The organism is Sphingopyxis sp. HIX (genome assembly GCF_001468285.1).
Classification (GTDB): Bacteria; Pseudomonadota; Alphaproteobacteria; order Sphingomonadales; family Sphingomonadaceae; genus Sphingopyxis.
Window position 1 is genome coordinate 1 of record NZ_LNSB01000007.1, and the last position, 111,942, is coordinate 111,942.

At 64.7% G+C, this 111,942-nt stretch carries 111 protein-coding genes and 4 tRNA genes (1 of these 115 only partly in view); 55 read left to right on the forward strand and 60 right to left on the reverse strand.

Annotated elements, in window-relative coordinates; all coding sequences use genetic code 11:
- Positions 1–108: 108 nt before the first annotated feature.
- Positions 109–909, forward strand: a complete 801-nt coding sequence (locus ATE62_RS04745) for an enoyl-CoA hydratase-related protein (protein ID WP_058806839.1) — start codon at positions 109–111, stop codon at positions 907–909.
- Between the two features lie 114 nt (positions 910–1,023).
- Here the strand turns inward: ATE62_RS04745 and ATE62_RS04750 are convergent, their stop codons facing one another.
- From ATE62_RS04750 to ATE62_RS04765, 4 genes are read right to left on the reverse strand one after another with little or no spacing between them, the layout of a single operon-like run.
- Positions 1,024–1,626: an HD domain-containing protein gene (locus ATE62_RS04750; protein WP_058806840.1), complete on the reverse strand. Its 603-nt coding sequence runs from the start codon at positions 1,624–1,626 to the stop codon at positions 1,024–1,026.
- Between the two features lie 33 nt (positions 1,627–1,659).
- A complete protein-coding gene (locus ATE62_RS04755) occupies positions 1,660–2,280 on the reverse strand; it encodes a hypothetical protein (RefSeq protein ID WP_058806841.1) in 621 nt (206 codons plus the stop codon).
- The gene (locus ATE62_RS04760) at positions 2,273–2,950 is read right to left on the reverse strand and encodes a hypothetical protein (protein WP_231736114.1); all 678 of its coding nucleotides are present in this window, start codon (positions 2,948–2,950) and stop codon (positions 2,273–2,275) included. The genes ATE62_RS04755 and ATE62_RS04760 overlap by 8 nt, the downstream gene beginning before the upstream one ends.
- 16 nt (positions 2,951–2,966) lie before the next feature.
- The gene (locus ATE62_RS04765; RefSeq protein ID WP_058806965.1) at positions 2,967–3,530 is read right to left on the reverse strand and encodes a hypothetical protein; all 564 of its coding nucleotides are present in this window, start codon (positions 3,528–3,530) and stop codon (positions 2,967–2,969) included.
- Positions 3,531–3,681: 151 nt separating this feature from the next.
- Here ATE62_RS04765 and ATE62_RS04770 point away from each other — a divergent pair, with 151 nt between their 5' ends.
- Complete coding sequence (locus ATE62_RS04770) at positions 3,682–4,125, forward strand: RrF2 family transcriptional regulator (RefSeq protein WP_058806843.1); 444 nt, start codon at positions 3,682–3,684, stop codon at positions 4,123–4,125.
- Between the two features lie 55 nt (positions 4,126–4,180).
- Here ATE62_RS04770 and ATE62_RS04775 read toward each other — a convergent pair.
- Together ATE62_RS04775 and ATE62_RS04780 are read right to left on the reverse strand one after the other, a co-directional pair.
- Positions 4,181–4,256 (reverse strand) — tRNA-Ala (locus ATE62_RS04775).
- A 120-nt stretch (positions 4,257–4,376) separates the two neighbouring features.
- Entirely contained in the window at positions 4,377–4,703 is a 327-nt protein-coding gene (locus tag ATE62_RS04780) for a TIGR02300 family protein (protein ID WP_058806844.1), read from the reverse strand.
- 125 nt (positions 4,704–4,828) lie between these two features.
- Between ATE62_RS04780 and aroA the strand changes: the two genes are divergently transcribed.
- The 3 genes from aroA to ATE62_RS04795 are packed head-to-tail and all read left to right on the forward strand — an operon-like array spanning position 4,829 to position 7,406.
- Positions 4,829–6,157: a 3-phosphoshikimate 1-carboxyvinyltransferase gene (gene aroA, locus ATE62_RS04785; protein ID WP_058806845.1), complete on the forward strand. Its 1,329-nt coding sequence runs from the start codon at positions 4,829–4,831 to the stop codon at positions 6,155–6,157.
- A complete protein-coding gene (locus tag ATE62_RS04790) occupies positions 6,154–6,780 on the forward strand; it encodes a hypothetical protein (RefSeq protein WP_058806846.1) in 627 nt (208 codons plus the stop codon). The genes aroA and ATE62_RS04790 overlap by 4 nt, the downstream gene beginning before the upstream one ends.
- Positions 6,777–7,406 (forward strand): (d)CMP kinase, encoded by a 630-nt coding sequence (locus tag ATE62_RS04795; protein ID WP_058806847.1) that lies wholly within the window; start codon positions 6,777–6,779, stop codon positions 7,404–7,406. Before ATE62_RS04790 ends, ATE62_RS04795 begins: the two co-directional genes overlap by 4 nt.
- On the opposite strand, the gene ATE62_RS04800 is transcribed toward ATE62_RS04795, so the two are convergent.
- Positions 7,390–8,679 carry an adenylate/guanylate cyclase domain-containing protein gene (locus tag ATE62_RS04800; RefSeq protein ID WP_058806848.1) on the reverse strand — a complete coding sequence of 430 codons (1,290 nt, stop codon included), beginning with the start codon at positions 8,677–8,679 and terminating at the stop codon, positions 7,390–7,392. The two genes, ATE62_RS04795 and ATE62_RS04800, sit on opposite strands and share 17 nt — an antisense overlap.
- 387 nt (positions 8,680–9,066) lie before the next feature.
- On the opposite strand from ATE62_RS04800, the gene rpsA reads away from it, so the two are divergent.
- A complete protein-coding gene (gene rpsA / locus ATE62_RS04805; RefSeq protein WP_058806849.1) occupies positions 9,067–10,782 on the forward strand; it encodes a 30S ribosomal protein S1 in 1,716 nt (571 codons plus the stop codon).
- Positions 10,783–10,977: 195 nt separating this feature from the next.
- On the forward strand, positions 10,978–11,259 hold the full coding sequence (locus ATE62_RS04810) for an integration host factor subunit beta (RefSeq protein ID WP_058806850.1): 282 nt from the start codon (positions 10,978–10,980) through the stop codon (positions 11,257–11,259).
- A 29-nt stretch (positions 11,260–11,288) separates the two neighbouring features.
- Here ATE62_RS04810 and ATE62_RS04815 read toward each other — a convergent pair whose 3' ends face one another.
- Positions 11,289–12,056, reverse strand: coding sequence for an ABC transporter permease (locus ATE62_RS04815; protein WP_058806851.1), 768 nt, complete (start codon positions 12,054–12,056; stop codon positions 11,289–11,291).
- Positions 12,053–13,000 (reverse strand): ABC transporter ATP-binding protein, encoded by a 948-nt coding sequence (locus tag ATE62_RS04820; RefSeq protein WP_058806852.1) that lies wholly within the window; start codon positions 12,998–13,000, stop codon positions 12,053–12,055. The genes ATE62_RS04815 and ATE62_RS04820 overlap by 4 nt, the downstream gene beginning before the upstream one ends.
- An 89-nt stretch (positions 13,001–13,089) precedes the next feature.
- Between ATE62_RS04820 and ATE62_RS04825 the strand changes: the two genes are divergently transcribed.
- Positions 13,090–13,175 (forward strand) — tRNA-Leu (locus ATE62_RS04825).
- A gap of 18 nt (positions 13,176–13,193) precedes the next feature.
- On the opposite strand, the gene ATE62_RS04830 is transcribed toward ATE62_RS04825, so the two are convergent.
- Positions 13,194–14,126 (reverse strand): GNAT family N-acetyltransferase, encoded by a 933-nt coding sequence (locus tag ATE62_RS04830; protein ID WP_058806853.1) that lies wholly within the window; start codon positions 14,124–14,126, stop codon positions 13,194–13,196.
- Positions 14,127–14,212: 86 nt separating this feature from the next.
- Here ATE62_RS04830 and ATE62_RS04835 point away from each other — a divergent pair, with 86 nt between their 5' ends.
- From ATE62_RS04835 to ATE62_RS04845, 3 genes are all read left to right on the forward strand, one after another.
- Positions 14,213–15,718 (forward strand): ABC transporter substrate-binding protein, encoded by a 1,506-nt coding sequence (locus ATE62_RS04835; protein WP_058806854.1) that lies wholly within the window; start codon positions 14,213–14,215, stop codon positions 15,716–15,718.
- Positions 15,719–15,763: 45 nt separating this feature from the next.
- Positions 15,764–16,186 (forward strand): DUF4112 domain-containing protein, encoded by a 423-nt coding sequence (locus ATE62_RS04840; RefSeq protein ID WP_058806855.1) that lies wholly within the window; start codon positions 15,764–15,766, stop codon positions 16,184–16,186.
- 89 nt (positions 16,187–16,275) lie between these two features.
- A complete protein-coding gene (locus ATE62_RS04845; RefSeq protein WP_058806856.1) occupies positions 16,276–18,393 on the forward strand; it encodes a prolyl oligopeptidase family serine peptidase in 2,118 nt (705 codons plus the stop codon).
- A 145-nt stretch (positions 18,394–18,538) separates the two neighbouring features.
- Here ATE62_RS04845 and ATE62_RS04850 read toward each other — a convergent pair whose 3' ends face one another.
- Both ATE62_RS04850 and ATE62_RS04855 read right to left on the reverse strand, forming a co-directional pair.
- Positions 18,539–19,903, reverse strand: a complete 1,365-nt coding sequence (locus ATE62_RS04850) for a sensor histidine kinase (RefSeq protein WP_058806857.1) — start codon at positions 19,901–19,903, stop codon at positions 18,539–18,541.
- A complete protein-coding gene (locus ATE62_RS04855) occupies positions 19,900–20,577 on the reverse strand; it encodes a response regulator transcription factor (RefSeq protein WP_058806858.1) in 678 nt (225 codons plus the stop codon). Before ATE62_RS04855 ends, ATE62_RS04850 begins: the two co-directional genes overlap by 4 nt.
- 159 nt (positions 20,578–20,736) lie before the next feature.
- Here ATE62_RS04855 and ATE62_RS04860 point away from each other — a divergent pair, with 159 nt between their 5' ends.
- The 3 genes from ATE62_RS04860 to ATE62_RS04870 are packed head-to-tail and all read left to right on the forward strand — an operon-like array spanning position 20,737 to position 23,409.
- The gene (locus ATE62_RS04860; protein ID WP_058806859.1) at positions 20,737–21,474 is read left to right on the forward strand and encodes an HAD family hydrolase; all 738 of its coding nucleotides are present in this window, start codon (positions 20,737–20,739) and stop codon (positions 21,472–21,474) included.
- Positions 21,475–21,478: 4 nt separating this feature from the next.
- Entirely contained in the window at positions 21,479–22,633 is a 1,155-nt protein-coding gene (locus tag ATE62_RS04865; RefSeq protein WP_058806860.1) for a hypothetical protein, read from the forward strand.
- Positions 22,633–23,409 (forward strand): FkbM family methyltransferase, encoded by a 777-nt coding sequence (locus ATE62_RS04870; RefSeq protein WP_058806861.1) that lies wholly within the window; start codon positions 22,633–22,635, stop codon positions 23,407–23,409. The genes ATE62_RS04865 and ATE62_RS04870 overlap by 1 nt, the downstream gene beginning before the upstream one ends.
- Positions 23,410–23,433: 24 nt before the next feature.
- Here ATE62_RS04870 and ATE62_RS04875 read toward each other — a convergent pair whose 3' ends face one another.
- From ATE62_RS04875 to ATE62_RS04915, 10 genes are all read right to left on the reverse strand, one after another.
- Positions 23,434–24,252, reverse strand: a complete 819-nt coding sequence (locus ATE62_RS04875; RefSeq protein WP_058806862.1) for a TorF family putative porin — start codon at positions 24,250–24,252, stop codon at positions 23,434–23,436.
- A 135-nt stretch (positions 24,253–24,387) separates the two neighbouring features.
- Positions 24,388–24,657, reverse strand: a complete 270-nt coding sequence (locus ATE62_RS04880; RefSeq protein ID WP_156420423.1) for a hypothetical protein — start codon at positions 24,655–24,657, stop codon at positions 24,388–24,390.
- A 99-nt stretch (positions 24,658–24,756) separates the two neighbouring features.
- Positions 24,757–24,912: a hypothetical protein gene (locus ATE62_RS23175; protein ID WP_156420424.1), complete on the reverse strand. Its 156-nt coding sequence runs from the start codon at positions 24,910–24,912 to the stop codon at positions 24,757–24,759.
- Positions 24,913–25,004: 92 nt separating this feature from the next.
- Entirely contained in the window at positions 25,005–25,718 is a 714-nt protein-coding gene (locus ATE62_RS04885; RefSeq protein WP_058806864.1) for a response regulator, read from the reverse strand.
- Positions 25,715–28,384, reverse strand: a complete 2,670-nt coding sequence (locus ATE62_RS04890; RefSeq protein ID WP_058806865.1) for a sensor histidine kinase — start codon at positions 28,382–28,384, stop codon at positions 25,715–25,717. Before ATE62_RS04890 ends, ATE62_RS04885 begins: the two co-directional genes overlap by 4 nt.
- Complete coding sequence (kdpC, locus tag ATE62_RS04895) at positions 28,381–28,971, reverse strand: potassium-transporting ATPase subunit KdpC (RefSeq protein ID WP_058806866.1); 591 nt, start codon at positions 28,969–28,971, stop codon at positions 28,381–28,383. Before kdpC ends, ATE62_RS04890 begins: the two co-directional genes overlap by 4 nt.
- A gap of 11 nt (positions 28,972–28,982) precedes the next feature.
- A complete protein-coding gene (gene kdpB, locus ATE62_RS04900; protein ID WP_058806867.1) occupies positions 28,983–31,019 on the reverse strand; it encodes a potassium-transporting ATPase subunit KdpB in 2,037 nt (678 codons plus the stop codon).
- Between the two features lie 10 nt (positions 31,020–31,029).
- A complete protein-coding gene (gene kdpA, locus ATE62_RS04905; RefSeq protein ID WP_058806868.1) occupies positions 31,030–32,733 on the reverse strand; it encodes a potassium-transporting ATPase subunit KdpA in 1,704 nt (567 codons plus the stop codon).
- 12 nt (positions 32,734–32,745) lie between these two features.
- Positions 32,746–32,835 (reverse strand): potassium-transporting ATPase subunit F, encoded by a 90-nt coding sequence (locus ATE62_RS04910; RefSeq protein WP_054588683.1) that lies wholly within the window; start codon positions 32,833–32,835, stop codon positions 32,746–32,748.
- 902 nt (positions 32,836–33,737) lie between these two features.
- A complete protein-coding gene (locus tag ATE62_RS04915) occupies positions 33,738–34,223 on the reverse strand; it encodes a hypothetical protein (RefSeq protein WP_231736117.1) in 486 nt (161 codons plus the stop codon).
- A 164-nt stretch (positions 34,224–34,387) separates the two neighbouring features.
- On the opposite strand from ATE62_RS04915, the gene ATE62_RS04920 reads away from it, so the two are divergent.
- The 5 genes from ATE62_RS04920 (at position 34,388) to ATE62_RS04940 (ending at position 35,845) form a co-directional block, all read left to right on the forward strand.
- Positions 34,388–34,594 (forward strand): cold-shock protein, encoded by a 207-nt coding sequence (locus ATE62_RS04920; RefSeq protein ID WP_058806870.1) that lies wholly within the window; start codon positions 34,388–34,390, stop codon positions 34,592–34,594.
- A gap of 9 nt (positions 34,595–34,603) precedes the next feature.
- Entirely contained in the window at positions 34,604–34,858 is a 255-nt protein-coding gene (gene infA, locus ATE62_RS04925) for a translation initiation factor IF-1 (protein WP_058806872.1), read from the forward strand.
- 182 nt (positions 34,859–35,040) lie between these two features.
- The gene (locus ATE62_RS04930; protein ID WP_058806874.1) at positions 35,041–35,253 is read left to right on the forward strand and encodes a hypothetical protein; all 213 of its coding nucleotides are present in this window, start codon (positions 35,041–35,043) and stop codon (positions 35,251–35,253) included.
- Between the two features lie 38 nt (positions 35,254–35,291).
- Positions 35,292–35,594, forward strand: a complete 303-nt coding sequence (locus ATE62_RS04935) for a hypothetical protein (protein WP_058806875.1) — start codon at positions 35,292–35,294, stop codon at positions 35,592–35,594.
- Between the two features lie 71 nt (positions 35,595–35,665).
- Complete coding sequence (locus tag ATE62_RS04940; protein WP_231736120.1) at positions 35,666–35,845, forward strand: hypothetical protein; 180 nt, start codon at positions 35,666–35,668, stop codon at positions 35,843–35,845.
- A gap of 366 nt (positions 35,846–36,211) precedes the next feature.
- Here ATE62_RS04940 and ATE62_RS04945 read toward each other — a convergent pair whose 3' ends face one another.
- A complete protein-coding gene (locus ATE62_RS04945) occupies positions 36,212–36,616 on the reverse strand; it encodes a response regulator (RefSeq protein WP_058806878.1) in 405 nt (134 codons plus the stop codon).
- Positions 36,583–36,972 (reverse strand): response regulator, encoded by a 390-nt coding sequence (locus ATE62_RS04950; RefSeq protein ID WP_058806880.1) that lies wholly within the window; start codon positions 36,970–36,972, stop codon positions 36,583–36,585. Before ATE62_RS04950 ends, ATE62_RS04945 begins: the two co-directional genes overlap by 34 nt.
- A 327-nt stretch (positions 36,973–37,299) precedes the next feature.
- On the opposite strand from ATE62_RS04950, the gene ATE62_RS04955 reads away from it, so the two are divergent.
- Positions 37,300–39,450 carry a catalase gene (locus tag ATE62_RS04955; RefSeq protein WP_058806882.1) on the forward strand — a complete coding sequence of 717 codons (2,151 nt, stop codon included), beginning with the start codon at positions 37,300–37,302 and terminating at the stop codon, positions 39,448–39,450.
- An 89-nt stretch (positions 39,451–39,539) separates the two neighbouring features.
- Positions 39,540–40,034 carry a hypothetical protein gene (locus ATE62_RS23185; protein ID WP_156420426.1) on the forward strand — a complete coding sequence of 165 codons (495 nt, stop codon included), beginning with the start codon at positions 39,540–39,542 and terminating at the stop codon, positions 40,032–40,034.
- A gap of 475 nt (positions 40,035–40,509) precedes the next feature.
- On the opposite strand, the gene ATE62_RS22770 is transcribed toward ATE62_RS23185, so the two are convergent.
- The gene (locus ATE62_RS22770) at positions 40,510–40,680 is read right to left on the reverse strand and encodes a DUF1328 domain-containing protein (RefSeq protein ID WP_082662608.1); all 171 of its coding nucleotides are present in this window, start codon (positions 40,678–40,680) and stop codon (positions 40,510–40,512) included.
- A gap of 252 nt (positions 40,681–40,932) precedes the next feature.
- On the opposite strand from ATE62_RS22770, the gene ATE62_RS23190 reads away from it, so the two are divergent.
- From ATE62_RS23190 to ATE62_RS04975, 4 genes are all read left to right on the forward strand, one after another.
- Entirely contained in the window at positions 40,933–41,100 is a 168-nt protein-coding gene (locus ATE62_RS23190; protein WP_156420427.1) for a hypothetical protein, read from the forward strand.
- Between the two features lie 172 nt (positions 41,101–41,272).
- Positions 41,273–41,827: a type 1 glutamine amidotransferase domain-containing protein gene (locus tag ATE62_RS04965; RefSeq protein WP_058806885.1), complete on the forward strand. Its 555-nt coding sequence runs from the start codon at positions 41,273–41,275 to the stop codon at positions 41,825–41,827.
- Positions 41,828–41,929: 102 nt separating this feature from the next.
- Entirely contained in the window at positions 41,930–42,670 is a 741-nt protein-coding gene (locus ATE62_RS04970; protein ID WP_058818444.1) for a Crp/Fnr family transcriptional regulator, read from the forward strand.
- Between the two features lie 20 nt (positions 42,671–42,690).
- A complete protein-coding gene (locus ATE62_RS04975; protein ID WP_058806889.1) occupies positions 42,691–42,954 on the forward strand; it encodes a DUF6894 family protein in 264 nt (87 codons plus the stop codon).
- A gap of 54 nt (positions 42,955–43,008) precedes the next feature.
- Here ATE62_RS04975 and ATE62_RS23195 read toward each other — a convergent pair whose 3' ends face one another.
- On the reverse strand, positions 43,009–43,158 hold the full coding sequence (locus tag ATE62_RS23195) for a hypothetical protein (protein ID WP_156420428.1): 150 nt from the start codon (positions 43,156–43,158) through the stop codon (positions 43,009–43,011).
- Between the two features lie 189 nt (positions 43,159–43,347).
- Between ATE62_RS23195 and ATE62_RS04980 the strand changes: the two genes are divergently transcribed.
- Together ATE62_RS04980 and ATE62_RS04985 are read left to right on the forward strand one after the other, a co-directional pair.
- The gene (locus ATE62_RS04980) at positions 43,348–43,545 is read left to right on the forward strand and encodes a CsbD family protein (protein WP_058806891.1); all 198 of its coding nucleotides are present in this window, start codon (positions 43,348–43,350) and stop codon (positions 43,543–43,545) included.
- 89 nt (positions 43,546–43,634) lie between these two features.
- Positions 43,635–45,581: an AsmA family protein gene (locus tag ATE62_RS04985; RefSeq protein ID WP_058818445.1), complete on the forward strand. Its 1,947-nt coding sequence runs from the start codon at positions 43,635–43,637 to the stop codon at positions 45,579–45,581.
- Between the two features lie 8 nt (positions 45,582–45,589).
- Here ATE62_RS04985 and ATE62_RS04990 read toward each other — a convergent pair whose 3' ends face one another.
- From ATE62_RS04990 to ATE62_RS23200, 5 genes are all read right to left on the reverse strand, one after another.
- Positions 45,590–46,645 (reverse strand): sensor histidine kinase, encoded by a 1,056-nt coding sequence (locus ATE62_RS04990; RefSeq protein WP_058806895.1) that lies wholly within the window; start codon positions 46,643–46,645, stop codon positions 45,590–45,592.
- Between the two features lie 20 nt (positions 46,646–46,665).
- A complete protein-coding gene (locus tag ATE62_RS04995) occupies positions 46,666–47,115 on the reverse strand; it encodes a response regulator (protein ID WP_058806897.1) in 450 nt (149 codons plus the stop codon).
- Positions 47,108–48,610, reverse strand: coding sequence for a sensor histidine kinase (locus ATE62_RS05000; RefSeq protein ID WP_058806899.1), 1,503 nt, complete (start codon positions 48,608–48,610; stop codon positions 47,108–47,110). The genes ATE62_RS04995 and ATE62_RS05000 overlap by 8 nt, the downstream gene beginning before the upstream one ends.
- 202 nt (positions 48,611–48,812) lie before the next feature.
- On the reverse strand, positions 48,813–49,370 hold the full coding sequence (locus ATE62_RS05005) for a lipocalin family protein (protein ID WP_058806901.1): 558 nt from the start codon (positions 49,368–49,370) through the stop codon (positions 48,813–48,815).
- The gene (locus ATE62_RS23200; RefSeq protein WP_156420429.1) at positions 49,367–49,624 is read right to left on the reverse strand and encodes a hypothetical protein; all 258 of its coding nucleotides are present in this window, start codon (positions 49,622–49,624) and stop codon (positions 49,367–49,369) included. The genes ATE62_RS05005 and ATE62_RS23200 overlap by 4 nt, the downstream gene beginning before the upstream one ends.
- 102 nt (positions 49,625–49,726) lie before the next feature.
- On the opposite strand from ATE62_RS23200, the gene ATE62_RS05010 reads away from it, so the two are divergent.
- Complete coding sequence (locus tag ATE62_RS05010) at positions 49,727–50,965, forward strand: NAD(P)/FAD-dependent oxidoreductase (protein ID WP_058806902.1); 1,239 nt, start codon at positions 49,727–49,729, stop codon at positions 50,963–50,965.
- Positions 50,966–51,032: 67 nt separating this feature from the next.
- On the forward strand, positions 51,033–51,449 hold the full coding sequence (locus ATE62_RS22775; protein WP_082662610.1) for a GFA family protein: 417 nt from the start codon (positions 51,033–51,035) through the stop codon (positions 51,447–51,449).
- A gap of 317 nt (positions 51,450–51,766) precedes the next feature.
- Here the strand turns inward: ATE62_RS22775 and ATE62_RS05015 are convergent, their stop codons facing one another.
- From ATE62_RS05015 to ATE62_RS05040, 6 genes are all read right to left on the reverse strand, one after another.
- Complete coding sequence (locus ATE62_RS05015) at positions 51,767–52,486, reverse strand: alpha/beta hydrolase (protein ID WP_058818446.1); 720 nt, start codon at positions 52,484–52,486, stop codon at positions 51,767–51,769.
- 297 nt (positions 52,487–52,783) lie between these two features.
- Positions 52,784–54,436: a tannase/feruloyl esterase family alpha/beta hydrolase gene (locus ATE62_RS05020; protein WP_058806906.1), complete on the reverse strand. Its 1,653-nt coding sequence runs from the start codon at positions 54,434–54,436 to the stop codon at positions 52,784–52,786.
- A complete protein-coding gene (locus tag ATE62_RS05025; RefSeq protein ID WP_058806908.1) occupies positions 54,436–55,770 on the reverse strand; it encodes a spinster family MFS transporter in 1,335 nt (444 codons plus the stop codon). Before ATE62_RS05025 ends, ATE62_RS05020 begins: the two co-directional genes overlap by 1 nt.
- Positions 55,771–55,793: 23 nt before the next feature.
- Positions 55,794–56,639, reverse strand: coding sequence for a 3-hydroxyacyl-CoA dehydrogenase family protein (locus tag ATE62_RS05030; RefSeq protein WP_058806910.1), 846 nt, complete (start codon positions 56,637–56,639; stop codon positions 55,794–55,796).
- Positions 56,636–58,666 carry an acetoacetate--CoA ligase gene (locus tag ATE62_RS05035; protein ID WP_058806912.1) on the reverse strand — a complete coding sequence of 677 codons (2,031 nt, stop codon included), beginning with the start codon at positions 58,664–58,666 and terminating at the stop codon, positions 56,636–56,638. The genes ATE62_RS05030 and ATE62_RS05035 overlap by 4 nt, the downstream gene beginning before the upstream one ends.
- An 87-nt stretch (positions 58,667–58,753) precedes the next feature.
- Positions 58,754–61,396, reverse strand: coding sequence for a TonB-dependent receptor plug domain-containing protein (locus ATE62_RS05040; protein WP_058806914.1), 2,643 nt, complete (start codon positions 61,394–61,396; stop codon positions 58,754–58,756).
- Positions 61,397–61,547: 151 nt separating this feature from the next.
- Between ATE62_RS05040 and ATE62_RS05045 the strand changes: the two genes are divergently transcribed.
- From ATE62_RS05045 to ATE62_RS05055, 3 genes are all read left to right on the forward strand, one after another.
- Positions 61,548–62,621 carry an AraC family transcriptional regulator gene (locus ATE62_RS05045; RefSeq protein WP_058806915.1) on the forward strand — a complete coding sequence of 358 codons (1,074 nt, stop codon included), beginning with the start codon at positions 61,548–61,550 and terminating at the stop codon, positions 62,619–62,621.
- Positions 62,622–62,788: 167 nt separating this feature from the next.
- Positions 62,789–63,583 carry an AraC family transcriptional regulator gene (locus ATE62_RS22780; protein WP_082662611.1) on the forward strand — a complete coding sequence of 265 codons (795 nt, stop codon included), beginning with the start codon at positions 62,789–62,791 and terminating at the stop codon, positions 63,581–63,583.
- A gap of 63 nt (positions 63,584–63,646) precedes the next feature.
- Positions 63,647–64,174: an SgcJ/EcaC family oxidoreductase gene (locus ATE62_RS05055; RefSeq protein WP_082662612.1), complete on the forward strand. Its 528-nt coding sequence runs from the start codon at positions 63,647–63,649 to the stop codon at positions 64,172–64,174.
- A 37-nt stretch (positions 64,175–64,211) separates the two neighbouring features.
- On the opposite strand, the gene ATE62_RS05060 is transcribed toward ATE62_RS05055, so the two are convergent.
- From ATE62_RS05060 to ATE62_RS05070, 3 genes are all read right to left on the reverse strand, one after another.
- Positions 64,212–64,643, reverse strand: a complete 432-nt coding sequence (locus ATE62_RS05060; RefSeq protein ID WP_058818447.1) for a hypothetical protein — start codon at positions 64,641–64,643, stop codon at positions 64,212–64,214.
- A 128-nt stretch (positions 64,644–64,771) separates the two neighbouring features.
- Positions 64,772–67,399 carry a TonB-dependent receptor gene (locus ATE62_RS05065; protein WP_058806922.1) on the reverse strand — a complete coding sequence of 876 codons (2,628 nt, stop codon included), beginning with the start codon at positions 67,397–67,399 and terminating at the stop codon, positions 64,772–64,774.
- 22 nt (positions 67,400–67,421) lie between these two features.
- Positions 67,422–69,956, reverse strand: coding sequence for a glycoside hydrolase family 3 protein (locus ATE62_RS05070; protein WP_082662613.1), 2,535 nt, complete (start codon positions 69,954–69,956; stop codon positions 67,422–67,424).
- Between the two features lie 168 nt (positions 69,957–70,124).
- On the opposite strand from ATE62_RS05070, the gene ATE62_RS05075 reads away from it, so the two are divergent.
- Positions 70,125–71,129: a LacI family DNA-binding transcriptional regulator gene (locus tag ATE62_RS05075; RefSeq protein WP_269433350.1), complete on the forward strand. Its 1,005-nt coding sequence runs from the start codon at positions 70,125–70,127 to the stop codon at positions 71,127–71,129.
- A 9-nt stretch (positions 71,130–71,138) separates the two neighbouring features.
- On the opposite strand, the gene ATE62_RS05080 is transcribed toward ATE62_RS05075, so the two are convergent.
- Positions 71,139–72,335, reverse strand: a complete 1,197-nt coding sequence (locus ATE62_RS05080) for a glycoside hydrolase family 6 protein (protein ID WP_058806924.1) — start codon at positions 72,333–72,335, stop codon at positions 71,139–71,141.
- Between the two features lie 229 nt (positions 72,336–72,564).
- Positions 72,565–73,497, reverse strand: a complete 933-nt coding sequence (locus ATE62_RS05085) for a LysR family transcriptional regulator (RefSeq protein WP_058806925.1) — start codon at positions 73,495–73,497, stop codon at positions 72,565–72,567.
- 99 nt (positions 73,498–73,596) lie between these two features.
- Between ATE62_RS05085 and ATE62_RS05090 the strand changes: the two genes are divergently transcribed.
- Together ATE62_RS05090 and ATE62_RS05095 are read left to right on the forward strand one after the other, a co-directional pair.
- Positions 73,597–74,349: a 3-oxoacyl-ACP reductase family protein gene (locus tag ATE62_RS05090; RefSeq protein WP_058806968.1), complete on the forward strand. Its 753-nt coding sequence runs from the start codon at positions 73,597–73,599 to the stop codon at positions 74,347–74,349.
- 23 nt (positions 74,350–74,372) lie between these two features.
- Positions 74,373–74,975, forward strand: coding sequence for an NADPH-dependent F420 reductase (locus ATE62_RS05095; RefSeq protein ID WP_058806926.1), 603 nt, complete (start codon positions 74,373–74,375; stop codon positions 74,973–74,975).
- Here ATE62_RS05095 and ATE62_RS05100 read toward each other — a convergent pair whose 3' ends face one another.
- Complete coding sequence (locus ATE62_RS05100) at positions 74,976–76,874, reverse strand: ATP-binding protein (protein WP_058806927.1); 1,899 nt, start codon at positions 76,872–76,874, stop codon at positions 74,976–74,978.
- Positions 76,875–77,132: 258 nt separating this feature from the next.
- Here ATE62_RS05100 and ATE62_RS05105 point away from each other — a divergent pair, with 258 nt between their 5' ends.
- From ATE62_RS05105 to ATE62_RS05115, 3 genes are all read left to right on the forward strand, one after another.
- On the forward strand, positions 77,133–77,951 hold the full coding sequence (locus ATE62_RS05105; protein WP_058806928.1) for an SDR family oxidoreductase: 819 nt from the start codon (positions 77,133–77,135) through the stop codon (positions 77,949–77,951).
- 66 nt (positions 77,952–78,017) lie between these two features.
- On the forward strand, positions 78,018–78,419 hold the full coding sequence (locus ATE62_RS05110) for a GlcG/HbpS family heme-binding protein (RefSeq protein ID WP_058806929.1): 402 nt from the start codon (positions 78,018–78,020) through the stop codon (positions 78,417–78,419).
- A gap of 11 nt (positions 78,420–78,430) precedes the next feature.
- Positions 78,431–78,913, forward strand: coding sequence for a nuclear transport factor 2 family protein (locus ATE62_RS05115; RefSeq protein ID WP_058806930.1), 483 nt, complete (start codon positions 78,431–78,433; stop codon positions 78,911–78,913).
- Positions 78,914–79,145: 232 nt separating this feature from the next.
- Here the strand turns inward: ATE62_RS05115 and ATE62_RS05120 are convergent, their stop codons facing one another.
- Positions 79,146–80,192 (reverse strand): LacI family DNA-binding transcriptional regulator, encoded by a 1,047-nt coding sequence (locus ATE62_RS05120; RefSeq protein WP_058806931.1) that lies wholly within the window; start codon positions 80,190–80,192, stop codon positions 79,146–79,148.
- 68 nt (positions 80,193–80,260) lie between these two features.
- Positions 80,261–81,598: an MFS transporter gene (locus ATE62_RS05125; RefSeq protein WP_058806932.1), complete on the reverse strand. Its 1,338-nt coding sequence runs from the start codon at positions 81,596–81,598 to the stop codon at positions 80,261–80,263.
- 153 nt (positions 81,599–81,751) lie between these two features.
- Between ATE62_RS05125 and ATE62_RS05130 the strand changes: the two genes are divergently transcribed.
- The 3 genes from ATE62_RS05130 to ATE62_RS05140 all read left to right on the forward strand — a co-directional run bounded on the left by ATE62_RS05130 (position 81,752) and on the right by ATE62_RS05140 (position 86,360).
- Complete coding sequence (locus ATE62_RS05130) at positions 81,752–84,247, forward strand: TonB-dependent receptor domain-containing protein (RefSeq protein ID WP_058806933.1); 2,496 nt, start codon at positions 81,752–81,754, stop codon at positions 84,245–84,247.
- Positions 84,248–84,324: 77 nt separating this feature from the next.
- The gene (locus ATE62_RS05135) at positions 84,325–85,464 is read left to right on the forward strand and encodes a glycoside hydrolase family 68 protein (RefSeq protein ID WP_082662615.1); all 1,140 of its coding nucleotides are present in this window, start codon (positions 84,325–84,327) and stop codon (positions 85,462–85,464) included.
- Positions 85,461–86,360, forward strand: coding sequence for an ROK family protein (locus ATE62_RS05140; protein ID WP_331458538.1), 900 nt, complete (start codon positions 85,461–85,463; stop codon positions 86,358–86,360). The genes ATE62_RS05135 and ATE62_RS05140 overlap by 4 nt, the downstream gene beginning before the upstream one ends.
- Before the next feature lie 236 nt (positions 86,361–86,596).
- Here the strand turns inward: ATE62_RS05140 and ATE62_RS05145 are convergent, their stop codons facing one another.
- Positions 86,597–86,971, reverse strand: a complete 375-nt coding sequence (locus tag ATE62_RS05145; RefSeq protein WP_082662616.1) for a nuclear transport factor 2 family protein — start codon at positions 86,969–86,971, stop codon at positions 86,597–86,599.
- A gap of 282 nt (positions 86,972–87,253) precedes the next feature.
- Here ATE62_RS05145 and ATE62_RS05150 point away from each other — a divergent pair, with 282 nt between their 5' ends.
- Positions 87,254–88,741 (forward strand): TIR domain-containing protein, encoded by a 1,488-nt coding sequence (locus tag ATE62_RS05150; RefSeq protein WP_082662617.1) that lies wholly within the window; start codon positions 87,254–87,256, stop codon positions 88,739–88,741.
- Between the two features lie 10 nt (positions 88,742–88,751).
- On the opposite strand, the gene ATE62_RS05155 is transcribed toward ATE62_RS05150, so the two are convergent.
- Both ATE62_RS05155 and ATE62_RS05160 read right to left on the reverse strand, forming a co-directional pair.
- A complete protein-coding gene (locus tag ATE62_RS05155; RefSeq protein ID WP_058806935.1) occupies positions 88,752–89,033 on the reverse strand; it encodes a CopG family transcriptional regulator in 282 nt (93 codons plus the stop codon).
- Positions 89,034–89,080: 47 nt separating this feature from the next.
- Positions 89,081–90,373, reverse strand: a complete 1,293-nt coding sequence (locus ATE62_RS05160; RefSeq protein WP_058806936.1) for a SidA/IucD/PvdA family monooxygenase — start codon at positions 90,371–90,373, stop codon at positions 89,081–89,083.
- Positions 90,374–90,740: 367 nt separating this feature from the next.
- On the opposite strand from ATE62_RS05160, the gene ATE62_RS05165 reads away from it, so the two are divergent.
- Genes ATE62_RS05165 through ATE62_RS05175 form a run of 3 tightly spaced genes read left to right on the forward strand, consistent with a single transcriptional unit; the run spans position 90,741 to position 97,050 of the window.
- A complete protein-coding gene (locus tag ATE62_RS05165; protein WP_156420432.1) occupies positions 90,741–91,982 on the forward strand; it encodes a hypothetical protein in 1,242 nt (413 codons plus the stop codon).
- Positions 91,983–92,027: 45 nt separating this feature from the next.
- Positions 92,028–95,144, forward strand: coding sequence for an HTH domain-containing protein (locus ATE62_RS05170; protein ID WP_058806938.1), 3,117 nt, complete (start codon positions 92,028–92,030; stop codon positions 95,142–95,144).
- The gene (locus ATE62_RS05175; RefSeq protein ID WP_058806939.1) at positions 95,134–97,050 is read left to right on the forward strand and encodes a hypothetical protein; all 1,917 of its coding nucleotides are present in this window, start codon (positions 95,134–95,136) and stop codon (positions 97,048–97,050) included. Before ATE62_RS05170 ends, ATE62_RS05175 begins: the two co-directional genes overlap by 11 nt.
- A 69-nt stretch (positions 97,051–97,119) precedes the next feature.
- Here the strand turns inward: ATE62_RS05175 and ATE62_RS05180 are convergent, their stop codons facing one another.
- Together ATE62_RS05180 and ATE62_RS23545 are read right to left on the reverse strand one after the other, a co-directional pair.
- The gene (locus ATE62_RS05180) at positions 97,120–97,593 is read right to left on the reverse strand and encodes a hypothetical protein (protein WP_058806940.1); all 474 of its coding nucleotides are present in this window, start codon (positions 97,591–97,593) and stop codon (positions 97,120–97,122) included.
- Positions 97,593–98,195, reverse strand: a complete 603-nt coding sequence (locus ATE62_RS23545; RefSeq protein WP_197411606.1) for an ECs_2282 family putative zinc-binding protein — start codon at positions 98,193–98,195, stop codon at positions 97,593–97,595. Before ATE62_RS23545 ends, ATE62_RS05180 begins: the two co-directional genes overlap by 1 nt.
- Between ATE62_RS23545 and ATE62_RS05185 the strand changes: the two genes are divergently transcribed.
- The gene (locus ATE62_RS05185) at positions 98,163–99,620 is read left to right on the forward strand and encodes a hypothetical protein (RefSeq protein ID WP_156420433.1); all 1,458 of its coding nucleotides are present in this window, start codon (positions 98,163–98,165) and stop codon (positions 99,618–99,620) included. The two genes, ATE62_RS23545 and ATE62_RS05185, sit on opposite strands and share 33 nt — an antisense overlap.
- A 216-nt stretch (positions 99,621–99,836) precedes the next feature.
- Here the strand turns inward: ATE62_RS05185 and ATE62_RS05190 are convergent, their stop codons facing one another.
- The 4 genes from ATE62_RS05190 to ATE62_RS05205 are packed head-to-tail and all read right to left on the reverse strand — an operon-like array spanning position 99,837 to position 102,028.
- Positions 99,837–100,073 (reverse strand): hypothetical protein, encoded by a 237-nt coding sequence (locus ATE62_RS05190; RefSeq protein ID WP_058806943.1) that lies wholly within the window; start codon positions 100,071–100,073, stop codon positions 99,837–99,839.
- 4 nt (positions 100,074–100,077) lie between these two features.
- Entirely contained in the window at positions 100,078–100,287 is a 210-nt protein-coding gene (locus ATE62_RS05195; protein ID WP_058806944.1) for a DUF2274 domain-containing protein, read from the reverse strand.
- Entirely contained in the window at positions 100,287–101,513 is a 1,227-nt protein-coding gene (locus ATE62_RS05200) for a TrbI/VirB10 family protein (RefSeq protein WP_231736126.1), read from the reverse strand. Before ATE62_RS05200 ends, ATE62_RS05195 begins: the two co-directional genes overlap by 1 nt.
- Positions 101,510–102,028, reverse strand: a complete 519-nt coding sequence (locus ATE62_RS05205; protein WP_231736128.1) for a TrbG/VirB9 family P-type conjugative transfer protein — start codon at positions 102,026–102,028, stop codon at positions 101,510–101,512. Before ATE62_RS05205 ends, ATE62_RS05200 begins: the two co-directional genes overlap by 4 nt.
- Positions 102,029–102,031: 3 nt before the next feature.
- Here ATE62_RS05205 and ATE62_RS23830 point away from each other — a divergent pair, with 3 nt between their 5' ends.
- Positions 102,032–102,556: a DNA -binding domain-containing protein gene (locus ATE62_RS23830; RefSeq protein WP_231736129.1), complete on the forward strand. Its 525-nt coding sequence runs from the start codon at positions 102,032–102,034 to the stop codon at positions 102,554–102,556.
- Positions 102,557–102,590: 34 nt separating this feature from the next.
- On the forward strand, positions 102,591–102,950 hold the full coding sequence (locus ATE62_RS24075; RefSeq protein WP_331458539.1) for a helix-turn-helix transcriptional regulator: 360 nt from the start codon (positions 102,591–102,593) through the stop codon (positions 102,948–102,950).
- A 67-nt stretch (positions 102,951–103,017) separates the two neighbouring features.
- On the opposite strand, the gene ATE62_RS05220 is transcribed toward ATE62_RS24075, so the two are convergent.
- Positions 103,018–104,241, reverse strand: a complete 1,224-nt coding sequence (locus ATE62_RS05220; RefSeq protein ID WP_058806948.1) for a tyrosine-type recombinase/integrase — start codon at positions 104,239–104,241, stop codon at positions 103,018–103,020.
- Between the two features lie 196 nt (positions 104,242–104,437).
- Positions 104,438–104,523: transfer RNA gene (locus tag ATE62_RS05225), tRNA-Tyr, on the reverse strand.
- Between the two features lie 80 nt (positions 104,524–104,603).
- On the opposite strand from ATE62_RS05225, the gene rlmB reads away from it, so the two are divergent.
- On the forward strand, positions 104,604–105,371 hold the full coding sequence (rlmB, locus tag ATE62_RS05230; protein WP_058806949.1) for a 23S rRNA (guanosine(2251)-2'-O)-methyltransferase RlmB: 768 nt from the start codon (positions 104,604–104,606) through the stop codon (positions 105,369–105,371).
- Between the two features lie 82 nt (positions 105,372–105,453).
- Here the strand turns inward: rlmB and ATE62_RS05235 are convergent, their stop codons facing one another.
- The gene (locus tag ATE62_RS05235) at positions 105,454–105,771 is read right to left on the reverse strand and encodes a 2Fe-2S iron-sulfur cluster-binding protein (protein ID WP_058806950.1); all 318 of its coding nucleotides are present in this window, start codon (positions 105,769–105,771) and stop codon (positions 105,454–105,456) included.
- A gap of 101 nt (positions 105,772–105,872) precedes the next feature.
- Here ATE62_RS05235 and ATE62_RS05240 point away from each other — a divergent pair, with 101 nt between their 5' ends.
- The 4 genes from ATE62_RS05240 to ATE62_RS23205 are packed head-to-tail and all read left to right on the forward strand — an operon-like array spanning position 105,873 to position 107,711.
- Positions 105,873–106,490, forward strand: coding sequence for a DNA-3-methyladenine glycosylase family protein (locus ATE62_RS05240; RefSeq protein ID WP_058806951.1), 618 nt, complete (start codon positions 105,873–105,875; stop codon positions 106,488–106,490).
- Between the two features lie 33 nt (positions 106,491–106,523).
- On the forward strand, positions 106,524–106,922 hold the full coding sequence (locus tag ATE62_RS05245; protein ID WP_058806952.1) for a ketosteroid isomerase-related protein: 399 nt from the start codon (positions 106,524–106,526) through the stop codon (positions 106,920–106,922).
- On the forward strand, positions 106,919–107,506 hold the full coding sequence (locus ATE62_RS05250; protein WP_058806953.1) for a GNAT family N-acetyltransferase: 588 nt from the start codon (positions 106,919–106,921) through the stop codon (positions 107,504–107,506). Before ATE62_RS05245 ends, ATE62_RS05250 begins: the two co-directional genes overlap by 4 nt.
- A 28-nt stretch (positions 107,507–107,534) precedes the next feature.
- On the forward strand, positions 107,535–107,711 hold the full coding sequence (locus ATE62_RS23205; RefSeq protein ID WP_156420434.1) for a hypothetical protein: 177 nt from the start codon (positions 107,535–107,537) through the stop codon (positions 107,709–107,711).
- A gap of 59 nt (positions 107,712–107,770) precedes the next feature.
- On the opposite strand, the gene tig is transcribed toward ATE62_RS23205, so the two are convergent.
- A complete protein-coding gene (tig, locus tag ATE62_RS05255) occupies positions 107,771–109,342 on the reverse strand; it encodes a trigger factor (RefSeq protein WP_058806954.1) in 1,572 nt (523 codons plus the stop codon).
- A gap of 61 nt (positions 109,343–109,403) precedes the next feature.
- Positions 109,404–109,488, reverse strand: a tRNA-Leu gene (locus tag ATE62_RS05260).
- A gap of 185 nt (positions 109,489–109,673) precedes the next feature.
- Here ATE62_RS05260 and ATE62_RS05265 point away from each other — a divergent pair.
- On the forward strand, positions 109,674–109,892 hold the full coding sequence (locus ATE62_RS05265) for a hypothetical protein (RefSeq protein ID WP_058806955.1): 219 nt from the start codon (positions 109,674–109,676) through the stop codon (positions 109,890–109,892).
- Positions 109,893–109,972: 80 nt separating this feature from the next.
- Positions 109,973–111,658 (forward strand): amidohydrolase, encoded by a 1,686-nt coding sequence (locus tag ATE62_RS05270; RefSeq protein ID WP_058806956.1) that lies wholly within the window; start codon positions 109,973–109,975, stop codon positions 111,656–111,658.
- Here the strand turns inward: ATE62_RS05270 and ATE62_RS05275 are convergent.
- On the reverse strand, positions 111,618–111,942 hold the end of the coding sequence (locus tag ATE62_RS05275) for a hypothetical protein (RefSeq protein ID WP_058806957.1). It continues 626 nt past the right edge of the window; 325 of the gene's 951 nt are visible here — the last part of the coding sequence; its start codon lies off the right edge, out of view; it ends in the stop codon at positions 111,618–111,620. The genes ATE62_RS05270 and ATE62_RS05275 overlap by 41 nt on opposite strands.

Genomic DNA, 111,942 nt, shown 5'->3' on the forward strand with positions numbered 1-111,942 from the left:
CCCGCACCCCCCACTCTCCTTCCCTCTTGCGCTCCCCCCGCAAATCGGCCACAACTTTACGTGAACGTAAAGGTAAAGCCGATAATCCCGCGAGAGGAGTTCTTCCCCATGACTGTCCCCAGCTACGAAATGATCAAGCTCGAGATCGCCGACCAAGTCGCGACGATCACGCTCAACCGCCCCGAACGGCTCAATTCGATGCCGCCCGCGATGGCCGACGAGATCCGCGACGCGCTCGACCATCTGCCCGTGCTCGGTGCGCGCGCGCTGCTGATCACCGGCGAGGGACGCGGTTTCTGTTCGGGCGCCGACCTCGGCGGCGACCGCGCCGCGTCGGCGGTCGGCGGCGGCGCGAACAGCCGCAAGGCGCTGCGCAACCATTATAACCCGATGCTGCTCGCGCTCGCGAACCTCGACATCCCCGTCGTCACCGCGGTCAACGGTCCGGCGGCGGGCGTCGGCTGCAGCTTCGGCCTGTCGGGCGACTTCACCTTCGTCGGCAAGTCGGCCTATTTCCTCCAGGCCTTCGTGAATATCGGCCTCGTTCCCGACGGCGGCTCGTCGTGGCTGCTGCCGCGGCTGATCGGCCTGCCGCGCGCGGCGCAGATGATGATGCTCGGCGAAAAGATCGGCGGCGAGCAAGCGGCCGAATGGGGCCTTGTCTATAAATGCGTCGACGATGCCGAACTGCTGGCCGAAGCGCGCGCGATGGCGGTGCGCCTCGCGAGCGGCCCGACGGTGTCGCTGGGCACGATGCGCAAGATCCTGCGCGCCGGCCTGTCGCAGAGCTTCGCCGAAACGCTCGACGCCGAGGCGATGGGCCAGTTCGTCGCGGGCAACAGCGAGGATGCGGTCGAGGGCGTGCTGGCCTTCCAGGAAAAGCGCAAGACGGCATTCAAGGGGAAGTAAGCTAACAACTTTAGCCGTCACCCCGGCGAAGGCCGGGGTCTCGACGCTTGTGCCATGAGCCCAAGGCGAGATCCCGGCCTTCGCCGGGATGACGTTTGTTTTTCAGTCGATCCCTTACTCCGCCGCTTCCTCGACCATCACCTTCTTGTAGATGCTCGTGCGCGGATAGGAGCAGAGTCGCATCACCATCGGCTCGAAGAACTCGAGCGGCTCGCTCTTATATTCGGGGTCGAACGCCGGCGCGTCATATTTCTCGCAGAATTCGGCGCATGCGGCGTAATGCGGGCTATCCTTGAACTGGTCGCGCATGTCGCGGTCGAGGCCGAGGTAGTGGAAGAAATAATGGCCCTGGAAGATGCCATGGTGCTGGACGATCCACAGATTTTCTTCCGACAGGAAAGGCTTCAGGATCGCCGCCGCGACATCGGGATGGTTGAACGCGCCCAGCGTGTCGCCGATGTCGTGGAGCAGCGCCATCACGACATATTCCTCGTCGCGGCCGTCGCGGTGCGCGCGCGTCGCGGTCTGCAGGCAATGTTCGAGGCGATCGACCGGAAAGCCGCCATAATCGCCGCCGAGCAATTTCAGATGGTCGAGGATGCGCTTGCCGTTCTGCGGCGCGAACTCCTTCTGCTCGCGCGCGATGATGTCCCAATCCTCCTGCGTCCCGTCGATCATCGAGCGGAAGGACGCGTGGTCGTGCGTCATATCGGTCATGGCAGCCTCTCCTATGGTTGAGGGCAGCCTAAATTATTCGTTCCAATTTGCAACGTTATAGCCGTGGAGTTCCTCGGGCGTCAGGCAGCGGCTGGCGCCGGACGCGGCCGAAGCGGCATCGCGATCGAGCGTGCCGGTCAGGAGCCTCCGCGAAACGCCCATGCGGATCAGATAGTTGGACACTTCGAGGCTTTGCCGCGCGATATCGGCGCTCTTCGCCGAACCCTGCGCCGGCTCGTAAAATTGTCCGAGATCGAACACCGCTGCCGGATCGACCGAACGGATCCGGCCGCTGAGGAACAGCAGCGCACAGGCATCGGTGCAATTCGCGCCCGCCGGGACATGCGCCTCGAAATTCCCCGCCGCGCGCAGGACCAGCCCCGCCGCCATTGCGCTGGCCCGGTCGTCGCCCGAGGCATTGAAACGGATCGTGGCAACATCCGGATGGGCGGCGAGCACAGCCTTGAGCCGCGCGGGCAGATCGCCTTCGATCCGTCCCTGGACGAGCAAAGTGTCGCCCTGCACCTCGATGCGCAGCGTCGCCGAATCCCAACCGGGCAACGTCGGCCGGCATGACGCCACCGGATCGGCCTGCGCCGCGCCCGCCAGCAAAGCGCCGATCAGGCATGCGGCAAACGCGCGCGCGCTATTCAACGGCGTAGGTCACGCCATATTTCAGCGCCTCGTCGAGCGTCAGGCAGCGCCGGGTCGACTTGTCCTCTTCGGTGGCGACGGCCTGTTGGCGATACATGATGTCGGTCAGCAATTTGCGCGACACGCCCATGCGGATCAGGAAATCATTATCCTCGCTGGCGAGCAGCGCCGAATCCTGTTCGATACTGCCGATCAGTTCCTTGGTCGCATCGGTGCCCATCGCGACGCTCATGTCGATCGCCGAACGGTCACCCGTACGAGTGAACATATGGACCATGAATACGCCGCCGGGATCGATCATGCGCGGCTGGCCGCCCATGAACACGAAATTGCACGCACTGAAACAGGTCCAGCCGCTGGGGATGCGAGTGCCGAGACCCAGGTTCGACCGGATGATGCGCCCCGCCGCATTGCCCGCGCGCGCGTCGCCGCCGGGCGAGCGCAGCCAGATTTCGGCGACATCGGGATTCGCCTTGAGCGCCGCGGCGAGCCGCTCGGGCAACCCCGCGTCGACGCGCCCCTCGGCCAGCATCACCTTCATGTCGCCGCGCTTCTCGACCTTCAGCGTCATCGTCTTGTTGGCCGACCAGTCGGGGTTGAGCGGGCAGCTCGGGTTCGCCGGGTCCATGCCGGTCGCGCCGGTAAGGCTCGCCAGGGCGACCGCGGCCAACGCGAGGCGGGGCAGTTCACGCCGCAAGGACATAACGCGTATCGCCCGGGCCCTTGCACATGCGCTTGGTGACCTGCGTTTCTTCACCGTCGACGATGATGAAGTCGTTGACGTTCATGCACTTGCGGCCACCCTGCTCGGTGTTGATCGACGCCACCGTCGATGTCCCGCTGACATTCTCGCGCGTCGTGCTGGTCCAGCTGGCTGTCGCGCCGACTTCTTCACCGCGCGTCACCTCCTCGGTCGCCGCGGCAGCCTGCAATTGCTCGCCGGGATCGAGGCGGCAGGCGATCGCGTCGGTCAGCGTGCCTGCGACCTCGGCGCTGGGGATATAGCTGCCGAAGCCCGTGCGGCCCGCCGCGCTGCTGATCGTGTCGCTCAAGATGCCGCCCAATATCTTGCGGCCGGTACCGTCGCCCTTCTTGCCCTTCGGACAGCCGCCATTGTCCTTCTCGCTCGGACTCGGCGTCGGAGTCGGCGACGTTACCTTGCGGAGCAATCCGCCGAACTGCGCCTCGGCCGGCGCCACCGCGAGCAAACAGGCGGCCAGTACCGCGGGCGCCGCCATCAATTTCCGCATAATCATCGCTCCAGCCATATCCGCCCCCACGGGCTTTTCGGCGACCCCTGTAACGGGGGTTCATGCCACCCGCTGTGATTTTCATCAACTCTTCGCACAATGTCAGCCAGACAGGTTGAATTAAGGCTGAATATGCATCACTACCGTCGCCATGCTGTCGCAAAAGACCCGCTATACGATCCGCGCCTTCCAGCACCTCGCCGACCATTGGGGCAAGGGGCAGGTCCAGCTTGCGGACATCGCCGACGCACAGAATATCCCGCCCAAATTCCTGACCGTCATCCTGTCCGAAATGGCGCGCGAAGGGCTGCTCCTGTCGCAGCGCGGGCGCGACGGCGGTTATCAACTCGCGCTGCCGCCGGTCGACATCAGCTATGGCGACCTGGTGCGGCTGACGCGCGGCTCGCTCGCGCTCGTCCCCTGCGCGGCGCGCAACGCGCACGAGCATTGCAAGAACTGCCTGCCCGAATCCGAATGCCGGATGCGCAGTTTAATGTTGAAAGTGCGCGACGATACCGCGGCGATCCTCGATCGCATCACGCTCGCCGATCCGATCGAGCTGCAGCCGCTGTTCGAGACCGAAGCGGCCGAATAGGCCTCCACCCGTCGCGCAACAAAAAAGGCCCGCTTTCGCGGGCCTTTTTGGTGAATGGTGGAGCCTAGCGGGATCGAACCGCTGACCTCCTGCATGCCATGCAGGCGCTCTCCCAGCTGAGCTAAGGCCCCGTTCCATTCAGGGGTCGCGCCTCAGCGGTGCGACCGGGACGCCGCCTTTACCAGCGCGCGTCCCATATGCAAGGGGCCAAATGCATCCTGTGACGCTTTTTTGACCCCCTGCCGAAAAGATCAGCTTTCGTCGTCGTCGTCGTCCGCGGTCGCGACGCCCAGATCGTCGTCGCCGCCGAGATCGACGTCATTGTCGGGCGAATCGCTGTCCTCGTCGACATCGACGTCCAGATCCAGATCGTCATCGGCCGTTTCGGGTTCCTTGACGACCTTGCCGGGCTTTTCGGCTTCTTCGAACGGCATCGGCTGCTTTGATTTCAGCACCGATTCCGGGATCCACGCATAGCCGCAATTGATGCACGCGACCGGGTCGTCCTTGGTCAGATCGTAGAATCGCGTTGCGCATTTCGGGCAGCTACGCTTCGTGCCCCATTCAGCCTTCACCATAAACGCCTCATAACCTTCTGGAAACAGGATAAAAATATCGGAAAAGCGACGGCAGTTGAATAGCTATCCGTCAAATCGGCGTGCGCCTTGCCAGATTGCAGGGCCGCTGTCAAAAGCCGCACGTCATGACCGATCAGAGCGCCACGCCCCGCAGCTTTTCCGCTTCCGCTCCGCTCCAAGGTAGGATCGCGATCCCCGGGGACAAGAGCATCTCGCACCGATCGCTGATGCTGTCGGCGCTCGCGGTGGGTGAAAGCCGCGTGACGGGGCTGCTCGAGGGGCATGACGTGCTTGCCACCGCCGCGGCGATGCGCGCGATGGGCGCCGACATCGAGCGGCGGGACGACGGCGAATGGCGCATCCACGGTGTCGGGGTCGGCGGGCTGCTCCAGCCGCGCGAAGCGCTCGACATGGGCAATAGCGGCACCTCGACGCGCCTCTTGATGGGCCTCGTCGCGAGCCATCCGATCACCGTCACCTTCGCGGGCGACGCCAGCCTGTCGGGACGCCCGATGGGCCGCGTCATCGATCCGCTCTCGCAGATGGGCGCCGACATCAGCGCGTCGCCCGGCGGCCGCCTCCCCCTCATGGTCCGCGGCCTCGCCCCCGCCATCCCCCTCTCCTATCGCCTGCCGATGGCGTCGGCGCAGGTGAAGAGCGCGGTGCTGCTCGCGGGGCTCAACGCCTCGGGCATCACCGAAGTCATCGAACCCGTGCCCACGCGCGACCATAGCGAACGCATGCTGAAGGGCTTCGGCGCGACGCTGGAAGTCGAGGTGGAGCCGAACGGCACGCGCTGGATTTCGATCATGGGCGAGGCCGAGCTCAGGCCGCAGACGATCGTCGTCCCCGGCGACCCCTCGTCGGCGGCCTTCTTCATCGTCGCGGCGCTGGTCGTGCCGGGCTCCGACGTGACCATCGCCAATGTCGGGCTCAACCCGACGCGCGCAGGGCTGGTCGAGGTGCTGCGGGCGATGGGCGGCGACATCGAGCTGCTCGATGCACGCGAGGTGGGCGGCGAGCCCGTCGCGGACCTGCGCGTCCGTCACAGCACGCTCAAGGGCATCGAGGTCGATCCCGCGGTCGTGCCGAGCATGGTCGACGAATTCCCGATCCTCTTCGTCGCCGCCGCGCTCGCCGAGGGCCGCACGACGACGACCGGCCTCGACGAACTGCGCGTCAAGGAAAGCGACCGCCTGTCGGTGATGGCGAGCGGGCTCGAGGCCATCGGCGCGCGCGTCGCGGAGAGCGAGGACGGCCTCGTCATCGACGGCACCGGTGGCGAGCCCCTGCCCGGCGGCGCGACGATCGCCGGCCACCTCGACCACCGCATCTGCATGAGCTTCGCCATCGCGGGGCTGGTGAGCAAGGCGCCGGTGACGATCGACGACATCGCGCCGGTGGCGACGAGCTTTCCCAATTTCGAAGCGCTGCTGACGGGGCTCCAACGATGAAGTCGCGCTGTCTCGCCTCGATCGGCGCCCTCCCTGCGCTGCTTGCCGTCAGCCACCCGGCTGTCGGTGCACAAGACCAAGCCGAACTGCCAAGAACGGCAAATGCGCCATGCGACGGCGAGGTCGACTATTGCCCGAGCGCGGTCCAGTTGCGCGTCGACCGGAGCTTCTCGGCCTTCCCGATCGACAGTGCACTCGCCGCCGCGCGCGATCGCCTGACCGAGATCGTCGAGCGGGGATGCGACCAGTCGAACGAATGCGAATGGCGCGACCGGTCGGGCGTCGGCCATTTCGCATGGGGGGACGACGAAACCGCACTCACCATCGTCATCAAGACCATCGAGGCCGAAGCCTTCGCCGGCCGTCCCATCGAAGCCCTCGGCATCGGCACCGCGCGCAGACAGGCCGATGTGATCGCCAATGTCCGGCGGTTCCTGGGCGAGGGCGAGGGCGAGGGCGAGGGCGAGGGCGAGGGCGAGGTCGATTGCGACCCCGCGCATGTCTCGGGCAATGTCGGCCCGGTCGAGTGCAGCGCCACGCTCGATCCCGGCTGGATCCAGATCGGCTTCGACCGCGACGGCAACCTGCTGCGCATACGCTTCGACGGATATCATTTCACATGATCATCGCGGTCGACGGCCCCACCGCGTCGGGCAAGGGCACCATCGCCCGTGCCATCGCCGAGCATTTCGGCCTGCCCGTGCTCGACACCGGGCTGCTCTACCGCGCGGTCGGCTATCAGACGCAGCTCAATCACGGCGATCCCGACAATGCTGCCGATGCGCTGGCGGCGTGCGACTTTCCCGCCAGTCTGCTCGATGATCCGGCGCTGCGCTACGAAAGCACGGGCAGCCTAGCGAGCCGCGCGTCGATCCATCCCGCGGTGCGCGCGGCGCTGTTCCAGCGGCAGGTCGATTTTGCGAACCAACCCGGCGGCGCGGTGCTCGACGGGCGCGACATCGGCACCGTGATCGCACCGCACGCCGACGCCAAGCTGTTCGTGACCGCCAGCGCCGAGGAACGCGCACGGCGCCGCCATGCCGAAATGCTCGGGCGCGGGGTCGAGATCGGCTATGACGCGGTGCTCGCCGACATCCACGCCCGCGACGCGCGCGACACCGGGCGGAGCGAGGCACCGCTGCTGCGCGCGCTCGACGCGATGCTGCTCGACAATAGCGGGCTGAGTGTCGCCGAGGGCATCGCCGCCGCGATCGCCTTCGTCGGGGAAAAGGTCAGGCGACCCAGCTGATATCGGGCAATGCGTTGGGCACGCGCTCCGCAGGCGCGGCGTGATAGACCGCGGTTTCGCCAACCCCCTTCAGCATCTCGACATGCGGCGGTCCGAATTCGGCGCGGTCCTTGGCGCGCAGCCAGGTGCTTTCGGAGATCGCGATGCCGTTGACCGGCGCGGTGCCCTCCAGCCGCGCGGCCATGTTCACCGTCTCGCCCCAATAATCGTATGCCATGCGCGTCGCGCCGATCACCCCGCCGACCACCGGCCCGCTGTGGATGCCGACGCGCAGCCCGACCTCGACCCCGGCGAGCTGCTGGAGTTCGCCCACCACCTCGAGCACCGAGCGCGCGAAGGCGATCGCGGTGTCGGCGCTGTTGCGCGTGGTGAGGTTGGCGCCCGCGATCGCCAGATAGGCGTCGCCGATCGTCTTGACCTTTTCGACGCCGTGCTCGGCGGCGCAGCGGTCGGCGTGGTTGAAGAAGGTGTTGAGCAGCTCGACCAGATGCCCCGGCGACACGCGTTGCGCGAGCTTGGTGAAGCCCGCCATGTCGATGAAGATCACGCTGGCGTCGGCATAGGCGTCGGCGACCAGCCGCCCGTCGCGGATGCGCTCGACCGCCGCGACGGGGAGCATGTTGTAGACGAGTTCCTCGTTGCGCTTGCGCTCGGCTTCGAGCGCCTCGGCGAGCGCGAAGGCGCCGCGGCTCGAACGGTCGATCGCGAAATTGATCGCGATCATGATCATCGCGCCGCTCATATAGCTGAGCAGCGCGTACCAGAGGCCCGCGCCATGGCTCTGCACCGCGAGCACGGTCGAGAGGAAGACGACGACGTCGAGCGCGAGCCACAGCAGGAACAGCCGCGGGCGGCTGGCGAGCGCGACCGCGGCGAAGGCGCTCACCGACAGGCGGTTCATCACCCCCACCGCGTGCATCTCCTCCTGCATCTCGATCAGCTCGTCGAACAGGACCAAGTTGATATGGCCGAGCAGGAAGACGATGCCGAGCAGCGCGGCGAAGTCGATCCCCGGGCGGCTGAGATAGCCGGGCCAGAAGGTCGCGCCGATATAGGAGCCCGCGAGGATCAGCATGCAGCCGAAATAGACCGCAAGCTTCGCCGTATCCTCATGGCTGACGAACAAGGGATTGGCGATCGTATAGGCGAGCGCCACGAGCATGAAGAGCACGCCGTAAACGCGCACGAAGGGCAAGCGCAGCGTGCGCGCCGTTTCCTGGAAACGCGCTTCGACCGCCGGATCGGCGAACGGACCATGCACCGCCTGTGGCATTGAGACCCCTCTCGAATGGCCGCGAGCATACGGGCGAGGTCTTACGATGGGGTTTACCGGCTTCGGTGCCCTCCTCCCCGTCACCCCGGACTTGATCCGGGGTGACGGGGAAAGGAAGCTTCCGGCTTGCTAATCCGCCGCTTCGCGCCTATAGGCCCGCTCGTCCGACGGGCTCTCCAGCCGGTCGAGGCATGGACAAACCGCCGCTTGTAACGAGCGTCGGGCGTGACGGGGCGCACTCGTCGCGCCCTTTTTGCTTTGCCCATGGCTCGCCGATGGCGCGTCCAGAGGATGTCTTGCTTCGCATCCGGCGGGCAGGACGGATCGGCCACAAGACCAGCGGAACCAACCGCTTGGCCGGAACAAATGAAGTAAGGAAGAACATCTATGGCCTCTACGGCTTTTCCGTCGCGCGACGATTTCGCCGCGATGCTCGACGAATCGCTGGGTGGTGCTGATGGCGGCTTTGAAGGCCGCGTCGTCAAGGGCACCGTGACCGCGATCGAAAACGACCTGGCAGTGATCGACATCGGCTTGAAGAGCGAAGGCCGCGTGCCGCTTCGCGAATTCGCGATGCCGGGCCAGAAGGCCGACCTCAACGTCGGCGACGAAGTCGAAGTCTATGTCGACCGCGTCGAAAACGCCAATGGCGAAACCATGCTGTCGCGCGACCGCGCTCGCCGCGAAGCCGCCTGGGACCGCCTGGAAGAAGAATTCAACAAGGAAGCCCGCGTCGAAGGCGTCATCTTCGGCCGCGTCAAGGGCGGCTTCACCGTCGACCTCGGCGGCGCCGTGGCGTTCCTCCCGGGTTCGCAGGTCGATATCCGCCCCGTGCGCGACGTCGGTCCGCTCATGGACCTGCCGCAGCCCTTCCAGATCCTCAAGATGGATCGCCGCCGCGGCAACATCGTCGTGTCGCGCCGCGCCATCCTCGAGGAAACGCGCGCCGAACAGCGTTCGGGCCTGATCCAGAACCTGGAAGAAGGTCAGATCATCGAAGGCGCCGTCAAGAACATCACCGATTATGGTGCGTTCGTCGACCTCGGCGGCATCGACGGCCTGCTCCATGTCACCGACATGAGCTACAAGCGCGTCAACCACCCGAGCGAAGTCATCAACATCGGTGACACCGTCCGCGTCCAGATCATCCGCATCAACCGCGACACGCAGCGCATCAGCCTCGGCATGAAGCAGCTCGAAAGCGATCCGTGGGAAGGCGTCGCCGCCAAGTACCCCGTCGGTGCGAAGCTGTCGGGCGTCGTCACGAACATCACCGACTATGGTGCGTTCGTCGAGCTGGAAGCCGGCATCGAAGGCCTGGTCCACGTCAGCGAAATGTCGTGGGTCAAGAAGAACGTCCACCCCGGCAAGATCGTCTCGACCAGCCAGGAAGTCGACGTCATCGTCCTCGAAGTCGACAGCGACAAGCGCCGCATCTCGCTTGGCCTCAAGCAGGCCCAGTCCAACCCCTGGGGTGCCTTCGCCGAAGCCCACCCGGTCGGCTCGGTCGTCGAAGGCGAAGTCAAGAACGCGACCGAATTCGGTCTGTTCGTCGGCCTGCCCGGCGACGTCGACGGCATGGTCCACATGTCGGACATCGCCTGGGGCATCTCGGGCGAAGAAGCGCTGCACCTCCATCGCAAGGGCGAGGCCGTGCAGGTCGTCGTTCTCGACGTCGACGTCGAGAAGGAACGCATCAGCCTCGGCATCAAGCAGCTCGAAAAGGGCGCCCCGGCCGTCGGCGGCGGCGCCGCTGCCGGCGCGGGTTCGGTGAAGAAGAACGACGTCGTCACCGTGACCGTCCTCGAAGTCCGCGACAACGGCCTCGAAGTGCAGGCTGGCGATGATGGCGCCACCGGCTTCATCAAGCGCGCCGACCTCGGCCGCGACCGCGACGAGCAGCGCCCCGAGCGCTATCAGGTCGGCCAGAAGTTCGACGCGATGGTCACCGGCTTCGACCGCTCGAAGAAGCCCAGCTTCTCGGTCAAGGCGATGCAGATCGCCGAAGAGAAGCAGGCCGTCGCGCAGTACGGCTCGTCGGACTCGGGTGCGTCGCTCGGCGACATCCTCGGCGAAGCGCTGAAAGCCGGCAAGAAGAGCTGATCCAGCGCTTCATTACCGAAATGAGACAGAAGGCCCGCCGGATGCGTCCGGCGGGCCTTTTGATTCGGCGATATATTTTGCGCCCCTGCTGATTCATGTTAGTCTGGCGACCGCGTTGGGAGGGGTCTCACGCACGGGGCCGGCAACGACCGGTAGCCAGCATCGTAAAGATGCGCGTCAACGATAGGGGAAGCTATGATCCGGTCGGAACTGGTTCAAAAGATCGCTAGCGAAAACAGCGACCTACGCCTCGAAGAGGTCGAAAAGATCGTCGATGTTTTCTTCGATTCCATCGTGGACCAGCTCGCGTCGGGCGGCCGCGTCGAACTGCGCGGCTTCGGCGCCTTTTCGACCCGCAGCCGCGACTCGCGCACCGGCCGCAACCCGCGCACCGGCGCGGCGGTCGACGTGCAGGCGAAGAGCGTGCCCTATTTCAAGCCCGGCAAGGAAATGCGCGAGCGGCTCAACGGCAGCTGACGCCGCCGCCGCGGCACTGCGGGCCCGGCTCAGTTCTTGAGCCGGTAGCCCGTCCGGAACATCCAGAAGATCACCGCGAGGCACAGGGTCAGGAAGAGCGCGACCGCGCCCATGCTGACCTCGATGCCGACATCGCCCTGCCCGAAGAAGGTCCAGCGGAAGCCGCTGATCAGATAGACGACGGGGTTGAACAGGGTGATCGTCCGCCACGCCGCGGGCAGCATGTCGAGCGAGTAGAAGGCGCCGCCCAGGAAGGTCAGCGGATAGACGACGAGCAGCGGGATCACCTGCAACTGCTCGAAGCTCTGCGCCCAGATGCCGATGATGAAGCCGAAGAGGCAGAAGGTCACTGCCATCAGGATCATGAAGGCGACCATCCACAGGGGATGCGCGACCTGGACGTCGACGAACAGATGTGCGGTCGCAAAGATGATCGCGCCGATGATCACCGACTTGGTCGCCGCGGCGCCCACATAGGCGATCACGGTCTCCAGCGGCGACAGCGGCGCCGACAGCATCTCGTAGATCGTCCCCGTCCATTTGGGCATGTAGATGCCGAAGCTGGCGTTGCTGATGCTCTCGGTGAACATCGTCAGCATCATGAGTCCCGGCACGATGAACGCGCCATAGGGAACGTTGCTGACCTCGGTCATCCGGCTGCCGATCGCCGATCCGAAGACGACGAAATAGAGCGAGGTCGTGATCACCGGCAGCATCAGGCTGGTCCACACGGTGCGCCCGAAGCGCGCGAGCTCGAACATGTAGATCGCGCGCACGCCGCGCCAGTTCGCGGTCATGCGGCTTCTCCCTTCGCATTGTTGCTGTCGTGGACGAGCCCGACGAAAATATCCTCGAGCGAGCTCTGCCGCGTGTGCAGGTCCTTGAACTGCACCCCGATGTCGGTCATCCGCCGCAGCAGCGACGGCACGCCCGTCGCCTCCGCGCGGCTGTCGAACTCATAGACCAGTTCGTTGCCGTCGCCCGCCAGCTCGAGCTTCCACTGCGCCAGTTCCTCGGGGATCGCCGCGAGCGTTTCGGCAAGGTTGAGCGTCAGCGTCTTGCGGCCGAGCTTCTTGATCAGCTCGTCCTTCTGCTCGACCAGGATCAGCCGCCCGCCGGTGATCACCCCGACGCGGTCGGCCATTTCCTCGGCCTCCTCGATATAGTGGGTGGTGAGGATGATCGTCACCCCGCGCTCGCGAAGCCCGCGGACCATGTTCCACATGTCGCGCCGCAGCTCGACATCGACCCCCGCGGTCGGCTCGTCGAGGAACAGGATCTCGGGCTCGTGGCTGAGCGCCTTCGCGATCATCACGCGGCGCTTCATCCCCCCCGACAGCTCCATGATCTTGGCGTCGCGCTTGTCCCACAGCGTCAGGTCGCGCAGCAGTTGCTCGATGAACGCCGGGTCGCGCGGCTTGCCGAACAGCCCGCGCGAGAAGCTGACCGTGGTGAGCACCGTCTCGAACGCGTCGGTGTGCAGTTCCTGCGGCACCAGCCCGATCATCGCGCGCGCCGCGCGATAGTCGCGCTGATGGTCGTGCCCGGCGACGGTCACCGTCCCCATGCTCGGCGTGACGATGCCGCATACTATGCTGATCAATGTCGTCTTACCCGCACCATTGGGGCCGAGCAGCGCAAAAATCTCGCCCTTGTTGATGGTGAGGTCGACGGACGACAGCGCGGTATGGCCGCCCTTGTACGTCTTGCCGAGTCCGGCGATGGTGAGGACAGCTTCCATCCCGCCCCTCTAGCGGGTCCGCCCGGGGCGGTGAAGCGGCAAAGATCGCTTGACCTCATCGCGCGCCTCGGCTTGACCGGCGAGGCTGGGCGGACGTGGCGAAATCGGTAGACGCAGCAGACTTAAAATCTGCCATCCTCTGGATATCCGGGTTCAAGTCCCGGCGTCCGCACCAGCGCCAATCCCGCGCGCTTCAGCGCCGGAGCAGCGCCTTGGCCCGCGCCCGCAGCCCCAGCCTGTCGAGCCACGCCTTGCCGCGCGCCGCCGCCGCGTCGACGCCCCGCATCGCCACCAGCGCCGCACGATTGCGCAGCGTCGGGCGCAGCACCAGCACGTCGGCGCAGGCGATCGAATCGCGGCCGAACTGCGCCTTGTGCGCCCCGTCACCCTCGGTGAAGTCGAAGGCGCGGAACCGCCCTTCGGCAAAGAGCGCGCGCATCGCCTCGACATGCAGCACGGTACCCGGCGACAGTTCGGCGAAGTCGGGATCGTAGCCGAGATGCGCGTAAACCAGGATGTCGCGCTCGACCGGAAGGTAGAGATAGGCGATCGCCCGCTCGCCGGCGAACAACAGGAAGGCGCGGACATCGTCGGCCTCCGCCGCCGCGACCGCCGCGGCGACATCTGCGTCGCCGGTCGGCAGCCCCGCCTGCATCAGCCGCGCCTGATAGGTGCGCTCGGACAGCGGCACGGCCAAGGCCATGAACGCACGGATTTCGTCGGCGCTGCGATAGGCGCGCACCGTCAAGCCGCCCTCGACCTGCTCCGCCAGCCGCCGCGCCTTGCGCGACAGCGTCGAGCGCGTCTTCGACGAAAAGCCCTGCCACCAACCGTCGAAGCTCCGCCCCTCCATCGCGATATAGTGGCGCGGATAGTGCTGGCGCACCGCGACCAGCCAGCCGTCCAGCCCGGCCCCCAGTTCGGGCAGCCGCGCGGCGGGGAGCGAACGGAGCAGCCAGCCGTCGTGCGCTGCGGGCGGCATCGCGGCAGGCGCCTCGGCCAGCACGGCGTCGAGATCGTGCGGCATCACGCGCAGCCGCCGCCGGAGATGCCCGAGCGTCCGGCCGCCGACGTCGATGCGCAGCGCGACGCTTTCGCAGCCCTTTTCCTCGTCCCGGCCGTCCATATCCTCGCCAAAATCCCCGGAGCCCTATTCCCGTTTCGCAGCACTTGGTTATGATTGGCTTAGTGGGTGCAACGAAAAGGCGCGGAATGACGGCAGCAGGCAGATATGGACGCATCGCGGCGGCAACGGCGGCGGTGGCGAGCCTGGCGCTGCCGCTGTCGGGTTGCGGGCTGTTCGGCGCGCGCGGCCCGGTGACGATCGCCGCGATCGGCACGCTCAACGGCGCGGTCAGCCCCGTCGGCGGCGAGCTCAACGCCGCCAATGCCGCCTTGCTCGACGCCAGCTCGCAGGGGCTCGTCAGCTACGACGGCGAGGCACAGATCGACGTCGGGCTCGCCGAGCGCTGGACCGTCACCGGCGACGGGCGCAGCTATATCTTCCGCATCCGCGAGGCCAAATGGGCGAACGGGCGCAAGGTCACCGCGGGCGACGTCGCCGCGATCCTGCGCTCTTATCTGGGCCCCGGCAGCCGCCACCCGCTGCGCGGCGATTTTCCCGAGGTCGAGGCGATCCGCGCGATGACCGATACGGTCGTCGAAATCCGCCTCTCGATCGCGCAGCCGGGCATGCTCGAACTGCTCGCCCAGCCCTCGATGGCGATCGTCAACCGCGGACTCGGCTGGGGCCCGATGCGCGCGAAACGGATCGGCAAGGCGATGCTGCTGACCCCCGTCGCCGATCCCTTGGCCGAGGATCCCGAAGCCGCCGAGGCGGCCGCCGCCGATCCCGCGGCGTCGATCGAACTCGTCGGCACCTCGGCGCCCAAGGCGCTCGCGCGCTTCAAGAACGGCTATGCCGATGGCGTCATCGGCGGGCGCTTCTCCACCCTCCCCTATTTCGCGGCGTCGAACATCGGGCGCTCGCGCCTCGTCGTCGACCCGGTGCCCGGGCTGTTCGGGCTGAGCTTCACCAGCAGCGAGGGCCTGCTCGGCGTGCAGGCCAATCGCGAGGCGCTGTCGCGCGCGATCCGGCGCGAGCGGCTGGTCGATGCCTTCGGGCTGCAGGAATGGCAGTCGCAGGTCACCCTGCGCCCCGACCTTTACACGCGCGACGTCGGGCCGACGCCGCTGCTGCCCGCCTGGGCCGAGTTCGACGAGCAGTCGCGCTTCGTCCAGGCGAAGCGCACGATCGATGCCTGGCGCGCGGGCGGGCGCGAGATCGCGCCGCTGCGTATCGCGGTCCCCGACTCGCCGGGCGGGCGCATCCTTTATGCCTATGTCGCCGCGGACTTCGCGCGGCTGGGCGTACCGAGCCGCCGCGTCGGGCTGGCGGCGCGCGCCGACCTGAAGCTGATCGACGAGGTGATGCCCAACGACGACGCCTTGTGGGGCCTCCGCCGCCTGTCGTGCCGCGCCGACACCATCTGCCACCGCGACGCGCAGGAGAAGATCGACGAGGCCGTCGCGGCGACCGGCAGCGCGGAACGCTCGCGGCTGATCGGCGAGGCCGAGGAACTGCTCGCGGGCTATTCGCCCTTCATCCCGATCGCCACGCCGCTGCGCTGGTCGGTCGCGTCGCAGCGGCTGACGGGGCTTCGCGCCAACGGCCGCGGCCAGCACCCCTTGAATCACATGATTGCCCTACCCAACTAATACAGTGGCGCTGCAAGTTCGAGCGCTGCCTGAAAGGACCCAAGGATGGCCCCTTCGACCCCCGACACCGACGCCCTGTTCGATTCCTTGATCCAGAACCGCCGCGATCCCGCGGCCTTGCGCAAGCGCGTCGAGACGCTCGAGATCATCCTCGAGCGCAGCTTCGTCATCCCCGGCATCAACCGCCCCGTCGGGCTCGACGCGATCGTCGGGCTGGTGCCCGTCGTTGGCGATGTCATCTCGGGCCTGATGGGCGCCTATCTCATCTGGGAGGCGCGCAACCTCGGCATGCCGAAGTGGAAGATCTGGCGGATGATCGGCAATCTCGGCGTCGACACCGCGCTCGGCGCGATCCCGATCGCGGGCGACGCGTTCGACCTCCTGTTCCGCTCGAACACGCGCAACCTCAAGATCATCAAGAAGCATCTCGACAAGCATCACCCCGGCACGATGATCATCGATCAGTAAGCGCCGGATAAGGCCCGCTTCCCTTTCACTGTGTCGCGGTGCTAGCACGGCGGCACGAACCGGCGCATGCCGGTAACAGGGAGACCCAGATGATCCGCGCCACGCTCGCCGCGCTCGCCCTCGGCTGTTCCTTCACGACCCTCGCCGTCGCCGCCGAGAAGGAGGAAAAGGACCCCTATCTCTGGCTCGAGGAGATCGAGGGCAAGAAGGCGCTCGATTGGGTGAAGGCGGAGAATGCCGCGACCGACAAGCTGATCCTCGGCCGCCCGGGCTTCGAGGCCGACCGCAAGCGTGCGCGCACCATCCTCGACGACGACCGCCAGATCGCGATGCCCGGCGAGGTGATGGGCGACACGATCACCAATTTCTGGCGCGACGCCGCCAATCCGCGCGGCCTGTGGCGCCAGAGCCCGCTCGCCGCCTATCTCGCCGGCAAGCCCGAATGGAAGGTGCTGATCGACGTCGACGCGCTCGGCAAGGCCGAGAAGCAGAGCTGGGTGTGGCACGGCGCCGACTGCCTCGCCCCCGACTACAAGCGCTGCCTCGTCTCGCTGAGCCCCGGCGGCACCGACGCCGACATCGTGCGCGAATGGGACCGCGGTACCGGGACCTTCGTCGAGGGCGGCTTCACCGTTCCACTCGCGAAGAGCAGCGTGACGTGGGAGGACGCCGACAATCTGCTCGTCGCGACCGACTTCGGCGAGGGCAGCATGACGACCTCGGGCTATCCGCGCATCGTCAAGCGCTGGAAGCGCGGCACGCCGCTGTCTGCCGCCGAGACCCTCGTCGAGGGCGAGACCGCCGACGTCGGCATGGGGGTCGGCGCCGAGATGGACGGCGACACGCGCTGGCCGATGATCAGCCGCAACAAGAGCTTCTACACCACCGACTTCTACCTCCGCCGCCCCGGCAACGACGGCGATTACAACCGGACCATCATCCCCGAGACCGCCGAATTGCGCGCGGTGATCGACGGACAGGCGATCGTCTTCCTCAACGACCCCAGCGGCAGTTCGCCCGCGGGTTCGCTGCTCGCGATGCCGTTGCTCGAAATGGCGCGCGGCGACATGGTGCCGATCATCGAGGTGATGACGCCCAGCGCGAGCCAGGCGATCGAGAATGTCGCGGCGGGCGACGACGTGCTCTGGGTCAAGGCGCTCGACGACGTCGAGGGCAAGCTCTTCGCGCTCCGCCGCGACCAGCCTTATGGCCGCTGGAGCCAGAAGGCGGTGCCGCTCGCCGCCAATGCGACGGTGCAGATCGCCGGGGTGGTCGGCAAGACCAACCAGCTGCTCGCGACCGCCGAGACGATGCTGCAGCCGCCGACGCTCTATGCCTTGGGCGAAAGCGGCGCACCGCAGACGGTCCAGAGCCTGCCCGCAGTGTTCGACGCCAAGGACATGAGCGTCGAGAAGCGCTTCGCGACGTCGAAGGACGGGACGAAGATCCCCTATTTCCTCGCGCGCAAGAAGGGCACGACCGGGCCGGTGCCGGCGCTCGTCCACGCCTATGGCGGGTTCAAGGCGGCGCAGACCCCGGGCTATCTCACCGGCCAGCCCTATCGCGCCGGGCCATTGGGGCTCTTCTGGGTCGAGGACGGCAATGCCTATGTCCTCGCGAACATCCGCGGCGGCGGCGAATATGGCCCGGCGTGGCACCAGGCCGCGCTCTACGAGAAGCGCCAGAACAGCTTCGACGACCTGCACGCGGTCGCCGAGGATCTCGTCGCGACGGGGGTCAGCCCCAAGGGCAAGATCGCGATCTCGGGGCGCTCGAACGGCGGCGTGCTCGTCGGCGCGGCGATGGAGCAGCGCCCCGACCTCTATGGCGCGGTGATCTCGGGCTCGCCGCTCAAGGACATGAAGCGCTTCAACAAATTGCTCGCCGGCGCCTCGTGGGTCGACGAATATGGCGACCCCGACGATCCCGCCGACTGGGCGTTCATCTCCAAATATTCGCCGTACCAGAATTTGAAGAAGGGCGTGAAATATCCGCCGATCTTCCTCTATCTCTCGACCAAGGACGACCGCGTCCACCCCGGCCACGCGCGCAAGTTCGCGGCGCGGCTGAAGGAATATAGGAACAGCGTCTATTATCACGAATATCTGGAGGGCGGCCATTCGGTCGGCGCCGACCATGCCGAGGATGCCGTGCGCGCGGCGATGCTGCATGCGTTTTTGCTGCGCGAGTTGGTGGAGAAGAAGTAGGGGGCAAGGGGTGCTCTCTCCCCTTCAGGGGAGAGATACGCAGGCTTGCCAGCTCGCTGGCTAGCCGGAGTTGAGAGGGGAGTGAACGCTTCCCCCTCTCCCAACCCTCTCCCCTGAAGGGGAGAGGGCTTAACAGCTCCGCCCCTCAAAAAACCACCACCACCTTCGTCCCCGGCTCGGCATCGCCGATCTCGAGCATCCCCTTGTGCAGCGCCACGATCGCCGCGACCAGCGCGAGCCCCAGCCCCGTCCCCGGCGCCCCCGCGGTTTCGGGCACGCGGAAGAAGCGCTCCTTCACCCGCTCGCGATAGGCGGGCGCGATGCCGGGGCCGCTGTCGGCGATCTCGATGCGGATGCGGCCGCCCTTCGTGCTCGCCGCGACCAGGATGCGCCCGCCCTCGCCCGCATATTTGACTGCATTGTCGAGCAGGTTCGACACCGCCTGGAAGATCAGATTGCGGTCGCCCTCCATCTCCAGCCCGGCGGCGATCGCGCTTTCCAGCACTTGGCCATGCGTCTCGACGTCCGGGCTGTAGAGCTCGATCGCATCGGCGAGCAGCGCACTCAGGTCGACGCGCGCGAAGCCCGCGAAATGCCGCCCGCTCTCGATCCGCGCGATGCGCAGCAGCGCGTCGAAGATCGCCTGCAGCCGCGCGGCCTCGGCGATCGCCTGTTCGGTCAGCCGCTCGCGCTCCTTGGCGCCCTTCGCCATGCGCAGTTCGTCGAGGTCGGCATGCAGCCGCGCCAGCGGGGTGCGCAGTTCGTGCGCGACATTGTCCGACACGCGCCGCACCGACTCGACGGACTCCGCGATCCGGCCCAGCATCAGGTTGAGCGTCTCGGCGAGTTCGTCGAAATCGTCGCCGGTGCCGCGCAGCGGGATGCGTTCGGTCATGCTGCCCGCCATCACGCGCCGCGCGGTGCGCGTCACCGCATCGATACGGCGCCCGACTACGGCGCCCATCGCGAAACTCCCACCGATCGCGAGCAATGCCGCGATCAGCACCAGCCAGGCCGAACTCACCGCAAAGAGCTCGTCGCGGTCGTCGATATCCTCGACGTCGCGCCCGACGATCAGCCGCGCGCCGTCGCCCAGCCGACGCTCGACGACAAGCGCCTCATAGTCGATCTCCTCACCGCTGGCGTAAAGATCGGCTTCGAGCAGCCGCCAGCCGCGCACCGCCTCGTCGGGCCAGCTCGGCAGATTGCTGCTCAGCGTGCTTCCATTCGCGCCGACCAGCGCATGGAAAGCGTGGCGATGCCCCGGGGTTCGCTGGCGCGCATCGAGCGCGGCGATCAACGCGCCGCGTCCCTCGCCGCGATCGATCGCCGCCAGCTTTTTAGCCTCGGCCACGACAACATCGGCCTCGCGAAGCAATGGCTGATAGACTCCGATCCAATAGGCGGCCCCAAACAGCGCGAGCATCGAGGTCAGGAACAGCGCTACATAGATCAGCCCGAGCCGGAAGGTCAGGCTGCGCGTCATCCGCCGCCAGCGCGGCGCGGTCATGCGCCCGCCCGCATCATGTAACCCGTGCCGCGCACCGTGTGGATCAGCGGAACATCATGCCCCTTGTCGACCTTTTGCCGCAGCCGGCTGACATGCTGATCGATGATGTTGGTCTGCGGGTCGAAGTGATAGTCCCAGACATGCTCGAGCAGCATCGAGCGCGTCACCACGCGCCCCTCGTTCTGCGCGAGGTAAACGAGGATGCGGAATTCGCGCGCGGTGAGGTCGATCGGCCGCCCCTGCCGCTTCACCTGCTGGCCGAGCAGGTCGATCTCGAGGTCGCCGACCGACAGCTTCGTCTCGGCGACGATCGCGGGCCCGCGCCGCGCGAGCACGTCGACGCGCGCGAGAAGTTCGGACATGGCGAAGGGCTTGGTTAGATAATCGTCGCCCCCCGCACGCAGCCCCGCAACGCGTTCGTCGACTTCGCCCAGCGCACTCAGGAACAGGATGGGGGTCGCATCGCCCGTCGCGCGGATCGTCTGGACGATCGTCAACCCGTCGACCTGCGGCAGCATGCGGTCGACGATGATCAGGTCGAAGCTGTCGGTCGCAGCGCGCAGCAGCCCGGCGCGGCCGTCGCTCTCGTGCGTAACGACGTGTCCCGCGGCCTTCAGCCCCTTGCCGATATGCTCCGCGACGCGGGCGTCGTCCTCGATCACCAGGATTTGCATATCCCCCCTTAGGCACGCCGCGCACCACCCGCCACATCCGCGAACATTTGATTTTCGACATGTTCGGCGTCGGTGCACGAACATGGCCAAAAACAAATCTTTGCGCCACCCGCCCGATAAGCCCGCCCGCCATGGCTCCGCCCAGCAAAGGAGCAGGTCATGGGCCGGGCACAAATCAGCATCGCGGCAGCGCCGCAACCGGACGTCGCGCCCGCGAAGATCGCGCTGTCGGTCTTCGACCTCGACCGCACGCTCACGATACTGCCGACCTATACCCCCTTCCTCTTCTTCGCGGCACGAACGCGCGCGCCGTGGCGGCTGCTGCTTGTGCCACTGCTGCTGCCGTTCGCCCTGCTCTACGCGCTGAAGCTGCTGCCGCGCTGCCGGATGAAGCAGGCGATGCACTGGGTCGCGCTCGGCAGCGCGCTCCCCGAACGCGACGCCGCACGGCTCGCCGACCGCTTCGCGCAGCATCTGGTCGAACGCGGCCTCTATGCGGAGGGCCTCGCGTTGATCGAGTCCGAGCGCGCCGCAGGTCGCCGCGTGGTGCTCGCGACGGCGGCGCCGCATTTCTACACCGCCGCGCTCGCGCGCCGGCTCGGCATCGCCGACGTCGTCGCCACCGCCTCGTCGTGGAAGGACGGGCGGCTGACCCCCGCGATCGCGGGCGCCAATTGCTACGGCGCCGACAAATGCGCGATGGTCCAGGCCTTCATGGCCCGCGCCGGCATCGCGCGCGAAGACGCGCATATCCGCTTCTTTTCGGACCATGCGTCCGACCAGCCGCTCTTCGACCTCAGCGACGAACCCGTCGCCGTGAACCCCTCGCCCAAATTGGCGACCATCGCCGCCGCGCGCGGCTGGCCGCTGCTCGATTGGCGCCCGAAAAAGGCCTGACCCCATGCGTATCGGTTTCCTCTTCAACCACAGCGTCGGCCACCAGGTCGCGCATTCGCTCCCCGTCGCGCTCGCGCTGCGCCGCCTGTCGAACCGCGCCGACATCCGCATCCTCGTGTCGCAGGGCAGCGAGGCCGAGGTGACGCGGATGCTCGACCGCGAGGCCGGGCCGCGCCCCGACATCGTCCGCCTTCGCGCGCCGGCGCGGCTCGCGCGCGCCGCGAAACGCGCGACCGGCGGCGCGGTCCCCGCCGACACGCTGTCGGTGCTGCGCCGCAATCTCGACCATTTCCGCGACCTCGACGCGCTCGTGGTCCCCGAAAAGACCTCGCTGCTGCTCAAGACGCATTTCGGGCTCGACAATCTGAAGCTGATCCACACGCGCCACGGCGCGGGCGACCGCGCGATCGGTTTCGACAAGGCGAGCGGCCAGTTCGACCTGGTGCTGATGTCGGGCGCGAAGATTCGCGACCGGCTGTCGGATGCGGGGCTGCTGCGTCAGGACGGCCATGCGATCGTCGGTTATCCCAAGTTCGACCTGCCGCCGCGCAGCCCGCGCCCGCGGCTCTTCCCCAAGGACCGCCCGACCGTCCTCTACAACCCGCACCCCTCTCCCGCGTTGTCGAGCTGGTACAAGATGGGACCGCAAATCCTCGACTGGTTCGCGAAGAGCGACAAATATAATCTCGTTTTCGCGCCGCACGTCATGCTCTTCCAGAAGAAACTCACCGCCTCGCTCTCGCCTTTCGCGCTCGGCTGGAACCGCCTGCCCGACGTCCGCCACTACGAGCTCGACCATATGCTGATCGACACCGGGAGCGCGGCGAGCGTCGACATGACCTATACCGACGCCGCCGACATCTATCTCGGCGACGCGAGCAGCCAGATCTACGAGTTTATCCGCCGCCCGCGCCCCTGCGTCTTCCTCAATCCTCGCGGCCATGCATGGCGCGGCGACGCCGATTTCGCGCATTGGCAGGCCGGCCCGGTGGTCGAAACCTTCGAAGATTTCGAGGCCGCGTTCGAGGAGGTGCCGATGCTGGGCCCCGCCGACCGCCAGCGCCAGCAGGATCTGTTCGCCTACAGCTTCGATCTCGACGCGCGTCCCTCGTCCGAACGCGCGGCCGAAGCGATCCTCGACTATATGGGCCGCGCCTGATGGCCGGGGTCGCCGCTCCCTCGCCGCTCGGCGCCTTCGTCGAATATGGCCTCGTCAAGACGCTCGCCAAATGGCGCGCCCGCGCGCTGTCGGCGCTCCGTCCGGTCAGCGACCGCCCCGTGCGTACGCACTATGGCGTGACGATGCACGCCAATTGGCGCGACCGCACCTTCCAATATTGCTATCACGGCACCTATGGCCCGGTGCTCGCCGACTATCTCGCGGAGCGGCGGCAGCCCTTCGCCTTCGTCGACATCGGCGCGAACCAGGGGCTCTACAGCCTGATCGCCGCGCAGAACCCGCATTGCGCCGCGGTGACAGCGTTCGAACCCGTCGCGGCAACCTTCGCGCGCCTCGCCCGCAACATCGCCGCCAATGCCGGCACCGCGAAAGTGACCGCCGTCGACGCCGCCATCTCGCGCGAATCGGGTAGTGCGACGATCGCCACCGACAGCGGACACAGCGGCACCGCGAGCCTCCGCCACGCCGACGCCGCGGGCGATACGATCCGTATCCTCGGCGCCGCCGAATTCGACCCGCTGATCGACGCGGAGCTGCCGTTGGTCGTGAAGATCGACGTCGAGGGGCATGAGGAAGCGGTGATCGACGCGCTGATGGCCTCGGCGCACCTGCCGCGCATCGCCGCGATCTTCTACGAGGTCGACCACCGCTGGACCGACGCCGCCGTCATCGAGGCGCAGCTCCGCACCGCGGGCTTCATCCGCTTCACCCGCTATGGCTTCGGGCGCCACTACGACATGCTCGCAGAGCGATGAGGCGCGGCGCCGGGCAACCCCGGGTCAGAAAGCGGCCGTAACGCTCGCCACCACGGCCGCATCGGCGATCGAGCCCGTCCCGTCACCGCCCTTGCTGAAATTGGGCTGCAACCGCGCCGCCTCCCCCCTGCCGATGTCGGTATCAACGTAGGAAATATTGAGCGTCAGGTTCCGCCATGTCGCGTCCATACCGAGCGACCAGTCCCAATAGCGGCCGGTCGGCGCGACGCTGGTACCGTTGGGGCCGAGCCCCGGATTGCCCTCCGAATAGCCGATATGTGCCTTCGCGGTGAGCGGCGTGCCCGCGATGGCCAGCGCGCCGTCGCCCCACAGGTAGAGATTGTCGTCCTTCTGCCCGCGGCTGTTCGGCGCCGCCGACACATTCGCGAGCGCCTGCTGCCTCGGCGCATAGGCGGCGCCCGCGGTCAGCGTGGCGGGGCCGGTGGTGCCGGTCAGCTTGAGATAGGGCTCGGCGAAATCCGATTCATCGGCGCCGCCCGGATACATGTACCAGACCAGCCCGACGTCGAGCGTCGCATTGTCCGCCACGGGCAGCTTGTAACCGCCGATCAGGTCGAGTTCCATATTGGCACCGCCGAACGTGCCCCAACCGGCAAGGTTCGACCCCCAGACGCCCGCGTAGAGCCCGCTTTCGTGCGTCAGGGTGATCCCGCCCTGCACCGCCACCTCCTTGTCCGACTGCGACACGCCGCGGAAACGATAGTCCGAGGCGATCGTCGCCGATCCCGAGACGGTGACGGCCGGCTTTTCTTTCTCCTGCGCCGAAGCGGCGACGGGTGTCAGGGCTGCCGCGAGAAGGGCCGCGGGAATGATCTGTTTCATCTTGTCCTCTTGGGTCTCGCCCCGCCGGAATGGCCCGGGCTCATGAGGCGGCCCCACTAGATCGGCTGCGCGTTGGAAATCGAGAGGAGCTGCGGCGCGATCGCATAGTGTTTTTCCTATGCGCGGCGTCGCACCTTAGACGTCGTCGCCGGGCAGCCGCCGCCAGCGCTCCGACACCTCGACCGGCTCCCAAAGGCCGGGCCCGACGAACAGAAGCGCGCTCCCGATGCTGCCGCACAGGAAGACGATCGCCGCGAGCAGCAGCATCAGCGACGCATGATCGCGCGGCGCGGCGAGCGCGATCTGATGGAGCCGCGCCGCGACCCACCAGCCGAGGGCGAGCACCGCCATGCCGCCTGCGCGAAGGCCGATGTTGAAGGAAAGACTGTTGGACCGATGTTTCATGGGAGACCTCCGAAGGAGGTCATTCACCTACGCATTGCCGCATAGGGTTTCGAGAGCGACAAATCGCGGGCGGCGTTGGGATTTCATATGATTGCAAAACTAGCGCGCCAGATCCGCGAAATAGGCGATGAGCGCGACGATCGCGCACATGTAGACGGTGAGCAGCAGGGGACCTTGCGCGCCCAGCCAGTCGACGATGCGGTCCCACACACGCCGGTCTTCGGCGGCGCGGCTTTCGATATCATGTCCAGCCATGTCGATCATCTAGGCGCGGCGGCCGTTGGATTTCGAGAGCGAGCGCCCGCTTTTTCCATAGCAATTGCATAGGATCGCGGCGCCGGGGGCGCTCAGTGCCCGGCTTCGGCGCTTTCGCTGTTCACGCGCAGCCGATAACCGATGCCGAGCTCGTTGGTGATGATCTGCGGCTGCTGCGGGTCGGTTTCGAGCTTCTGGCGCAGCGTGCGGATCAGGACGCGCAGATATTCGACATGATGCTCATGCTCGTGCGGCCACACCTCGGCCATGATCTGCTTGTGCGTGATGACGCGGCCCGGAAAGCGCGCGAGCTGGGCCAACACGCCATATTCCTTGGGGGTCAGATGCACTTCCCTGCCACCCTTGCTCACGGTGCGCGCGACGAGGTCGAGCTGGACGTCGCCCACCGTCAGCGCGAGGTTGCCGCCGTCGCGCGTCAGCCGGTTGCGCAGCGCGACGCGCACGCGCGCGAGCAGCTCGTCGGTGTCGAAGGGTTTGGTCAGATAGTCGTCGGCGCCAAGGTCGAGCGCCGCGACCTTCTCCTCGGTCGCGTCGCGCGCCGAGACGACGATCAGCGTGGTCCCCGACTGCTGCTTGAACAGGGGCACGAGTTCGAGCCCGTCGCGGTCGGGCAGCCCAAGGTCGAGCAAGGTGATGTCGGGGCGCTCGTCGCGCAGCTTCTCGGTCGCCTCGCGCGCATTCTCGGCCTCGACGATCGCATAGTCGGCGCGCTCCAGCGCGGCGCGGATCAGGCGGCGGATATGGAGTTCGTCGTCGACGACGAGCACCTTGTGACGCAGCTTCATGGGACATCCTTGTCGGTCAGATTCGTGATGATCAACGCCTCGGGGATGCGGATCGTGAAGCAGGCGCCGTGCGGTTCCTCATTGTTGCTCGCCGCGACCGTCAGCCCCATCGCCTCGGCAAAACCCTTGACGATCGCGAGCCCCAGCCCGGTGCCATGCTTGGCGCGATCGCTGCCTTCGAGCCGGGTGAAGGTTTCGAAGACGCGCTTCTCGTTGCCCGGCGCGATGCCGGGCCCCTGGTCGATCACCGACAATTCGATCGCATCCGCGGTGCGGCGCGCGCGGATGGTGATCGGCGTGTCCGGATCGGCATAACGCCCGGCGTTGTCGAGCAGGTTGATCAGGCAATGATGCAGCAGCACCGGGTCGACGCGGACGAGCGGGATGTTCGGCGAGATATCGACCTTGACGTCATGCCCCGCGAGCGACGCCCGCGTGTCGTGCGCGGCGCTGGCGGCGGCGTCGAACAGGTCGGTCGCCTCGACCTTCATCGGCAGCGCGCCGGCCTCGACGCGCACCATGTCGAGCAGGTTCGAGACGAAACGGTTGAGCCGCCGCGCCTCGGCCTCGATCGTCTCGGCGAGAGCGGGCGAGGGATGGCGCTGCATTTCCTGCGCCGCCGATAATATGGTGGTCAGCGGAGTGCGCAGGTCGTGGCTGACCGACGAGAGCAGCGCCGAGCGCAGCCGGTCGCGCTCGTCGATCTGGCGCGCGCGGAGCGACGCTTCTTCGAGCTCCATGCGGTCGAGCGCGATCGAGGCCTGGTCGAGCAGGCTCATCAGGAGGGGCACCTGGTCGGAGCGCACCGGCTCGCGCGCGTCGTCGCGGGTCAGCCCGAGCACCCCGAGCACCCCGCGCGTCGTGCGCAGCGGGTGGAAGAGCCAGTCCGAGGCGGTGAGCGTCGCCGATCCGCGCCCCGCGGGCTGCGCATTGTCCATCGCCCATTGCGCCGCGGCGCGTTCGATCTGTTCGAGCCGGTCCTCGGGCGGCACCGCGGCGCGCAGCGTCGGCCCGTCGGCCGAGGGCAGCAGAATCACCGTGCGCACGTCGAGCAGGCGCCCGACCTCGGCGCAGATCGCCTGCATCAGCGCGTCCTGGTCGGGCGCGGCGGTGAGCAGCCGCGAGAAGCTGGCGAGCGCGGCGTTCTGGCGCGCGCTCGACTGGGCGAGATCGGCTTGCGCGCGCACGCGCGCGGCGAACTGGCTGGTGACGATCGCGACGCCGAGCAGCACGAGGATGCTGATGACATTTTCGGGGTTGTTGACCGTCAGCGTGCCCGTCGGCGGCAGGAAGAAGAAATTATAGGCGAGGCTCGATGCGAGCCCCGCGAACAGGCCGGCGCGGAGGCCAAAGGTCGCCGCCGCAAACATCACGGGGACGAGGTAGAGCAGCGAGATATTGCCGAGGTCGATGACCTCGATCAGCAGGCGGCCGAGCGCGGTCATCGCGGCGACCATCGCGAGCGACCAGATATAGTCCGACGGCGTGCCCCAGCGCCCGGGGGCGGCGACCGCGCGGCGCCCGGCGGCCTTCGCCTCGGGCTCGCCGGGCAGGACGTGCACCGCGACATCGTCGATCATGCGTACGAGCTGGTCGACGACCGAGCCGTGGCGCATCTCGAACCACCAGGGGCGCGCTGACTTGCCGATGACGATCTGCGTCGCGCGAGCGTCGCGGGCGAACGCCTGCAACCCCTCGACGACGCTCGCCGCCGGCACGGTCGCGGTCGAGGCGCCGAGCCGCGACGCGAGCGCGAGCGTGTCGGCGAGCTGCCTGCGGTCTTCGTCGGTCAGCGACTGGCTGCGCCGCGTCTCGATATAGACCGCGGTCCACGGTGCGCGCAGCGCATCGGCGAGTCTTTTCCCCGCCCGCACGAGTTCGGCCGCCACCGGCAGTTCGCTGACCGCTACGACGATGCGCTCGCCCACCGCGAAGCTGCCCGCGAGCGCGTGGCTCCGGACATGGTCGAGCATTTGGGCATCGACCGCCTGCGCGGCGCGGCGCAGCGCCAGTTCGCGCAGCGCAGTGAGGTTCGATTTCGAGAAAAAATGCGTCAGCGCGCGCGTCGCTTCCTGCGGGATATAGACCTTGCCGTCGCGCAGCCGCTCGATCAGTTCGTCGGGCGGGATGTCGACGACCTCGATCTCGGCATTTTCGAGGATCGAGTCGGGCACCGTCTCGCGTACGCGGACCCGCGTGAACGACGCGACGACGTCGTTGAGGCTCTCGACATGCTGGATGTTGAGCGTCGAATAGACGTCGATGCCGGCATCCAGCAATTCCTCGACATCCTGATAGCGCTTGGGATGGCGGCTGCCCGGCGCGTTGCTGTGCGCCAGTTCGTCGACGAGCACGAGCTGCGGCCGCCGTTCGAGGATCGCGTCGATATCCATCTCGCCCAAGCTGTGGCCCTGGTGATCGACCTCGCGCCGCGCGACGATCTCATGCCCCTCGACGAGCGCCCCGGTCTCGCGGCGGCCGTGGGTTTCGACGACGCCGATCACGACGTCGACCCCGGCCTCGCGCCGGTGGCGGCCGTCGGTCAGCATCTCCCACGTCTTGCCGACGCCGGGCGCGGCGCCGAGGAAGACTTTCAGACGCCCGCGGCCTTCCTGCGCTGCCTGGCGCAGGAAGGCCTCCGGTGATGGTCGATCCTTGTCGGTCACGCGGCGGGTTTAGCGCCAAAACCATCGAGTCGTCGATTGAGCTCGAACACATTCACGCGCGGCTCGTCGAGGAAGCCGAGCAGCGGCGTTTCGACGCTCTGTTCGACCAGCCCCCGCACCGCCGCCGGGTCGAGCCCGCGCGCCTTGGCGACGCGGTCGACTTGATAGAAAGCGGCTTCGGGCGTGATGTCGGGGTCGAGCCCCGAACCCGACGCCGTCACCAGGTCGGCGGGCACCGCCTTGCCGGGTTCGGCCGCCTTCAGCTTTTCGACGTCGCCCTTCACGCGGTCGACGAGAACCTGCGACGTCGGGCCGAGGTTCGACCCCGAGGAGGCGAGCCCGTCGTAACCGTCGCCAGCCGCCGACGGGCGCGTGTTGAAATAACGCTCCGAGGCGAAGGCCTGCCCGACGACGGTCGAGCCGACGACCTTGCCGTTCTCGCGCACGAGGCTGCCGTTCGCCTGGGCCGGGAAGAGCGCCTGCCCGACGCCGGTCATGGCGAGCGGATAGGCGATCCCGAGGAGGAGCGCGAAGAGCAACGTCATGACGAGCGCCGGACGCAGCGAAGAGATGAGATCCTTGTTCATATGCGGCCTCCTTAGACCAGACCCAGGCCGCCGACGGCCAGGTCGATGAGTTTGATGCCCACGAACGGCGCGACGAGACCGCCGAGCCCGTAGATGGCGAGGTTGCGCGCCAGCAGCGGCCCCGCGCCCATCGGCTTGTAGGTCACGCCCTTGAGCGCAAGCGGCACGAGCATCGGGATGATCAACGCGTTGAAGATGATCGCCGACAGGATCGCGCTCTCGGGGCTGGTCAGCCCCATGACGTTGAGCACGCCGAGCCCCGGATAAAGCACGATGAACATCGCCGGGATGATCGCGAAATATTTGGCGACGTCGTTGGCGACCGAAAAGGTCGTCAGCGCCCCGCGCGTCATGAGCAATTGCTTGCCGAGCCCGACGACCTCGATCAGCTTGGTCGGGTCGCTGTCGAGGTCGACCATATTGCCCGCCTCGCGCGCCGCCTGCGTGCCGGTGTTCATCGCGACGCCGACGTCGGCCTGCGCGAGCGCCGGGGCGTCGTTGGTGCCGTCGCCGCACATCGCGACGAGGCGGCCGCCCTGCTGTTCCTTGCGGATCAGCTCGAGCTTGTCCTCGGGCGTCGCCTGCGCGAGGAAATCGTCGACCCCGGCCTCGGCAGCGATCGCTGCGGCGGTAAGCGGATTGTCGCCGGTGATCATCACCGTGCGGATGCCCATCGCGCGCAATTCACCGAAGCGTTCGCGGATGCCCGCCTTGACGATGTCCTTGAGGAAGATCGCGCCGAGCAGTTGGCCGTCCTTGGCGACTGCGAGCGGCGTGCCGCCGGCGCGCGCGATCTCGTCGGTAATGCGGCGGAGTTCGGTCGCGGCGGCGGTGGTGCCGGCGCCGGGATTGGCCCGCAGCACCGAGTCCACCGCGCCCTTCTGGATCACCGTCTCGCCGATCCTGATCCCCGAAATGCGCGTCTGCGCGGTGAAGGGGATGATTTCGGCGCCCTGCGGCAATTCGCTCGCGGCCTGGCCGAATTTCTCGCGCGCCAATGCGACGATCGAGCGGCCCTCGGGCGTCTCGTCGGCGAGGCTGGCGAGCAGCGCGGCTTCCGCCAGCACCGCCACCGACTGGCCGCCGACGGAGCGGAATTCGGTCGCCTGGCGGTCGCCCACGGTGATCGTGCCGGTCTTGTCGAGCAACAGCATGTCGACGTCGCCCGCCGCCTCGACCGCGCGGCCCGACTTGGCGAGCACGTTGAAGCGCACGAGGCGATCCATGCCCGCGATGCCGATCGCCGAGAGCAAGGCGGCGATCGTCGTCGGGATGAGCGTGATCAGCAGCGCCGCGAGGATCGCGACCGGGATGCCGCCACCCGCGTAGGAAGCGAAGCCCGGGATCGTGCCGACCGCGATCAGGAAGATGATCGTCAGCCCGACAAGGAGCAAGGTCAGCGCGATCTCGTTCGGCGTCTTCTGCCGCTCGGCGCCTTCGACGAGCGCGATCATGCGGTCTAGGAAACCCTGCCCTGGGTTGACGGTGACCCGGACGCGGATTTCGTCCGAAATGACGCGCGTGCCCGCGGTGACGGCCGAACGATCGCCGCCCGCCTCGCGGATCACCGGCGCGCTTTCGCCGGTGATCGCGGCCTCGTTGACCGACGCGACGCCCGCGACGACTTCGCCGTCCGAGGGGATCAGGTCGCCGGTTTCGACGAGGACCAGGTCGCCGACCTTGAGCGCGCTGGCGGGCACATCCTCATAGGCCCTGCCGTCGCCCTTCAGCCTTTTGGCGGAGAGTTCGGCCTTGGTCGCGCGCAGCGACGCGGCCTGCGCCTTGCCGCGCCCTTCGGCAAGCGCCTCGGCAAAGGTGCCGAAGAGCACGGTGAGCCACAGCCAGATGACGAGCTGGAGCTTGAAGCCGGGGGCGAGCCCATCCTGCCCGACGACGAGCAGGATGGTGAGCAGCAGCGCGACCACGGCGGTGGTGAACATCACCGGGTTGCGGATCAATTCCCTGGGGTTGAGCTTGCGGACGGCGTCGCCCATCGCCGGAACGATCAGGTCGGCCGTGAACAGGGACCTGGTTTCAGACCGAGCCATTTGGATATCCTTAGAAGAGCTGGCCGTTGATCATCGCGAGATGATCGGCGATCGGACCGAGCGCGAGGCTGGGCAGGAAGGTCAGGCCGCCGACGATCAGCACGATGCCGATCAGGAGGCCCGTCCACAGCGGCCCGGTGGTAGGGAAGCTGCCCGCGGTCGCCGGCGTATATTTCTTCGCCGCGAGGCCGCCCGCGATCGCCAGCATCGGGATGATGATGAAGAAACGGCCGAGCCACATCGCGATCCCCAACAAGCCGTTATAGAAGGGCGTGTTGGCGGTCAGGCCGGCGAAGGCCGATCCGTTGTTCCCGACCGCGCTGGTGAAGGCGTAGAGGATTTCCGAAAATCCGTGCGGCCCCTTGTTGAGCGGCCCGGCCAGCCCCGCCTCGGTGACCGACGCGATGGCGGTGAAGCCGAGGATGACCAGCGGCAGCACCGCGATCGCGAGCACCGCGAGCTTGACCTCGCGCGCCTCGATCTTCTTCCCGACATATTCGGGGGTGCGCCCGACCATCAGCCCGGCCACGAAGATCGCGAGGATCGCGAAGAGCAGGAAGCCATAGATGCCCGCGCCGACGCCGCCGATCACGACTTCGCCGAGCTGGATGTTGAACAGCGGGATCATGCCGCCGAGCGCGGTGAAGCTGTCGTGCATCGCATTGACCGCGCCGCACGACGCCGCGGTGGTCACCACCGAGAAGAGCGACGAGGCGGCGATGCCGAAGCGGACCTCCTTGCCCTCCATATTGCCGCCCATGGCGCCGAGATTGTGGAGGATGGGGTTGCCCGCGGCTTCCTGCCAATAAGTGATCGTCACGCCGGCAAGGAAGATCGTCACCATCGCGGCGAGGATCGCCCAGCCCTGGCGCGGGTTACCCACCGCCTTGCCGAAGGTCCAGGTCAGGCCGAAACCGATCGCGAAGATCGACAGCATCTGGACGAAATTGGTCAGCGCGTTCGGATTTTCGAACGGATGCGCCGAGTTGACGTTGAAGAAGCCGCCACCGTTGGTGCCGAGCATCTTGATCGCTTCTTGGCTGGCGACCGGGCCCAGCGCTAGCGTCTGCTTCGCGCCTTCGAGCGTCGTCACGTCGACCGAGGCGGCCAGCGTCTGCGGCACACCATTGGCGATCAGGAAGATCGCATAGACGATGCAGACCGGCAGCAGCAGGTAGAGCGTCACGCGCGTCATGTCGGCCCAGAAATTGCCGATCGTCTTCATCTCGCGCCGCGCGAAACCGCGGAACAGCGCGAAGGCGAGCGCGATGCCCGTCGCCGCCGACAGGAAATTGTGGATCGTCAGCCCCAGCATCTGGCTCAAATTCGACATCGTCGATTCGCCGCCATAGCTTTGCCAGTTGGTGTTGGTGGTGAAGCTGATCGCGGTGTTGAACGCGAGGTCCGCGCTGGTGCCGTCATAGCCCAGCGGGTTGAGCGGCAGCACGCCCTGCAGGCGCAATATCGCATAGGTGAAGAGCAGCAGCACCGCGTTGAAGATCAGCATATGCACCGCGTAGCGGCGCCAGCCCTGCTCCTCGTTCGGGTCGATGCCCGCGAGGCGATAGAAGCCTGCTTCGACCGGCCCGAGGATACGGTGCAGCGGCGTGCGCTGGCCGTCGTAGAGCGCGTAGAGCCAGCGGCCCATCGGCTTGGTGATCGCCAGCAAAAGCCCCACGAAGACGATGATCAGGAGCCATCCCTGAAAGGTCATGGCGCGCCTCCCTTAGAAGCGTTCGGGCCGTGCGAGCACGGCGACGAGATAGAAGAGAAGGCCGAGCGCGGTGAGGCCCGCGAGCCAGAGGTCGAGAGTCATGGTCGATGGTCCTTATGCGTCGTCGCACAGCCGCGCGTAGCCGAGGCTCGCGGCGAGGAGGGCGAGGATGATGCCGACCCAGATGAGATCCTGCATGGGTTTGCTCCGGCAGGACGCTGGCCACGGGACGCGGCACGAGTCGTCTGCGGAGGCTCAAATAGGTGCGGGGCGCATTTGAATTCGAGACAGCGAAAACTATGGGCGCATAGTATTTGCGTATGATTTTGCCGTTTCCGGCCTCGCGGCGCCTCGCCGCGCTCCGCCCGACATAATGAAAATACAATGGTGGGCGCTTCCGCTCGATCTCGAATCCTCCACCGATCCGGGGCGCTTTTTCGTGCCCGGCTCGGCTGGGATGCGAGCCCGCACGAATCATCCGCGGCCCGCCAAAAGGGCGGCCGTCTTCGAATGGTGCCTGCGATATGGGGAGACCCCCTGGTGGCAGGGTGAATCGAACCAGTATGTTATCACTATGATTTCTATAGGTTTATTTAGTCAAGAGACTTTCGCACCCCCACATTTATCCCCACATTTCTGATGCCATAACGATAGTTCGATTAACAAAAATGGTCCATTTTGGTATAAATCGACGCGACATCCCGATGCTTTTTTACTCCGGTGCTGGCCGATTTTGACTCACGAACTTCGATTGAGTTTGCCCCTATCAGCCATGCCAGATCGCTCCCAAGACGCTCTCCCACTCCAGAGGGGAGCCTGGACAGGAGCGTTAGGTCCCTTGCCTTGATTGGATCATCTTGCGGTCAGCCGCATCGTCGTCGTTCTAATCGGAACCAAGAGAGCCGACATCATTTTCTAACGGCGTGTCGATCGTTGAACTTGGCAGCCGATCTGCGGAGCATCTATAAGCAACCCGTCGCGATCATACGATCGGCGCCCCGCTTCTATCTCGAACCTGTAGGCGCTAATTTGGCACCTGCCCTTCGAACGCCCAGAATGATCGCGTCGACATCACCCCCATGCCGGAAACTGAGTAATGTCAGATAGGCCGAAAGAAACAGCATACCGCCGAGCATCGCGACCAGACCAAGCGCGAATGCGCCCAACGTAAAGTCGTTGCGCCAGGCGGTCCATATTCCCGAGAGCAGCAGAAAAGTGAAAAAATCGAAATTGAACTGCCCCGGCCATGACATTGCAGCCATATCGCCGAAGAATATCGGCAACAGGTTCCATCCGTGCGCGCTGATCGTGACAGCCGTGTAAATAAGGATCGACAGCGTACATGTGATGAGAAACGCCCTGAACCAGACCATCACACTCTCCCCACTTGAGCGACGTGCGTGCGAGAGGATCACAGATCGCGCCGCCTGACAACTACCGCCCAGTTCAAATAGCGCTTCAACAAGCCGAATGGCCATCATCAAAACCAAGGAATTCCTTGACTTTTTGAATTGGTGGCCTACAAGCAGCGGGCTAACGTCGCCTGCGACGGAATTCTGATGACCCTAAGGGGTCTATTTCTTCCCTTCTCACGCTTCCAGCTCTGCCGGTGCTTTTGCCGGCGGGTATCCTGTTTTCGTGAAAGGAAACAATCATGCCGATCGGCAACGTCAAATTCTTCAATTCCGACAAGGGCTATGGCTTCATCGCCAACGCCGATGGTTCGGGCGACAGCTTCGTCCACATCTCAGCGGTCGAGCGCGCCGGAATGGCGAGCCTCAACAAGGATCAGCGCCTCAGCTACGAGCTCGAAACCGGCCGCGACGGCAAGGTTTCGGCCGTGAACCTCGAAGCGGCCTGACGCCTCCGGATGGCCAAGGAAGAGGTCCTCACCTTCGAGGGCATGATCGACGAGATTTTGCCCGACAGGCGATTTCGCGTCGAGCTCGAAAATGGCCACCGGCTTATCGCCTACACAGCCGGCCGGACGCGGCGTTTCCGCATCCGGTCTGTTGTCGGCGACGCCGTGCGCGTTGAAATGACGCCCTATGACCTGTCCAAGGGCCGCATCGTCTATCGCGATCGCGGTCCGGGCAGCCCCGGCGCCGCGAGCAAGCGGCGCTGATTCCTAGTTCAAGAAGACCGGCATGTTTCAGAATAGTAGCATTTTCCCGAGCCTCTCCGCTCTCCCGCTCGCCGGGAAGCCGGTGCACCGCCTCACGCAAGCGCGCCGCTCTGCCACGCTCGCGCGGCGCGAACTCAGGCGCCTTGTCGCCGACATGATCGACTGATCGAAAGGATAGCAGCATGGCCGCAAACGCAACGAGTGAACATTATCGCGGGCAGGCCGAACGCTGCGAGGCCGATGCCGCCGCATCGGACCTGACGGAAGTTCGCGACCGCAACCTTCGCTCGGCGGCCGCATGGCACGCCATGGCGTCGCGGCAGCAGAAGTCCGAAGCGGCGCGCGCCGAGAAGGACCGTTTGGCGGAGGCAGTGCGAAAGCAGTGTCTTGCATGAATGACTTTCGGAAAATTTGACCTGGCAGGGGGACCGTCTTGAGCGAACCTGCCTTGCCGGGTCCTCCGCAACCGCGGATCACGACACAGGAACAGCGCGAGATCATTCGCGCCGCGCTCGAGACGCTACATCCCCACATATTTGTAACGAGGCCCAACCCGCTGCGCGCCCTCACGCTCGCGGACCATATCGAGGAGGTTCTTCTCGAAGCACTTGGCCCCGCAGCGCAGAACAATCTCAGCGCCGTCCCCTGGCTCCTCGCCGACATGGCGGCAGCGGCGGCCGGAAAGCTCGACGAAGTCGTCCGGCGACGCCTCGAGATGCCAGACCCGGCCCCCTGATAGGCGGGACGTCCAATACTTTGTCCTCAAACGCGTTTGAGACCTTACCTCTTCAGGAATTCATCATGGATATGAACCAGCTCTTCTACCATCATCAGATCGCCCTGATGACCGCCAGCCGCACCCGGCCGAACGGCGACGGTGCCTTCGATCTGGCCCGCCACTATGCGACGCGCATCAACCGCTTCCGCCGGAGCCGTGGCCTCTCCCCGGACTTTACCGGCTACAGCGATCGCTCGCCCGGTTTCTGATGAATGCCGCCGTTCCAAGCCAGGATAAAATATGAACCGAAGCCGAAGGGTGCAAAATATGTTCGAGACCGTGATGACCAGCAACAAGAAAGGTCCCGGCAAGAGAGGGCCCGCACCGCCCGCGACCAAGCTACCGCCGCACCCCGATCCTGCCCGCCATGTTCCGGACACGACCGACTATAAGAATGGATACACACCCAAACCCACGCTTCAATAATATGGTAAGGAAGCGGCACCGAGCGCTATTCGCCTTTCGACCGACGGCATGCTCGGAGACCTGGGATCATCCTGCCTTCGAACGCCGACGCCAGCCCCATCGGATCGTTTGATCAATTGGCCTCGTGCATCAGCATCCGTGCTTACGCGCTAAGGATGGTGCCGCCGGGCTGCCGACAACAGGCGCTTGATATGCAGGGCTACATTTTCGGGATCATAGGGGCGCCGGAGATGCGGGCCTTCGTCACATAACTGACCAGCGGCCCTGGCGGCGGAATCCACGCTGCCCGCAAGAACCACTGTCACGTCGGGGTAATTTTCCCTCGCCCACATTCGCAACTCGAAAGCATTATATCGTCCGCAGAGCTCGGCGTCGATCAGCAGTGCATCGACCGTCATACTCCCTTCCTCGAGCGCGACGACCACTTCGTCGGACGTTGCGGCCTCGAAGACCTTGTAGCCGCAGTGCCGAAGATATTCGGCAAGCGCATTTCGGATTAGCACGTCGGCATCCGCGACGATCAGGCACTGAGGTCCCGGGAACTCGTCTGCCATGGATCTCCAATCAGTCTTTCGATCGCCGCGGAAAGCGCCGCCACCGTATAGGGTTTCGCGATAAATGCGTCGGCCGGAGGTGCATCGGAAGAAACCAGATGCGCCGAGCACACGATCACCGGCCGGTCGGGAGCAAGCCGTTTCGCGCGGCGGGTCAGTTCCATTCCATCCAGGCCGCCGGGCATGTGCACGTCCGTAATAACGAGATCGATTGTTTGCCCGGACATCAAAATGTCGAGGCCCTCGTCTCCGCTGGCAGCTTCCAAAACCTGGTAGCCAAGATCGCGCAAGGAATCGCAAAGCATGAAACGAATGAGGAACTCATCCTCAACGACCAGTAACGTCTGTGCAGCCACTTTAGGTCCTCGCCACAACCCGAGCCGAGCGACCCCGGTTGGACCCGCACCCCGCCACGTTCTGGATAAATGCCAAACGCCAGGCCACAAAGACGGTTCCGCGCTTTAGCCGGGATCATCATCCGTCATTCCTTACGACTAATCGTTGGGCACAACGCTTCCATACGTCAAGCCGGGCTAGCCGACGCTCGCAATTATGTGGACTGGACGACTTAAAGCGACCGGACTTAACTTAGGTTATCGGCAGTTTTGCGTATTTTCTGCGTCATGAAACTTGGGCGCGTGGCCTGCGTTGGCTTGGCAAGCAATCAGCCAAGGAGCCAACCGATGCCGAAGAAGCCGCAGCCTTCGCCCGCAACCGATAACAGCCTCGAAGCCCACCAGCCGGGAAGCGGTCAGACCCGGGTCAGAGCCGACAAAGGCAATGCCGGCGAGCTTCATCAGCATATCGCGGGCGACGACGAACGCGATGGCCGTGCGCATCTCACCGACAATTTCGGGCACCGGATCGCCGACAATCAGAACAGCCTCAAGGCGGGTCAACGCGGACCGACGCTGCTCGAGGATTTTGTCCTCCGCGAGAAGATTTTTCACTTCGACCATGAGCGCATCCCCGAACGCATCGTTCATGCCCGCGGCTCGGGTGCTCACGGCGTCTTCGAATGCACGCGCGCGATCCCCGAACTCACCAAGGCCGACATCTTCCAGGAGGTTGGCAAGACTTGCCCGGTCTTCGTGCGCTTCTCGACCGTCGCCGGCGGCGCGGGATCGATCGACACGCCCCGCGACGTGCGCGGCTTTGCGGTCAAGCTCTACACCGAGGCGGGCAACTGGGATCTCGTCGGCAACAATATCCCGGTCTTCTTCATCCAGGACGCGATGAAGTTCCCCGACCTTGTCCATAGCGTCAAGATGGAGGCCGACCGCGGCTATCCGCAGGCCGCGAGCGCGCACGACACCTTCTGGGATTTCATCTCCCTGATGCCCGAGAGCTTCCACATGATCATGTGGGCGATGTCCGATAGGGCGATCCCTCGCAGCTTCCGCACCATCGAAGGCTTTGGCGTTCATACATTCCGTTTCGTCAATGCGAAGGGACGGTCGAAGTTTGTGAAGTTCCACTGGAAGCCCGCGCTCGGCCTCCAGTCGATGGTTTGGGACGAGGCGGTCAAAATCGCGGGCGCCGACCCCGACTATCAGCGCCGCGACCTCTTCGAGGCGATCGAGGCCGGCGACTTCCCGCAGTGGGATCTCGGCGTGCAGATATTCGACGAGGCCTTCGCCGAAAAGCAGCACTATGATGTGCTCGATGCGACCAAGCTCATCCCCGAGGAGGATGTGCCGGTCGAGATCGTCGGGCGGATGACGCTAAACCGCAATCCCGACAATTTCTTCGCCGAGACCGAGCAGGTTGCCTATCTGCCCTCGAACATTATTCCCGGCATCGATTTTAGCAACGACCCGCTGCTGCAGGGACGCCTCTTCTCCTATCTTGATACGCAGAAGTCGCGTCTCGGCACGACGAACTTCCATCAGATTCCGATCAACGCGCCCAAATGCCCGTTCCACAATTTCCAGCGGGACGGGATGATGCAGACGCTCATTCCCAAGGGCCGTGCGAACTATGAGCCCAACAGTCTCGCCGAAGCGGGAGAGGACGCCGGCCCGCGCGCCTGCCCCGACACCGGGTTCACGACCTTCCCGGAGAATGGCGAGCGTAACGATCCATCCCAGAAGCTGCGCATCCGCGCCGACCTGTTTGCCGATCATTTCAGCCAGGCACGGCTCTTCTTTTGCTCGCAGACGGAGAACGAGCAGGCACATATCGCCTCGGCGCTGGTGTTCGAGCTCTCGAAGGTCACGCTCGACCATGTCCGCGCCCGCGTCGTCGGTCAGCTTCGCAATATCGACGAGGATCTCGCGAAGCGCGTCGCCAAGGGGCTCGCGATCGATCTTCCCGCGAGGATCAAGCCCGCCAAGGCCGCCATCGACATGGCGCCGTCAGATGCGCTGTCGATCCAGAAGGACGACCGTCCCGACATCAAGGGACGAAAAGTCGCGATCCTGTTCGCCGAAGGCTCCGATAAGGACACGATCGACAAGCTCAGGACGCAGATCGAGAAAGCCGGCGGCAGCACCTTCCTCGTCGCCCCCAAAGTCGGCGGCATTCCTGTGTCCGGCGGAACGCTGAAGGCCGACGGGCAGCTCGCCGGCTCGCCCTCGGTGCTGTTCGACGCGGTGGCCTCGGTCCTGACCGAAGAGGCCGCGAACAAGCTCAGCCGTGAAGGCGCGGCCGTGCAATGGTTCATGGACGCCTTCGGCCATTGCAAGACGATCGCGCACGACCAAGCGAGCCGGGTGCTGCTCGACAAGGCCGGGGTGGAGTTCGACGAGGGCATCGTCGCTCTCGCCGATTTCATAAAGGTCGGCACGCGCCGCCACTGGGACCGCGAGCCCAAGGTGCGCGACCTCGCGTAATGGCCCGATCCGGGACGCGCTGAAGCCTTTTTGCCTGGCAACATCGGCATTCGGCGCGCGTTGAGCAAACAACAGGAAAGGGAGATAATATGACGCGCTTGCTGTTGGTTATGGCATCGGCCCTGTCGATCGGGGCCGCGACCCTCTCGCTACAGTCATGCGGTGCCCAAAGCGTCGAGGCCGCGTCGCCCAGCGGCCCGGTCAACGCGCTACTGACCCTTCCCGACGGCTCGACCTTCGTCGCTGCCGAGGGTTCGCTGCCTCGCGGGATCGCCGAATGGCTGGCATCGCGCGAAGGCGACGAAGCGCGGTTCGCATTTGCCGGATTCGACGAAGATCGGCCGCGGCTGACCAGCAAAGGACTTGGATCCGCGGCCGATCTCGCGACTATCCTCCGTGCCGCTCCGGCTGCATCGCTCGAAATCGCGGGGGACGAGGCCCAGGCGAAGGCGCTGGCAACCATGCTCGATGAACGGGGCATCGGTTCCGAGCGATTGAAGATCATCCCCGCCGCCGGGCTCGGCAGCGTGATACTGACCGTCCACCGCGGTTCAACCGCCCCGCTGATGACCGCTAAACCCTGACAGTTCAATCCGGCGGCAGCGCCAGCATAAGCCATGTTGATCGCCTTGTGGCGATCGAAGTCGGGAGGACCGTCGGCTCACCGCACGGGCCGCGCTCGCCAAGCGCCCGTTTGGCGCGATCGATGGCCGCCCTCGCCCGGCGAATGGCGGCTGCGTCCTTCCCGCCTCGTGCCGCACGAACCGCGCTCCGCGCTGCCATCCGCTGGGACGCAAGACGCGCGCGATCGTCTTCAGACAATGCCGGGTTGATATGCGCCAAGGGGGCGACCGCGAACCTTGAAGGAGCGGCCATCGGGCGTAACCGGATAATGGAAGGGTGGCTTTGCAAGGACGGCCTGCCGCCCACGCTACGCGCGCCCTGACATAGTCGTGTGCCGGCGACCGAAGGGTTGGCCGCCGGCACCCGTGGGGGAAGACGGAAGGAGGCTTCCATCATCCCCGGAAGGCGGGGCTCCGAACTGCAGAGCCCGGTAGATCATGGCAGTGTGCGGCGACCGCGCCCGAAGACGAAGGCAACAACGAAAAGAACGACGCCGATGACGAGAAGAATCTTCGCAAAGTCGGCCGAGAGACCGGCGATGCCACCGAAGCCGAGCAGCGCTGCGACAAGGGCGACGACGGCGAAGATGATGGCCCATCTGAACATGATATTTCTCCCGCTGTTGGGCGCGTCCTCGCGCCCCGCGCGCAAGCGAAGAGGCAGCGAAGCACGCCGTACCATTCATCCGAAGTGGATGTGCACGCAACGCAGACGAACATATTTGGTTCCAGCAATATCGCTGACAAATGGGTTTCATAACATAGATTAAGTTCATGATTTTAATGGAACAATTGCCCATCCAGCGCGTCTCCATGAGGCCCACACCCCCGAGGGCAACACCGCGAAGGAGAGGCCATCATGGCGCAGAATAACCAGCAGGGCGGCAACCAGCCCAACCAGAACCCCGGTCAGGACGGCCAGCAAGAACAGCAGGATCAGACCCGCCGCCAGCCGAACCAGGACCAGGACGACAATCAGGGTGGCAACCAGGCCGGCCGCGACGACGAAAATCGTCAGAACCGCTGATCATCCAGCGACAGACGAGCGCGTTTGCGGCGCTCTCTGGGCCGGGCCGTCGCTCCCGCACGGTCCGGCTTCGCTATATCGGGGAACGGCTAAATCCCGAGCGACGTGACGACACCGAAACGCGCTGGTCCGCCGTCCCCCGCCGCCGATATCATTCGAAAAGGAAATTCCCATGAACGCGCCCCTCGCCGCTCGCCGCATTCTTATCATGGCAACCGATGGATTCGAGCAGTCCGAACTTGAGGTTCCGCTCGAAAAACTGAAGGAGGCCGGCGCCGAGGTCCGGGTCGCGTCTCTGAAAGAGGGACAGATCAAGGGGTGGGACGACGATAATTGGGGCGACGAGATCGACGTCGACTTGCTGATCGCGGACGCCCGCGCCGAAGATTTCGACGCACTTGTACTACCCGGCGGCCAGATCAACCCCGACCTGCTGCGCGTCGAGGAGGAGGCGATCGCGCTCATCCAGGCTTTCGCCGACGCCGACAAGCCTGTGGCAGCGATCTGTCATGCGCCCTGGCTGCTCGTCGAGGCGGGCCTTGCGAAAGGCCGCAACATGACTTGCTACAAGTCGATCCGCACCGATGTTGCCAATGGCGGCGCCCAAGTCTTTGACAAAGAGGTCGTGGTCGACGGCAATATTATCACCAGCCGCTGTCCCGACGATCTGCCGGCATTTTGCGACGCAATCATAGAGACCGTGGTGCGTGTCGGCGCCGATGCCTGAGACGTGGCGAGCCCCCTGTCAGCCCCGCGGGAACCATGACGACGTCGCTCGCATTTCGGCAGCGGATGTACCGTCAGACGTTAGATGAGGAGAGCTGGCATAATGTTCGATCGGGATATGGCGCCGCCGGGCATGGCGATCTTTCTTGCGAAGCTGCTCAGCCACAGCCTGCTTTCGACCGAGGACCAGGCGGCGATCGCCGCTCTTCCGCACCAGACGCGGCGCCTCGAGCCCAACGACTATATTTTGCGCGAAGGCGACCGGTCCGATATCTGCCCGGTCCTGCGGTCGGGCTTCGCTTACCGGCAGAAGATAACCGAGGGCGGCGGGCGCGAGATCGTCTCGATCAAGATCCCGGGCGACCCGCTCGACTTCCAGTCGATGTACCTTCGCACCGTCGATCATAATCTGCAGGCACTGACCGCCGTCGAACTGACCGTCATCATGATTTCGGATTTCGAACGCCTGGTACAGGCGCGTCCCGCGATCGCGCGCGCCGTCATGGTCGACATTCTCATCGAAGCCTCGATCGGCCGCGAATGGCTTCTCAACAATGGCCGCCGGAATGCGCTCGCGCGTCTCGCGCACCTCTTTTGCGAGCTCCACTACCGGCTGCTCGATACCGGCTCGGGCGGCCTCGACATTCACAAAATGCCGCTCACCCAGGAACAGCTCGCCGACGTGCTCGGTCTGACCCCTGTCCATGTGAACCGGACACTGAAGGCGCTGGAACGCACGGGCGCCATCGCCCGCGACGGCCGCGGTATTCGCATCGCCGATCTGCAATCATTGATCGGCACTGCGGAATTCTCCGACCTCTATCTCCACCGCGACCAGCCCTGACCCCCGAAGGAGCAGACGAGATGGGACGTTATTTCTTCCACACCCGCGATGGGCACCGCGAGATCGACGAAGTGGGTCTCGACCTTCCCGATGACAGGACCGCAGGATTGGAGGCGGTACGCTATGGCGGAAGCCTTCTCGCCGACGACCCTCATATTCTGCGACACGACCAGGGACTGCGCGTCGAGTGCGTCGACGATGCAGGAAAGCTCTTATACACGCTGCTGGTCACCTCGGTGGACGCAAAGGAAAATCTCGCAACCTTCGCGACCGAGAAAGATTAGGGGCGAAACGGGCACGCGCGAGCGGTCTTCCAGATGCGAGAAACCGGACTGCCATCAGCGGCTCTGACGATTCTGATCGTCGCTTCCGCCCGGGTTCCGGTCGTCGATGCGCTCCTTGCCCGGCGGACGGTTCCGGTAGTCCTGCCGTTCCTGCTGGCGACCGCCGGCCGGCTGATTGCCGCCCTGCTCGTTGTTCCGAGCCATTTGCCTGTCGCCTTCCTGAAACTGCCCGAAGCGGGCATCCAGAGAGGCTTTCCGGACCCTAATGTTCCATTTAAATCATAAGTTTAATCTATGTTATGCAAGTCGTTCGCACGCTGCACAAATTCAGCTTTCCGAGGAACAGGCGCCCCGCCCCCGCGTTAAACGATCGAACTTCAACGGAGACCGATCATGAACAGCGATACGATCAAGGGCAATTGGGAACAGGTCAAAGGCCATGTTCAGAAGAAGTGGGGCGAACTCACCAACGACGAGCTCGACCAGATCAACGGCAACCGCAAGATTCTGGCTGGTAAAATCCAGGAAAAATATGGTCGCGCGCAGGATGAAGCCGAGCGCGAGATCGACGAGTTCGAAAACAGCTACTGATCCTTCCTGGATCGAAGAAAGTCCGCGCGGCCCTGTCGCGCGGACTTTTCCGTGCCCGGGTGGGAGCGGGCAAGGCGACAGGGGGCAAGATGACCACGACAACCAGCGGCACGCTCTTTCGTCACGGAAAGTTTGGGTTCGACGCTCTCTCGCGCCGCGCGAGGCTCGCGGCGGGCGCGGGCGGCGCTTTTCTGATTATCGGCGCCCTCGGAATCGGGGCCTTTCCCGTTTCGGTGCTGCACGGCACTGCCGAACGCCAGCTTGGCGAACATTTCGGCGCCCCGGTCCGCATCGGCGCCCTGTCGCGTGCGGAGTTTTTCTCCTTCACACCCACGCTCGTCGTCGAGGATGTCAGCATCGCGCAGCCGACGTGGGCCGGCACAGGGTCGCTTTTCAAGGTCAGGCGCGCGAGCGCCCGGACACCGATCCTGTCACTGCTCTTGGGTGACCCCGCCATTCGCTCGCTGGACATCGTCGGGCTCGAAGCCAATCTCGTTCGCGACGCCAATGGCAAGAGCAATTGGGAAGGCTCCGGGGATAAGAGACCGGATGAGGCCGACCGCGAGCTGAAGCTCGACGCGCTGAGCATAAGGGACAGCCGCTTCAGCCTACTCGACGCAAAGCGCCGTCTCGACATTGCCGGAACGCTAGAGGCAGCGGCGGACCGCAGCGTCACGCTGCGCGCCGAAGGCCGCTTCGACGGCGTTCCTGCGCGCCTTATAGCAACGGGCGCACCGCTCGGAGCCGCAAAGGGCTCGGCGTCCTGGCCCTTTTCGGCCAGCCTCGCGTCGCCGACGTTCCGGCTCGATGCCAAAGGCACGATGGCGGGTGGGCTGAACATGCGTGAGATGGATATCGAGATGAGTACGCGGGGGCAGACTCTCAAGCAACTCGACTATATCATCGAAGCGGGGCTCTTCGGCACTCAGGATATCGACTTCGAGGGCAAAGTCCGGCGCCGCGGGCCCGACTGGTTCATCGACAGGCTCGGCGGCATGATCGGCCGCTCGACGATCCATGCGAAGGCAAGTGTCCTCAAGCGCGAGGGGCGCACCAGGATCGACGCGACGATCGATGCGCCGCAATTCGATTTCGACGATCTTGCAGACGATGCAGGGCTCGCGGCGGCCCGCGTGCGGGAAGCCCGGACCGGTCCGCGCATCATCCCCGAGACGCGCATCAACCTCTCGAAAATTGGGCCCACCGACGGTATCATAAGGTTCAACGCGCCGCGGCTCCTCATCAAGGGCGGCTCGGCCTTCCGCAGCCTCAAGGGCGATCTCGTTCTGGAGAAGCGCGTGCTTACGCTTCGCAACGCCGTTGCCGGCCTCGACAGAGGGCAGATGACCGGCTGGGTCAAGGTCGATTCCCGAGGCAACGCCCCCCTTCTCTCCACCGAGCTGCGGGTGACCGGCACCTCGCTCGACACCCTCGTAGGGCAGCCGTCGATGATCCGCGGGCCGCTCGAAGGCCTGGTCCGCCTGCAGGGGCGCGGCGACACGATCCGCGCCGCTTTCGCCGGCGGCAACGGCAAGATTGCCTTTGTCGCGCGCGGCGGCGCCATGAACCGGGCGGCCGCCTTCATCCTGGGGCAAGATCTTGGCGGCGCGATCGGACAGAAGCTTGGCGACGACGACGCGATGGTCCCCATCCGCTGCGCCGTCCTCGCCTTCACTGTGCGGCAGGGTCTCCTCACGCCCGCGCCCTTGCTCATAGACACCAGTATTTCGAAAGGCGCTGCACGCGGCCGGATCGACCTCGACGGCGAGACGATCGCGCTCATATTCGGCGGTGCATCCAAGGGTGACGCCGCACTCAAGCTCGTCGATCCGATCAGGATCGGCGGAACGCTGTCGAGCCCGTCGATCACGCTCGCGCCGCCTGGAAAGCCCACTGGCAAGTCGGGCGGAATCATCGGCGCGATCGGGCGCTCGATCGGAAGCGCCCTCGGATTGCGGAAGGATCACGGCAAGCCTCCCACCCCGAGCGCAGCGCCCGCCGATTGCGACGCGCTCGCGGGCAAGGCGCTCGCCTGAATCCCCGCTCAGTCGCGTAGTTCGCGCGCCGCGAGCGGAAGCACTATCCGCGCGCGCATCCCTTTCCCTGTCCGCTCGCTCGTCCCGTAATGAACCTCGGCGCGGTGCGTCCTTGCGATAGCGGCGATGAGCTTCGTACCGAGTCCCGTGCCCTGCGCCGGCCGGTCGCTCGCGAAACCCGGACCATCGTCCTCGACGCTCAACTCGATCGATCGGTCGCCGACACGGCTGAGCCCGATCCGGATTTGCCCGTCGTCCGCCACATCATAGGCATATTTGCAGGCATTGCTGACCCACTCATTGGCGATCATGCCCAGCGCGACGGCCTTGTCGGTCGCGATCCGCAGCGGCTCCACCTCGGTCCGCACGTCGCGGCGCGCCGCGCCCGTCGACCAGCTCTCGCCAAGATCGGCGGCGAGGCCCGCCAGATAATCGTCCATGGCGACATATTCGACGTCATTGGTCGTGTAGAGACGGCGGTTGACCTGCGCGACGGTCGCAATCCGCTGCTGCGTCTTCTGCAGCGCCTCGCGTGCCTCTGGATCGGGCAGCGTTTTGGCCTGCAGCGCGACGAACGACATGATCATCTGGAGATTGTTGGCGACCCGGTGATTGACCTCCTTGAGGAGCGCCTCGAGCCGTGCATTGCTCGCGCGCAATTCCTCTTCGGCCCGCTCGCGGTCGCGGCGGAGGGCTGCGCGTTCCAGAACCTGTCCGAAGGTGTTCGCGAGCAGATCGAAGAAATCCGCGCCCACGGATTTCACGACATAGTCATCGGCGCCCGCCTTGAGCGCGGCCACCGCGACACGGCTTTCCTCCGAGCCCGTTACATAAACGACTGGCGGACAGCCCGCGATCGCGCGCAGGGCTTCGAGCGTCGCAAGCCCGTCCTGCCCCGGCATATAATGATCGACGGCGATCAGATCGAAACGTCCGTCGCGCGTCATCGCCACGCCCTCGGCACCGCTTGCCGCCAAGCTGACTTCGAACCCGTCGCGCGCAAGGTTGCGCGAGACGAGACGCCTTATGCCTTCGTCGTCATCGATATAGAGGATATGCGCCATGGCGGCGGACGCCCCGCTTCTCAAGCCGGATCCGGGTCGGGGACCTGGATCACCGAAAGGAAGAGACCGAGTTGGCGGATCGCGTCGGCGAAATTTTCGTAGTTCACCGGCTTCGTTATGTAGACATTGCAGCCGAGGTCGTAGCAGCGCTGGATTTCGACCTTGTCGTCGGTCGTGGTGAGCACCACCACGGGCGTGCGGCGCAGCGCGCTGCCGTCGCCCTTCAATCGGGCGAGGATATCGGTGCCGCTCATGTCGGGCAGATTGAGATCGAGCAGGACGAGCGCCGGACCGTTGCGCGCGGGTCCGTCCTCGGCATCATAGAGAAAGGCGAGCGCCGAGGTGCCGTCGGTGAAATGATGGATCGTATTCGAGATACCGGCGCGGCGGATATTCTTCTCGATCAGCCGGGCATGACCTTCGTCATCCTCGATCATCACGATGTTCACGGGTTGTTGTTGATCAGGCATTTTCATCTCCGCCTTTCCATTCGATCGGCAGACTGAGACGGAAGGTCGACCCCTCGTCCAGAACCGATTGCACGTCGATCGTGCCGCCGAGGCGATAGGCGAGCGCCCTGGCGTGTGCGAGACCGATGCCCTCACCGGGCTGGTCCTGTGTTCCCGACCTTCGGAAAAGGTCGAATATGCGGTCATGGTCGCGCGGGTCGATCCCGCGGCCATTGTCTTTCACCTCGACGAAGGCCCGGCCATATTCCGTGCCCCCGCTGACGGTGATGACGCCGGCGCGTCCGGGCTTCAGATATTTCAGGGCATTTTCGACGAGGTTCGAGAGGATTTGCTCGACCGCGAGCCTGTCGTTCACGATCCCCGGTAAATCGCCGATCTCGACCCGTGTACCCGTCTCCTGGATGCGGTGTTCGAGACTCTCGGCGATCCCTTTGACAAGGATGCCAAGGTCGAGCCGCTCGGGGGCCAGCGAGCGCCTTCCCTGCCGCGAGAGATTGAGGATCGCGTTGATGAGGCGATCCATCTTCTGCGTCGAACTTCGGATGAAATTGATCGCCTCGGGGAGGTCCTCCTCGATCGCGAGGCGGGTCGGCCCATCGGGGGCCTGCCACGTCCCGGCATCGCTCCGCGCGAGATAATCGGCAATCGCCTTGCGGGCGGCCTCGAGTTCGGCGGTGAAGCCCATCACGTTGACGAGCGGCGACCGCAGGTCGTGACTGACGATATAGGCAAAGCGCTGGATCTCGGCATTGGCCCGGCTGAGTTCGGCGGTCCGCGCGTCTACCAGTTCTTCCAGATCTTCATTCAATATCCGAAGCTGCTCGCGCGACTCGCGAAGCTCGGCGAGATTGCGGCGAATGAGAAGCAGGGTGACGGCGGCGACCGCCACGATCAGCATTCCGGTCAGCAGCAGCGTGGTGTTGAACAAGGCCTGAGTACGCCGCTGCTCGGCCTCACGCTCGCGAAGCAGTCCAAGCTCCTCCGCCAGCATCGCGTCGACGACGCTGCGAACCTCGCGGACATAAGCGACGCCTGTATCGGTCATGAAACCCTCGACAACCGCGCGGCGCGCGGCGGCATCGGCGCCAACCGCTTCACGGTTATAGGCCTGATAAGCATCGAGAAGCTCGCGGAGGCGCGCGGCGCGGGCGCGCTGCCCCAGATTGTCACTGATTAGCCCATCGAGATCCTTTACCTGCGCGATAGCACTCCGCTGCGCAGCCGCCATGATACGGGCGAAGGCAGGATCGTTGGTGAGGAGAAGCCCGCGGCGCGCGGTTTCCATCCGTTCGTTGACACTCGCAAAGGAGCCGAGGCGCGCCTCGACCGCGAGTGTGTGCGAGACGAGCTGCGCATTCTCTTCATTCTGCCGCTGCGTCCAATAGGTCGCCGCCGCAGCCACGAGCAGCGCGGCGAACCCGAGAGCGAGCAAGGCGATGATAACACGGCTCGCACGCCTGTCGCGTCCGAGCGACGCGAGCTTTTCCGATCTCATGTTATCCGGTTCCCCCGCGCGGCGATCTGGCGTCGGTGCATGGCGGGGGATCGGGCCGGGCGCAAGCCCCCGGTACGACGCGGCACCAGCACGCCGGGCCCAAATTTAACATGGATCAATCTGGCGTCGTCAGCGGGACCGTCGGGCGGCGCCGCACCCACCTCGTCGCTCCCGCCAACCTGGCGCGAGAGGCGGATATGACCTACTGCGCCGTGATCCGGACCAGCGACCAGTCGTAGCCGAACGACCGCACCCGGTCTTCGAGATGCTCGAGAATCTCGGGGCCGGGCCGGGCCTCGCGGGTCAGCGCCCAGAGATACCGGCCAGATGGCTCCCCGACGATCGACCAGTCATAATCGTCGCCATGGTCGAGAACCCAATAATCGCCTGCGAAAGGCCCGAAGAAGCGCACCTTCAGCTTGGCGTTGGTCGCCCTGTCGACGACCTTTGCCTTACCCACCGACTTGTCAAATTTGCTTACCTCGCCGCCCCTGCGTCCGCGGTTGACGACGCGAACGCTGCCGTCGGGACCCAGGCTGTAATCGGCGGTCACGGCATCCATGCCTTTCTGGAAGGAAGCCTCGTAGCGGAACTGCTCGTACCAGCGGCCGCCGTAACGAACGAGATCGACCGGCTTGGCGGGTTCGGGCACGGCGGGGTTCCCGACGGGTCCCGGTCGCGGAATATATTTCCAGGCCGCCCAGACGACAGGCGCCGTGACAGCCGCACCGAGGGCTGCGATGATTGCCGGTTTCTTCATGAAAGCTCCTTTCGTTCGGGAGAAGCGCTGCCGACGGGCGCAAAAAGGAACCCGCCGAAGCGGGTCCACAGATTTGCTGCCGTTGCCAGCTCGGGAAGATTATCGATCGATGCCCACTCGAACCAATGACAAGGCCTGATAGTTGCGGCGAACGGCATGAATATATTTTCGGCACTCGCTGAAACTTTTCGATCCGATTCCGGTTTATAAATCCGCACGGGCCGCACGGAGATCTGGCTGTCTGCCGGCGCCATGTGCTAAGCATGCCGCCGCCCGCGGGGCTCTCCTGGAGCCGCGGGCGGCACATGATGTGCTTCTTCCAAAAACACCCTTTTCCTCTTGCGGCGCCCCCCTCAATGACGACGAACCAAGTCTCGCCGACCGAGCGTCGCGATCTGCGCACCGGGCGCTCGATCTGGATGGATCGGCGGAGACCCGCGCTCAAGACCCAACACCTCGAACAGGACGCGGTGTGCGGGGTGCTGGTGATCGGCGCAGGAATTTCAGGCGCCCTTATTGCCGAATCGCTGTCCGAGGCCGGCCATGAGGTCATCGTGATCGACCGACGCGGTCCCTCGCTGGGATCGACAACCGCGTCCACCGCGATGCTCCAATATGAACTCGACACGCCGCTCAGCCTCATGGCGGACAGGATCGGGCATGATCGTGCGGCCCGGATCTGGCAGCGCTCGCGACTGGCGGTCGATGCGCTGCGCGAGCGCACTGAAAGGCTCGGGCTCGACGTGGGAGCCGCGACGCGCGGCTCGGTCTATCTCGACGGCAATATCCTCGATCCGGCCGGACTCGCGCGCGAGGCCGATGCGCGGCGCCGTGCCGGGTTCGAAGTCGAACTCATCGGCCCCGCCGAGACCGAGCGGCGCTATGGCATCCCCCGCCGGCACGCGATCATCGGCCATGGCAACTATATTGCCGATCCGCGGCGACTGACGATCGAATATCTGCGCGTCGCGCAGGCGGCGGGATGCCGCATTCACGCGCCCTGCGAGGCCAGCGCGATCGAACCGCATGACCGGGGCGTTACCGTGCGAACGCGCGAGGGGCATGTCGTAAAGGCGCGCCATCTTGTGATCGCGACGGGCTATGAGCGCCTCAAGGGAATCCCGTCGAAGGGCAATTATATCATGTCGACCTGGTCGATCGCCACCGCACCCCAGCCGAAAGCGATCTGGCCCGGCGCCGATCTCATATGGGAGGCATCCGACCCCTATCTCTATGTCCGCACCACGCCGGACGGTGCCGTCATTTGCGGCGGAGAGGATGAGCCGTTCGACGACGAGGAGCGGCGCGACGCCATGATCGGGGCGAAGGCCGAACGCCTCGCGACCAAGCTCAGAAGACTCCTGCCGGGCCTCGATCCCACACCCGCTTATGCCTGGACGGGAAGCTTCGGCAACAGCCCCGTCGGCACGCCGACCGTCGGCCGCATTCCGCGCATGCCGAACTGCTATGCCGCGATGGGCTACGGCGGCAACGGCATCACTTTTTCGATGATGGCGGCGCAGCTTCTGCGCGGCCTGATCGGCGGATACGGCGACTGCGACGCAGAGCTGTTCAGCTTCTACCGGCCTTTTTGACCCCGCTCTGACGACCGCACGGCGGGCACCGCTTGCGTGTGCCGCTTCAAAATGATGTAATCGCCTTATGACCAGAGAAGCGGCGTGCCACTGCCGAGCGGTCAGGCTCGAATGCACCGGTGAACCGGCCAAGATCTCGTTATGCAACTGCCTCGATTGTCAGCGTCGTACCGGATCGCTCTTCAGCGTCGCCGCTTTCTTCCCGCGTGGATCGGTCCGGCAAATGTCTGGCGATTGCGGCACATTTCGCCGGGACTCGGCGAGCGGATTTCCGGTCACCTTCCATTTCTGCCGCAAGCGCGGAACGTCGCTCTGGTGGGAAGCCGAGCGCCTCCCCCACCTTGTCGGGATCGCTGCCGGTACGTTCGAGGACCCGGCATTTCCCGCGCCCGCGCAAGCGGTGTGGACGAAGGATCGGCATCATTGGCTTGCATTCCCGGACACTGTGCCGTGCTCCCGCGAGAACCCGGCACCGAGGCCCTGATCCCTGAATATGAGGCCGCCCATGCAGCCGCCACGTTCCGTGCAGCGTACCGGATCATGGCCGCGACCGTTTTCGATCCTGTGGGAAACAAAATGGCGCCCGTCGGGCTGAAACCCGACGGGCGCCAGTAATGAAGATTCGTCCTCGACGAGGAAGAACGCTTCTGGGTCGCAGGGGCGCCACTATATCGGCCAACCACCCGATGATTGTATCGAAACGCCAAAACAGGCCGATACGGACGGTCGCGTAAGCCCGGCCCCGGCGAACGGAGACCAGACGATCTGCATTCCGCGTGCGATGATTTGCCAGACGGTTCTTCAACGATGGTTCAGGCGGCGAGGATCGGCCTGCTCCACCTCGATCCCGGCAGCGCGCTTGCCCTCATCCATCGCACTGCGAAAGGTCAGGACGTTTTGGTCGATCCAGCCGGGCGGCGACAGCTGTCGTCCAAGAAATCCCAGCGCATCTGCCATGCGCGGCAGGAGCGATGGGCCGACATGATCGGCACCGTGTACCAGTCGATATTCGTGCGCGAGCCCGGCGTCGAACAGGATCCGGTGCAGATATTCCGCACCTTCGTAGAGATAGAGCGCGTCTTGGTCGCCGACCTCGATATAGATGCGAAGATCGAGCAATCGGCCGGGCGCAACGCTCGCGATCGTCGCGGGATTATTCGCCGCCCAATAGCCCCGATCGACGGGGTTGCCGAACATCGGACGCAAGGCGCGCTCCGGCCGCCAGAAGCGCGTCTCTGTCCCCGCCCCTGTCCATTCCAGCGCCGCCTCGATCGCAGGCTCGAGCGCGATGACGCCGGCAAACAATTCAGGATGCTTGAACGCGATCCGGAGGCTGCCGAGGCCGCCCATCGATACGCCTCCGATGAAGGTCCGCTCGCGTAACACTTCGACATGCGCCGACCGGCGAACGAAGGGCAGCACATCGGAAAGGATATAGCTTTCCCAGCGCTCGCTACTGTCGAGGAAGTCCATATAGAGCGAGCGGCGCCCGCTCGGGGTCGCGATGACGAGCGGCGGCACGCGGCCAGATGCAATTTCGCGGTCGAAGACGCTCTTGAAGAAGAGTATATCTTTCTCGCTGCCATTCCCCCATGGAGCCAAAGAAGCAGCGGGTACGCGTCCGCGCGCGCGGCATCATAGCCCGGCGGTTCATAGATCGCGACGCCGACATCGCCCGGCACGTTGGACGACGCCAAATTGTGAAACCCTATCGTCCCTTCGGTATCTGGCGCGGACGCTAAGGCAGGCACGGCGACCGACGCTACCGAGCCCGTCGCAACGAGACCCGAAAACTCCCTGCGGTTCAGCATCCGTCCCTCAACGCGCGCCCGGCGCGGCGCAGCTGAAATTCCTCGCTGAAGTGGTCGAACCCCAGCCGCGGTATACTGCTTTTTTGGGATAGGAACACAGCGGCCGCTGCATTTCCACCTTTCCGGCATCGTCGCTCGCGAACTTCGTCGCGATGATGCTCTCAGGCGCCTTGCCGCCATCGGCCCAGTCGATCAGCGCCGAGAAAATGTCGTGTCCCGCGTCATAGCCGGGCGGCTGCGGCGGGATACCGAGCGTGCCATTGAAGGCATCGGGACCGGCGCCACCGCCGCAATGCATCATACCAGGTGCGAGGAACAGGCGCGCATTATTTGCCAGATTGTCCACGCCGCCGAAATCCTTCGCATGCCGTTCGTAAAAGGCGACCGACTGCCCCGGCGCGACGAGCGTATCGGCGAGCCCATGATAGACGATCAGCTTGCCGCCGCGGGCGGCAAATGCCTTGAGACTGCCGCGCGTCGCATCATTGACGATCGCGTCCAAACGCCGATCGACCAGCGGCATGTCGCGGTCGAAGTCAAAGCTCTTCCAGTCCCAGTCCGCGCCGAACACCCATTTGAACAGGGCGCCGAAAGGCGGTTGTTCGTTGATCGGCTTCTGGAGAAAAGCCCAGCCGAAGGTGTCGGGCATCTCGCTACCGGGCAACCAGCCGAAGTAGCTTGTCTTGCCTTCCGCGGTTCGTGGACCCGAGTAAAAAGCGCGGGCGGTCTCGACCTCAGCCGGCGTGAGACAAGCGTCGGACGCCCCGCCCTTGCAAGCGAGGACAGCGGGATCGAATGTGCAGCTCATCGGATCCGAGACGAACCGGTCGCCCGCAAGGCCGTGCCCCTGCTTCCAGCAGGTAGCGACCGCGGCCTTGTTCAGCAGTCTGAGCTTGGTATCCGATAGCAGGCTGCCCGGCGTGCGATGCGCGGCGGCATAGTCCCATAAGACCGCGGCATGGCCCCAGGTCCGGTTCATGACCGGCGCGCCGACGAGAATCCCGTCATAGTCTTCAGGATAATAGAGCGCCTCTATGAGCCCCTGCTGTCCACCGGTCGAGCAGCCGGTGTAATAGGAGCGTTTCGCCGCCTGACCATAGAAGGCATTGGTGATCGCCTTGCCGGTGGTGGTCATGACATGGGTCGAGAGCCGTCCCCAGTCGCGCCATTTGCGGTCATGGCCTATGAGGGCATCGCCCTCCAGCGGCGTCGCGGGCGCCGTCCCGGCATCGGTCGTCGCGGTCGCAAAGCCGCGCCGCAGACCATCCGCCATCCCCGAATAGCCGCCCGCGAGTATGCCGGCGAAGCCTCCGTTGCCATTGCCATGGAAGACGCCGGCCCATCCCTCCAATGGCAACCAGATTTCGACGCCGATGTCGGACCCGGGCGCTGAACGGACGTGCGCGACGACACGGCAGAAGCTGCGATATCCCGCCGTATCGCCGGCGATCGACGTCTCCGCCGCTTTGCCCGGCACAAGGACCGCGCTCGTTATGCTGGTGTCGGCAAGCTTGAGACCGGCGAGGCTCGCGCATCGCGCCTCGGGCGCCTCGATCGCGGACACTGCCCTGGAAACCGGCGCTTTCGCCGCAACGTTCACCGGAACCAGCGATCCCGCCGCGACGCCCGCCAGCAGGACGATGCCAGATATCCGCCTCATTATTGCCTCCCGAGAATTGATGTGTCCGCCGGGCCGGTCTCCGATTTCCGGATCAACCGGGCGAGCCAGACGAAGAGCAGCGCGGCGACGAGATACATCGGCGCCAGCGCATAATAGGCCATCCGCAACGCATGCTCGCCATGGTCGGCACGGAAATAATCGCTCGCCATACCGACGAAGGTCGGTCCTAGGCCAAGGCCGATCAGGTTCATGACGAGGAGCAGCAAGGCGCCCGAAATCACCCGGGCGCCGGGATCGACTTCGCCTTGAACGAAGGTGACCGTCGCGGGAAGAAAGAAGGAGTTGAGGAAGAGCGGCACGAACAGCAGGGCGAGCGCGGTCTCCCAGCGATCGGCAGCCGCAAAGCCGAGAAAGAATGGCAAAGCGAGGAGCAGCGAGAGCGCCGGAATGCTGGCATAGGCGGCCTTGTTCTTCACGGCGAAGCGGTCGATCAGCCGACCGGCGACGAAGATGCCGGCGCCCATTCCGAACCCGACCGCCAGCGCATACCAGATCGCGACATCTTCGAGCGTCATCCCCTTCTCGCGCATGAGGAAGAGGGTCGCAAAATTGCTGAGGCCATAGGTGATGAAGTTGGCCGCACCACTCGCCAGCGCCGCGACGGCCAAAACGCGGTTGCCGAAGAAGGCACGGATCGCCGATCCGAAGCTTTGTGCGGGAGCGGCAGTCGCCGTCGGCGCCGGCACCGGATCGAAACGGCCGCGTTCGGGCTCGGGAATGACCAGATAGACGATGATGGCGGTGAGCACGCCGATCGCACCCACCACATAGAAGGGGATGCGCCAGTCATAGGCGGCAGCCAGCGATGCGCCGAAGGCGACGCCGAGCGCCGAACCGAGTGGCGGCCCGAGATTGAAAATGCCCATGGCGGTGCCGCGCTGCTCGCGGGGATAAGTGTCCGAGATAATCGCATAGGATGGCGGCACCCCGCCCGCCTCTCCGACGCCGACCGCCATGCGCGCAACGACAAGCTGGCCATAATTGGCGGCCATGCCGCACGCGGCGGTTGCGGCGCTCCACAGGCCGCAGGCGATCGAGAGAACCTTTACCCGGTTCGTACGGTCCGCGAGCCACCCGACCGGGATGGCAATGAAGCAATAGAAGAGTGCGAAATAGAAGCCCGTGATCCGGCCGAGTTGGCTGTCGCTGATCTGGAGGCTGTCCTGAATCGGCTTTGCAAGGATCGATACGAGCTGCCGGTCGAGGAAGTTCAGCACATAGACGAAGCAGAGCATGCCGAGCGCCAGTCCCCGGTTGCCCGCCTCGCGGGGAACAGTGGGCGCGGCTCCGCCCCGATGTTGCATGCTGTCCATAAGCCTCCTCCCTTCGCTGCTCTTTATCCGTTCTGCACCCAGCCCGCGCGCCCCTTGCCGCCGCCCAGCCCCGCCGCGACGCGCTGTTTGAGCAGCGCCGGAGGCCTGAACCGCTCGCCATAGGCATCATGCAATATGTCCTGCACCTGGACGCAAAGATCCGACGTGACGAGATCCATCATGGCGAACGGCCCGACCGGATGCCCGAGCCCGAGGCGGCACGCCGTATCGAGATCGGCGGGCGTTGCCACCCCTTCTTCCACGAGACGGACCGCCTCGATGAGAAAGGCGTGCAGCATACGGTTGACGGCGAAGCCGGCGACATCCTTGATCTCGACCGGATGTTTGCCGACGCCTTCCAGCCACGCCGAAACCTGCTCGACCGCCGCGCGGTCGGTGCCGAAGGCCGGGATGATCTCGACGAGTTGCATGCGCGATACCGGCGAGAAATAGTGGGTCCCGAGAAAGAGGGGTCGGCGCTCGGGCTGCAACGCGGCGGCAAGCGTCGATATCGGCAGCGTCGACGTGTTCGACGCGAGGATGCAGTGCGGAGCACACAGGGTGTCTAGCGTACCGAGGACAGCAACCTTGGCATCGAGCGCTTCGAACACCGCCTCGGTGACGAGATCGCGATCGGCAAGATCCGCTATGTCCGTGGTCGGCCGGATCAGGGTCAGTGCTTTATGTGCGTTATCGGCTTCATAGATTTGCCGCGATATGCCCTTCTCGACCAGGCTGCCGAGCCGCACCATCGCGCGATCGAGGGCCTCCTCCGACAGATCGTTCAGCAGGACATCATGTCCGGCCAATGCAAACACAAGCGCGATTTCCGCGCCCATCAGCCCTGCTCCGACGACCGCGGCCTTCATGCGGCATCTCCCGTCCGCCGCCAGCGCCGGGCCTGGTCGATATACCAGGGCAGAATTTCGGGCGTCGCGGTCGCGTCGGCATTGATCACCTTGGACACCGGCCAGCCGGCAAACAGTCGCTTGATGGGAAGTTCCTGCTTCTTGCCAGATAGCGTCAGGGGAATTGCCGGTGCCGCAATCAGACGATCGGGCACGAAGCGCGGCGAGAGGCTGGTGCGGATGGCTGATGCGATCGCCGCTTCGGTTTCGGTATGAAGCTCCCCTCCCTCATCGGGAACGACGAACATGATGAGCTCGCTGCCACCCGCGCCATCCTCGACATCGATGATCATCGTATCGGCAACGCCCGGCAGACCTTCGACTGCCGCATAGATCTCGGCCGTGCCCATGCGCAGCCCGTGCCGGTTGATCGTCGCGTCGCTGCGGCCCGAGATAGTGCAGCCGCCGTCGATACCGATCGTGAGCCAGTCACCATGGCGCCAGATACCCGGCCATTCGGAAAAATAGGATTCATGGTAGCGACTTCCGTCCTCGTCGCCCCAGAAATAGAGCGGCATGCTGGGGAAGGGCCGCGCGCAAACAAGCTCGCCGACCTCGTCGATCACGGGCCGGCCGTTCTCGTCCCATGCCTCGATCGCGGCGCCGAGATGACGGCATTGCAGCCTGCCCGGCGTGTCGGGCAATTCGGGATTTCCGGCCATGAACGCGGCGGCAATTTCGGTTCCGCCGCTGACATTGCACCACCAGATGCCGGGTCGGCCGGCAGCTTCGAACTCGGCCGATCCCCAGCGCTGCACGTCGGGGGGAAGCGGCGAACCGGTACTGCCGAGTGCCCGGATTTCTCCAAGACCCCCGAGACCTGCCAGATCGAGACCCGCCTTGCGGCAACTTGCGAAAAAGGCGGCGCCGGCGCCGAACCAGGTCACGCCGCTCCGCGCGGCAAAGTCCCAGAGCCGGCTCCAGTCGGGATCGGCTTTCGTGCCGCTCGGCGAGCCGTCGAAGATGCAGATGGTCGTGCCACTGAGCAATCCGCCGACCTGGATATTCCACATGACCCAGCCCGTTGCGCTGAACCAGTGAAACCGGTCGCCGAAGTTGTTCGCGGAATAGCTCGGCCCGAGATCGAAATGGAGCCGGCCGGCGGCGGTCGCGAGGAGTACACCGCCGTGCCCGTGCACGATCGCCTTGGGCAACCCGGTCGTCCCGCTCGAGTAGAGGATCCATAGCGGATGATCGAAGGGCAGCCACTCGGGTTCGAATGCCGCCACCGCGGCATCGGCGCGGCCGACCACCTCGGCAAAGTCGAGCGCGCCGGACACGGCAGCCGCCCCATATCCGCTGGTAACAAGGAACAATCGCTCGATACACGGCAACTCAGCGCATATTTCGGCGACGGCAGCGCTACGGTCCATCGCCTTGCCCGCATACAGGACGCCGTCGACCGCAATCAGGGCCTTGGGCTTGGTCTGCCGCAATCGGTCGAGCACCGCGCTCGTTCCCATGTCGGGCGAGCAGAGTGTCCAGATCGCGCCGAGGCTCACCGAGGCGAGCAGGCCGATGACTGCCGCCGGAATGTTGGGCAGGTAGGCCGCAACCCTATCCCCCTTCCCTATCCCGTTCCGGCGCAGTTCAAGCGCCAGCGACGCCGCCTGCCGGCGAAGCTCAGCCCAGCTCAGCTCAACGGTGTCGCCGCGCTCGTTCATGGCGACAATCGCCGGCTGGCCGGCCTCGTCGGCTGCGGCCGCGTGCCGGAATATATGGCGCGCATAACTGACTTCGGCGCCCTCGAACCAGCGCGCGTGCGGCATGGCGTCGTCGCTCAGCACGGCGGTGAACGGTGCCGCAGATTCGATTCCATCATAGTCCCAGATGCTGCGCCAGAAGGCTTCGAGGTCGTTCACCGACCAGCGCCGCAAATCCTCGAAGTTGGCGAACTCGAGGCCGTGCGTCGCCTTGAGCCAATCTGAGTACAGGCGCATCTGCGGAACCGGACCCGGAGGATTTGCGCTGGTACTGGCATGAGTCATCGCGTGGCGGAACCTTGTTCAAATCGCGGGTGGGATCGGGTGTTGACCCGGCGCCGCACCCCCCGGGGCGGCGCCGAAGGCGAGACGTCAGAAGGCGGTTCGGAGGCTCATGGCTGCATAGCGACCGATCGCATTATAGGTACCCCCGATGCCGTCGGTTCCCGGGAAATAGGGCGGCGTCTTGTCGAACAGATCGTTGATCTGAAGGCCGATCTCGGTGCCCTTCATAAATCCCGTATCGGGCAGCTTGACCGAAAGGCGCAGGTCCACCGTCGTGTAGCTCTTCGATTGATAAAGGCTCGTACCGGTCGGGGTTGCGAAGGAGGCGGTAACGCCGCTGCGATGATTGACGAAATTGACGAACGTCACGGGACCCGCCGTGACACCGAGCGTCGTGCGCAGCGTCGTGCGCGGGATGCCGGCGTCGAGCGAATTGCTGACCGCCGAGGTTGGCGACAATTGGGTGCGATACTTCAGAATATAATTGCCGGCGATCCCGCCAAAGATTGTCCCAAAGTCAGCCGAATGCCGATACCGCACGTCGAAATCGATGCCGTTCGTCTTGCGAATACCGAAATTGCCTTGGCGCAGGTCCAATATGTTGCCGATCGTCGGAACCGCCGAGAAGGTATAGAAGAAGGGAACGGTGTTCGTAATCGCGGACGTGACCTGCGCAGCGCTGGGGTCGCGGATGACCAGCGAAGCGAAGGTAGGATCGGTGAACACAAGCGCGCCGAGGCCCGACGGCGTTCCGATCACATCACGGTATCTGATGTCATAGAAAGTCGCACCGGCCGTCAGCCCCGGCGCAAAGGCCGGCTTCAGGTCAAGCCCGAACGAGAAGGTGCGGGCTTTTTCCGGCTTCAGATTCTGGTTGCCGCCGAAGAGCAGCATCGTGTTGACCTGCGTTGCCCCGCGCAAGGGATCGCGCACGCCGAAGGCGTCGACCAGCGCCGCTGCGGCATAATAGGAGCCGACAGTCGAGCCGAGGTCGCGAAGTCCGGGCGCCCGGAACGACCGGCCGTAACTGCCGCGCAAATTGACGCCTTCGACGGGTTCCCAGGTGATGCCGACCTTCGGATTGGTCGTCGAGCCGAAGTCGCTGTAATGATCGTAGCGCCCTGAGAGCGACAGGGCGAGGCTATGGGCCATCGGCCCCGCATTGCCCTCGCCGACGATCGGCACGAACAGCTCGCCATAGACCGACGCGATGTTGCGGCTCAGATCTTCCGGAAAGCCGACGCCTCCGCTCGATCCGCGCTGCATGTAGGTTTCGCGCCGATATTCGGCGCCAAGCGCGACCTTGAGATCTCCGCCCGGCAGGTTGGCCAGCGGTCCGTCGATCTTCACGGCGCCGATCCGGGTGCGCTGGCGGTTGGTGAAATCGGTCGGATTGTCGAGAATGGCGGCGACAACCGCCGGATTGGTGCGGGTACCGAACGGGTCAAGCGCCGTCGCGGTCGTCGTGCCGGCTGCCGCTGCCGTCAGGGCGGTGGTGTTGATGCCGGGCTGGAAGGTGTCGTTTCGCGCCCAGTTAAACGTTCCGAAAACGCTGGCCTTGAAGTCGCCCGGCAATTTGATGTCGAGCCCGGCCGTGGCGTTCCCGCTCCTGACGCGGAATGTCTGGTCGAAATGATCCGCGCCAACCAGGTTGTCGGGCCTGAAGTCGACAAATTCAAATGTCGCCCCGGTGCCTGGCGGAGCCCGGAAGAAGGGATTGGCCGCGGTGATCAAGACAAAGGTCTGCCCGGGCAGCGCAGCCTGAACGATATCCCGTCGATCAGAGTAAAGGAGATCGGCCCAAAGGGTCACGTTCGAGGACAGGTCTTGGCGCGCCGAGACGAAGGCGGCGTGGGTGCGGTTTTCCGGCACAAGATCGACCGGCCCGCGCGGGTCGCAGGTGTTGAGCCCCGGCGCCAGGCTGGGCGCAGCATAGATCGTGCCGGTGAACAGATTGACGTTCGCATCCGGACAGACGGCCGAGCGCGTATCGACGCCGCCTGCGGCGCGGAAGTCAAGCGAGCGATACCGCCGGTCGGCGCCAGTGATATTGCTGTTCTCGGAATATTGATAGGCCGCGACAAACGAGCCGCTACCCCAGTCATGGCCGAAGATGCCGCCCGCATTGAAGGCGTGATAGTCGTCTGCGAAGCCGTAGCGGACATTCGCCTCCAATCCCGACACGCGTTTCCGGGTGATGAAGTTGACGACGCCGGCCACGGCATCCGAGCCGTAGATGGCCGACGCCCCGTCGGCGACGATCTCGACCCGCTCGATCGCGAGTTCGGGAAGAAACGGATAGTCGGGGTTGGTCTGCTGCGTACTCCCCGAGATCAGGCGATGCCCATTCATCAGCGGCAAGGTGGCGGCAGGCGGGAGTCCGCGAAGGCCCGGCGCGAAGGATCCCAGCCCGCCATTGCTGGTACGCGGCGCCGTGTTGAAGCTGTTGAGTTGCGGGACGGTTGCGAGCAGTTCGGGGGTGCTCGCCGCGCCGATCAGCTTCGCATCCTCACGCGTGACGCCAATGAGCCCCGACCCCGTCGGCGGGATGCCGCGAATGCTTGTGCCGGTCACGACGATTTCGGTGTCAGCTTCGCCGTCCGCGTTCGACTGCGTGCTGTCTTCGGCCGACTGGGCCCGCGCGGCCGTCGGCACGAGAAGCACCGCCGCGATTGCGGAGCCCGATAGCAGACATGCGCGGCCCGCCATGAATAGGATGTTGTTCGACATGATGGTCCTCTCCCTCGCTCTTCGAATGCGGCCGGGGCCGCGGCCGGACTTTGCCGACTTGATGCCCTGCTTATGGTCTGCCAGAGAGGTTTGTAAGCGCCCGGACGGACAACGATGTGTCTTTAGCGGACAAGGTAGAGAGAGAGAGACGATGTCGATTGTCGACCCGCAGATAGGGGCTGGGACCAGCAGCACGCGCGCCGGTTTTCCTTCGCTGAACCAGCGAATCTTTGCGCCTTTCAAGTTGGCGACCGTCATTGAGGCCGTCGCCCGCCGCGGCATCAAACCCGAGACAGTTCTGGATCGTACGGGATTGACACTCGCGGATGTACGCGATCCCCACACACTGACCTCGATCGGCCAATATCTGGTTGCGTGCGAAAATATCGTCGCCGCGGGCGCTCAATTCGGCGACGCATTCGAAATCGGGTCGCGGCTCCATCTTTCGGCCTACGGCATGTATGGCTACGCGCTGATGTGCTCGCCGACGATGCGCGAGTTCTTCGACTTCGCTGTGCGATACCAACCGCTCGCCACGCCGACGGTGAGGCTGGGGTGGCGGACGGAAGGCGCGTTCGCGATCTGGCGTTTTGAGGAAATCTATCGCGACGTCATGAGCAACGAGGTCCGGACCTTCCTCGTTCGCCAGCAGATGAAGATGACCTACACCCATATCCGGGACACCTCCGGGGCGGACAATTTGCCCGTGCAGGCGATATTCGCTTTGACCGAAGACGGGCAGACATCCGCCGACGAACAGGCCTTGTCCTGCCCCTGTTCCTATGGACAGGATGCCAACGAACTTCATTATCCGATCGGAATTCTTGAGCAGACGCCAGAACTCGGCAACCGGCTCACAAGAGCGATGCTCGAAGAGACTTGCGACCGGCTGATTGGCCAGTCGCGGATCGCATCGGGATTGTCCGGCGAGGTCTATCAGCTCCTGCTGCTCGCCCCGAACCAGTCGGCCTCAATGACCTCGATCGCGGAGCAGCTGGGATTGCAAGAGCGAACCCTGCGCCGTCGGCTCGCCGCAGAAGACACGAGCTATGGCGAAATCGTCGATGATGTTCGCCGCAAGCTTGCGATCGAGTATCTGCAGACCACCCGGATGAGCGTCGACGACGTCGCCTGGAAAGTCGGCTTCAGCGACAGCGCGAACCTGCGCCGTGCCGTCAGGCGATGGACAGGAAAGACCATCAACCAAGTCCGCGCGGAGCGATGAAGCGCCAACCGCCCGGCTTATGCCAGAGAGATCATCTTGAGCGCATGATGGCCGTTTGTTGTCCGTCCGTTGTCCAGCGCAAGCTGCGAAAAGCGGCCATTGCGATAAGCACTAAGTGAACAACGACTCTCGCTTGACGATGGCCCTCCAAACGAGATGATGTCCTGATGTGGACCCGCAGGCATCGACCGCCGGCTATTCTCGGCGATCATATTCGCTTCTTTGCGGAGCGAACTGCTGAACTTGGCGATCAATCCTTATCGGTGCCGCTTCCCGCCCGTGTCGATCAGTTGATCGAGTTCTATCTCGAAGATCGATATCTGGTTTCACGCGATGGCAGGCCTGCCGGTCCCGCTCCTGAGTTGGCGATAGTGGGGCCCCAAGGTCGTCCCGGTACTTGGCTCCACCTTTCTGGCTCCCTGAAAGTCTTCACCATCCACTTTCAGCCTGGTGGGCTTAACGCGCTGTTTGGCATCGCGACAAGCGAGCTTACCGATCAGGGTGTCGAAGCTCAGAGCCTCATCGGACGAAGTGCCGACCATCTTCGCGACGACCTCATGCAGGCTGAAGATTTTGCGGAGCGCGTCGACGCCGCGCAGCGCTGGCTGGTAGACCGCATGAGTAGTGCGAAGCCTGTCGACATCGTTGCGCGGATCGCGAGAGCGGTCATCGAATCGGGAGGTCTCCCGCCCGTCCGTGAGTTCGCAAGACAGACAGGCCTCAGCGATCGCCAGTTTTCGCGGCGGTTTGAACATCAGACCGGCCTCGCGCCAAAGGTCTTTGCCAGGGCCGTGCGTTTCGGTGCGGCGTTAGAAGCCAAATCCGAGGCGCCGGAACGAAGCTGGACCGACATAGCCTATGAGGCGGGATATGCGGATCAGTCCCACTTGATCCGGGACAGCCGACAGCTGGGCGGCGCGCCGCCGCGAAGATTTTACGCCGACTGGTCCGCCGTTCCATGACGCATTTGTTCAATTTGTCCGAGTTCTGCCGGACTAGGATGGGCAAGGCAGCGAGGAAGACCGATGGACAGACGGCAGGCGTTGTTGGGATTGGCTGCGGCAGCAATGACCGCCGGCACGGCGCAAGGAAATGAAATGACGGGTTTTGACCTAAAAGACGGCGTCACGAGACTGGCAGCGGACTACGCCAATGCATGGAACAGCTCGGACATGGACGCCATGACTGCCCTCTACACTGACGATGTTCATTGGGTGAACATCGTCGGCATGCACTGGCGCGGCAAGGCCGAGGTCGACAAGGCGCACCGCATCTTCTTCGACATCATGTTCAAGGGCGTGCCCTTGGCGCTGGAAGAAATCGAATCGATCGCCGCGCTACCGGGGGGAGCCGCCGTCGCCGTCATCCGATGGTCCGTCGGCGCCTTTACCACGCCTGCCGGTGTGCGCGTTCCGCCAAGCCGCGATCGCATGACCCTCGTCCTGGTGCGCGAAAACGGCAAGCTGCTGATCAAGCATGGCGCAAACATCCAGATTGATGAGCTCGCACAAAAGTCGGACCCGGTGACGGCGAGCGGTAGCTCCGGGCCATAGAGGAACTATATGAATCTGGCCGATTTCAGACAGGCCGCTAAGAAATCCGGGGACGGGATAGCCGCCATGGCGGGAACCCGATCGACGCGGTCACGCGATCGCCCGCCCAGGCGATCAGCGGTACCAGCATCAGATTGAGTGCGATTTGCCATGCGACGACCATCCAGAGCAGCGCGAAGATCGTCTCGCATCGCACCATCGCGAGCTGAAGGATGATGGTCGAGGCCAGCCCTGCCGCGACGCATCCCCTGCGGCTGCGCAACCTGTCGCTCAGCCATCCCGAGAATATCCCCGATAGGCTCGCCGCGGCTGCTCCTGCGAAGACGATATAGCCAAGCCAGCGAATACTCTCGGGACCCGCCAGCTCCGACACGCGCGCTGGCAGCACGAGCATCAGAAAGGGGGTGTAAGCAATGACGCCGCCGGCGTAGGCAAGCGCATAAAGGAACAGAAATGCGGGTGACTGCATCGTTCGCAACGCTGTCACCCGCCCGTTCTCCTCAACGCACCTCATTGCCCGACCCCGAACGAAAGCGATCGATGCCATGATTACAGCCGTCCGTGCCGCCACGCGGCCCGGACGACTGCCCCCTTATGCTAAAAGTTCACACGAACGCGAAGGCCGTAGCTGCGGGCGTCATTAAGGAACCGGATGTTGAGCGACGATCCGACAAGCGCCTTTTGCGAGACCTCTTCATTGAGGAAGTTGCTCGCCCAGGCTTCGAGACGGAAATTGTCGATCGTATAACCGATACCGAGGTTGAGCGTCGCATAGCCCTTCTGCCGATCCGGGAAGCCCGCAGCGAACGCGCTCTGCCGCGTCCCGTCGAGGAAGACGATATCATCTTCGTTGAACTGGCTGAGGAAGTAGGATGAGCGGTAGTTCAGCAGCGCCTGCCAGTCGAGGCGGCCAGGACCGGCGTCGAACCATTGCGAAAGCCGCGCGCTGATATTCACTTTGGACGCGAGCGGCAGGCGATTTCCGACGAGGCTGATCAGCGGCGAATTGCCTCCCGCTCCAAAGTCCTGCGCGCGCGCGTCGGCGACAGTGCCGCGCGTAACCTTGGTGTCGAGATAGGCGGCATTGATATCCAGTCCGAAATTGCCCGGCAGCTTGAACCGCATCTCGGCCTCGGCACCATAGATCCGCGAGGCGCCGATGTTGCGATTGACCAGCGAATAGCCATTGCAGACGGGCGGCGTCTGAGTGCTGTCGAGATTGATGCAGGTGAGGTCCTGGAAGACCTGGTTCGAATAGTCGTAATAGAAGCCTGTGAGGTTGAAGACCGCACGGCGCCCAAAGAAATCGAAGCTGTTGCGCGTGCCGACTTCATAGACGAGCAGTTTTTCGGGGCTGAAGGTCTCGGGAATCGGCGAGCCGTTGAAGCTGTCGTTGAAGCCGCCGGATTTGTGGCCGGTCGAGACCTTGGCGTAGAGCATATTGTCGTCGCTGAGATCATATTCGATTCCAAGCCGCCAGTCGATGAAGTCGAATTTCGAACTGCCGACCTGCTGGCCTGGGATCGTCAGATTGGCATAGCTGAAGCCGCCATTACGGTCCGACGGATTGAGCGCCGGGCAGTTGACGAAGCCATTGTCGATATCGGGCCGGTCGATGCAGGTGCCGTTAGGGTTGGTGCCGTTAGCGATCGCGCCGATCTGGTCGATCAGCGTGTCGCGCAAACCCGGCGTCTTGATCCCTTCGATCAGGAACTGCGCCATGCCCTGTGGGGTCGTGATATTGCTGACATCGAAATTGGGACGATCGAGCAGCGCGGGCCGAAAGCCCTCGGTTCCGACGCGGGTCGCAAAACAGCAATCGAAATTCTCGCCGCCGAGCGTCAGCGCCCAGTTGCCGCCGATCCCGTAGCGCGACTTCTTTTCCTCGGTGTAGCGGATACCGGCGAGGAAGCGCAGACGATCGGCGACATCGTAGGTGCCGTCGGCGTAGAAGGCATAGCTCTCGCCGTTGACGTCGGGCATGGTGAACTCGGTGGCCGAGTAGCAGCAGTAACCTCGGTCGGCGAGCGCGAGATAGCCGACCGCCTGGTCTTCCTTGAAATAAAAGGCACCGAGGTTCCACCGCAGGGCCTGGTCGTCGTTCGCGAACAGGCGCGCCTCATAGACCTGGCTCTTCGATTTGGTTTGCCAGAAATTGCCGGAATAATTGTCATACTGGACCGCCGAGAGGTCGCGCCCCGGGAAATCGATACCGTCGCTCGAAGCGTTGACTTGGTAAAAATCGACCGAACGATAGCTGCCGGTCAGTTCGGCCCCGAAGCTCCCGAAATCATAGTTGATCTTGCCCTGGATACCCCAGAGCTCATTTTCCATGTCGCCCTGCAGACCGCGGTAGACGACATGCTTGAGATTGAGCTTGTCGGGACGGAGGCCGCTTCCGACGACAGCGCTGAAGATGTTGGCGCCCGGATAGCCGGTGCCCGTCTCCTTGCCATAGTCGCCGACGATCGAGATGCTGAGCCGGTCGTCCGGTTCCCAGAGCAGCGACAGGCGTCCGGCGTAATTTTCCTCGAGGCCTGCCGGCTTGAGGCCGCTCGCCGGTGCGCCGGTCGAGACATTTTTAAAGCCATAGTCGCGGTTGATGTAATAGCCCGCCGCGCGCAGCGCCAACGTATCGCCAATCGGAATGTTGATCGCGCCTTCGGCACCGTAGGACGAGCGATTGGCGACTTCTGCCTGCGCATAGCCGCTGAACTCGCGAAGCCGCGGTTTGGCGGTGATGATATTGAGTGTGCCCGCCAGCGCGTTGCGGCCGTAGAGCGTCCCCTGCGGCCCCTTGTTCACCTCGACGCGGTCGAGGTCGTAGAACATAAGCCCGAGTCCGCGCGGGCGCGGAATATAGGTTCCGTTGAGATGCGGCGCGGCGCCCGGATCGCCGAGCTCGGTGTTGTTCGCCGAACCGACGCCGCGAATGAAGATTTCGACATTGCCTTCCTGGTTCGCAATGCTGAGACCCGGCACCGCGACCTGGAGCTGGCGCAGTTCGGATATGCCGTCCTGACGCAACTGATCTGCGCCTAGCGCCTGAACGACGCCCGAGACGTTTTGCGAATTTTCCGCGCGGCGGTTCGCGGTGACGATGATCTCGTCGCGGTCCTCGCTCGCGCTATCCCCTGGCCCGGCCTCCTGCGCGTGGGCGGGCAGCGCCGCGGCCGTCGAAAGCAGCACCAGCAGCGCGGTGCGCATCAATTTACCCCTGTTCATGTCATCCTCCCTACCATCAGTCTTATTTGCATTGCAGTGCCGGCCCCGACGGCGAGACGATCCGCGCCGAGGACAGGACCAGATCGAGCGTTCCCGAGGTCGCTATGCTGAACGGCGTTTCGACGCGCGTCATATCGACGCCGGCCTTCTCGAAGCAGCGCAGCGGTATCGCGATCCGCGTCCATTTCGCGGTTTTCGCGGCCTCGGCGAGCATCGCCCGCAAGGGGAAGCCGCCCGCGCACTGCGCGCCGCACCCCATGATCAGACTGACGTCGGCCGAAGGCGGCGCATCGACCCGGAGTTCAAGCTCAAGCGCGAGATCGCCGTTCGATTGACGCGACAGGTCGGCGGGCGCGTCCTCGACGATCGCAGCGACTGCGGCGCCAGCACCCGTAAAGCGGAGCCGCACCGAATCTTCCTGCGCTGCGCGATCGGCGCCGCGCGCTTCGATGAGCTCGGGTCCGGGATTGGTGGAAAGCGCGCCGGGAGCTCCGAGCATCAGCCGGCGCCCGCTGCCGGGCTTTCCGGCGCCGAATAGCAAGCCGGGGTCGGCTGCGGCCGCACCCGAGCGAGCCTCAGGCAGAAGGGCAAGATCCCCCTCGTCCGCAAACGTCAATCCGAAGCCATAGGCGAAAAGCGGATCATAATCCGCATCGCCCACATTGACCGCGGTCTGGTCGCTCGCCTTCGGCCAGCTATAGGGCAGCTTGCCGCGAAAATCGGCTTTGCCGAAAAGCAGGTCGGCGACGCCGCCGCCTTCGGAGCCCGGAAGCCAGGCCGCGACGAAGGCATCCGAGGCGTTGAGGAAGGGATTGACCCACATGGCGCGCCCCGAAAGGAACACCGAGACGGTGGGGATGCCTGCCGCCTTGAGCGAGCGCAGCAGAGTCAGATTCTTCGCATCGTCGTAACCGACATCGGGACGGTCGCCCTGGAATTCGGCGTAAGGATCCTCGCCGAATATGACGATCGCGACGTCGGGCTTCTGGCTATAGCGGCCTTCGACCGAGAGGGTGGCCGAACCGCCGGCGGCTTTCACCTCGGCGTCGATACCTTCCCAGATCGATTGCGCATTGGGATAATCGGTCCGCTTGGTCCCTGTCCCCTGCCAGCTGAGCGTCCAGCCGCCCGTCTGCTTGGTCAGATTATCGGCGCCATCGCCCGCGACGAGGATATTGGTGCCCGGCTTCAACGGTAGCAATGCCCCGGCATTCTTCAAAAGCACAAGGGACTCGCGCACCGCCTCGCGGGCCAGCGCCCGATGTTCCTGACCGCCGAGCAATTCGAAGCGCCCGCCATAGGGCCGCGAGGATGGCTTGCCGGCCTCGAAAACTCCGGCTCGGATTTTGACCCGCAGGATCCGGCGCACGGCATCGTCGAGCCGCGCGACCGGCAGGCTCCCGTCCCGCGCGTGCGCGAGCGTGGTGCGATACAGATCCTTCCAGCTGTCGGGCGCCATATACATGTCGAGCCCGGCGATCGCCGATCCCGCGCAGTCGGTGGCGGTGCAGCCCGCGACCTGCCCGTGGCCGTTCCAGTCGCCGACGAGAAATCCATCGAAGTTCCAGCGGTCCTTCATGACGCCGGTCAGCAGCGAGCGGTTGCCGTGCATTTTGACGCCGTTCCAGCTCGAGAAGCTCACCATCACCGACTGCACGCCGGCATCGAGGGCGGGAAGATAGGGCGGGCTGAAGAGGTCGCGCAGCTGCGCCTCGGGCATTTGCGCATCACCTTGGTCCTTGCCGCCGTGGGTGCCGCCGTCTCCGAGGAAATGCTTGGCGGTGGCAATGATGTGCGGGCCACGCAGCCAGTCCTTGTCGCCGATCTTGCCCTGCAGACCCTCGATCAGCGGTGCGGCATAGCTTGTCGCGATTTCGGGTGTTTCGCCGAAGCCCTCATAGGTGCGGCCCCAGCGGTCATCACGCACGACTGCGAGCGTCGGCGCGAAGGTCCAGTCGAGCCCCGTGATACGCATCTCGATGGCGGTGGCCTCGCCGATACGTCGGATAAGATCGGGATTGCGCGCCGCACCGAGCCCGATGTTGTGCGGAAACAGCGTTGCGCCCACGACATTGTTGTGACCATGGACGGCGTCGCTACCCCAGATCACCGGAATGCGCGGCAGCTTGCCGTAAGGCTTCATCGAAGCGGCGTAGAAGGCGTCAGCCGCCGCCAGCCAATCCTTTGCCGGTGCGTTGTAGCGCCCTCCCGGATCGGAATTGCCGCCGTTGAGCACCGAGCCCAGATGATAGCGGTAGACATCTTCCGGGGTGACGCTGCCGATATCGGCCTGGATGATCTGGCCGACCTTCTGCTCGAGCGACATCGCCGCGATCAGATCGTCTATGCGCCGTTCGATCGCGGGATCGGGCGCGAGCGTCGCGGCGCGCGCAGGCCAGTTGCCGGGGTTCGCCTCAGCGCTCGCCGCGGTGCCGGCGACCGGTGCCTGAGCAGCGACCGGTGCCTGGGCAGCGGCGATCGTGATGAAGGAGGCCGACGCCAGCGTCGCAAGCGACGTGACCCCGAGCGCCATGACAGCCCCGCGCGGCAAATTCATTCCCTCTCCCCTATTTTATGTCAACGTTTACCGATTCTCGGTCAACGTTTACTGCCGTGCATCGACAGAAGTCAAGCGAGCCGCTATGAGGCTTGAAATTGCACGCTATCGGACGATATCGAGCGGCCTGCGCGAGGACGGGAGGGGCAGATTTCCAAACGAACCACGATCGTCGACATCGCGCGCGTGGCGGGCGTCACGCCCAAGACCGTCTCCCGCGCTCTCAACGACGCCCCGCATGTCAGCAAGGCGGTGCGCCAGAAGGTCAAGGAAGCCGCGGCCGAACTCGACTATCATCCCAATCTCGCCGCCCAGAGCCTGATCGCGCGGCGCTCCTATCTTATCGGTCTGACTTATGAGCGCCCGAGTCCGAGCTATGTCGTCGATTTGCAAAATGGGGCGCTGGGGCGTCTTGAGGACGGACGCTACCGTCTTGTGGTCCTCCCCTTCAATCATGTCGCGAGCCGGCCCGAGGAGCTGGGGAGGCTCCTGCTGCGCGCCGGCCTCGACGGCATTCTCCTCGCGCCCCCGGCCTGCGACCAGCCGGCGCTGCTCGACATGCTCGAACGGCACAATTTGCCCTATGGCCGGATCACCCCGCACAGCGAACTCGACCGCGGCATCGTTGTCACGATGGACGAAGCGGCCGCGGGCCAGGATGTCGCGGCGCACCTCCTGTCGCTCGGCCATCGGCGTATCGGTATCATCCTCGGCGATCCGTCGCACGCAGCCAGCCTCGGCCGGATGGAGGGCTATCGGCGCGCATTCGGCGACGCAGGCGCGCCCATCGACGAGCGGCTGGTCGTCACCGGCGACTTCACCTATGATGTCGGCTACCGCGCTGCGCGCGAGCTTCTCGCGCAATCCCCTCGTCCGACCGCCATTCTCGCGCAGAATGACGATATGGCGGCAGCCGCCATCGCGGCGGCGCGCGATCTCGGCCTTGCCGTGCCGGGCGACCTTTCGGTGGCAGGCTTTGACAATTCCGAGGTTTCGCGGACCGCATGGCCGCAGCTCACGACCGTCAATCAGCCGGTTCGGCAGATGGCGTGGGACGCCGCCGACCGTCTGATTGCAGCGCTCGACGGGAAGAGCGATGTCTCCGGATCGCAGCGGCGCGACCATGCCCATGAATTGCTCGTTCGCGCCTCGACCGCACCGCCGGCCAACTAGACGCGCCGGTCATTCAGCTGGTAGCGGCGGCTCTGCCAGCGCGATCAGTTCGCGCGCCTGCGCCGGGAACCATTGTCCCGCAGGCGGGGCCTTGACGCCGCGTTCTGGATCCGCCGGTCCCGCCGTTCCGCGCAGACATTCTCCATCGGATTCTCCAGGCACCTTGATCCAGAGAAAGGCATCGACATAGGGGTTTCCGCTTTCAAGCGAAGGTCGCCTGCCCAGCCCCCGGCCCGGAGGATTGCACCAGACCTCCGCGTCGCGATATGCGCCAGCAGGCGGTTTCCATGATCCCCGACCGTTGCGGCTCGTATCGATCACCGCATGCTTCTGACGCGAGGGATCGCGCTCCAGCCCCGTTCGCACGAACAGGCGATCATAGGCCTTGTCGGTCGCCGCCCAGCTCTTCTCGTCGTCGAAAACTGCGGGGCTATACTGGCTCGGACATTCGCGCGGATCGAGCCCGCCTCGGGTGATGAGGGCGATACAGTCGCTGACCCAGCGCGCATAGGGAATGACCCGGTCATCGCTCTCGAAATTGGAAACGTTGAGGAAGAAACCCGACACCTTGGCGACATCCGCCTTAACTAGCCGGCTGGCGATCTCGCCGGGCGCCAACCAGCTGCTGCCGGTTCCGTCGAGATAGATGCTGACCCCGGGTCGCTCAGACAGAATCGCGACGGCGCTGCGCAGTTCCTCATATCGCCGCGCTGCGGCGCCTTCGTCCTTTCCCTCAGGCCGGCAGCCCTCGATATCGCCGGCAAGGGTGCGATGCCATGGAATGACGCCGAGTCCGTCCGGCTCGAGAATGACGATAGCGGCGCGATCACCGATCCCGCGTGCGACCCCGAGGATCCATTCGCGGTAGGCCCTGCTGTCGGCCGCCCCGCCCGCTGAATAGAGAGCGCAGTCGCGGTACGGAATATTGTAGATCGCCAGAACAGGGATATGCCCTTGGACGGAGGCGCGGCCGACAATGTCACGAGCCTGTTCTTCCACGACCTCCGGCGAGCCATATGCGAGCCATGAAGCGGACGGGATTTTCGAGAGCCGCAAAGCAAGCTCGCGGTCCTGTTCTTCCAGTCTCTCGGCGGCGTTGGCGGTCGTGCTTCGGTCATCCACAAAAAGCGCCGGCGCCTTGCCCAACGCTGGCGTCGCCCAAATCAATAGCGAGGTCATCGACATCGCGATCAAGGGACGAATCATCGAGCCTCCTCTCACCAAAGGCCGGCGGCCCTTCTCCGGAATCGCCACTGCGGATGCCCGAACGATAGGACTACAGGCCAAGCTCGCTCAAGATGAATACGAAGCCTGAGCAATTTGACGCGTTTCCACGTGCGGGACCTGTAGCCGCGTCCTCAACCGATCTGGCCGGCCGCGATCTGGCCGCTTTTGTCCAGCCGGTATCAAAAAGCAGGCTTTCCTGGATTGAGGGTCAACTACCCAAGCTACCCGCAAACCGTTCGGCCAGCCGCTCGCGTTTGAAAACATCGGCGACCCAATCGACGAACGCGCGCGTCTTGCCGGGAAGGAGCGTGCGCGACGCATAATAGACCGAGATCGCACCCGCGTCGGCGTACCAGCGTGGGACCAGTCGCACCAGCGCACCGGTCTCGAGTTCGGGCAGCACATCGGGCATCGCGAGAAGCGCGACACCCAGCCCGAGCCGCGCGGCTTCGCGCATCGCCGCGGGATCGTTGACGACGATATCCTCACATAATGTCGCCGCGCTCTCGTTCCCGACCGCATCGCGCATCGTCCAGTGGCGGATGCGTCCTGACTGGAGCGAGCGCATGACGATGCCGTCAAGCTCGGTCAGTCCGGCAGGATCGCCCGGCGCCACGCGGCCCGCCATATAGGCGGGCGATGCGACCGCGACGATATGCGCGGGCGCCAGCGTGCGCGCGACGATTCCCGGCGACAGGTCGAAGCCGCCGCCGATCGCCGCGTCATAACCCTCGGCGACGATGTCGACAGGCCGGTTCTCGAAATGCCATTCGGGACGGATGCGGGGATAACGCGCGAGGAAGGCGGGCAGCATCGGCAGGAGGTGCATGACGCCAAAGGTCGGCGCCATGCTGACTTTCAGCACCCCCGCCGGCTCGCCGCTGTCCGACGATATCCCCGTGATTGCCGCCTGGATATCGTCGAGGCTTCCTGCAATCGCCAGACGAAAGGCTTCTCCAGCCTCGGTCAGTGCCAGCCGGCGCGTCGACCGGTGGAAGAGCCGCACCCCCAGATTACGTTCGAGCATCGCGACGTTGCGACTCACCGCCGCCGGGGTGAGCGCCAGCCGGCGCGCGGCTTCGGAAAAACTGCCCAGTTCGGCGCTGCGAACGAAGGATATAAGATTGGCGAGCGTTTCCATTTTCAATCAATGATTGAATATATAGCAAATCATTACCGACTAATCGAGCCATAAACTTTGCGCCATCCTGGCTTCACCCCACAACAAGGAGTGAAGACCATGACCAAAGCTACCCAAAACCTTACGGGCAAAACCGCCCTCGTCACCGGCGGCTCGCGTTCGATCGGAGCCGCCATCGCCCGCCGCCTCGCCGCCGATGGCGCAGCCGTCGCCATCACCTACAGCGCGTCGCCCGATCGCGCCGCCGAGGTCGTCGCCGAGATCGAAGCGGCGGGCGGCCAGGCGATCGCCATCGCCGCCGACGCGGGCGACCCGGACGCCGTTCGCGCCGCGGTGATCCAGACCGCCGAAGCCTTCGGCAGCATCGACATTCTCGTCAACAATGCCGGCGTTGCAGTCAACGCGCCGATCGAGGATTTCCGGTTCGAGGATTATGAGCGGATGCTCGCGGTCAATGTCACCGGCGTCTTCGTTGCGACGCAAGAGGCCGCGCGCCGTATGAAGGCGGGCGGGCGCATCATCCACATCGGTTCGTCGATGACGCGTTATGCGGCGTTCCCCACCGCGTCGGTCTATACGCTGACCAAGGGCGCCATCACGGGCTTCAATCGCAGCCTCGCGCGCGATCTCGGACCCAAGGGCATCACGGTCAACACCGTCCACCCCGGCCCGACCGACACCGACATGAACCCCGCGGACGGCCCCGTCGCCGCGATCGTCGGTCCCGGCATGGCGATCGGCCGCTACGGCCAGCCGTCCGAAATCGCCAACGTCGTCGCCTTTCTGGCGAGCGACGAAGCCGCCTTCGTCACCGGTGCCGACATCGTCGCCGACGGCGGCCTGACCGCCTGACCTGAACAGAAAGGACTATCGTCATGTCCAGTATCGGTATCATCGGCGCCGGCAATATCGGCCGCGCCATCGCCACCGCCCTCGCGAACAAGGGGATTTCTGCCACGCTCGCCAACAGTCGCGCCCCCGAAAGCCTCGCCGAGGTCGTCGCGGCCATCGGTCCCACGATCACTGCCGGAACGCGCGAGGAAGCCGCCGCAAAGGATATCGTCTTCGTCGCGGTGAACTGGTCGAAACTCCCGGCAGCACTCGCCGACCTGCCCGACTTTGGCGGCCGCATCGTCGTCGACACCAACAATCCGATCGAGGCGCCGCTGTTCAAGCCCTTCGATCTCGGCGGGCGTGCGTCGTCGGAAGTGTTCGCCGACATGGTGCCGGGCGCCCAGGTGGTGAAAGCATTCAACCATCTTCAGCCGCATCTCGTCTCCGGCGATCCGGCGCGCGAAGGCGGCAAGCGCGTGCTCTTCTACTCGAGCGACGATGCAGCGGCCAAGGCCGAGGTCGGCGCGTTGATCGATCGGCTCGGCTTCGCCGGGATCGATCTCGGCAGCCTTGCCGTGGGCGCACGACTCGTCCAGTTTCCGGGCGGACCGCTTCCGGCTCTCAATCTCGTCAAATTCGATTGATCAAACCGACCGGCGGCGGATTGAAGTGCAATCCGCCGCCACTGGCCGACGGCGGACGGTTGGGTATTGGCCGGCGCGATCAAGAAACGGACATCTGCGCGCGTGTTGCCGAACGCGAGACGTGGCGTACATCTGGAGCCCCCCAAGCGCAGAATGGAGTGTCATTAACAACAGGGCATCGGCTTCAGCCCTGCCATCGACGGTAACCAATGCCCGTTCGACCCACTCCAGCGACTCGTCGATAGCGGATAGCTGCCACCAGAGCGGCAAGGCGCTGATCGTCAGCGATACTCCGATGCTGTCGTCGCCTTCATCCGAGAATGCCCATTTGAGTGCACTTCGCAGTTCCTCCACCTCTGGCGCCTCTTCACTATTGCCTTCGAGGAATGCAAAGGGCTCACGACCGGGCGAAAGGCGCTCGAATGTGGCCAGCAGATATTCTGCATGGGCCTTTGCCGTCTGCTGCGTCCAACCTGCATCCGCCAGACGCTCGCGACCATAGGCGCGGGTCGTATAGAGAAGCCGATACCGCATCTCGGGTTCACCACGCAGGGCCGTTACCAGCGATTTATCGACAAGCTCGAAGATTCCCTCGGTCACTTCCGCCGCCGAAAGCCCGAGATTGCCGCAGAATGCGATCGCCGCGTCCAATGTGAAGCTGCTCTGAAAATGAGCCAATCTTATGAGGAGCTCCTGTTCCTTCCGAGACAGAAGGTCGTAACTCCAGTCCAGCATCGCGCGCAGGGTCTGATGGCGAGGGAGCGCAGAGCGCCTGCCAGATTTCAGCAAATGAAAGCGATCGTCGAGCTGGGCAGCAAGTTGGCCGACGCTCAGTGCTCCAAGGCGCGACGCTGCGAATTCGATCGCAAGCGCATTGCCGTCGAGGTTACGGCATATCTCGGCGACATGTGCCGCTTCCCCATAGCCCAGGGAAAAACCGCCGAGGCTTTGCGCCGCTCGGTCGACGAAGAGCTGGATCGCGGAAAAACTCATCGCCTCGTCGGCGGAGAGTCCCTGAATACGCCGCGGGATGTCGAGCGATGAAATGCGCTGGGTCCATTCGCCCTCGACATGGAGGGGTTCGCGGCTCGTCACCAGGAAGCGGATCCCCCTCGTATATCGAAGCAATTCTTCGACGAGTTCCGCCGCGCCGGCGATGACATGTTCGCAATTGTCTAGGACGATCAGCATGTGGCTGTCGCGAAGGGCGTTCGCCAGATCGACGATCGGATTGTCGACCCCGATTGACGCCTCGATGGCCGCTGCCAGTCTTGCCGAGACAAAAGCCTGATCTTGAACCGGCGAGAGATCGACGAACACGACATCGCCCGCAAAGCGCGCCCTCAGCCTCTCGGCGACGGCAAGAGCCACGGTGGTCTTGCCCATACCGCCGGCACCCGTAATCGACACGCATCGGTGATGTTCGAGATTGTCGGCAGTTTCGGCTATCGTGTCTTCGCGTCCCAAAACGCGATTGACCGAATGAGGTAAAGCGGGTCGCGCAACAGAAATCTCCCCTGCCGTCCCTTTTTCCGACGAAGGCGCTGCCCCGAGGCTGCGGGGCGCCGAAACTACGCCGACGAACGCATAGCCGCGCCCGGGTACAGTGCCGATCAGGCTCTCGCCGCCTTGGTCCAGTGCGCGGCGGATTGCCGCGATGTGAACCCGAAGGCTCGTTTCCTCGACGTGGATGTTCGGCCAGACTTTGGCGAGGAGCATGTCTTTCGACAATAATTCCCCCGGCGCTTCCAATAGCGCGGCGAGGATATCCAGCGCCCGGCTTCCGAGCGCTATTCGCTCGCCATCTCTAAGGAGCAACCGCTGCCTGGGATAGAATTCAAAACGTCCGAAACTGATGAGAGGGCTCGCTGCATCCGCCGGACTGGTGTCGGCTGCCATGGCACGAGAGAATTCGCGCTCGTTCTCGTCCAAAGAGTGATCCACCGCCCCCGCCACTGGTCGTGCCCATCATCCGTTGAGGTGGCATCCTATAACCGGTGCGGACGAAACTAGCCACTATTGCCGCTACGCCGAGCAAAGTTCGTGCATTCCCATCCTTCCGGCGCAACAAGGATTCACATCGCTTAACGAGCGTTACGCCCCCCGCTTGGCCATCACTCTCCTCACGGCAATCGTGCCGCGAAAAGGAGACAGACCATGACCAAGAGCAAGACCATCCTCATCACCGGTGCCGGTTCGGGCTTCGGCAAGTCCGCCGCGATCGGCATGGCCAAGAACGGCCACAACATCATCGCGACCGCGCAGGTGTCGTCGCAGGTGACCCCGCTTCGCGAAGAAGTCGCGGCGCTGGGCTTCAGCGACAGGATCCGCGTCGAACGCCTCGACCTCACCGACCCCTATGACATCCGCCAGGCCCAGGGCTGGGACATCGATGTCCTCTGGAACAATGCCGGCATGGGCGAAGCGGGCCCGGTCTGGGAAATCCCGCTCGATCTCGTCCGCAAGAATTACGAGATCAACGTCTTCCTCCCGCTCCAGCTGACGCAGGGCATCGTCCAGCGCTGGGTCCGCGAAGGTACGGCGGAAGGCAAGAAGGTGGTGTTCACCTCGTCGATGGGCGGGCTGTTCACCCCGGCGAACTGGGGCACGTACGTCTCGACCAAGCACGCGCTCGAAGCCTTTGCCGAGGCGATGCAGCAGGAACTCGCCAGCTATGGCGTCAAGGTCCAGACGATCAACCCCGGCGCCTATTACACCGGCTATAACGAGACGATGGCGGACAATCCGTTCCGCTGGCTCGACGACAGCGTGAACTTCACCAAGCGCGCTGATCTCCGCAAGGGTTTCGACGACTTCTTCGCCACCCCCGAGGGCAAGATGGATCCGCAGGAAATGATCGACCGCATGATCGCGGTCGTCCCCGCCGACGAAGGCAAGTTCCGCAACGTCATGCCCAAGGTGATCGAGGACATGCTGAAGCAGCACCAGCTCGACGCCTGGGAGAACCGGATCTGACCCCCGCCCGACCGGCCGCGGCCTTTCCCCTGCCGCGGTCGGCTCTTCCCCCGAAAGGATAAAGAGATGAGCATCACCCAGAGCCAAGCCGACACCGCCATCGCCGCCGCCCGCAAGGCGGCCGACGCGATCGGGGTGCCGATGAACATCGCCGTCTATGACGACGGCGCGAATTTGAAAGCCTTCCTCCGCATGGGCGGCGCCTTCCTCGGTTCGTCCGACATCGCGCTGAACAAGGCGCGCACCGCCGCGCTCTTCGGCTTCAACACCGAGGCGCTCTACGATTTCGTCAAGCCGGGCGGCACCTCGCCGGGCTTCGACCGCACCAACGGCGGGCTGATCGTCTTTGCGGGCGGCGTGCCGGTGAAGGATGCCGAGGGCCGGCTGGTCGGCGCCGTGGGCGTGTCGGGCGGCATGGTCGACCAGGATTTCGAAGTGGCGACGGCTGCCGTCGCAGCGTTGAACTGAGGAGAGAGACGATGAAGAATTTTATCAAGACCGTCGGCCTCGCGGTCGCCGCGCTGGCGCTGACCGCCAAGGCTTCGGCAGATGAAGCGAACGCCAACCGTGCGACGATCGCTAAGGCGATGGACGCCTGGGCGGCAGGAACCGGCGGTCCTTATGATTTGCTCGCCGAGGATGCGGTGTGGACGATCAGCGGCAACTCGCTCGCGAGCAAAAGCTATCCGTCGAAAGAGGCGTTCATGAGTGAAGTGATCCGGCCGTTCAACGCCCGGATGAAGGAACGGCTGATCCCCAGCGTCCATGCGCTCTATGTCGACGGCGACACGGTGGTCGCGCGTTTCGATGCGCAGGGCACAGCACGCGACGGCCGGCCCTATTTAAACAGCTACGCGTGGATCCTGACACTGAAGGATGGACGAATCGTGCGGGCTTTTGCCTTCTTCGATGCCAAAGCGTTTGACGATTTCTGGACACGGGTTCCGCCGGTTTCAGAATAAACTTTTACGGAGCGGCGGACGGCGTCTATCGCAGTCCGCCGCTTCGCGATTGGCCGGTTGGAGACTGTCCGCTTTTGGCGTGTATTCGAGAAGTGCGGACCCAAATGCATCAGGCTGCTTGATCCGATACTTTGACGGAGATCAGGAGTGTCTGCATACAGTCAGGTAATGCATTCCTTGGTCTGGGTCTCCTAACTTGTCCTGCGCGTCAGCGGTGGACGTCGAATTGGGGTTAGGAAACTCTCCTGCTGCGTGACGTTTCGCGTTCGATCAGTTCGGGAAGCATCACCAAGCTGTCAGCGTCTTCATTCTCGATAAGGCGACGCAACCGATCGACAATCGCCTTCGCGCCAAAATCGATGTCCTGCCGGATGGTCGTCAGCGGCGGCATCGTCTGGGCGGCGAGCGGCAGGTCGTCATAGCCGACGATTTGCACCGCATCGGGCACGCGGTGCCCGCGCGCATGGAGCTCTTTCAGCGCCGCCATCGCGATCAAGTCCGATGCCGCGATGATGCCGTCGACCGGGCCCGCATGTGCCGTCAGGGCTGCACCGATGTTCGCAACAATTTCCTCATCCGACAAGTGAAGCGGGAAATGGGTCAGCTCGATCCCCGTCGCAGCGGCCGCCTGCCCGACACCTGCCAGCCGCTGCGCGATCTCGATCCCCGTCGTATCGCCCAGAAACAAAAGCCGTGTCGCGCCGCGCGCGATCAGATGCTCCGCCGCCAACCGCCCACCCAGCGCATTGTCGGTCCCGACGACGCAATGACGCTGTCCGGGGCGATAATGCCCCCACACCACCATTGGCCGATAGGATTCGGCGACCCGTTCAATCGTGTCGAACTGGTCCGACTGCCCGATAACGATCACGCCATCGGCCATGCCCGAGCCGGTGATGCGATCGAGCCATTCCTCATTCTCGTCGGGGATCGCGCGGCTGAGCATGATGTCATAGCCGCTTTCGGTCAGCTCATCGGCCAAGGCGCCAAGCAAGGTCATGAAAAAGGGATCGGAGATATGCTGGCGCCGTTCATGTCCCAGTGGAATGACGACGCCGATCACGCCGGTACGGCGCGAACGTAGCTTGCTGGCCATCTGGTTGGGCCGCACACCGTGACGGCGCGCAAGGTCACGAATATGGTTGCGCGTCTTCAGATTGACGAGCGAACTGCCCGCCAGCGCGCGCGACACGGTGCCGGTCGATACGCCCGCAACTCGGGCGAGATCGGCCAGGGTGCGAATTTGCCTGCCATCCTCTTCGCCGTCACCGTCCGCCATATTCCCAGCACGCTCCTGATATCGTGACGCGCGCCTAGCATGAAATCGGGGCAGCCGCGAACAGCTTGTCAGGCCGCCACCTCGTCGCCGCGCCGGACGGCCCGTCCGGCGTCGACGACCATCGTCGCCACCGCGCCCGCCAGCATCAGGACGCCGCCCAGCATGATTGCATTGCGCGGGTCGCCGCCAAGTAGCGGACGATAGATGAGCGGCATGGTGAGGGTTTCGATCAGCATCGGGATGACGATGAACATGTTGAAGATGCCCATATAGATGCCGTTGCGTTCGGGCGGGATGGCGTCGGCCAGCATGACGTAGGTGTTGCCCATCATCCCCGCCCAACCGATACCGATGCCGAGCATCGCGGCATAGAGGGCGAACGGGCCTGCGCTGCCGAGCTGCGGGATCGCCAGCATGGCCAGCCCCGATCCGGTCAGGCACAGCGCATGGATGCTGCGCGCGCCCCAGCGCCGGACCACCGGGATCAGCAGCAGCGCGCTGGCGAAAGCGACCAGATTGTAAAAGGCGCCCAGTTGCTGCGCGGTCAGCGCCGCATCGCGAAACCCCTGGGTCGCCGGATCGGTCGTGCCGTGAAGTGAGCGCGCCAGCGCAAAGGCGATGAACTGCCAATAAAGGAACATCGCATACCATTGGCAGAACATCGCGAGCGCCAACTGCCGCATCGGGCGCGGCATGGCGACGATGGCGTCGCGGATGTCGATCAGCGTTGCCCGCACGGTCAACGGACGCTCGTCGAGCATCGCCTCCTCCTGCACCGTCAGAGGCAGCTCAGGCACGCGGATAACCGACCAGAGGATTGTGGAAAGCGACAGCACCGCGCCGATCACGAAAGCGATGCGGACGATCTGCGGGATACCGTTCGCATCGAGCAGATTGCGGTCGATGACAAGCGCCAGCAGCGAGGGCGCCAGATAGGACAGGGTCTGCGCCAGCCCGGTAAACGCGCTCTGGGTCAGAAAGCCGACCGGGCGTTGATCGGGCGCGAGGCGATCCGCGACATAGGCGCGGTAGGGCTCCATGGTGACATTATTGCCCGCATCGAGCAGCCAGAGCAGCGAGGCCGCCATCCACAATGTCGGCGAAGTGGGCATCAGGAACAGGCTGATCGAACAGATGATCGCCCCGATCAGGAAATAGGGCGTGCGGCGCCCGAACCGCGACCGGGTGCGGTCGCTCATCGCGCCGATGATCGGCTGGACGAGCAGGCCGGTCATCGGCCCGGCGAGCCAGAGCAGCGGCATCGTTGCCTCGTCGGCGCCGAGGAAGCCATAGATCGGGCCCATATTGGCCTGTTGCAGCCCGAAACTGAATTGCAGCCCGAAAAAGCCGATGTTCATTTCGATGATTCGCCAAAGCGACAGCCTCGGCTTGCCGATTTCCGCCATTTTCCTCTCCCCGGCGCTGCCTTGCGAACGCCTTGTCCTGCCTCTCGTAACCGAAAGTGTCGAAAATGCAATCGATTGCATTTTGTTATTGCAATCGATTGAATCGGGATTATGCAAGGCGACGAATCAAAACAGAACTTTGGGAGACTTGCTATGACATACCGTGCGCTTTTGGCGGCCAGTTCGGCTGGCCTGTTCCTGCTTCCCGTCGCTGCGATGGCACAAGATGCCGCCCCGCCTGCCGACCGGGCGTCGAGCGAGGACGTTCTCGACCTCGATGCCATCATCGTCACCGCGACGCCGCGCGGCGGCAACCGCCTCGATAGCTCTGTATCGGTCAGTGTCTTGTCGGAATCGGCCGTGGCCGAAGCGGCGCCGCGTACGACAGCCGAAATTTTCCGGCAGATCCCGGGCATCCGGTCCGAAGCCACCGGCGGCGACGGCAATGCCAATATCGCGGTGCGCGGTCTGCCCGTTGCATCGGGTGGAGCCAAATTCCTCCAGCTGCAGGAAGACGGCCTGCCGGTGATGCAGTTCGGCGACATCGCCTTCGGCAATGCCGACATTTTTCTGCGCGCCGACCAGACCGTCGCATCGATCCAGGCGGTGCGCGGCGGATCGGCCTCGACGCTGGCGTCGAACGCCCCCGGCGGCGTGATCAACTTCCTGTCGAAAGACGGCAGCGAGGCCGGCGGCGTCGTCATGGCGACACTCGGCCTCGATTATGAGGAATATCGGCTCGACTTCAACTATGGCGCGCCGCTCGGCGACAAGACGCGCTTCAACATCGGCGGCTTCTGGCGCGAAGGCGAAGGGCCGCGGAATGCCGGCTACAACGGCAACAGCGGCTACCAGATCAAGGCGAACCTGACCCAAGAGTTCGATTCGGGCTATATTCGCCTCTATGCCAAGCGCCTCGACGATCGCGCGATCGGCTACCTGCCGATGCCGACCTTGGTGACGGGCAGCAATGCCGATCCGAAATATCAGTCCTTCCCGGGCTTCAACATCAAATCGGACACCCCGCACAGCGCCTTCTTCACCACCGACGTCGGGCTCGACGGCAATAACAATCGCCGGACGACCGACATAACCGACGGCATGCATCCCGTGGTCACCGCGGTCGGGTTCGAGGCGGCGTTCGAACCTGCCGACGGCTTTCGTGTTGAAAACCGCTTTCGCTGGTCCGAAGTCAGCGGGCGCTTCGTCTCGCCCTTCCCGTCCGAAGTCGGCGGCGCCCAGGCCCTTGCCAATTCGACCGGCGCCTATCTGCTGACCGGCGATTTCGCCGGTGCGGTCCCTGTCGGCACGACCTTTTCGCTGCGCTACGCCAATGGCCCCAATGCGGGCCAAGCGATCAACCCGGCCGCACTCAACGGCAATGGCCTGCTGATGCGCACGCATTTGTTCAATGTGGAGATCAACGATTTCGGGGGCTTCACCAACGATTTCAAGCTCAGCAAGGACATCGGCCCCGCGACGCTGACCGCCGGTTTCTACAAGGCGCGCCAGAATATCGACATGGACTGGGTGTGGAACAGCTATCTGCTGGAAGTGAAGGGCGACAATGCGGCGCTGGTCAATGTGGTCAACAATGCCACCGGGCAGGTGCTGACGCAGAACGGCCTCTATGCCTATGGCGTGCCTTTCTGGGGCAATTGCTGCCAGCGCAGCTATAATGCGACCTATGACATCGACGCGCCGTACGCAGCGCTCGGGCTCGATTTCGACGCGCTGACGCTCGACGCCAGCGTCCGCTACGATCATGTCCGCGCGCGGGGCGACTATGCCGGTTCGCTTCAGGCGACGAATTTCGACGTCAATGGCGACGGCACGATCCAGCCAGTCGAACGCAGCGTGTCGCTGATCGACAATGGCCGGCCCAGCCCGGTCAATTACAACGTCGGTTACTGGTCCTGGTCGCTCGGCGCCAATTACCGCCTGTCGGACGACGCCGCGGTGTTCGCACGCGCCAGCCGCGGCGGGCGCGCCAACGCCGACCGCCTGCTGTTCGGGGTCGTGCGCCCCGACGGGTCGGTACGCAAGGCGGACGCGATCGACTTTGTGACGCAATATGAGGTCGGCGTAAAATATCGCAGCGGCCCGTTCGGCCTGTTCCTGACCGGCTTCCACGCCACCACCCAGGAACAGAATTTCGAGGTCACCAGCGGCCGCTTCCTCGACCGCACCTACAAGGCGACCGGCGTCGAGTTGGAAGGCGCATTCCGGTCGGGTATCTTCGACCTGCGTCTCGGCGCGACCTATACCGATGCCGAAATTTCCAAGGACGCGATATCGCCGGCCAATGAAGGAAACACGCCGCGCCGCCAGGCCAAGCTGATCTATCAGGTCACCCCGGCGGTCGATTTCGACCTGGTGCGCGCGGGCTTCAACGTCGTGGGCACGACCAAAGCCTTCGCGCAGGACAACAACCAGCTGGTGTTCCCCGCCTATACGCAGGTCAACGCCTTCATCAATTTCAGGCCGCTCGACAATGTCGAGCTGTCACTCAACGCCAACAATCTTTTCAACGTCACCGGGATTACCGAGGCGGAGGAAGGCTCGATCGTTCCGGGCGCGAATAATTTCATTCGTGCCCGATCGATCAACGGCCGGACCGTCTCGGCCTCGTTGCGGTTCGAATTCTGAACCGCGCTGGGTCGCAGGGCACAGGAATGCCGGTTTGGGCCGGCATTCCTGATGCTTTGCCTGAGGAGTCAAAAGCAATGCCGCCCTCGCAGATCGCGACGACAGGCACCCACACGATGCACTGGCGGCTTGCCCCCGGCCAGCGAATCGAAGCCGCCGCGCGTGCACCGGTGCTGTGCGCCGCCGACGTCCGGCGCGCCGCGTCCGACCTCGACATCTGGGACGCCTGGCCGCTCGCCGATGTCACGGGGCAGCCGGTCGAGTGGCGCGGGGGCGAATTATGGTTCGCGCTCGCCGCGCCGGTCGGGCGCGATCCCGAACAGCGGCATTTCGCGGCGCGCATCCACCATTTCCATCGTATTGCCAATGGCTTCCATCACCTCGGCCCGACGCTGCCAGCGGGTTTTTCCGCCGGCAGCCGCGAATGGTCGGGCTCGGCCCGGCTGGATGATGGCGACGTGCATCTCTATTTCACCGCCGCAGGCCGGCGCGGTGAGAGCAATCCGAGCTATTTGCAGCGCTTGTTCGTGACCAGCGCGCCACTTGGCGATCGGACCGAGGCGATCTTTGGCCGCTGGTCGGCGCCGCGCGAGCTGCTGACGCCCGGCGGCGTCTATCTCGACGCCGACGCACCGGGCGGGCGGCTCGGCGAGATCAAGGCGTTCCGCGATCCCTTTGCGTGGCGCGGCGACGCCGGCGAGGAGTATCTGCTCTTTACCGCATCCTCTGCGCGCGCGCCGGGGCCGCATAATGGCCTTGTCGGGCTGGCCAAGGCCGCCGCCGATGGTAATTATCGCGCGCTGCCGCCGCTGATCGACGCGACGGGGACAAACAACGAACTCGAGCGTCCCCATATCATCGCGCACGGCGGCCGCCTCTATCTGTTCTGGTCGACCCAGGCCAAGGTGTTCGCTCCCGGCATCGACGCGCCGACCGGCCTTTACGGCGCGGTCGCCGACCGGATCGAGGGTCCGTGGACGCTCCTCAACGAGAACGGCCTCGTGCTTGCCAACCCCAACCGCGAACCATTTCAGGCTTACAGCTGGTGGGTATTGCCCGATCTGTCGGTGGCCAGCTTTGTCGATTATTGGGGCATCGACGATCCGAGCGCCACCAACAAGCCATCGGGGCGCAGCCATTTCGGCGGAACGTTTGCACCTTTCCTGCATCTTGAACTGGATGGCGCGCGCGCCCGCTTGAAGCAGGGGGTACGGTGATCGAGGAACTGGCCGGCGTCGAGCTTGGCGGCACCAAGACGATCGTCGTGCGGGGCATGCCCGGCGCGATCCGCGACCGCGTCGAATTTCCCACCCTGTCCCCCGATTCCACTCTGAGGCACGCTGCCGATATCATCGAGGCGTGGCACGCCGAGCGGGCGATAGCGGCGCTTGGGATCGCCAGCTTCGGCCCGGTCCGCGTCGACGAGCGCGCACCAGACTATGGCGAGATTCTGACCACGCCGAAGCCCGGCTGGAGCGGCGCTCGCGTGCGCGCGCTGCTGTGCGAGCGACTGGGGCTGCCGACCGCGATCGATACGGATGTCAACGCCGCTGCGCTCGCCGAATATACGCTGGGCGCGGCGCAAGATTGTGCAACCATGGTCTATGTCACGATCGGAACCGGGATCGGTGGCGGCATCCTTGTCGATGGCAAGCCGGTGCACGGCATTTTGCATCCCGAGATCGGCCATCTGCGTTTGCGCCGCGCCGCCGGCGATCGGTTCGCGGGACATTGTCCGTTTCACGGCGACTGCCTCGAAGGCCTGGTAAGCGGGCCTGCGCTCGCGGCGCGCTTCGGGCGTCACCCAGCCGAAGTGCCCTCCGATGACCCGGCCTGGCAACCAGTTGCCGCCGACCTTGCCGAGCTGGTCGCCTCGCTTATTCTGAGCTACTCACCCCAGTGGATCGTGATCGGCGGTGGCGTGGCGCAAAGGCAGACGCACCTGCTCACCGCCGCAACAGCGGCGGTCCCGCGTCTCCTGGCCGCATATCTCACCGATATAAACCCTGATCGGCTCCGCGAGCTGGTCGTCGCTGCGGGCCTCGGCAACGACGCTGGGCCAACCGGCGCGTTGCTTCTTGCCAAACGGGCGAGCGAAGCTTCGCGGGCTTAAATGGCAACTGAAGATGACTAGCATGATGATGCGATCTCGACGGCGCATTCAACATGAGTGCGCCCGCCTTAGCGAACAAGTGCTAGCCGGATCACGTCGTCAAAGGCCAAGTGCACCATAACGAGCTAACCTGCTCGATCTGGGCCGATTACCGACTGGCGGCTTTAGGCGCATAACGGGGTCAAGCAGACGCATTGTCGGCCGAATAAAGGCATTCTACGGGAATTGCCGCCTTGCTAACCGGCGGACGGTAGCGCCGAGCAATGCGCCAGGATAACCTTCCATGCACCATCCCTTCGCAGCCAGACTCGCGAATAGGCGAAGGTTCCGAAGAATGCTTTCCCGCCATATGACCCGGCGAGATCGGCAGTGACGCAAACCGTTGCCGTGTCGCCATATTCGTGCACAACCGGATCGCCGGTAAAGTCGATCGCCGTGATGTCGAGTAGGCCCGATCGGTGTGCCGCTATATCGTCTGCCCTCGACAGACGGTTCCCATTCTGGTCGGTAAATATCAGATGCTCGCCGAGCATATTCTCGAGCGCATCCACATTGCCGGCCAGCATAGCCAGTCGAAGCCCATGCTCTGCTTCATCGACATTGCCAGTCATGGTATGCTGCTTTCTTTAACGAGCGTGAAGAGCTGATGGCCGGAGAGCCTGAACCTGAGAAGCACGCTGGCGGCAGAAGCACAACTTTGTAGCGCCTCTGCGCTCGTTCGATGTTGAAAATTGGCCGCTTTCGGACAGTCAGCTTTTGGTGGGCAATCGAAAGAAGCGGACATGGCCGACAAAGCGAGGCAGCCTTGTTTCTTTCTTTTGCTTCCGCCCCATCCGTTGCTTCTTAACAATGTTGTCGAAAGCGCTATCGACGATCGTGAATAGCAGGACGAAATGGCTCTGCGGAACGCACTGCAGAACGGGGAAAAAGTTCGCATGACATCGACACCGAATCAGGCGCCGCGGGCCTTCACTTCCTACAGCTGGTCGTCCCCGACACACGAGGCATGGGTTCTCGACCTAGCATCGCGTCTTCGCGAGGACGGGGTCGATGTCATCCTCGACAAATGGGACCTCAAACCGGGGCATGACTCCTATCAATTCATGGAATCGATGGTGACGGACAAGAGCGTCACGAAGGTGATGATGATCTGCGACAAGGCGTATGTCGAAAAGGCCAATCGCCGCGCCGGTGGCGTCGGAACCGAAAGCCAGATCATCTCGCCCGAGTTGTACGGCCAAGGCGCACAGGACAAATACGCCGCACTGATGACCGACGAGGATGAGGAGGGCAACGCGCATGTTCCCGTCTTCTACAAAGGCCGTATATTCTTTGATTTCCGATCGGCCGAGAAGTTCGAAGAGAGCTATGAACAGCTTCTGCGCTGGCTCGTTGATAGGCCACAGCATGTCAAACCGAAGCTCGGCAGCGTGCCGGAAACCATTCTCCAGGCCAATCCCGTCGCATCGGGAACCCAAAGCCGTGCGCGCCGCGCTGAAGACGCTATCCGCAACGGCGCGAACACGGCGGCGCCCTATATCCGAGATTATGGCGACGCGCTGTACGCCGAACTCAAGGCCCTCGCTCCGGCCCTTGGCGACGCCGAGCCCTATGACGAGACGATCCTCGCGAGCGTCGCGGCGATGCGGCCGTATCTAAGGCAGTTTGCCGACGTCGCAGGCGCCGCTGTCCGTTTTGCGAATGAGCCGCGGCTCTGGGACCGCATCCTCGCGATCCACGAGCAGCTCGGGACGCTCATGTTTCGCGATCCCGAGCTCAGCAGCTGGAACCGGGTCCAGTTCGACGCGCACAAGATCGTAGCGCACGACGCTTTTCTGACGAGCATCGCGCTGGCGCTCGACGAAGAGCGCTTCGACCTCGTCGAAGCCGCCCTGACCCGGCCGTATCTGGTCGAGGAAAGGGAAGTGACGAGCCGACGCGCGACGGCCGACTTCACAGTCTTCCGCCCCTATGTGCAATCGCTCGAATTACGCAACGAGCGGCTGAAGCTCCGCCGGATCAGTCTCGATGCCGATGTTTTGCACGACGCCTTCCCGCGCGGAAGCCATCCGAGCTTTGAATCGCTGATGCAGGCCGATTTCATCCTCTATCTCCGCGCCGCGAAGCAGAAGACCGTCGGCAATTGGTATCCCTATTCGCTGCTCTACGCGAGCGACAGATTCGCCCCGTTCCCGGTTTTTGCGCGGAGCGAATCCAGATCCTACTTCGAGCGCCTGGCGCCGCTCCTCGCAACCGACTCAATTGCGACTTTCAAGGAGCATCTCGCCGAGGTTGCCAGGAATAGCGCACGTCTGTTCGACCATAACGGCCTGCCGGTTTCCTATCTCGGCAATGCCGAGCAGCTCGGGACGGTGGCGTGACGGTCCGCGCTCAAGCCTTGGCGAGAGCGCGCGTCTTCTTTTTCTTGACATGTTTCGAGACGAGACGCGGCTTGACGGCCGTCGGGCGCACCGCGTGCGTGCGCACTGGGATCGACGGCGCGAGATAGCTGGTCTTGTCTTCGCCAAGCGTCTTCATGCCGGCCGCGATCAACTCGCGAATAACATCGCCTTTGCTCCGGTCGCCTCTGATCGCAGCCGCCTTGAGCTGCTGATCGAGTTCCTTGGGCAGATAGATGGTGCGAAGCACCATATTTTCGGTCGGGTCGGCCATGTCAGTCTCCAGATTTCACCTGTATATATGTACATATGAAGCGTCGATCAAGCGGTCGCCGCTTTGACATAGGGGGTCAGAATACGGTCAGCCATCGCGCCGAGCACCATCAGCGACCCGAACCCGGGTCCACGGGTTTCCGAAAGATTGGGAACATGGAGCCTAGGCCACGGATCGAGCGGAAGCGACAGATCCCGTCGGACATCTTCGGTCAGATTGTCGAGCCCCGCGGCGTCGATCGCTTCACGCATCGTCTTGGGAAGCAGCGATTGAAACGCCCCCATGTCGAAGCCGGTGGCATCGATGACTAGCCCCGCATCGATCGCAGATTCCCCCTTCGCATTGGTGTACTGCACCTCGATGTCGGGCAGATGTGCGCCGGGACGATGTATAGAGTGAACGATCGCCTTGGCCTTTCCCGGAAGCAGAACAAGTTGCTCAGCATCTGCGAGAAGGTCGGTGACCGTCTCCCAAACGACTCCGCGGTTCAGGCGGCGCGTGAAACTCTTGCGGTCGATATCAGCGAGCGCCGTCCAAGTTTCCTCATCGTCGAACAGCCTGTTCTCGAAAAAGTTCGTGGTCCGCGTGAACAGCATCGCCTGATTGTTGATCAGATGGATCGGATGGTCTCGAAGGCCGTTGCGAATGAACCAGGCTGTGATGGCGGCGGCGGTGCCGCCGCCACCGATAATGACGATCGGCTTGTCGGGGTCGCGCGGCATATGTTTGCGCACGCCGACAAGTCGCTGCCAGAAGTCGACGCCGGTGAAGATGCGCCGGTCCTTGACCCGCGGGAAGCGCGCGGTTGCAGGTCCCGGCCCGGTGACGACCACCGCATCGAACTCGTCATATTCGACGATGTTGCGCGACTCTGCATCGACTTGCTGGACCGTCCAACTTCCGTCCGCCGGGCTGAGTCCGGTCACGCGCCCAAAATGGATCGGAGCCTCCGACAGCGTCAGCGCGTATTTCAGATAGTCCGTGAACTCGGCATGGCTGGGCGGCCGCCGGCCCCGGTTGACCCACGCGGCATAGCGGCCGCTGGAAAGCGTGGCGGACGTCTGGAACGCGTTCCACGAAAAGCTTGCCTGCATCTGCTCGGCCACTTCGCTGCCGAAGGTGGGAAGATAGGGATAGCCGAGATCTCGTTCGGCCGGGGTGCAGAGCCGCTGGACACCGTCGGTATAGCCATGCCGCCCCGACCAAGCGGAGCCGATATCATACCGCTCGAATATGGTGACGGTGATGGGCACCCCCGACTGGCGCAGGCAATAGGCCTTGGCGGCAAGCGCTGCCGCCTTCGGACCCGCACCGATTACCGCAATATTCTGCTCGGCCATCGTCTTACCTTCACAAGCCGGGCGGCCTCGCATGGCAGGGCTCCCCCGGGAGCGCTGCAATAGGCGAGCGGAGGGCGAATATCGAGAGCCCCGCACGACACGACGTCTAAATTGCGCCGATCCGGAGGTTTCTTTGTCGGTGGGCGCCGCCCTCTCCGGCGCATCAGGCCATCAACGCTATTTCAAGCGCCGGTCCGCCACGCTAGTCTCTGCACATGATATCGGTAGGGAATGAGGGGGGACTCGACCGCGACGCGACAGGCCCAAGGGCCGGGCGGACATGAGCGGTTCCGGGGACGCGGAGAAGAAACCCCGGCGGAATGCCGGCGGCGCGGCGGCGGGCGGCGGGCTCAACTTCCAGGCCGCGGTGACCGCGATCACCCTCATCTATATGCTGCGCGCGCAGCCGATCCGCTGGCTCGAAAATCTCGTGCATGACCTCATTGTCGGCGTCGAGGCCGAGACGGGAAGCGGCGGAGACGACATCCGGCTCGCGCTCGCGGGAGGCGAGACCGTCGAAGTCCAGGTCAAGAAGGGGCTGCGCGCCACCGACGAACTCTGGTCCGCCCTGCTCGCGATCGCCGACGCGATCGACAAGGGCAGCGGCATGTTCGGCCTCCTCGCTGTCTGCCCCGAGAGCAGCGGAACGATCCGGACCGGCCTCCAGCGCGACCTGATTGCGATCGGTGAAGGCCGAACCGACGGCCTCACGCCGCTCGGCAACCAATGGGTGCAGCGACTTGCCGATCTTAACCTCGACCCCGCGGCGATTTGCGCCCGGCTGCGCATTCGGACACTATCGGCGCTGCAGGCGGACCGGGGCGACGTGCAGGCCGCCCGCGCCGAGCTGAACTTCATCTGCGCCAAAGAATGCGTCGATGCCGCGTGGAAGACGCTATACGGCGAGGCGGGCCTGCTCATCGAGAGGCACGGCCGGCACGACCGGCAAAGCGCGGCCGCCGTCCTCAAGGCGGTCCCCATACCGTTGATCGGCGAGCTGGCGCCCGCCCCCGCCCCTCGCGGCGGAGGCGCCGATCCGCTCGCCGGCCTCCTCGCCGGTCACGTACCGCCCCCGCCAGCGCCTGCCGGAGATATCTCCGAGCTTGCGAGGACCTTGCTAGGCGAGGCGGCGGAAGCCGATGCCGAGCATATTCGCAAGGGCCGCTTCTTTGTCGGATTCGATAGCGTCGAAGCGGCGCGACGACTGGCAGCGCAGCTCGCGGAGGGTGCCTATTCCATCTGCCTTCCCCCTGTCAGGGCGCGCCTTCTCGCGCGCTGCGCGCGGTCGCTCACGTTCAAGGGCGATGCTGCCGAGGTCGATCGGCTGATCGCAGCCAGCCGCGCGCTCGCACCCACCAACGAAGCGACGATCGCGAGCGCCTTCCTCGCCGCGAAGGAAGACTGGAAGGCCGGCCTGCAAATCCTCGCGACCCTCGATACTGCACTGGCGCGCTCGGCCGCGCTCCAGATCGTCTATAATGCGAACGGTCTCGACGCCGCGCTCACCTGGATCAATCAGGCGGCACTCGGCATCACCGATCTCGACAGCGACGGCGCTTTCCTTCTCCTTTCGTGCCATCTCGATAAGCAGGATTGGGACGCGGCCTAGACCGACGCATGCGTCCTAACCGCGGACGATTTCGAGCGCACGCCGATGCTCTGTCATGTCGCCGCACTCGCGCGAATGACCCACAGCGTCGTCGCCGACATGCGCCGGTTCGCGGTGAACGGCGTTCCGCTGGACGCACGCCATTTTCCGCTCATCGATACGCCCGCAGCGATCGAGGATCGGCGCGAGGCGGCTCGCTTGTTTCGCGCCGGCGAAACGACCGCGCGCGACTTCTCAGGCCAGAAGGCAATTCGCTTCAACGCCACCTATGCCCTCTGGCTCGAGTTGCGCGATCCGGCGGACAGCGCAGCCGCCCGAGCGAGGCTTTCCGCGATCTTTGCTGTGGGCGACGACATCACCGCCTATATTCCCCTCGCGCTCGCCTGGGGCATTCCGATCGATCGCGACGCCGTCGATCGCGACCTCGCGCGCAGCATGGCGTTCGAGCCGAACGGCAACAGCGATATCGCAATTGCGCGGCTGGCGATGGCGACCTCGATCCCCGACCCCAAGGCCGCGATTGCCTATTTCGAGGCGCACGCCCTGATGATGGGCGAGCATCTCGCGCGCGCCGGACTGCTCGACATCGAAATCCGCCTTCTCGTCGCTGCGGACAGGTTCGCGCGGGCGCGCGAAAGGCTGCTCGCCGATGGCAGCCTGCTGACCGCGTCGGAACGCGAGGGCCTCGAACGCCTGCTCGATCGGGGAGCCGACGGCCTCGAGACGCACGATTTCGAGGAAGCCTATGCGCAAAACCCTGACACGGCGCATTTGAAGCGCCTCGTCGAGCATCTCGCCGGTCAGGATTTTTCAGACCGGCTCGTAGACCTTGGACGCGAGCTCGTCCGGCGAACGCATAACCTCCGCGAAGCCGAGATGTTGGCCGGGCTGCTCATCAACAACCAGCGCCACGACGATGTGGCGGCGTTGCTCGCCGACATCCCCGACCTCATCGACGGATCGCCGCTGCTCCGCAGCGCGCTCGCCTGGAACCGGATGCGCGAGGGCGATCTCAAGGGCGCTGAAACGCTGGTCGATGCGCTGCTGGCCGAGCGCGACGAACGCGACGACCGCAGCCTCCAGACCAACATCCTCATCCTGTCGGGGCGCTGGGCCGAGCTCGCGAATTTCGTCGAGGCGCAATGGGCCGCGCGCGAGAATCGCGAGGCCGATGAACTCGTCGGAGCCGCGCAACTCGCCCAGCAGATCGGTTCGCCCCGCGCCGCAGATCTCATGCGGTTCGCCGCCGAAAAGGGTGCCAACGACGCAAGCATCCTGCTCACCGCCTATACGCTCGCGACGCAAATGGGCCGCGAAGATGAGACAAGCGCTTTTGCCTGGTTCGAACAGGCGGCAGCGCTGTCGGGCGAGGACGGTCCGGTCCAGCGTATGTCGCTCGCCGAGATCGTCGATCGGGCGCCGGCGTGGAACGAACAGGTCGACCGGGCATCCGACATATGGCGCCGCGGCGAGGCACCGCTGCCGGTCGTCGCCGAGGCGGTGCGGCAGCCCAGCCTCGAGCTGTTGCTCACCCCGATCATCGCCAATCCCGACCGCACCGATCCGCGGCAGCGCACGATCGTTTCGGCCTTCAGCGGGGTTCGGGACGAGCGACCGGCGATCAGCGACGGCGCGATCGGCATCGACGGCAGTGCGCTCGTGACGCTCGCAAAGCTTGGTCGCCTCGAAGCCGTGCTGAGGCACCCTCGCGGCACCGTGCTTCCGCATGCGACACTAAGCTGGCTGTTTCTCGAGCGCCAGGACCTGCCCTTTCACCAGCCGAGCCGCATCACCGCGGCGCACGATCTGATGCGGCTGATGACGGATGCCCGGCTTCACCTGTTTTCGCCGCAGGGCGCGGTCGACGCCGGGCTGGGCGACCTCGTCGGCCGCTCGCTCGCCGCCATGCTCGTCGAGGCGGCGACCATCGGCGACGCCGAGCCGCGGCGCTATGTGATCCGGTCGGCCAAGGTCACGCGCGCCGGCTCCTTCCTCGACGAGGCGGTCGATCTGTCGGCGCATGCCCCGGCGCTCCGCAGTTGTCAGGCGCTCGTCGACGCGCTCGTGCTACGCGGCGTCGTGACCGACGCCGAAGAGGCGGCAGCGCGGCGCTATCTTGAACGGGCCGAAGAACGCTGGCCCGACGAGCAGCCGATCGCGCAAGGCGCCGACCTCTATCTCGACGATCTGTCGATCGCCTATCTTCGCACCACGGGGATGCTCGGGAAAATCGCGGCCGCAGGTTTTCGCGCCTTCATACCGCAACAGGAAGTCGCGACGGCCAAAGCCCTGATCGAGGCCGAACGCCGCGGTGACGCAATGGAAACGATCGTCGAAAGCCTTCGCGCGCTGCTGTCCGACGCGATTGCCAACGGCAGTGCGGTCCTCGATCGCTGGTTCGAAGACGATGGCGTCAAGGCACATCCGAATATCGCGATACTCCAGCTCGCGCCGAAAGTGGCCGTGGTGGTGAGCGATGACCGCTATATGAACCAATATCCGCATATCGACCATGACGGCAGCCAGACACCGATCTGGACCAGCCTCGATCTCCTCGACCTCCTCGAAGCGGAAGGCCGGCTTACACGCGAGCAGCTATGGGCCGACCGCACCGCGCTCCGGCAATACGGCTATGCCCTGATCCCGAGCGACCAGGATGAAATCGAATATCATCTGTCGAGAAGCCCCGTGGCCGACGGCGCATTGGCTGAGAATGCCGCGCTCAAGGCGTTTCGCGAGAATCTGCGCCTCGCGCAGCAGCGCGGATGGCTCGTGCTGATGAAGGAGAGCCCATGGATATTCGGCCTGCTTGGCGATCTCGGCAAGGCGATCCAGTCACAATGGACCGATGACATATCCGACGAGGTGGCACGAGCGCGGTCGCACTGGCTGCTCGCCTGCGCCGACATGCGCAACTGGGCGGGATGCCTCGATGGCGATCAGACCAATATCGCCCGCTACGGCATGGCGATCGCCTATGCCCGGCTGCTGATGAACCGGGTCGAGCCGCGATCCGAAACCGCACTTGCCCGGATGGATGCCTGGCTCGAGGAATTGCTGTCCGATCTCGAGTCCGGGCAGCCCGATATCCATCGCTGGCTCATCGAGCATCTTCGTCTTGCGATCACCGTCCATGCGCGGGATGCCGTCGATGAAGAATAAGCCCGAAGACCTCAGGAAGAGCCTGGCGATGCTGCTGCTCTATCCGCCCTTCCTCCACGGACCGATCGGCGAAGACGAGGCTTTTCGCGAGGCCTTGCAACTCGAGTTCGGCCAGAGGATCCTCATCGATCAGGGCGCGGTGAGCTTCGATCGCGACAAATTCCATGACGCGACCGCCGAGCTTTATGCGGCGGGCAAGGCGGTCGCCGTCACCGACACCGCGCGCAAGAAATGGACCTTATCGCTCGAGATGCTCGATGACGGAGCAGTTCTCCACCTCGCACGCGGCAAGGCGCAATATCGTCTCAAAGGCGCCCCGATGCTGATGCCTGTCGCGGCCGACCGCGAAGCCGCCTTTGCTCGTCTTCTCCAAAAGGCAGGCTTCCCGCCAGATCATTTCGGCGCGTGGCGGACCTTGATTCAACAGCGAACATTGTCCTCGTACGAGATCGAAGCGTTCGAGGCCGAGCTCGAACGATCTCCCGTCGTGGCCGGTCGGCGCATCCGAAAGGAGATCGCACTAGCAACGGGCCAAACCACGAGCATCGCGCCGCCCTTCCGCAGCTATTATGCAGCCCTTGCCGGCGCGGCGCCTGTAACCGACGTCGCAGATTTCCGGTCATCCGTCCTGCCCGCGATTGTCGCAAACTGGCTGAACTGGGACGAGACCGAAGGCGCGAAGATGGCGCTGCTGAGTGCCAGCCACGGCGGCTTCACCGCCGCCAGTCCGCTTGCCGATCTGCCAGCCGATCGGCTCGTCGCGCTTGCCGAATGGGCCGCCAGCGACGGCGATCTCCTTTCGAAGGTCGGCATGGTCGAGCTTGGACTTGCCATGCTGCCGCGCGCGCCTGGCCTCGTCGTACCGCTCACGCAGCTCGTCGAAGAGCTGCGCGACATGGATCCCGGCGCCTCTGAAGCGCGCGTCAACCTGTTGATGGCTGCCTATATTCTTATCGAGGGCGAACTCGCTCGGACGCGAATACTCGGCGACTTTCCCCCTTTCCAACGCCGGATCGCCGCGCTGGCGCAGGCATCGCTCTTCGAACGGATGGCCTTCGGGCAGGTCGACGCGGCGCATTTTGGACGATGGGCGCTCGACGTCCGGGGCCGGAACTTTCTGCTGCAATCGCTGATCGATCTCAGGACCGAACCGCGCTGGCCGCCTGAAGGCGCGGCGGCCGACCGGCTCGACGCGGATTTTATGGGACGCATCCACAATGCCGCCGGGACCTATGCGGACAACATCGAAGATCCCGTCCTGCGCGACCTTCTGGTCGGCTCCGGACCGGGCAGCATGGCCAAACGCATCCGCTTTCCGGCGAGCTTTCTACCCGGCCCAATTGAGGGCGCCACCAACCCGGCCCCGGATGCGCCGCAGGAATTCGCCGTTATCCTCGACCGCGCGCTCGGCGGCGAAGAGCTGACCGCTCAGAGTGTGATCGCCCTGATCAATATGAGCTCGCTGTTCCGCGTCGAGAATGACCGGATCGATCGGGCAATCGCGTTGATCCGCGCCGCGAGCTTCCATTTCACCGGCGAGGTGGCGGTCGAGAAGCGCAATCAGTTGCTCGACGGGCTCGCGAAAGTCGCCGCAAACACGCGAAGGCCGGACCTCGCCAAGGATGTTCGCATCATGCTTCGGCGCTTGCGGATCGACGGGGATTCCGCTCTCCCGGCGTCGAAGGAATTTCTGACCTGCCTGATCGCGGCGGCCGCGCATGCCGAACTCGACGTCTGGGCGCAATTTGTCGGCGATTGCGCCGTCGAGCTTGCGCTCGACGTCGACGATCTTGAGGAGGCCGGGATTCTCCACAACGATTTGACCTATCTTTGCGCGTACGAGCCCGCACTGCGCAGCACGGCAGGACGCGCGCTCGCCGCGCTGGAAGGGCTTCTGGGACTATGAGATGGTTTTCGCGAAAGCGGTACGCACCGCTCAGGCCGCGTGTCTATCCCCCCGGCAGCGGGTTGCCCGTCAGAGATGCAGCACCAATTCCTTGCTGCGCCCCTGTTCCTTGTCGTCGTCCCAGAGGAGCCTGACCTCCATCGTCAGATCCGATCCTAGATGGACGAAACAGATGAGGTCGACATTCTGCTGCCGTTCAAGCATCGCCAGCGGAAACTTCTTCTCGACTTCGCCCCTGCTAAGCAGATCGCCGCCGCGGAGCATCTCGAGCCTGACGTTGCGCGCGACGCCGGGCCCGCGGTTGAAGATCTTGAGGCGGCAATCATTCTTGCCGATCTTGATGAAATTCGCCGAGACATCGGCCGCCTGTTGGCCTTCTGCGTCGGCCGCCTCGCGCGCGATCAGCATTTCGTTGAGGCGCTGCGCGGTCTCGGCGAACGCGTTCTGCCGTTTGTTGAAGCGCGTCGTCTGGATCACCGACCAGACGGCGACGATTAGGGCCAGAAACGCTGCGACGTCGGATAGCGTGAGCGTGAAGGCCATTATTTGAACCGCACGCCATTCTTGCCTCTGAAGGCCTTGGCGAGTGAATCGTGGAGATGCCTTCGAAGGTCAGCGACAACCTCGGCCTTCACCTCCGCGACCTCGGCCTCGATGACCGGGCCATTCTCGCGGATCAATTCGTCGCGCGTGAACATGCGGTCGCAACTCGTACACCGGATGGGACCATCCTCATCGCGGTCGAAATCCTTGTGTCCGCACGTCGGGCACATCAGTGTGATCGATCGATTATATTTCCCGTCTTCCATCACAAAGTCCCATCCTCGATAGGCATCGGAGCCTGGCCGTGCCGCCAATATAGGAGAATTTTGTCCGACCCGACATCCCGGCTTTGTTCCAGCCGAACAAAAGTCGTCCAAACCGGATACATTAGCCTTATCCTGTATCGCTGCCGCAGGGCATCGCGGATGAAGGATGGTAAGGAGAGCAGAATGCACCCGGGGCGCCGTAACGGGCAGATATCGAAACGAAGTGGGCAGTCCGGCCTCGGCCCGCAGGTCTATCGCCGCAGATTGCGCCGATATCTCCAGCGTGCGGATGACAGCAAATTCTTGCAGATGCTCTGGTGCGTCGATGCTCTCCACTCGGATCGCGCTGCCGCGGCTGAAGCAATCAATTTCAGATTTGATCCCGCCCTCGCTACCCAAAGCCTCGCGGCGCATCGCGTCTTTGCCTGGGAGCTCGACACGCTCGCCAACGAGCTTCTAATCACACCCAAGGAAGCCGCCCGGTCCGGGCGGCAGCTTCTGCTCGACTGTAGCCACTATGGCACCGCTCTCGAATGCGCGCGCGCGCTGCGCAAGCTGGAAAATGCGCAGGACCGCCGCTCACTGGATCGCGTCGGGGTGATCAGCGAGATGCACCGCCTCACCCAGCGGCAGTTTGAGTGGCAATGGGGCTTCGCGGACCTGCCGACGCTGTACCGCTCGGTCAGGCTCTTTGGGCAAGGGTCCAGCGGCGCCTATTTTGAAGAAACGCACGGTCTCACCGTTTCCGACTTTGTCTATCTCGGGCTCATCCTCTGCCGCGCCTTCTTCGGAAAGCCCGTTTGGAAGGCGTCCTCCCCGCTCGAGCAATATGGCGTCGACGATCGGACACGTAGGCGTGGGTTGGCGCGCCTAGCGATCACCATGGATGATGCACGGGCTTGGGCTTGCGAGAAGTGTCATCCCAAACTCCACACCGCGTACCGGCCGAGCGTTTTGCGCGAGCACCCTATCCTGCTGACCGGCGAACGGAGCCAAATCATGATGGCTCCAATCGTCGGCCTGCTGTTTCAGCGGGTCACGCAAGGTCTCTATCTCGATGTCGTCGGGGGTGGGCTGGCCGTGTGGCAGACAATAGGGAAGGAATTTGAGCGTTACGCTTTTGAGCTTCTAACAGCGATGCTGCCGGGTTCAACTGTCGCGCCCGAGCGTCGCTATCGCATTCGCAAAAATCAGTTCGACGGACCGGACATTGAGATTTCCCGCAACGACCGGATCGAGTTGCTAGTAGAGTGCAAGGCGAAACGGCTGACTTTCGAGGCCCGCTTTTCGGAAAACCCGCTTGATGATGCGGGAGAGGCTTATGCCGAAATCATTAAGGGTGTCTTCCAGATCTGGCGCTTCGCCTCGCGTGTGCGCCGCGGGTTGGTCCCCGGCGCAGTTTTGGCCGAACGGCCGGTTGGTATGGTCATTACCCTCGATCCTTGGCTCACCATGGCCAACGATCAGGGTCGCGAGGTGATGGCGGCAGCTCGCCGTATGTGTGCGGAGAAAGAACCAGATCTAACCGACCAGGACTTCTGTCCCATCTTGTTCACATCGGTTCGGGAGCTTGAGCGCTGCCAGCTTCTCGGCAGCGAGGAAAGCTTTTTCGCGACCATCGCAAAGGGGTCCGACGGTGATCACGAGGCATGGCTGTTCTCGGTCATCCATGATGAGGTCGCGCCCGAGAAAGATGAGCCCCGCGACTACCCGTTCGCCGACGATGTCAAAAGGCTTCTGCCTTGGTGGCCGAAAATATAGTGCCGCGGTCGGGCTGATGAATGTCTCCTTTCAGACCGATCTGACCATCCTCGCAACGGCCGACATGAGGCGCAAAGCGGACTTAGCTCGGACGACTTGCGTATGATGAAACCGCGTGTCGCCGCAGGCCGACCGATCGAAAAGCCTACAAAACTGCGCCGTGCCGCAATGACTTTCGCTGTCCTATCGCGGTAGGTCACGAAAATTCTCGCGCCGTCACCAAAGCGCGCGCGTGTCCATCCACGCGAGTACGTCTGCCAGCTTGAGCCGGGGCCGCGGTATCTTGCCCCGGCTCATGTCATATTCCTTCGGGAAACCCGCCGCCCGATCGCGCCGATAGCGATCGATCGTACGCCGCGACACGCGCGCGATGCGCGCGAAATCCTCGACGGTGATAAACCGCTCACCACCGACGGGCAGGCCCGTCCCCTTGCCGGACCCCGCACCGGCCATACGGCTACCTTTTCGACCGCGCGAACGCGCGGTCGCTCTCGAGAAAGGCCGCCAGCATAAAAGGAATGAGCTCAGCGACCGGCTCGGCCTTGCCATAGGCCTGCTCATAGGCGGCGGCATAGGCGCCGAGCGCTTCGGCCAGTTCGGGGAGAAGCTGGATCGTCATCTTGATCGGGGTGCGGTCGGGAATCTTCGGCAACTTTAGATCGACCATCACAGCCTCCACGGCTTGAGCACAAGGTCCTGGTGAACGACGACGCGCAAGGGCCAGCCCGGGCGGACACGGATCGTCGGCGGAATGTCGAGATGGCGATCGACGAGACGATCGCCCGCACGCGCGCCATTCTGCTGCGCCGACTGGCGCAATGCCCGGACGAGCTCGCTCTCCTCGCCGCCGAAGCCGAGTTCGGTGCCGGCGCCAAGAAGCGTCGACAGCGCGACGCCTTTGAACAGCGAGCCGCTGTGTAGGTCGACGCTGTCGGCAAGCCCCGCCTGCCCTGCAGCATCGCTAGCGGGTACATCCTCCATTCGGAGCGACGAGCCGTCGGGCCAGATGATCCGCTGCCAGACGACGCGCGCCCGGCGCTGCCCGAAAGCGGTCCGGTCGTCATAGCGCCCGACGAGCCGCGCCCCCTGCGGGATCAGCAACACCCGTCCCGTGATACTGTCATGCACATTCTCGGTGACTTGCGCGACCACGAGCCCCGGGACGTCGCTGTTGAGGCCGGTAACCAGCGACGCCGCGATCACGCTGCCACTGCTCAGCAGCCATGGCGCGGCCGCGATCCGATGCGGGTTGACGTCGACTGCGCCTGCGGACCCTCCAGGGACGCCTGCCCCGGCAGCGACACCCGCCGGCGCCGCGACAGCGTCCACGCCGGGGGCCGCATCCGCAGCGAGGGGGACAGGCAGAGCCGCCGGCGCGCGCGCCGTCCCGGCAAGCTTCATCATCACCCCCGACTGCCGCGCCGCCGCTGCTTCCGCCTCGATCGCCTGCCTGCGGGCCGCGGCACCGTCGTCGGCCGCCGCGTCCGCCATGCCGGGAGACAGTCCGCCCTCCGCGCGCTGGCGCGCGAGGATCGCACGGCCGAGGTCGCCGGGCAGCGGCGGTCCGAGTTCGGGCACCGCGTCATAGCTGCCCGGCGCCTTCGCCAGCGCCTCGGGTGCGCCTCCAGCCTTGTCCGGTCTCTCCTCGTCGAGTGCGACGAGCCGGAAGGTCGCCGGCTTCAGCGCGATCCATGCGGCACCCGCGATGCCGAGCGACACCGTCACCGCGAGCGCGATGATCAGTTTACGCCGGAACCGGACGGCGCGCCGCGGCGTGCCGCGCAGCACGAGCGTCTCGGGATCGACTTTCGGCGCAGCGGCACCCGGCACCGCCGTTTCGATTGTCTCCCCCGCGGGATCAGCGCGGCGTCCCTCATCGACCGGGGCGTTCACTTGCCCTTCCCCTTGCAGCGCGACTTGCCGGTCCGGTCGCTGCTGCAGATGCGGACGACCGTCTGCTTCTTCTCGCCCTGCCGCAGCTCGGCCACGCCGAAGAGTCGGTCGACGATGTAGAAGCGGCCCGCGACACGATAGTTGACGAGTTCGGCGGCGCCATTGTCGCCGACCACGAACAAGGGCGGTGCGACATCGCGCGCGATCGCCTCCGGAAACTCGATGAAGACCTGCCGTCCGTCGTCGAAGGCGCGCAGCGGCCGCCAGACCGGGTCGTCGCCGCGGATCACATAGGAAAAGTCGAGCGCCGCAGGGTCGAGACCATCCGCGACCGGTGTGCTCTGCGCCGCGGTGGCGGCCCCGCGCTCGATCGCGAGCAGCGCGTCGGCGGAATAGGTCCAGCCGACTGAAGCCATCGCCGCGCGCGCGCCGCTCTCGAGCGCGAGGTGATAGACGCGCCGGTCGGTGGTGATCACGAGATTGGTCCTGAGCCCGGGCGCGAGCGGCTTGATCATAATGTGCGTGCGGCGCAGCGCACCCGCCCCGCCGATGTGGTTGGCGCGGCCGACGACCTCGTCGATATCCGATCGCTTTCCGCCCTCGTGTCGGTCGAGGTCGATGCGGCGCATGTGGAACATTGGCTGCTCAGCGACGGGCACTGGGTGGTTCGCCTCGACCTTCACGACGGCACGCTGCTCGGCGGACCGACCCTGGTCGAGCATCGCGTGACCGGCCTCGCATCGGCAGAGCCGAAGATCGAAGCGCTCCGGCGGTTCGTCCTCCTCGCCCGGAAGGGCCGGCTCTCGGCATCGCTTTTGCCCCGCGAACGGCGTGCGGCGCAGTGGATCCTCGAACTGCGCGCCGGAGACGCGCTCCTCGAAGGCGCACCTCAGCAGGCGATAGCGCGCGCGCTGTTCCGGCATGCCATAGCCCCCGAGCGATGGCGGATCGAAAGCGCCTCCTATCGCCTGAGGGTGCAAAGGCTCGTTCGCGCCGCGCGCCGCTATCTTGCCGCGCCGCTCAGCGGTCCATGGTTCGATTGACGGTACGCGCCGGCAGGGACGTGCACGATGTCGCATGGCGGAACGGCCTGCAGCACCCGCCGGCGACAGGACGAAGCATCGCTGCACGCCCGCCCATAACCGGCTCCGGGGGCTTGATGGGCGGATCCTGCGCATTCAGATCGGATTGGGGAGCGTCAAAGCGAAGACAGGATATGCCATGGAACCCGAACGATTTCTGCGAATGCAAAGCGTGCTCGACCGGACCGGCCTCAGCCGCGCGACGCTCTACCGGCAAATCCGCGACGGCAGCTTTCCCCACCAGCTTCAGCTCACCCGTCGATGCGTCGCATGGCGCGAGTCGGAGGTTCAAAGCTGGATGGCTGAGCGGTTCGGCGAGCGGGCGGACAATACCGACGCTCCGCCGCGAAATTGAGCACAGCCGACTTCAAAGCCGGTAGTTGCACGACCTCTGGCTGCGGTGTGATGCCGCCGATGCACGCCTAATCGAGGCTGCGTCCATTTGGGTCCTGCGGTACCGCCCCGGCAGCGCCTCCGGCACAATAGCTTCCCCACGCGTCCATCAGCCTGACACGCGCGCCCGGCTGGGCCGACGTGCCAAGATAGGTTGTACGGCGATAGGCCGCCTGCACGGCGTCAGGTGTTTTGTGAGCCAGCGCCGCTTCCACCACGGCGTCCGCAAAATCCTCGTTGGCCGCCCAGTCGGTGAATGTGGAACGGAAGCCGTGCACATGGAACGGCTCCTTCATATCGCGTAGCACCTTCAGCAACGTCATGTCGGACATCGGCTTTCCAACCGCTCCGGGGAAAACGACCTCTGTATCGGGGAGCCGAAAGGCATTTGCTTTGGCCAGCACCGCGAGAGCCGCGTCCGATAGCGGGACCATGTGGGCCTTGGCCCGCTTCATGTGGTCGGCCGGAATGGTCCAGAGGCGCCCCTCGAAATCGAACTCATCCCAAGTCGCGAGCCGAACCTCCTGGCTGCGCACGCCTGTCAGGATGAGCAGTTCGAGCGCCAGCCGTCCGAATGCGGGCTTTCGACGCAAGGCGACCATGAAGTCGGGCAGCGCGCTGTAAGGCATCGCCTTGCGATTCTCGCGCGATTTCACTTGGCGGGGCAATCCGCGCCCGGCTTTCAGGCTGCCGTTGCCCGACGGGGCTTCGCTGGAGCGCCAGCCTTTTGCATGCGCATAATCGAGGACGACGCAGATTCGGTTGCGCACCTGACGCGCTGTTTCGGGAATCTCCTGCCATATCGGCAACAGCACGTCGATGATGTCCGCCGCGGAGATTCTCCCAGTTGGAAGGTCGCCCAATTTCGGGAAAGCATGGCTCTCGAGGGCCGCAAGCCATTGGCGGGCATAGACGGCGCTTTTCCAGCCTGCCGCATTCTCGCTATGATATTGGCGCGCCGCTTCGCGGAACGTAACCTTCGCGGCGGCTTCATCCTTCCTCTCTGCGAGCACATCGCGACCCTCGATCTTGACCGCCTTCCGAAGTTCACTGGCTTTCTCACGCGCCTCCGCAAGAGGAAGCAGCTTGGCGCTGCCCAAGCCGATATCCTGGCGTTTGCCGTCACGTTGCAGCCTAAGAAGCCAAGAGGCCCCTCCCCGCTTATCGACCTTCAGAAATAGCCCGTCGCCGTCCTGATACGTGCCGGGATTCGCCAATGCTGCCTTGACCGCCAAAGCTGTAAGCTTTTTCATAGGGTTAACCCAATTTTTTACCCCCACACTCGGAAGCCCGATTCTTAGGGGTCGAAAAATTTACCCCCACATTCTCCCCACACTTTTCACTGCGCTGCAGTGATCTGCGATGAGATGCAGAGGAACGACCGAGGGATAATACCCTAGGTTTTCTGCGGCTTCCAGCGATTTTAGGAGATGCCCTCGGACCAGAGGGTGGTGGACAGGGCTGGATTCGAACCAGCGTACGGAAAACCGGGCAGATTTACAGTCTGCTGCCTTTAACCACTCGGCCACCTGTCCATGGGGTCCGCGTCGGGAAGCGGTCCATTGGCGAAAGCGGGCTTGCCTGTCAATGCCGCTCGTGGGAAAGGCGCGGCGTTATGAGACAATTTTCGCGCCACCGCCGCCCCGCCGGCCAGTCGTCCAAGGGCCAGCCCATCCGTTTCTGGGGCCGTCACGCCGTGCTCGCCGCGCTCGCCAATCCCGAACGCACCGTCAAGCGCATCTGGGGCACGCGCGAAGCGCTTGGCCAGCTCGACCTGCCGCCGGTGGTGCCGATCAGCTATGCCGACGTCACCGACCTCGCGCGCCTCGTCGCGCGCGACGCGCCGCACCAGGGGCTGGTGATCGAGGTCGACCCGCTCGAGGGCGTCTATCTCGGCGACCTGTTGCAGGAAGAACTCGACGCCGAGAGCCGGCGCCCGATCATCATCCTCGATCAGGTCACCGACCCGCATAATATCGGCGCGGTGCTGCGCTCGGCGGCGGCGTTCGACGCGGCGTGCATCGTCACCCAGGACCGCCACAGCCCGCCCGAAAGCGGCGTGATCGCGCGCTCGGCATCGGGCGCACTCGAAACCGTGCCATGGGTGCGTGTGGTCAACCTGTCGCGCGCGCTCGAGGAGATCGCCGAGGCGCAATATTGGCGCATCGGGCTGATGGGCGACACCGAGACGGTGCTCGGCTCGGTGCTCGACGGCAGCAAGGTCGCGCTGGTGCTGGGCTCCGAAGGCGACGGCATGCGCCACAATGTCATGGAACACTGCGACGTGCTGGCGAAACTGCCGATCTCGCCGCGCATGGAAAGCCTGAACATTTCCAACGCCGCGGCGATCGCGCTCTACGCAGTCGCGACGGCGACCTCATGATCGTCGCCCCCGCGAAGGCGGGGGCCGCTGGAGGAAAAGCGCGAGGCCTGCAACGGCCCCCGCCTTCGCGGGGGCGACGCGCTTAGTCCTCCGCGGCGATCCGCACCTTCAGCCCGTCGAGCGCCTCGCTGAACGGCAGCTGGCACGACAGGCGCGACGTCTCGTCGCGGTCGGTGGTCGAATCGAGGAGGTCGTTCTCGTCCTCGCTCATCGCGGGAAGCTGGTCGGTCGCACCCGCCTCGACATGGACGTGGCACGTCGCGCACGAACAGCAACCGCCGCACAGCGCAAGCAGTTCGTCGAAACCCGCGTCGCGGATATTTTCCATCACGGTCAGGCTCGTGTCGCCTTCGATCTCATGCTCGGTTCCGTCGCGCGTCACGACAATCAGCTTGGCCATGCTCGTCCCCATAGGTTTTGATTCGGCTTGGCCTATGTCCCGCGTTGCACGGCAAATCAAGCGCTGCTAGTTAGCGATGTGAACAAAAGGGGAATATCGTAATGGGTCTGAGCCAGGAGCAATTGAACGCCGGGATCGACGCGCTCGCGGGGATCGAGCCGGGCTTCGCGCGCGCGCTCGGCCATGCGGGCTATCCCGAGCCGCGCATCCGCGAGCCGGGCTATACGACCTTGCTCCGCACCATCGTCGGCCAGCAGGTCAGCGTCGCCGCCGCAACCTCGATCTGGAACAAGCTCGAGGCGGGATTCGGCGCGGGCTGCCCCGCCGAGGTGATGGCAGTGGCCGAGTATGACGCGTTACGAGCTTGCGGCCTGTCGGCGCAGAAACAGGGCTATGCCAAGAGCCTCGCGCAATTGGTGATCGACGGCGAGCTCGCCTTCGACGCGCTGCCCGCCGACGACGAGGAGGCCATCGCGCTGCTGACCAAGGTGAAAGGCATCGGGCGCTGGTCGGCCGAAATCTATTTGCTCTTCGCCGAAGGGCGCCCCGACGTCTGGCCCGCGGGCGACCTGGCGGTGCAGGAAGCGGTCGGCCGCATCATGCAGCTCGACGCGCGCCCCAGCGAAAAGGCGATCCGCGAAATCGCCGAAGCCTGGCGCCCCCACCGCGGCGCCGCGGCGATCTTCAGCTGGCATTGCTATAATATGGCGGTGATCTAATCGCCGCATAGGACAAGATTCGGAGCCGCCCGCATGACCACCCGCGACATCGTCACCGCTTATTTTGCTGCGTTCAACGAGGGCGACACCGGCGCGATGCTCGCGCTTGTCGCCGACGACGTGCGCCACGACGTCAACCAGGGCGAGCCGCGCCACGGCAAGGCGCTTTTCGCCGAATTCAACGCGCATATGACGCGCTGCTACCGCGAGCGGCTCACCGACATGGCGATCTTCGCCGAGGGCAACCGCGCCGCCGCCGAGTTCACCGTCAACGGCACCTATCTCGCGACCGACGACGGCCTGCCCGAAGCAAACGGCCAGACCTATGTCCTGCCCGCGGGCGCCTTTCTGTCGGTCAACGACGCCGGGCTGATCGACCGCATCACCACCTATTACAACCTCGCCGACTGGCTGAAACAGGTCGGCGCATGAGCGTCAGCGTCGTGCCGGTGACCGGCGCGGGGCTGGCGGAGGTCATCCCCGCGCTCGCCGCGCTGCGGATCACCGTGTTCCGCGCCTTCCCTTATCTCTACGACGGCGACGCCGCCTATGAGGCCGATTATCTCGCCGATTTCGCCGCCGCCGAGGGCGCGGTGATCGTCGTCGCGCGCGACGGCGAGACGATTGTCGGCGCCGCCACTGCCGCCGCGCTCGCGACGCAGGACGAGGCCTGGCAGGCACCGCTCGCCGCCGCGGGCTTCGACATCGCGCGTTGCTTCTATTTTGGCGAATCGGTGCTGCTGCCCGAATATCGCGGCCAGGGCATCGGCCACGCCTTCTTCGACCACCGCGAAGCCCAGGCGCGCGCGATGGGTGCATCGCACGCCGCCTTCTGCAGCGTCATCCGCGCCGACGATCACCCCGCGCGCCCGGCCGGGCATCGCCCGCTCGACGCGTTCTGGCGCGGCCGCGGCTATGCGCCGCTGGCGGGGGTGACGGCTTGGTTCGACTGGAAGACGGTGGGCGGCAGCGACGAAGAGCCGCACGAACTGCAATATTGGACGCGGGCACTCTGACGGGCGCACGGGAAGCAGGAGAACGGCCATGGCGCGCGAATGCGACGATTGCGGAACGAAGATCGGCGGCACCTTCTTCGAAGGCGGCCGCGATCCCGCGCGGGTCAAGACGAGCAGCGGCCCCTCGCGCCACAAGATTTGCTCCGAATGCCATGGCGGTTGGCGCGAAACCTGCCCGATCTGCGGCGAACGGCTGCGCCGATAAGAAAAAGGCCGGGCGGAGCATCCTCCACCCGGCCTTTCGCTATTCACGTGGCGCGAAGCTTATTTCTTCGCGGCAGCCTTCTTGGCCGGAGCCTTCTTGGCAGCGGCCGGCTTGTCCTCGGCTTCGGCCTTCGGCGCCGCGGCCTTCTTCGCCGGCGCCTTCTTGGCGGGTGCTTCCTCGGCCTTGGCCTCTTCCTTCACCGCGTCCTTCTTGGCGGCCGGCTTCTTCGCGGCGGCCTTTTTGGCGGGCTTGTGGTCGTGGTCATGGTCGTGACCGCAGCCGGGGCCGTGGACATGACCGTCGTCGTCGGCCTCGATCGCGGCTTCGATCTCTTCGCGCGTCACTTCGCGGTCGCTGATCTCGGCCTTTTCGAACAGGAAGTCGACGACCTTGTCCTCATAGAGCGGGGCGCGGAGCTGGGCCGCGGCGAGCGGGTCCTGCTGCACATATTCCATGAAGCGCTGGCGGTCTTCGGGGCGATACTGCTGCGCGGCCTGCGCGACCAGGCGCTGCATTTCCTGCTGCGAGACCTGGACACCGTGCGCCTGGCCGATTTCCGAGAGGAGCAGGCCCAGGCGGACGCGGCGGACGGCGATCGAACGATATTCGTCCTTGTCCTTTTCGAGCTCGGCCTTCGCCGCCTCGACGTCTTCCTCGTGGCTCGCCTCATGCTCGAGCTGCTGCCAGATCTGGCCGAACTCGGCCTCGACCATCGTCGGCGGCACGTCGAAGTCATGAGCGGCGGCGAGCTGGTCGAGCAGCTTGCGCTTCATGTGGGTGCGGGTCAGGCCGTTCAGTTCCTGCTCGACCTGGTCCTTCATGATCTCCTTGAGCTTGTCGAGACTCTCGAGACCCAGCGATTTGGCGAATTCGTCGTCGATCTTCGACGCCGCGGGAACCTTCACTTCCTTCACCGTCACGGCGAAGTCGGCGGGCTGGCCCTTCAGATTCTCGACCGGATAATCCTCGGGGAAGGTGACCTTCAGCACCTTTTCGTCGCCGGTCTTGACGCCGACGAGCTGGTCTTCGAAGCCGGGGATCAGCTGGCCCGAACCGATTTCGACCGCCATGTCCTCGCCGGTGCCGCCGTCGAAGGCGACGCCGTCGACGCTGCCGGCGAAGTCGATGATGATCTGGTCGCCCTGGGCGGCCTTCTTGGTCTTCGGGGCTTCCTCGAAGCGCTTCATCTGCGCGGCGAATTCCTCGATCTTGCCCATCACCGCCTTGTCGTCGGCGGGAACGGTCAGGCGCTCGAGCTTCAGGCCTTCGATCGACGGCGCCTCGATGTCGGGCAGCACTTCGAGCGCGACGGTGACTTCGGCGTCCTTGCCGGCTTCATAATCGTCGCCGAGCGTGACGGCGGGCTGCAGCGCGGGGCGCAGCTTTTCCTTGGCGATCAGGTCGCGGACGCCCGCCTCGATTGCCTTGTTCAGCGCGTCGGCCGACAGCGCGGCGCCGTGCATCTTGCGGATCAAGTTCGGCGGCACCTTGCCGGGGCGAAAGCCGGGCATGCGCACGGTCGGCGCGATGCTCTTCACCTCGTCATCGACGCGGGCATCGATATCCTTGGCGGTGATGGTGACGCGATATTCGCGCTTCAGGCCTTCGTTCAGCGTTTCGACGGTCTTCATTGCCTTGGTCTTATCCTTGCTCAAAATCTCTCGGTTTTCCGGCCTTGGGCGAGGGCGAAACTGGTGCGGGCGAAGGGACTCGAACCCCCACATCTTGCGATACTGGTACCTAAAACCAGCGCGTCTACCAATTCCGCCACGCCCGCTTGGGAAGCTTCGGCCGGATGCACGAAAACGCGCGCAAAGCCGCGCACGCCCGTGCGGGCCGCGCGGGGCTATAGCAGACGCGCGGCCAAGGGCAAGGCCCGGAACGCCCCGAAAGTGCGCGATCCGCGCCGACTTGCGGAACGCGTCCCCGCCCTCGCTCGTTGATCGGGCAAGGAGAAATCTCATGACCTTCAACTCCAGCCTGCACGTCCATGCGGCGGACCCGCTGCCCAAGCCCAAGCCCGACGTCATCGACCCGGTGGCACCGCCCGAACAGCCGGTGCAGCCGACCCCGCTCGAGGACCCCGCCGGCCAGCCGCTCGAGGTTCCCGGCGCCCCCGGCGGCGGCGACATCGACCAGCCCGGCCGCGGCCCGAGCGAGGTACCGCCGCAGCAAAGCTGATGCGACCCGAAGAGCTTAGCGAGCTAATCACTTGACCCGCCCCCTCCCCGCCCGCCACCATGGCGGCCGGGGAGAGAGATATGAGACGACCGACCGCTTTTGCCGCGCTGCTGCTAGCGCTGACCGCACCCGTCGCGGCGCAGGAAACCACACTCTACCGCGGCGGGCCGATCGTTACGATGGACGGCGACACGCCGCAGACGGTCGAAGCCGTCGTAACCGAAGGTGATCGCATCGCCTTCGTCGGCAGCGAGAAGGAAGCGCGCAAAGTCGCGGGCGACAATGCAGCCGTCCGCGACCTCAAGGGCGCCACCATGCTCCCCGGCTTCATCGACGCCCATTCGCATTTCACCGTGGCGACGCAGATGGCGGGCGGGCTCGACCTGCGCGCCGCACCGACGCCCCCAGCCGACATTCCCGCGCTGCAAGCCGCGATCCGCGCCCATATCGCCGCCAGGGCCATGCCGCCCGGCCAGTGGGCGATCGTCTGGCAATATGACCAGGAGGCGCTGGCCGAGAAGCGCCACATCACGCGCGCCGAACTCGACGCGGTCGCGGCGGACCGGCCGATTCTCGTGCTGCATGTCTCGCTCCACGGCGCAGTCGCGAACAGCGCCGCGCTCGCCGCCGCGGGGATCGACGAAGCCACCCCGGTGCCGCCCGGCGGCATCATGCCGCGCGACGCGGCGGGCAGGCTCAACGGCGTGCTGCTCGAAAAGGCGATGTTCCTTATGCTCGCCAAGATGCCGCAACCGACCGCTGAGCAGAAGCTCGCCGCGCTCGACGCCGCGCAAGACGCCTATTTCGCCGAGGGCTATACCCATGCGCAGGACGGCGCGACGCTGCCGCCCGACATCGCCTTCCTGAGCAGCGACGCGGCGCGCCAGCGGCTCAGGATCGACCTCGCCCTGCTCCCCTTCTCGACCGGCCTCGACGCGCTGCTCGCGCAGCCTGATCTCAGTTTCGGGACCTACACCGACCATGTGAAGCTGCAGGGCATCAAATTCGTGCTCGACGGATCGGTGCAGGCGCGCACCGGCTTTTTCACCCGCGACTATGCACGCGGCAGCCCCGAGGGCACGCACCCCTGGCACGGCCAGCCCGTGCTGTCCGAGGCGGATTTCGTCGCGCAGGCGAAAAAGGCCCACGACCGCGGCTGGCAGCTGTTTGTCCACGCCAACGGCGACGCCGCGATCGACATGGCGATCCGCGGCTTCGACGCGCTCGGCATAAAGGCCGCCGACGACCGCCGCCCGGTGGTCATCCACTCGCAGTTCCAGCGCCGCGACCAGCTGCCGGCCTACGCTCGCATCGGCGTGGGTCCCGCCTATTTCTCGAACCACGCCTGGTATTGGGCCGACGTCCACCGCACCAATTTCCCGGCCGAAGTCGTCGATTTCATCAGCCCGCTGCGCTCGGCCCGCGCCGCCGGGCTCACGCCATCGAACCACAGCGATTTCAGCGTCACCCCGCTCGACACGCGCTTCATGCTCTGGACCTCGATGGCGCGCGTCTCGCCCACCGGCGTCGTCAGCGGCGCGGACGAGAGGCTGGGCGCTTATGAAGCGCTGCAGGCGCTGACCACCGGCCCCGCCTGGCAGGCGTTCGAGGAGGATCGCAAGGGCCGGATCAAGCCCGGCCTGCTGGCCGATTTCGTCATCCTCGACAAAAATCCGCTGACGACGCCGGTCGAGCAGATCAGGAACATCCGCGTCGTTGCGACGATCAAGGAAGCGAAGATGGTGTGGCAGGCACCACTGCGCTAGTCGCCGCGCTCGCCTCAGGTACCCCGGCAGCCTCGGCCGGCGCGACCGCCTTCAAGTCGACAATCTTGTCGCGATCATAAGCGAGCACGCCCGGAATCGGCGGCATGCGACTGACCGACAGCCCATAGAAATTGTCGAGTTTGCCATAAGCGCGAAAATCGGCCTCGGCATAAGGAAAGGCCTTGAGCGAGTCGGGCACGCCGAAGCGCAGCGGACCATGCTCGGCCCCGAGGTTCTGCGGACGGTACAGCCCCGCTTCGGAACCGGTCAACGGCCCTGTCTGC

Coding starts and splice junctions, on each gene's coding strand:
- ATE62_RS04745 (WP_058806839.1), top strand. CDS start 109: ATGACTGTCCCCAGCTACGAAATGATCAAGCTCGAGATCGCCGACCAA.
- ATE62_RS04750 (WP_058806840.1), bottom strand. CDS start 1,626: ATGACCGATATGACGCACGACCACGCGTCCTTCCGCTCGATGATCGAC.
- ATE62_RS04765 (WP_058806965.1), bottom strand. CDS start 3,530: ATGCGGAAATTGATGGCGGCGCCCGCGGTACTGGCCGCCTGTTTGCTC.
- ATE62_RS04770 (WP_058806843.1), top strand. CDS start 3,682: ATGCTGTCGCAAAAGACCCGCTATACGATCCGCGCCTTCCAGCACCTC.
- ATE62_RS04780 (WP_058806844.1), bottom strand. CDS start 4,703: ATGGTGAAGGCTGAATGGGGCACGAAGCGTAGCTGCCCGAAATGCGCA.
- aroA (WP_058806845.1), top strand. CDS start 4,829: ATGACCGATCAGAGCGCCACGCCCCGCAGCTTTTCCGCTTCCGCTCCG.
- ATE62_RS04790 (WP_058806846.1), top strand. CDS start 6,154: ATGAAGTCGCGCTGTCTCGCCTCGATCGGCGCCCTCCCTGCGCTGCTT.
- ATE62_RS04795 (WP_058806847.1), top strand. CDS start 6,777: ATGATCATCGCGGTCGACGGCCCCACCGCGTCGGGCAAGGGCACCATC.
- ATE62_RS04800 (WP_058806848.1), bottom strand. CDS start 8,679: ATGCCACAGGCGGTGCATGGTCCGTTCGCCGATCCGGCGGTCGAAGCG.
- rpsA (WP_058806849.1), top strand. CDS start 9,067: ATGGCCTCTACGGCTTTTCCGTCGCGCGACGATTTCGCCGCGATGCTC.
- ATE62_RS04810 (WP_058806850.1), top strand. CDS start 10,978: ATGATCCGGTCGGAACTGGTTCAAAAGATCGCTAGCGAAAACAGCGAC.
- ATE62_RS04815 (WP_058806851.1), bottom strand. CDS start 12,056: ATGACCGCGAACTGGCGCGGCGTGCGCGCGATCTACATGTTCGAGCTC.
- ATE62_RS04820 (WP_058806852.1), bottom strand. CDS start 13,000: ATGGAAGCTGTCCTCACCATCGCCGGACTCGGCAAGACGTACAAGGGC.
- ATE62_RS04830 (WP_058806853.1), bottom strand. CDS start 14,126: ATGGACGGCCGGGACGAGGAAAAGGGCTGCGAAAGCGTCGCGCTGCGC.
- ATE62_RS04835 (WP_058806854.1), top strand. CDS start 14,213: ATGACGGCAGCAGGCAGATATGGACGCATCGCGGCGGCAACGGCGGCG.
- ATE62_RS04840 (WP_058806855.1), top strand. CDS start 15,764: ATGGCCCCTTCGACCCCCGACACCGACGCCCTGTTCGATTCCTTGATC.
- ATE62_RS04845 (WP_058806856.1), top strand. CDS start 16,276: ATGATCCGCGCCACGCTCGCCGCGCTCGCCCTCGGCTGTTCCTTCACG.
- ATE62_RS04850 (WP_058806857.1), bottom strand. CDS start 19,903: ATGACCGCGCCGCGCTGGCGGCGGATGACGCGCAGCCTGACCTTCCGG.
- ATE62_RS04855 (WP_058806858.1), bottom strand. CDS start 20,577: ATGCAAATCCTGGTGATCGAGGACGACGCCCGCGTCGCGGAGCATATC.
- ATE62_RS04860 (WP_058806859.1), top strand. CDS start 20,737: ATGGGCCGGGCACAAATCAGCATCGCGGCAGCGCCGCAACCGGACGTC.
- ATE62_RS04865 (WP_058806860.1), top strand. CDS start 21,479: ATGCGTATCGGTTTCCTCTTCAACCACAGCGTCGGCCACCAGGTCGCG.
- ATE62_RS04870 (WP_058806861.1), top strand. CDS start 22,633: ATGGCCGGGGTCGCCGCTCCCTCGCCGCTCGGCGCCTTCGTCGAATAT.
- ATE62_RS04875 (WP_058806862.1), bottom strand. CDS start 24,252: ATGAAACAGATCATTCCCGCGGCCCTTCTCGCGGCAGCCCTGACACCC.
- ATE62_RS04880 (WP_156420423.1), bottom strand. CDS start 24,657: ATGAAACATCGGTCCAACAGTCTTTCCTTCAACATCGGCCTTCGCGCA.
- ATE62_RS23175 (WP_156420424.1), bottom strand. CDS start 24,912: ATGGCTGGACATGATATCGAAAGCCGCGCCGCCGAAGACCGGCGTGTG.
- ATE62_RS04885 (WP_058806864.1), bottom strand. CDS start 25,718: ATGAAGCTGCGTCACAAGGTGCTCGTCGTCGACGACGAACTCCATATC.
- kdpC (WP_058806866.1), bottom strand. CDS start 28,971: ATGAACAAGGATCTCATCTCTTCGCTGCGTCCGGCGCTCGTCATGACG.
- kdpB (WP_058806867.1), bottom strand. CDS start 31,019: ATGGCTCGGTCTGAAACCAGGTCCCTGTTCACGGCCGACCTGATCGTT.
- kdpA (WP_058806868.1), bottom strand. CDS start 32,733: ATGACCTTTCAGGGATGGCTCCTGATCATCGTCTTCGTGGGGCTTTTG.
- ATE62_RS04910 (WP_054588683.1), bottom strand. CDS start 32,835: ATGACTCTCGACCTCTGGCTCGCGGGCCTCACCGCGCTCGGCCTTCTC.
- ATE62_RS04920 (WP_058806870.1), top strand. CDS start 34,388: ATGCCGATCGGCAACGTCAAATTCTTCAATTCCGACAAGGGCTATGGC.
- infA (WP_058806872.1), top strand. CDS start 34,604: ATGGCCAAGGAAGAGGTCCTCACCTTCGAGGGCATGATCGACGAGATT.
- ATE62_RS04930 (WP_058806874.1), top strand. CDS start 35,041: ATGGCCGCAAACGCAACGAGTGAACATTATCGCGGGCAGGCCGAACGC.
- ATE62_RS04940 (WP_231736120.1), top strand. CDS start 35,666: ATGAACCAGCTCTTCTACCATCATCAGATCGCCCTGATGACCGCCAGC.
- ATE62_RS04945 (WP_058806878.1), bottom strand. CDS start 36,616: ATGGCAGACGAGTTCCCGGGACCTCAGTGCCTGATCGTCGCGGATGCC.
- ATE62_RS04955 (WP_058806882.1), top strand. CDS start 37,300: ATGCCGAAGAAGCCGCAGCCTTCGCCCGCAACCGATAACAGCCTCGAA.
- ATE62_RS23185 (WP_156420426.1), top strand. CDS start 39,540: ATGACGCGCTTGCTGTTGGTTATGGCATCGGCCCTGTCGATCGGGGCC.
- ATE62_RS22770 (WP_082662608.1), bottom strand. CDS start 40,680: ATGTTCAGATGGGCCATCATCTTCGCCGTCGTCGCCCTTGTCGCAGCG.
- ATE62_RS23190 (WP_156420427.1), top strand. CDS start 40,933: ATGGCGCAGAATAACCAGCAGGGCGGCAACCAGCCCAACCAGAACCCC.
- ATE62_RS04965 (WP_058806885.1), top strand. CDS start 41,273: ATGAACGCGCCCCTCGCCGCTCGCCGCATTCTTATCATGGCAACCGAT.
- ATE62_RS04970 (WP_058818444.1), top strand. CDS start 41,930: ATGTTCGATCGGGATATGGCGCCGCCGGGCATGGCGATCTTTCTTGCG.
- ATE62_RS04975 (WP_058806889.1), top strand. CDS start 42,691: ATGGGACGTTATTTCTTCCACACCCGCGATGGGCACCGCGAGATCGAC.
- ATE62_RS23195 (WP_156420428.1), bottom strand. CDS start 43,158: ATGGCTCGGAACAACGAGCAGGGCGGCAATCAGCCGGCCGGCGGTCGC.
- ATE62_RS04980 (WP_058806891.1), top strand. CDS start 43,348: ATGAACAGCGATACGATCAAGGGCAATTGGGAACAGGTCAAAGGCCAT.
- ATE62_RS04985 (WP_058818445.1), top strand. CDS start 43,635: ATGACCACGACAACCAGCGGCACGCTCTTTCGTCACGGAAAGTTTGGG.
- ATE62_RS04990 (WP_058806895.1), bottom strand. CDS start 46,645: ATGGCGCATATCCTCTATATCGATGACGACGAAGGCATAAGGCGTCTC.
- ATE62_RS04995 (WP_058806897.1), bottom strand. CDS start 47,115: ATGCCTGATCAACAACAACCCGTGAACATCGTGATGATCGAGGATGAC.
- ATE62_RS05000 (WP_058806899.1), bottom strand. CDS start 48,610: ATGAGATCGGAAAAGCTCGCGTCGCTCGGACGCGACAGGCGTGCGAGC.
- ATE62_RS05005 (WP_058806901.1), bottom strand. CDS start 49,370: ATGAAGAAACCGGCAATCATCGCAGCCCTCGGTGCGGCTGTCACGGCG.
- ATE62_RS23200 (WP_156420429.1), bottom strand. CDS start 49,624: ATGGCGCCGGCAGACAGCCAGATCTCCGTGCGGCCCGTGCGGATTTAT.
- ATE62_RS05010 (WP_058806902.1), top strand. CDS start 49,727: ATGACGACGAACCAAGTCTCGCCGACCGAGCGTCGCGATCTGCGCACC.
- ATE62_RS22775 (WP_082662610.1), top strand. CDS start 51,033: ATGACCAGAGAAGCGGCGTGCCACTGCCGAGCGGTCAGGCTCGAATGC.
- ATE62_RS05020 (WP_058806906.1), bottom strand. CDS start 54,436: ATGAGGCGGATATCTGGCATCGTCCTGCTGGCGGGCGTCGCGGCGGGA.
- ATE62_RS05025 (WP_058806908.1), bottom strand. CDS start 55,770: ATGGACAGCATGCAACATCGGGGCGGAGCCGCGCCCACTGTTCCCCGC.
- ATE62_RS05030 (WP_058806910.1), bottom strand. CDS start 56,639: ATGAAGGCCGCGGTCGTCGGAGCAGGGCTGATGGGCGCGGAAATCGCG.
- ATE62_RS05035 (WP_058806912.1), bottom strand. CDS start 58,666: ATGACTCATGCCAGTACCAGCGCAAATCCTCCGGGTCCGGTTCCGCAG.
- ATE62_RS05040 (WP_058806914.1), bottom strand. CDS start 61,396: ATGTCGAACAACATCCTATTCATGGCGGGCCGCGCATGTCTGCTATCG.
- ATE62_RS05045 (WP_058806915.1), top strand. CDS start 61,548: ATGTCGATTGTCGACCCGCAGATAGGGGCTGGGACCAGCAGCACGCGC.
- ATE62_RS22780 (WP_082662611.1), top strand. CDS start 62,789: ATGTGGACCCGCAGGCATCGACCGCCGGCTATTCTCGGCGATCATATT.
- ATE62_RS05055 (WP_082662612.1), top strand. CDS start 63,647: ATGGACAGACGGCAGGCGTTGTTGGGATTGGCTGCGGCAGCAATGACC.
- ATE62_RS05060 (WP_058818447.1), bottom strand. CDS start 64,643: ATGCAGTCACCCGCATTTCTGTTCCTTTATGCGCTTGCCTACGCCGGC.
- ATE62_RS05065 (WP_058806922.1), bottom strand. CDS start 67,399: ATGAACAGGGGTAAATTGATGCGCACCGCGCTGCTGGTGCTGCTTTCG.
- ATE62_RS05070 (WP_082662613.1), bottom strand. CDS start 69,956: ATGAATTTGCCGCGCGGGGCTGTCATGGCGCTCGGGGTCACGTCGCTT.
- ATE62_RS05080 (WP_058806924.1), bottom strand. CDS start 72,335: ATGATTCGTCCCTTGATCGCGATGTCGATGACCTCGCTATTGATTTGG.
- ATE62_RS05085 (WP_058806925.1), bottom strand. CDS start 73,497: ATGGAAACGCTCGCCAATCTTATATCCTTCGTTCGCAGCGCCGAACTG.
- ATE62_RS05090 (WP_058806968.1), top strand. CDS start 73,597: ATGACCAAAGCTACCCAAAACCTTACGGGCAAAACCGCCCTCGTCACC.
- ATE62_RS05095 (WP_058806926.1), top strand. CDS start 74,373: ATGTCCAGTATCGGTATCATCGGCGCCGGCAATATCGGCCGCGCCATC.
- ATE62_RS05100 (WP_058806927.1), bottom strand. CDS start 76,874: ATGGCAGCCGACACCAGTCCGGCGGATGCAGCGAGCCCTCTCATCAGT.
- ATE62_RS05105 (WP_058806928.1), top strand. CDS start 77,133: ATGACCAAGAGCAAGACCATCCTCATCACCGGTGCCGGTTCGGGCTTC.
- ATE62_RS05110 (WP_058806929.1), top strand. CDS start 78,018: ATGAGCATCACCCAGAGCCAAGCCGACACCGCCATCGCCGCCGCCCGC.
- ATE62_RS05115 (WP_058806930.1), top strand. CDS start 78,431: ATGAAGAATTTTATCAAGACCGTCGGCCTCGCGGTCGCCGCGCTGGCG.
- ATE62_RS05120 (WP_058806931.1), bottom strand. CDS start 80,192: ATGGCGGACGGTGACGGCGAAGAGGATGGCAGGCAAATTCGCACCCTG.
- ATE62_RS05125 (WP_058806932.1), bottom strand. CDS start 81,598: ATGGCGGAAATCGGCAAGCCGAGGCTGTCGCTTTGGCGAATCATCGAA.
- ATE62_RS05130 (WP_058806933.1), top strand. CDS start 81,752: ATGACATACCGTGCGCTTTTGGCGGCCAGTTCGGCTGGCCTGTTCCTG.
- ATE62_RS05135 (WP_082662615.1), top strand. CDS start 84,325: ATGCCGCCCTCGCAGATCGCGACGACAGGCACCCACACGATGCACTGG.
- ATE62_RS05145 (WP_082662616.1), bottom strand. CDS start 86,971: ATGACTGGCAATGTCGATGAAGCAGAGCATGGGCTTCGACTGGCTATG.
- ATE62_RS05150 (WP_082662617.1), top strand. CDS start 87,254: ATGGCTCTGCGGAACGCACTGCAGAACGGGGAAAAAGTTCGCATGACA.
- ATE62_RS05155 (WP_058806935.1), bottom strand. CDS start 89,033: ATGGCCGACCCGACCGAAAATATGGTGCTTCGCACCATCTATCTGCCC.
- ATE62_RS05160 (WP_058806936.1), bottom strand. CDS start 90,373: ATGGCCGAGCAGAATATTGCGGTAATCGGTGCGGGTCCGAAGGCGGCA.
- ATE62_RS05170 (WP_058806938.1), top strand. CDS start 92,028: ATGCTCTGTCATGTCGCCGCACTCGCGCGAATGACCCACAGCGTCGTC.
- ATE62_RS05175 (WP_058806939.1), top strand. CDS start 95,134: ATGAAGAATAAGCCCGAAGACCTCAGGAAGAGCCTGGCGATGCTGCTG.
- ATE62_RS05180 (WP_058806940.1), bottom strand. CDS start 97,593: ATGGCCTTCACGCTCACGCTATCCGACGTCGCAGCGTTTCTGGCCCTA.
- ATE62_RS05190 (WP_058806943.1), bottom strand. CDS start 100,073: ATGGCCGGTGCGGGGTCCGGCAAGGGGACGGGCCTGCCCGTCGGTGGT.
- ATE62_RS05195 (WP_058806944.1), bottom strand. CDS start 100,287: ATGGTCGATCTAAAGTTGCCGAAGATTCCCGACCGCACCCCGATCAAG.
- ATE62_RS05205 (WP_231736128.1), bottom strand. CDS start 102,028: ATGATCAAGCCGCTCGCGCCCGGGCTCAGGACCAATCTCGTGATCACC.
- ATE62_RS24075 (WP_331458539.1), top strand. CDS start 102,591: ATGGCGGAACGGCCTGCAGCACCCGCCGGCGACAGGACGAAGCATCGC.
- ATE62_RS05220 (WP_058806948.1), bottom strand. CDS start 104,241: ATGAAAAAGCTTACAGCTTTGGCGGTCAAGGCAGCATTGGCGAATCCC.
- rlmB (WP_058806949.1), top strand. CDS start 104,604: ATGAGACAATTTTCGCGCCACCGCCGCCCCGCCGGCCAGTCGTCCAAG.
- ATE62_RS05235 (WP_058806950.1), bottom strand. CDS start 105,771: ATGGCCAAGCTGATTGTCGTGACGCGCGACGGAACCGAGCATGAGATC.
- ATE62_RS05240 (WP_058806951.1), top strand. CDS start 105,873: ATGGGTCTGAGCCAGGAGCAATTGAACGCCGGGATCGACGCGCTCGCG.
- ATE62_RS05245 (WP_058806952.1), top strand. CDS start 106,524: ATGACCACCCGCGACATCGTCACCGCTTATTTTGCTGCGTTCAACGAG.
- ATE62_RS05250 (WP_058806953.1), top strand. CDS start 106,919: ATGAGCGTCAGCGTCGTGCCGGTGACCGGCGCGGGGCTGGCGGAGGTC.
- ATE62_RS23205 (WP_156420434.1), top strand. CDS start 107,535: ATGGCGCGCGAATGCGACGATTGCGGAACGAAGATCGGCGGCACCTTC.
- tig (WP_058806954.1), bottom strand. CDS start 109,342: ATGAAGACCGTCGAAACGCTGAACGAAGGCCTGAAGCGCGAATATCGC.
- ATE62_RS05265 (WP_058806955.1), top strand. CDS start 109,674: ATGACCTTCAACTCCAGCCTGCACGTCCATGCGGCGGACCCGCTGCCC.
- ATE62_RS05270 (WP_058806956.1), top strand. CDS start 109,973: ATGAGACGACCGACCGCTTTTGCCGCGCTGCTGCTAGCGCTGACCGCA.